Origin of the sequence: Pseudomonas sp. zfem001, assembly GCF_032621725.1 — a bacterium.
Lineage (GTDB): Bacteria > Pseudomonadota > Gammaproteobacteria > Pseudomonadales > Pseudomonadaceae > Aquipseudomonas > Aquipseudomonas sediminis.
The window spans coordinates 56,776-154,870 of record NZ_JAVYJI010000008.1 but is presented as its reverse complement, the minus strand read 5'-3'; the positions used below and the strand labels follow the sequence as shown (position 1 = coordinate 154,870).

General features: G+C 60.9%; 94 protein-coding genes, 3 pseudogenes and 1 riboswitch (1 of these 98 cut by a window edge). Of the genes and pseudogenes, 52 read left to right on the top strand and 45 right to left on the bottom strand.

The features are described 5' to 3' along the window. Positions 1-96: 96 nt before the first annotated feature. Positions 97-987, top strand: a pseudogene (locus RTH74_RS22825) (IS3 family transposase); the annotation flags it as partial. A 122-nt stretch (positions 988-1,109) separates the two neighbouring features. Here RTH74_RS22825 and RTH74_RS22820 read toward each other — a convergent pair. From RTH74_RS22820 to RTH74_RS22810, 3 genes are all read right to left on the bottom strand, one after another. Then, a complete protein-coding gene (locus tag RTH74_RS22820; RefSeq protein WP_316916148.1) occupies positions 1,110-1,937 on the bottom strand; it encodes an NYN domain-containing protein in 828 nt (275 codons plus the stop codon). Between the two features lie 121 nt (positions 1,938-2,058). Then, complete coding sequence (locus RTH74_RS22815; RefSeq protein ID WP_316916147.1) at positions 2,059-3,570, bottom strand: SulP family inorganic anion transporter; 1,512 nt, start codon at positions 3,568-3,570, stop codon at positions 2,059-2,061. 84 nt (positions 3,571-3,654) lie between these two features. Next, positions 3,655-4,386: a carbonic anhydrase gene (locus RTH74_RS22810; protein WP_316916146.1), complete on the bottom strand. Its 732-nt coding sequence runs from the start codon at positions 4,384-4,386 to the stop codon at positions 3,655-3,657. Between the two features lie 256 nt (positions 4,387-4,642). On the opposite strand from RTH74_RS22810, the gene RTH74_RS22805 reads away from it, so the two are divergent. Continuing rightward, positions 4,643-5,371, top strand: coding sequence for a lysozyme inhibitor LprI family protein (locus tag RTH74_RS22805; protein WP_316916145.1), 729 nt, complete (start codon positions 4,643-4,645; stop codon positions 5,369-5,371). On the opposite strand, the gene RTH74_RS22800 is transcribed toward RTH74_RS22805, so the two are convergent. From RTH74_RS22800 to RTH74_RS22775, 6 genes are all read right to left on the bottom strand, one after another. After that, entirely contained in the window at positions 5,372-5,608 is a 237-nt protein-coding gene (locus tag RTH74_RS22800) for a hypothetical protein (protein WP_099526161.1), read from the bottom strand. 358 nt (positions 5,609-5,966) lie between these two features. Continuing rightward, positions 5,967-6,671, bottom strand: coding sequence for a lipopolysaccharide kinase InaA family protein (locus tag RTH74_RS22795; RefSeq protein ID WP_316916144.1), 705 nt, complete (start codon positions 6,669-6,671; stop codon positions 5,967-5,969). A 208-nt stretch (positions 6,672-6,879) separates the two neighbouring features. Beyond that, complete coding sequence (gene groL / locus RTH74_RS22790) at positions 6,880-8,526, bottom strand: chaperonin GroEL (RefSeq protein ID WP_099526159.1); 1,647 nt, start codon at positions 8,524-8,526, stop codon at positions 6,880-6,882. 48 nt (positions 8,527-8,574) lie between these two features. After that, on the bottom strand, positions 8,575-8,868 hold the full coding sequence (locus RTH74_RS22785; protein WP_017675400.1) for a co-chaperone GroES: 294 nt from the start codon (positions 8,866-8,868) through the stop codon (positions 8,575-8,577). Between the two features lie 293 nt (positions 8,869-9,161). After that, on the bottom strand, positions 9,162-9,611 hold the full coding sequence (locus RTH74_RS22780; protein WP_106733576.1) for an FxsA family protein: 450 nt from the start codon (positions 9,609-9,611) through the stop codon (positions 9,162-9,164). 64 nt (positions 9,612-9,675) lie between these two features. Next, positions 9,676-10,410, bottom strand: a complete 735-nt coding sequence (locus RTH74_RS22775; protein WP_316916143.1) for a HugZ family protein — start codon at positions 10,408-10,410, stop codon at positions 9,676-9,678. Between the two features lie 108 nt (positions 10,411-10,518). Between RTH74_RS22775 and RTH74_RS22770 the strand changes: the two genes are divergently transcribed. Then, positions 10,519-11,277 carry an SDR family oxidoreductase gene (locus RTH74_RS22770; protein ID WP_125833870.1) on the top strand — a complete coding sequence of 253 codons (759 nt, stop codon included), beginning with the start codon at positions 10,519-10,521 and terminating at the stop codon, positions 11,275-11,277. Positions 11,278-11,569: 292 nt separating this feature from the next. Here the strand turns inward: RTH74_RS22770 and RTH74_RS22765 are convergent, their stop codons facing one another. Then, positions 11,570-12,538 carry a polyprenyl synthetase family protein gene (locus tag RTH74_RS22765; RefSeq protein ID WP_316916142.1) on the bottom strand — a complete coding sequence of 323 codons (969 nt, stop codon included), beginning with the start codon at positions 12,536-12,538 and terminating at the stop codon, positions 11,570-11,572. Between the two features lie 247 nt (positions 12,539-12,785). On the opposite strand from RTH74_RS22765, the gene rplU reads away from it, so the two are divergent. The 5 genes from rplU (at position 12,786) to RTH74_RS22740 (ending at position 16,458) form a co-directional block, all read left to right on the top strand. Further along, positions 12,786-13,097: a 50S ribosomal protein L21 gene (gene rplU, locus RTH74_RS22760; protein ID WP_004424548.1), complete on the top strand. Its 312-nt coding sequence runs from the start codon at positions 12,786-12,788 to the stop codon at positions 13,095-13,097. Between the two features lie 36 nt (positions 13,098-13,133). Then, the gene (rpmA, locus tag RTH74_RS22755) at positions 13,134-13,391 is read left to right on the top strand and encodes a 50S ribosomal protein L27 (RefSeq protein WP_004424545.1); all 258 of its coding nucleotides are present in this window, start codon (positions 13,134-13,136) and stop codon (positions 13,389-13,391) included. A gap of 166 nt (positions 13,392-13,557) precedes the next feature. Continuing rightward, positions 13,558-14,778, top strand: a complete 1,221-nt coding sequence (cgtA, locus tag RTH74_RS22750) for an Obg family GTPase CgtA (RefSeq protein WP_316916141.1) — start codon at positions 13,558-13,560, stop codon at positions 14,776-14,778. Between the two features lie 81 nt (positions 14,779-14,859). Then, the gene (gene proB, locus RTH74_RS22745) at positions 14,860-15,978 is read left to right on the top strand and encodes a glutamate 5-kinase (protein WP_099526154.1); all 1,119 of its coding nucleotides are present in this window, start codon (positions 14,860-14,862) and stop codon (positions 15,976-15,978) included. A gap of 18 nt (positions 15,979-15,996) precedes the next feature. Then, a complete protein-coding gene (locus tag RTH74_RS22740; protein ID WP_316916140.1) occupies positions 15,997-16,458 on the top strand; it encodes a CreA family protein in 462 nt (153 codons plus the stop codon). A 55-nt stretch (positions 16,459-16,513) separates the two neighbouring features. On the opposite strand, the gene mqo is transcribed toward RTH74_RS22740, so the two are convergent. Together mqo and RTH74_RS22730 are read right to left on the bottom strand one after the other, a co-directional pair. Beyond that, entirely contained in the window at positions 16,514-18,013 is a 1,500-nt protein-coding gene (gene mqo / locus RTH74_RS22735; protein WP_316916139.1) for a malate dehydrogenase (quinone), read from the bottom strand. Between the two features lie 463 nt (positions 18,014-18,476). Next, positions 18,477-18,707, bottom strand: a complete 231-nt coding sequence (locus RTH74_RS22730) for a hypothetical protein (RefSeq protein ID WP_316916138.1) — start codon at positions 18,705-18,707, stop codon at positions 18,477-18,479. Between the two features lie 165 nt (positions 18,708-18,872). Between RTH74_RS22730 and RTH74_RS22725 the strand changes: the two genes are divergently transcribed. Beyond that, entirely contained in the window at positions 18,873-19,457 is a 585-nt protein-coding gene (locus tag RTH74_RS22725; protein WP_092377515.1) for a YajG family lipoprotein, read from the top strand. 61 nt (positions 19,458-19,518) lie between these two features. Here RTH74_RS22725 and RTH74_RS22720 read toward each other — a convergent pair whose 3' ends face one another. Continuing rightward, the gene (locus RTH74_RS22720) at positions 19,519-19,725 is read right to left on the bottom strand and encodes a hypothetical protein (protein WP_004424534.1); all 207 of its coding nucleotides are present in this window, start codon (positions 19,723-19,725) and stop codon (positions 19,519-19,521) included. 274 nt (positions 19,726-19,999) lie between these two features. On the opposite strand from RTH74_RS22720, the gene RTH74_RS22715 reads away from it, so the two are divergent. Continuing rightward, positions 20,000-20,275 (top strand): hypothetical protein, encoded by a 276-nt coding sequence (locus RTH74_RS22715; RefSeq protein WP_316916137.1) that lies wholly within the window; start codon positions 20,000-20,002, stop codon positions 20,273-20,275. A gap of 65 nt (positions 20,276-20,340) precedes the next feature. Here the strand turns inward: RTH74_RS22715 and RTH74_RS22710 are convergent, their stop codons facing one another. From RTH74_RS22710 to RTH74_RS22650, 13 genes are all read right to left on the bottom strand, one after another. Continuing rightward, on the bottom strand, positions 20,341-21,504 hold the full coding sequence (locus RTH74_RS22710) for a 1-acyl-sn-glycerol-3-phosphate acyltransferase (protein ID WP_316916136.1): 1,164 nt from the start codon (positions 21,502-21,504) through the stop codon (positions 20,341-20,343). 146 nt (positions 21,505-21,650) lie between these two features. Next, the gene (locus RTH74_RS22705; RefSeq protein WP_316916135.1) at positions 21,651-22,640 is read right to left on the bottom strand and encodes a tyrosine-type recombinase/integrase; all 990 of its coding nucleotides are present in this window, start codon (positions 22,638-22,640) and stop codon (positions 21,651-21,653) included. Then, positions 22,637-23,899 (bottom strand): hypothetical protein, encoded by a 1,263-nt coding sequence (locus RTH74_RS22700; protein ID WP_316916134.1) that lies wholly within the window; start codon positions 23,897-23,899, stop codon positions 22,637-22,639. Before RTH74_RS22700 ends, RTH74_RS22705 begins: the two co-directional genes overlap by 4 nt. Before the next feature lie 156 nt (positions 23,900-24,055). After that, positions 24,056-25,234, bottom strand: a complete 1,179-nt coding sequence (locus RTH74_RS22695; protein ID WP_316916133.1) for a zonular occludens toxin domain-containing protein — start codon at positions 25,232-25,234, stop codon at positions 24,056-24,058. A 12-nt stretch (positions 25,235-25,246) separates the two neighbouring features. Then, complete coding sequence (locus RTH74_RS22690; protein ID WP_074915144.1) at positions 25,247-25,573, bottom strand: DUF2523 domain-containing protein; 327 nt, start codon at positions 25,571-25,573, stop codon at positions 25,247-25,249. Next, positions 25,573-25,869, bottom strand: coding sequence for a virulence factor TspB C-terminal domain-related protein (locus RTH74_RS22685; protein WP_074915262.1), 297 nt, complete (start codon positions 25,867-25,869; stop codon positions 25,573-25,575). The genes RTH74_RS22690 and RTH74_RS22685 overlap by 1 nt, the downstream gene beginning before the upstream one ends. 108 nt (positions 25,870-25,977) lie before the next feature. After that, on the bottom strand, positions 25,978-27,057 hold the full coding sequence (locus tag RTH74_RS22680; RefSeq protein WP_316916132.1) for a hypothetical protein: 1,080 nt from the start codon (positions 27,055-27,057) through the stop codon (positions 25,978-25,980). Between the two features lie 146 nt (positions 27,058-27,203). Further along, positions 27,204-27,410: a major capsid protein gene (locus RTH74_RS22675; RefSeq protein ID WP_074915142.1), complete on the bottom strand. Its 207-nt coding sequence runs from the start codon at positions 27,408-27,410 to the stop codon at positions 27,204-27,206. A 5-nt stretch (positions 27,411-27,415) separates the two neighbouring features. Then, complete coding sequence (locus RTH74_RS22670) at positions 27,416-27,634, bottom strand: hypothetical protein (protein WP_316916131.1); 219 nt, start codon at positions 27,632-27,634, stop codon at positions 27,416-27,418. A gap of 10 nt (positions 27,635-27,644) precedes the next feature. Then, a complete protein-coding gene (locus tag RTH74_RS22665) occupies positions 27,645-27,824 on the bottom strand; it encodes a hypothetical protein (RefSeq protein ID WP_013714241.1) in 180 nt (59 codons plus the stop codon). 15 nt (positions 27,825-27,839) lie between these two features. Further along, a complete protein-coding gene (locus tag RTH74_RS22660) occupies positions 27,840-28,232 on the bottom strand; it encodes a hypothetical protein (RefSeq protein ID WP_316916130.1) in 393 nt (130 codons plus the stop codon). 381 nt (positions 28,233-28,613) lie between these two features. Next, positions 28,614-28,913, bottom strand: coding sequence for a lysogeny maintenance protein PflM (gene pflM, locus RTH74_RS22655; protein WP_316916129.1), 300 nt, complete (start codon positions 28,911-28,913; stop codon positions 28,614-28,616). Positions 28,914-29,123: 210 nt separating this feature from the next. Continuing rightward, a complete protein-coding gene (locus RTH74_RS22650; RefSeq protein WP_143502509.1) occupies positions 29,124-29,351 on the bottom strand; it encodes a hypothetical protein in 228 nt (75 codons plus the stop codon). A gap of 155 nt (positions 29,352-29,506) precedes the next feature. On the opposite strand from RTH74_RS22650, the gene RTH74_RS22645 reads away from it, so the two are divergent. The 7 genes from RTH74_RS22645 to RTH74_RS22615 all read left to right on the top strand — a co-directional run bounded on the left by RTH74_RS22645 (position 29,507) and on the right by RTH74_RS22615 (position 32,901). Then, on the top strand, positions 29,507-29,791 hold the full coding sequence (locus tag RTH74_RS22645; RefSeq protein ID WP_316916128.1) for a hypothetical protein: 285 nt from the start codon (positions 29,507-29,509) through the stop codon (positions 29,789-29,791). Between the two features lie 50 nt (positions 29,792-29,841). Beyond that, a complete protein-coding gene (locus RTH74_RS22640) occupies positions 29,842-30,420 on the top strand; it encodes a hypothetical protein (RefSeq protein ID WP_316916127.1) in 579 nt (192 codons plus the stop codon). 34 nt (positions 30,421-30,454) lie between these two features. After that, positions 30,455-31,243 (top strand): hypothetical protein, encoded by a 789-nt coding sequence (locus RTH74_RS22635; protein WP_316916126.1) that lies wholly within the window; start codon positions 30,455-30,457, stop codon positions 31,241-31,243. Then, positions 31,236-31,676 carry a hypothetical protein gene (locus RTH74_RS22630; protein ID WP_316916125.1) on the top strand — a complete coding sequence of 147 codons (441 nt, stop codon included), beginning with the start codon at positions 31,236-31,238 and terminating at the stop codon, positions 31,674-31,676. Before RTH74_RS22635 ends, RTH74_RS22630 begins: the two co-directional genes overlap by 8 nt. A 137-nt stretch (positions 31,677-31,813) precedes the next feature. Beyond that, entirely contained in the window at positions 31,814-31,996 is a 183-nt protein-coding gene (locus RTH74_RS22625) for a CPXCG motif-containing cysteine-rich protein (RefSeq protein WP_092377507.1), read from the top strand. Next, positions 31,996-32,256, top strand: coding sequence for a putative signal transducing protein (locus RTH74_RS22620; RefSeq protein WP_316916124.1), 261 nt, complete (start codon positions 31,996-31,998; stop codon positions 32,254-32,256). The genes RTH74_RS22625 and RTH74_RS22620 overlap by 1 nt, the downstream gene beginning before the upstream one ends. 27 nt (positions 32,257-32,283) lie before the next feature. Continuing rightward, complete coding sequence (locus RTH74_RS22615; protein WP_316916123.1) at positions 32,284-32,901, top strand: SOS response-associated peptidase; 618 nt, start codon at positions 32,284-32,286, stop codon at positions 32,899-32,901. 83 nt (positions 32,902-32,984) lie between these two features. Here RTH74_RS22615 and RTH74_RS24290 read toward each other — a convergent pair whose 3' ends face one another. Next, positions 32,985-33,827: a methyl-accepting chemotaxis protein gene (locus RTH74_RS24290; RefSeq protein WP_420713176.1), complete on the bottom strand. Its 843-nt coding sequence runs from the start codon at positions 33,825-33,827 to the stop codon at positions 32,985-32,987. A gap of 15 nt (positions 33,828-33,842) precedes the next feature. Further along, positions 33,843-34,043: pseudogene (locus RTH74_RS24285) on the bottom strand (HAMP domain-containing protein); the annotation flags it as partial. A 1,287-nt stretch (positions 34,044-35,330) separates the two neighbouring features. On the opposite strand from RTH74_RS24285, the gene RTH74_RS22605 reads away from it, so the two are divergent. Next, complete coding sequence (locus RTH74_RS22605) at positions 35,331-36,152, top strand: M48 family metallopeptidase (RefSeq protein WP_179544064.1); 822 nt, start codon at positions 35,331-35,333, stop codon at positions 36,150-36,152. Between the two features lie 55 nt (positions 36,153-36,207). Here the strand turns inward: RTH74_RS22605 and RTH74_RS22600 are convergent, their stop codons facing one another. The 4 genes from RTH74_RS22600 to RTH74_RS22585 form a co-directional block, all read right to left on the bottom strand. Then, positions 36,208-36,651, bottom strand: coding sequence for a ketosteroid isomerase-related protein (locus RTH74_RS22600; RefSeq protein ID WP_092377492.1), 444 nt, complete (start codon positions 36,649-36,651; stop codon positions 36,208-36,210). Between the two features lie 110 nt (positions 36,652-36,761). Continuing rightward, the gene (locus tag RTH74_RS22595) at positions 36,762-37,343 is read right to left on the bottom strand and encodes a TMEM165/GDT1 family protein (RefSeq protein ID WP_316916151.1); all 582 of its coding nucleotides are present in this window, start codon (positions 37,341-37,343) and stop codon (positions 36,762-36,764) included. A gap of 81 nt (positions 37,344-37,424) precedes the next feature. Further along, positions 37,425-37,557: riboswitch (yybP-ykoY riboswitch) on the bottom strand. A 36-nt stretch (positions 37,558-37,593) separates the two neighbouring features. Beyond that, a complete protein-coding gene (locus RTH74_RS22590) occupies positions 37,594-38,589 on the bottom strand; it encodes a class I SAM-dependent methyltransferase (protein WP_316916121.1) in 996 nt (331 codons plus the stop codon). A gap of 32 nt (positions 38,590-38,621) precedes the next feature. Next, a complete protein-coding gene (locus RTH74_RS22585; protein WP_099526141.1) occupies positions 38,622-39,587 on the bottom strand; it encodes a 2-hydroxyacid dehydrogenase in 966 nt (321 codons plus the stop codon). A 79-nt stretch (positions 39,588-39,666) separates the two neighbouring features. Here RTH74_RS22585 and RTH74_RS22580 point away from each other — a divergent pair, with 79 nt between their 5' ends. Next, positions 39,667-40,296, top strand: a complete 630-nt coding sequence (locus RTH74_RS22580) for a LysE family translocator (protein ID WP_143507590.1) — start codon at positions 39,667-39,669, stop codon at positions 40,294-40,296. Between the two features lie 45 nt (positions 40,297-40,341). Here the strand turns inward: RTH74_RS22580 and RTH74_RS22575 are convergent, their stop codons facing one another. Further along, entirely contained in the window at positions 40,342-41,517 is a 1,176-nt protein-coding gene (locus RTH74_RS22575) for an acetyl-CoA C-acyltransferase (protein WP_316916120.1), read from the bottom strand. A 190-nt stretch (positions 41,518-41,707) separates the two neighbouring features. On the opposite strand from RTH74_RS22575, the gene RTH74_RS22570 reads away from it, so the two are divergent. The 5 genes and pseudogenes from RTH74_RS22570 to RTH74_RS22550 all read left to right on the top strand — a co-directional run. Further along, on the top strand, positions 41,708-43,390 hold the full coding sequence (locus tag RTH74_RS22570; RefSeq protein ID WP_316916119.1) for a fatty acid--CoA ligase: 1,683 nt from the start codon (positions 41,708-41,710) through the stop codon (positions 43,388-43,390). Positions 43,391-43,607: 217 nt separating this feature from the next. Further along, positions 43,608-45,545, top strand: a complete 1,938-nt coding sequence (locus tag RTH74_RS22565; protein ID WP_099526137.1) for a DUF1302 domain-containing protein — start codon at positions 43,608-43,610, stop codon at positions 45,543-45,545. Positions 45,546-45,577: 32 nt separating this feature from the next. Further along, positions 45,578-46,945, top strand: a complete 1,368-nt coding sequence (locus tag RTH74_RS22560; RefSeq protein WP_099526251.1) for a DUF1329 domain-containing protein — start codon at positions 45,578-45,580, stop codon at positions 46,943-46,945. Positions 46,946-47,095: 150 nt separating this feature from the next. Further along, positions 47,096-49,837 carry a LuxR C-terminal-related transcriptional regulator gene (locus tag RTH74_RS22555; RefSeq protein ID WP_316916118.1) on the top strand — a complete coding sequence of 914 codons (2,742 nt, stop codon included), beginning with the start codon at positions 47,096-47,098 and terminating at the stop codon, positions 49,835-49,837. 138 nt (positions 49,838-49,975) lie between these two features. After that, positions 49,976-50,152 (top strand): annotated as a pseudogene (locus RTH74_RS22550) (alpha/beta fold hydrolase); the annotation flags it as partial. A 96-nt stretch (positions 50,153-50,248) separates the two neighbouring features. On the opposite strand, the gene RTH74_RS22545 reads toward RTH74_RS22550, so the two are convergent. Further along, a complete protein-coding gene (locus tag RTH74_RS22545; RefSeq protein ID WP_316916117.1) occupies positions 50,249-51,094 on the bottom strand; it encodes a metal-dependent hydrolase in 846 nt (281 codons plus the stop codon). A gap of 213 nt (positions 51,095-51,307) precedes the next feature. Between RTH74_RS22545 and RTH74_RS22540 the strand changes: the two genes are divergently transcribed. From RTH74_RS22540 to RTH74_RS22515, 6 genes are all read left to right on the top strand, one after another. Further along, the gene (locus RTH74_RS22540) at positions 51,308-52,330 is read left to right on the top strand and encodes an AraC family transcriptional regulator (protein ID WP_316916116.1); all 1,023 of its coding nucleotides are present in this window, start codon (positions 51,308-51,310) and stop codon (positions 52,328-52,330) included. After that, positions 52,330-52,977, top strand: coding sequence for an MBL fold metallo-hydrolase (locus RTH74_RS22535; protein ID WP_316916115.1), 648 nt, complete (start codon positions 52,330-52,332; stop codon positions 52,975-52,977). Before RTH74_RS22540 ends, RTH74_RS22535 begins: the two co-directional genes overlap by 1 nt. A gap of 64 nt (positions 52,978-53,041) precedes the next feature. Further along, positions 53,042-53,710, top strand: a complete 669-nt coding sequence (locus RTH74_RS22530) for an OmpA family protein (protein WP_316916114.1) — start codon at positions 53,042-53,044, stop codon at positions 53,708-53,710. A gap of 144 nt (positions 53,711-53,854) precedes the next feature. Continuing rightward, positions 53,855-54,511, top strand: a complete 657-nt coding sequence (locus RTH74_RS22525) for an OmpA family protein (protein WP_099526131.1) — start codon at positions 53,855-53,857, stop codon at positions 54,509-54,511. A 246-nt stretch (positions 54,512-54,757) separates the two neighbouring features. After that, positions 54,758-58,474 carry a response regulator gene (locus RTH74_RS22520; protein ID WP_316916113.1) on the top strand — a complete coding sequence of 1,239 codons (3,717 nt, stop codon included), beginning with the start codon at positions 54,758-54,760 and terminating at the stop codon, positions 58,472-58,474. 45 nt (positions 58,475-58,519) lie between these two features. Next, positions 58,520-60,670 (top strand): EAL domain-containing protein, encoded by a 2,151-nt coding sequence (locus RTH74_RS22515; protein WP_316916150.1) that lies wholly within the window; start codon positions 58,520-58,522, stop codon positions 60,668-60,670. 48 nt (positions 60,671-60,718) lie between these two features. Here the strand turns inward: RTH74_RS22515 and RTH74_RS22510 are convergent, their stop codons facing one another. From RTH74_RS22510 to RTH74_RS22495, 4 genes are all read right to left on the bottom strand, one after another. Then, positions 60,719-61,627 carry an acyltransferase gene (locus RTH74_RS22510; RefSeq protein ID WP_316916112.1) on the bottom strand — a complete coding sequence of 303 codons (909 nt, stop codon included), beginning with the start codon at positions 61,625-61,627 and terminating at the stop codon, positions 60,719-60,721. Positions 61,628-61,862: 235 nt separating this feature from the next. Next, positions 61,863-63,956 (bottom strand): phosphate acetyltransferase, encoded by a 2,094-nt coding sequence (gene pta / locus RTH74_RS22505; protein WP_316916111.1) that lies wholly within the window; start codon positions 63,954-63,956, stop codon positions 61,863-61,865. 9 nt (positions 63,957-63,965) lie between these two features. Continuing rightward, positions 63,966-65,150 carry an acetate kinase gene (locus tag RTH74_RS22500; protein ID WP_316916110.1) on the bottom strand — a complete coding sequence of 395 codons (1,185 nt, stop codon included), beginning with the start codon at positions 65,148-65,150 and terminating at the stop codon, positions 63,966-63,968. Next, positions 65,151-65,435: a DUF3565 domain-containing protein gene (locus tag RTH74_RS22495; protein ID WP_316916109.1), complete on the bottom strand. Its 285-nt coding sequence runs from the start codon at positions 65,433-65,435 to the stop codon at positions 65,151-65,153. A gap of 11 nt (positions 65,436-65,446) precedes the next feature. Between RTH74_RS22495 and RTH74_RS22490 the strand changes: the two genes are divergently transcribed. From RTH74_RS22490 to clpB, 4 genes are all read left to right on the top strand, one after another. Next, positions 65,447-65,932 carry an FKBP-type peptidyl-prolyl cis-trans isomerase gene (locus RTH74_RS22490; protein WP_099526124.1) on the top strand — a complete coding sequence of 162 codons (486 nt, stop codon included), beginning with the start codon at positions 65,447-65,449 and terminating at the stop codon, positions 65,930-65,932. 178 nt (positions 65,933-66,110) lie between these two features. Then, complete coding sequence (locus RTH74_RS22485) at positions 66,111-66,596, top strand: glutathione peroxidase (protein WP_099526123.1); 486 nt, start codon at positions 66,111-66,113, stop codon at positions 66,594-66,596. 134 nt (positions 66,597-66,730) lie between these two features. After that, on the top strand, positions 66,731-67,468 hold the full coding sequence (locus RTH74_RS22480; RefSeq protein WP_316916108.1) for a nitroreductase family protein: 738 nt from the start codon (positions 66,731-66,733) through the stop codon (positions 67,466-67,468). Positions 67,469-67,587: 119 nt separating this feature from the next. Then, positions 67,588-70,152 (top strand): ATP-dependent chaperone ClpB, encoded by a 2,565-nt coding sequence (clpB, locus tag RTH74_RS22475; protein WP_179544080.1) that lies wholly within the window; start codon positions 67,588-67,590, stop codon positions 70,150-70,152. Positions 70,153-70,343: 191 nt separating this feature from the next. On the opposite strand, the gene dld is transcribed toward clpB, so the two are convergent. From dld to RTH74_RS22460, 3 genes are all read right to left on the bottom strand, one after another. Continuing rightward, positions 70,344-72,062, bottom strand: a complete 1,719-nt coding sequence (dld, locus tag RTH74_RS22470) for a D-lactate dehydrogenase (RefSeq protein ID WP_316916107.1) — start codon at positions 72,060-72,062, stop codon at positions 70,344-70,346. Positions 72,063-72,066: 4 nt separating this feature from the next. Beyond that, positions 72,067-73,206 carry an FMN-dependent L-lactate dehydrogenase LldD gene (lldD, locus tag RTH74_RS22465; protein ID WP_099526119.1) on the bottom strand — a complete coding sequence of 380 codons (1,140 nt, stop codon included), beginning with the start codon at positions 73,204-73,206 and terminating at the stop codon, positions 72,067-72,069. An 87-nt stretch (positions 73,207-73,293) separates the two neighbouring features. After that, positions 73,294-74,988 carry an L-lactate permease gene (locus RTH74_RS22460; protein WP_099526118.1) on the bottom strand — a complete coding sequence of 565 codons (1,695 nt, stop codon included), beginning with the start codon at positions 74,986-74,988 and terminating at the stop codon, positions 73,294-73,296. Between the two features lie 295 nt (positions 74,989-75,283). Between RTH74_RS22460 and RTH74_RS22455 the strand changes: the two genes are divergently transcribed. Next, positions 75,284-76,051, top strand: coding sequence for an FCD domain-containing protein (locus RTH74_RS22455; RefSeq protein WP_106735373.1), 768 nt, complete (start codon positions 75,284-75,286; stop codon positions 76,049-76,051). Between the two features lie 56 nt (positions 76,052-76,107). On the opposite strand, the gene smpB is transcribed toward RTH74_RS22455, so the two are convergent. Further along, a complete protein-coding gene (gene smpB, locus RTH74_RS22450; protein ID WP_055987029.1) occupies positions 76,108-76,590 on the bottom strand; it encodes an SsrA-binding protein SmpB in 483 nt (160 codons plus the stop codon). Between the two features lie 127 nt (positions 76,591-76,717). On the opposite strand from smpB, the gene RTH74_RS22445 reads away from it, so the two are divergent. From RTH74_RS22445 to RTH74_RS22435, 3 genes are read left to right on the top strand one after another with little or no spacing between them, the layout of a single operon-like run. Next, entirely contained in the window at positions 76,718-78,121 is a 1,404-nt protein-coding gene (locus RTH74_RS22445) for a sodium-dependent transporter (RefSeq protein ID WP_099526115.1), read from the top strand. Then, positions 78,122-78,556, top strand: a complete 435-nt coding sequence (locus tag RTH74_RS22440) for a type II toxin-antitoxin system RatA family toxin (RefSeq protein WP_055987035.1) — start codon at positions 78,122-78,124, stop codon at positions 78,554-78,556. It abuts the gene before it with no gap. Next, a complete protein-coding gene (locus RTH74_RS22435; RefSeq protein ID WP_106735375.1) occupies positions 78,549-78,869 on the top strand; it encodes an RnfH family protein in 321 nt (106 codons plus the stop codon). The genes RTH74_RS22440 and RTH74_RS22435 overlap by 8 nt, the downstream gene beginning before the upstream one ends. A 79-nt stretch (positions 78,870-78,948) precedes the next feature. Here the strand turns inward: RTH74_RS22435 and RTH74_RS22430 are convergent, their stop codons facing one another. After that, entirely contained in the window at positions 78,949-79,467 is a 519-nt protein-coding gene (locus RTH74_RS22430) for an outer membrane protein assembly factor BamE (protein ID WP_316916106.1), read from the bottom strand. Between the two features lie 94 nt (positions 79,468-79,561). Between RTH74_RS22430 and fur the strand changes: the two genes are divergently transcribed. Then, entirely contained in the window at positions 79,562-79,966 is a 405-nt protein-coding gene (fur, locus tag RTH74_RS22425) for a ferric iron uptake transcriptional regulator (RefSeq protein ID WP_003240531.1), read from the top strand. A 105-nt stretch (positions 79,967-80,071) separates the two neighbouring features. On the opposite strand, the gene recN is transcribed toward fur, so the two are convergent. Continuing rightward, the gene (gene recN / locus RTH74_RS22420) at positions 80,072-81,748 is read right to left on the bottom strand and encodes a DNA repair protein RecN (RefSeq protein ID WP_316916105.1); all 1,677 of its coding nucleotides are present in this window, start codon (positions 81,746-81,748) and stop codon (positions 80,072-80,074) included. Between the two features lie 158 nt (positions 81,749-81,906). Here recN and grpE point away from each other — a divergent pair, with 158 nt between their 5' ends. The 8 genes from grpE to RTH74_RS22380 all read left to right on the top strand — a co-directional run bounded on the left by grpE (position 81,907) and on the right by RTH74_RS22380 (position 92,092). Then, positions 81,907-82,476: a nucleotide exchange factor GrpE gene (grpE, locus tag RTH74_RS22415; RefSeq protein WP_099526111.1), complete on the top strand. Its 570-nt coding sequence runs from the start codon at positions 81,907-81,909 to the stop codon at positions 82,474-82,476. Positions 82,477-82,575: 99 nt separating this feature from the next. Further along, positions 82,576-84,492 carry a molecular chaperone DnaK gene (gene dnaK / locus RTH74_RS22410; protein WP_099526110.1) on the top strand — a complete coding sequence of 639 codons (1,917 nt, stop codon included), beginning with the start codon at positions 82,576-82,578 and terminating at the stop codon, positions 84,490-84,492. Between the two features lie 135 nt (positions 84,493-84,627). Beyond that, positions 84,628-85,755: a molecular chaperone DnaJ gene (dnaJ, locus tag RTH74_RS22405; RefSeq protein ID WP_316916104.1), complete on the top strand. Its 1,128-nt coding sequence runs from the start codon at positions 84,628-84,630 to the stop codon at positions 85,753-85,755. 45 nt (positions 85,756-85,800) lie between these two features. Next, a complete protein-coding gene (dapB, locus tag RTH74_RS22400) occupies positions 85,801-86,604 on the top strand; it encodes a 4-hydroxy-tetrahydrodipicolinate reductase (protein WP_316916103.1) in 804 nt (267 codons plus the stop codon). Between the two features lie 190 nt (positions 86,605-86,794). After that, positions 86,795-87,943 carry a glutamine-hydrolyzing carbamoyl-phosphate synthase small subunit gene (gene carA, locus RTH74_RS22395; protein ID WP_256832984.1) on the top strand — a complete coding sequence of 383 codons (1,149 nt, stop codon included), beginning with the start codon at positions 86,795-86,797 and terminating at the stop codon, positions 87,941-87,943. A 36-nt stretch (positions 87,944-87,979) separates the two neighbouring features. Further along, entirely contained in the window at positions 87,980-91,201 is a 3,222-nt protein-coding gene (gene carB / locus RTH74_RS22390; protein WP_296234307.1) for a carbamoyl-phosphate synthase large subunit, read from the top strand. Further along, positions 91,198-91,674, top strand: coding sequence for a transcription elongation factor GreA (gene greA / locus RTH74_RS22385; RefSeq protein WP_099526106.1), 477 nt, complete (start codon positions 91,198-91,200; stop codon positions 91,672-91,674). Before carB ends, greA begins: the two co-directional genes overlap by 4 nt. After that, positions 91,652-92,092 (top strand): DUF4149 domain-containing protein, encoded by a 441-nt coding sequence (locus RTH74_RS22380; protein WP_316916102.1) that lies wholly within the window; start codon positions 91,652-91,654, stop codon positions 92,090-92,092. The genes greA and RTH74_RS22380 overlap by 23 nt, the downstream gene beginning before the upstream one ends. A 72-nt stretch (positions 92,093-92,164) precedes the next feature. Here the strand turns inward: RTH74_RS22380 and yhbY are convergent, their stop codons facing one another. Further along, positions 92,165-92,476 carry a ribosome assembly RNA-binding protein YhbY gene (gene yhbY, locus RTH74_RS22375; protein ID WP_017675336.1) on the bottom strand — a complete coding sequence of 104 codons (312 nt, stop codon included), beginning with the start codon at positions 92,474-92,476 and terminating at the stop codon, positions 92,165-92,167. A 90-nt stretch (positions 92,477-92,566) separates the two neighbouring features. On the opposite strand from yhbY, the gene rlmE reads away from it, so the two are divergent. From rlmE to tpiA, 5 genes are all read left to right on the top strand, one after another. Further along, positions 92,567-93,190 (top strand): 23S rRNA (uridine(2552)-2'-O)-methyltransferase RlmE, encoded by a 624-nt coding sequence (rlmE, locus tag RTH74_RS22370; protein WP_099526104.1) that lies wholly within the window; start codon positions 92,567-92,569, stop codon positions 93,188-93,190. A 171-nt stretch (positions 93,191-93,361) separates the two neighbouring features. Beyond that, on the top strand, positions 93,362-95,275 hold the full coding sequence (ftsH, locus tag RTH74_RS22365; protein ID WP_106735383.1) for an ATP-dependent zinc metalloprotease FtsH: 1,914 nt from the start codon (positions 93,362-93,364) through the stop codon (positions 95,273-95,275). Positions 95,276-95,283: 8 nt separating this feature from the next. After that, positions 95,284-96,135: a dihydropteroate synthase gene (gene folP, locus RTH74_RS22360; protein WP_316916101.1), complete on the top strand. Its 852-nt coding sequence runs from the start codon at positions 95,284-95,286 to the stop codon at positions 96,133-96,135. Between the two features lie 13 nt (positions 96,136-96,148). Next, a complete protein-coding gene (gene glmM / locus RTH74_RS22355) occupies positions 96,149-97,486 on the top strand; it encodes a phosphoglucosamine mutase (RefSeq protein WP_099526101.1) in 1,338 nt (445 codons plus the stop codon). 65 nt (positions 97,487-97,551) lie between these two features. Further along, positions 97,552-98,095: the 5' portion of a triose-phosphate isomerase gene (gene tpiA / locus RTH74_RS22350; protein ID WP_316916100.1), read on the top strand. Its footprint extends 212 nt past the window's final position; 544 of the gene's 756 nt are visible here — the first part of the coding sequence; the start codon lies at positions 97,552-97,554; its stop codon lies beyond the right edge, outside the window.

Here is a 98,095-nt window from a genome sequence, read left to right as displayed (position 1 = left end):
TCTTGATGTCGGACGAGTTCAAACGTACGGGCTGATAGACCAGTTGAGTGAGCGGGAGTCGGTGGAAGTGGTCTGTTCAGCCTTCGATGTGGTCCGTCTCTTGATGTCGGACGAGTTCAATCGTACGCGCTGATAGACCAGTTGAGTGAGCGGGAGTCGGTGGAAGTGGTCTGTTCAGCCTTCGATGTGGTGCGGTCTTGCTACTACGCCCATCGTCTACGGCGCTGCCGGGTTGATGCACGCCGGGTTGCCCTGCGCAGCCAGGTCAATCAGCTGTTCAACCAGAGTCGAGGATCGGCTGGTAGCCGAAGCGTTCTGGGCATGCTGCGTGAGGATGGCGTAAGCATTGGCCGCTTTCGCGTGCGTCGGTTAATGCGCGAGTTGGGCCTGGTCAGCAAACAACCAGGCTCGCACGCGTACAAGCAGGCTACAGTTGAACGGCCAGATATCCCGAACCGGCTGAACCGTGAGTTCACAACTGAGCGCCCCAATCAGGTGTGGTGCGGCGATATCACCTACATCTGGGCGCAAGGCCGCTGGAATTACTTAGCGGTGGTGCTGGATCTGCATGCACGACGAGTAATTGGCTGGGCATTCTCCGCCAAGCCGGATGCGGAGTTGGTCATCAAGGCGCTGGATATGGCCTACGAGCAACGAGGCAAACCGCAGCAGGTGCTGTTTCATTCCGATCAGGGCAGCCAGTACGCCAGCCGCCTGTTTCGGCAGCGGTTGTGGCGATATCGGATGGAACAGAGCATGAGCCGTCGAGGTAACTGCTGGGACAATTCACCGATGGAACGGTTGTTCCGGAGTCTGAAGTCGGAGTGGGTTCCGCCGACCGGTTACCTGACAGCCCAGGAGGCACAACGGGACATCAGCCACTACCTGATGCATCGCTACAACTGGGTCAGGCCACATCAATTCAACGATGGGCTACCGCCTGCGGTGGCCGAGGAAAAACTTAACCCACTGTCCGGGATGGGTTGACCACTACAGATCCTTGTTTCGTTGCTTGTAAGTGAGTTGTTTTTGTTTATTGCGACGTTGGTGTCTGTGATGTGACTGTTACGAGATGCTGAGGGCGGTCGGCGCGAAGATTGTCCACCACTTCATTGTTTAACTGCTGCCTTGCGGTTTCGTACAAACAACTCCTTCCCGCCCGTTGCCGTAACTCCTCGCTCCTGCAATTCAAACTGTCCGTTGCGCGCCTTGATCAGGTCGCTCAGCTTCTTGAATCCATAGAGGCGCGGATCGAAGTCGGATTTCAGTTTGCGCAGGTTGTTACCTAGCGCCCCCATGAAGGCCCAGCCATCTTCGTCGGAAATGTCGTCGATAACCTTGGTGATTAGCTTCACTGGGACTTTCGGTCGGTTGGGTTCTGCTGGGGCGTTTTCAGCGGGAGTTGTCGTGTTGCCGGTAGCAGGTTTTGGCTCTGGAGGTTCAGGTTGTTGCGGGGCAGCGCTTTCCGATTCGTTCGCGTCGTCGCGCAGCAGTTCAGTGTAGATAAAGGTGTCACAGGCCTTCACAAAGGGCTGCGGCGTTTTCTGTTCGCCGAAGCCGATCACCTCCAGTCCCTCCTCACGCAGACGTGCTGCCAGCCGCGTGAAGTCGCTATCGCTGGAAACCAGGCAAAAGCCTTCAAAGCGTCGTGTATAGAGCAGGTCCATCGCGTCGATGATCAGCGAGCTGTCGGTAGCGTTCTTGCCCTTGGTATAGGCGAACTGCTGGATCGGCTGGATGGAGTGGTCGAGCAGCACTTTCTTCCAACTGCCGAGGTTGGGCTGCGTCCAGTCGCCATAGATGCGTTTGACGCTGGCGACGCCGTACTTGGCGATTTCTTCGAAAAGGCCTTCGACGATGGCGGCGGGGGCGTTGTCCGCGTCGATCAAAACAGCGAAGTGCTTATGCTGGCGGGCGGTATTGGGTTTGCTGGCCATGGTGCGTCCTTGCTGGGCGATGGATCGACATTACTGCGAATAATGGCGTTGCGCCATAGTCCGTCAGTCGATCCATTGACCTGGCTCATTCACCGACCTGGGTGAGTGAGCCGTGGTGCAATCAGGCCAGCGCGGTGCGCTGTCTGCCCTCTACTCGGCGTTTCAAAGCCGCCCCTTCGACGATCTCCAGCCCGCCACCCTGAGCGCGAGCGGAGCGGCCCCAGTCTTCCAGCAGTTCCATGCAGGCATGGTCGATGTAGCTGACCCGCGCCAGGCTCAGGTGCAGGCGGGTGCCCGGTTCGACGCTGGCCAGCATCTTGGCCAACTGCGGTACGCGCAGGAAGGTGGCGGCGCCGCTCATGCGCAGTTCGGCGCTGTTCGGGCCGGTGGGCACCAGCTTCGCGCGCAGGCGCGAGGCGCTCCACACCAGTTTCAGTAAGGTCAGGCCAAAGCCCACCAGCACGCCGGTCAACAGGTCGGTGAAGACGATGCACAGCGCGGTGGCGATATAGATGAACACCGGGGCGCGGCCGTATTGGCCGAGGTTGCGCATGGCCTTGGGGTCGACCAGTTTGCAGCCGGTGTACACCAGCACCGCGCCGAGGCTGGCCACCGGGATGCTCTGCAGTACGACCGGCAGCAGAGCGACCAGGGCCAGTAGCCAGGCACCGTGGAGGATGGTCGAGGCGCGGCCGCGAGCACCGGCCTGAACGTTGGCCGAGCTGCGTACGATCACGCCGGTCATCGGCAGGGCGCCGACTGCACCGCAAAGCATGTTGCCGATGCCCTGGGCAGACAGTTCGCGGTTGAAGCGCGCACGCGGGCCATCGTGCATGCGGTCGACAGCGGCGGCAGACAGCAGCGTCTCGGCACTGGCGATAAAGGCCAAGGCGAGGGCGGCGATCAGCAGTTGCGGATCGGCCAGGCTGGCCAGGCCCTGTAGGGTGATCCAGTCGATGGCATCGCCGAGGTTGGCTGGCAGTTCCACGCGCTTGACCGGTAACGCGAGCCACAGGCTGGTCAGGGTGGCGAGCGTCACCCCGACCAGCGCCCCAGGCAGAAAGCGCAGCGGCGCCGGGCGAAAGCGCTCCCACAGCCAGATGCTGGCGATAGTGCCGAGGCCTACTGCGCCGGCGATCATGGCGTTGCTGCCGAGCAGGCTCAGCGCATCACGCACCGCGCCAGGGAAGGCCAGCAGGTTGTCCAGGCCGGAGGCCTTGGGCGCAGCGTCGATCATCACGTGCACCTGCGACAGCACGATAAGGATGCCGATGCCGGCGAGCATGCCGTAGACCACAGCAGGCGCGGTGACGCGAAACCAGCTCCCCAGGCGCAAGGTGCCAGCGACCAGCTGAATCAGGCCGGCGAGCAGCAACACCGGACCGAGTGCGGCCATGCCGTGGGTGCGCACCAGTTCGAACACCAGCACGGCCAGTCCTGCCGCTGGGCCGCTGACCTGCAGCGGGGCACCGGCGATGAAGCCAACCACCAGGCCGCCGATGATGCCGGTGATCAAGCCCTTGGCCGGCGGCATGCCGGAGGCGATGGCGATGCCCATGCACAGCGGCAGGGCGACGAGAAAGACCACCACGGACGCCAGCGCGTCCCGTGGCAGTGTGCGAAATACAGTCATGAATATCTCTCCTGGCCCGATCTACGGGCAAAAGCAGCCCGTGCCCGCGCCATCAGTCGGCGCAGGCTCAGGGAAATGGGGGGATCAGGCGCTGGCGTAGCGCGGTTGCGGGGTGGCGCAGGGCTGCTCGTCGCCATCAAGCGCAAGGAAGTTGCCCGAAGCGGCGTCGTAGGCACGAATGCCGCCACTGTCTATGTCGTAGACCCAGCCATGGATGTGCAGTTGGCCGCTGGCCAGACGGGCGGCGACGGAGGGGTGAGTGCGCAGGTGGTCGAGCTGGGCTACCACGTTCTCCTCGGTCAGCACGCCGAGGGTTTCATGGGCGCTGCCGCAGTTGCAGTTGTCCGCCACCACGCTGCGCGCCACCTCGGCATGGCGCAGCCAGGCGCGTACCGTGGGCATGCCGTCAAGGCTGGCCGGGTTGAGCACGGCTTTCATCGCACCGCAGTCGGAATGGCCGCAGACGATGATGTGCTGCACGCCGAGCGCCAGCACGGCGTACTCGATGGCCGTGGAAACGCCACCGTTCATCTGCCCGTAGGGCGGCACCACGTTACCCACGTTGCGGGTGACGAACAGGGTGCCGGGGTCGCTCTGGGTAATCAGCTCCGGCACGATGCGCGAGTCTGCGCAGGTGATGAACATGGCGCTGGGTGACTGCGCCGAGGCCAGACGCTTGAACAGCGCCTGCTGCTGCGGGTAGACCTCCTGGCGAAAACGGCGAAAGCCCTGCACCAGCTGGTGCAGGGCGGCCTGGGCTTGGTCCTTGGCAACGGGGTGCAGGGTCTTGCCGGTTCGGGAAGCGGTTGAGTTCATCGTTGCATCTCCTGTGATGTTCATCGGTGACGTTCTCGACTGCCAGCCAAACGCCTGTGACCGGTTGGTCACTTCCGGGGCAACGATAAAGATTCTTACTTAATCAAAACTGAACGAGAGGCTCTAAAACGCCACTATTGGCCTGTCGCCCGATGCGCTGCGAGAACCACTGCTCGCCTTCATGGCCACCTGCTTGTCAGGCAGCGTGGTGCTAAGCATCATGCCGACTCGTTTTCATCGCCAGGGAAGGTTATCTATGCGCATGCCCGTGCTGCTCGCTCTGTGCCTGTCGCCGCTCGTTGCGGCCGCAGAAGGCACGCTCACTGCTACCGTCGTTCACGCCGATTTCTCACAGGCACCGGAGGTGCGTCTGCTGGTGCGCGTGCTGGACGAGGCTTTCGGTACCGATCAGGAGTCCATCGTCAGCAAATGTCCGGTGGCCAGAGAGCCGGGAGAACGCCTGGCACCGAACAGTTGTTTCGAGGTGAGCATCGACGAGGGCAGCGGTGCTCAGCAGCCGATCTACCAGACGTTGCTGGCCAAACCGGAACGTGCCAGTGACCCGATCTATCTGGAGCTGGTCTATCGCACCCAGCTGCAGCCGCATCACGACGACTTTTACAGCCGGCCCACGGCACGTTTGCGGGTCGAGACCAATGGCTTCTACAACTGGAACGCCGAGATGCCTCTGGCATTGCCGCAGAACGTGATGGCGCTTGGCGGGATCAGTGCGTTGGTGTTGGGCGATGCCGATGCGCTGCTCAATGCGGCTTACCGCGAGCGCCAGAGGCAGCTATCGGACGAGGCGGGTACGGCACTGCGCCAGGCGCAGCGTAACTGGATCGCGATGCGTGATGCCGAATGCAAACCCTATGGCGAGGACCAGCCCTATTCGGTGTTCGGCGAATTCAGCTACGACTGCATGGTGCGCCTGACGCTCGACCGCGCCCGCCAACTGGCCGTGGTGCGTGGTGATCAGAGTTGATCAGTGCTCGCCCTTCATCGCGCCGCTGAGGCCGAACATCAGCACCAGCAGGTTGGCGTCCGGGTTGGCTGCGGGCTGTACCTGCTTGCGCAAAGGCGCGGTTGGACAGGGTTCCACAGCGGTGCAGGCTTGCGCTTCCAGTACGCGTGGGCCGGGCTCCTGCCAGGCTGCGGCGGCGATTGCCGTTACGCTGAGTGCGAGGCCAAGGAACAAACCTCGTGCTATTTCTAATTTCATTTTGCTAACCCCTTGAAAGCGCTGCCAAACGCTGTTCGCTAAACCTAGATCACCCATTGCCTTGTCGTCGTCTCATGCGACGAACGGTCTTAGCGTGTAGCTGGCATCAGCCGGGGCTGTGCTGGGACTCGGGCCTGGTCGGTTGGTTCAACAATGGTGCAGGTAACGTCTTAACGTAACCTTAGGTGCCGGTCACGGCACCGTGTAACAGCCGGCCTTGGCAGGTGCAGTTGCCTGCAGACTTTCTCGTTACCTGGCGAAAAGGTGCGAGGTAGAGCCACTTCCTGGTGGGGGTAATGCGGATGGAGCGAGGTGTTGCGGATAAAGCACTGCCGGCACTGGGCCGGCAGTCGTTTACTCAGGCAATAGCTGTGCCGAGACCTTTGGCTCCATCGGCGAATATCTGGCGATAGCCCTGCAACAGTTGTTGCCAGTCGGCGTCGGACCAGGGGCTATGGCGTCGTAGCTGCGGCAGGTCGTGCTGAGCGGCCTGCACGCGGGTCAGACGGCGACGGCTTTTTTCCAGATCGAGCAGGGCCACCTGCGGCGTTTCGCCGTCGATGCGCACGAAGATGTGTTTGGCGTACAGGCAACCGTGCTGCCAGCGTCCCAGGTGCATGCGCGCCAGGGTTGCACCAACCAGTTGCAGCAGCTGGGTATGTAATGCCTCACCGCACGTCTCACGCCCCCCTTGGGCGTACCAGAACTCAATGTTCTCAAAGCCTTCCAATGCCTCGGTTACCAGCAGGCCGCGCCAGCCTTGCTGCTGGTCATAATCGATACCGCAATAGATCATCCGCGGCACCATCACGCCCAGAGAGGGCAGGGCCTGCAGGGCTTTGCGTTCGCGCAGGACTGTGGGGCGCCCCTGCGGGTGCAGCAGGCTGCGGTAGATATGGCCGATCTGTTTCTTGGCGTAGAGCACGCCGGTTTCATCCAGCAGGCGCTGCACACCACTTTCGCCGCCGCGACGAACGTTGGGCTCTTCGACCCAATCACCTTGCTGTTGCCACCAGTGTTGGAATGCCTGCTGGGGAATTTCGCTCGTGCTGCAAAGGGCCATGTTTTTCTTCTTCTATTGGAGGTTTGCGCAGTGCTCGTCTCGTGAACGCGCACTACGTTGTTCAGGCTTGTAACAAAACATAAGCAAACAACGTTCCCGAGTCCACAGGAAATGTCTGTGAACTTCCGATCGGTCTGACTGCTTCGCGGGCAATAAAAAACCCCGCGACGGGCGCGGGGTTCTTTGTGCTGCGTGGGAGCCGGTCGGCTTACATCATGCCGCCCATGCCACCCATACCGCCCATGCCACCCATATCAGGCATGGCCGGAGCCTTGTCGTCAGCCGCTTCGGCAACCATGGCCTCGGTGGTGATCATCAGGCCGCCGATGGAAGCAGCAGCTTGCAGCGCCGAACGGGTGACCTTGGCCGGGTCGAGAATACCCATCTCGATCATGTCGCCGTAGGTGTCGGTCGCGGCGTTGAAGCCGAAGTTGCCCGAACCCTGCTTGACCTTGTCGACCACTACACTCGGCTCGCCGCCGGCGTTGGCTACGATCTGACGCAGCGGCGCTTCGACAGCACGACGCAGCAGAGCGATACCGACGTTCTGGTCTTCGTTGTCGCCTTTCAGGCCGTCGATGGCCTGCAGGGCACGTACCAGGGCTACACCGCCGCCAGGTACCACGCCTTCTTCGACGGCTGCGCGGGTAGCGTGCAGGGCGTCTTCAACGCGGGCTTTCTTCTCTTTCATCTCGACTTCGGTGGCAGCGCCAACCTTGATCACGGCAACACCGCCAGCCAGCTTGGCCAGACGCTCTTGCAGTTTCTCTTTGTCGTAGTCGGAAGAGGTTTCTTCGACCTGCTTGCGGATCTGTGCAACGCGGGCTTCGATGTCGACCTGAGCACCAGCACCATCGATGATGGTGGTGTTGTCCTTGTTCAGCACGACGCGCTTGGCGTTACCCAGGTGCTCCAGAGTGGCGCTTTCCAGGGACAGGCCAACTTCTTCGGAGATGACGGTACCGCCGGTCAGGATGGCGATGTCCTGCAGCATGGCCTTGCGGCGGTCGCCGAAGCCCGGAGCCTTGACGGCAGCGACTTTGACGATGCCACGCATGTTGTTGACGACCAGGGTAGCCAGCGCTTCGCCTTCGACGTCTTCAGCCACGATCAGCAGCGGACGGCCAGCCTTGGCAACGGCTTCCAGAACCGGCAGCAGTTCGCGGATGTTGGAGATCTTCTTGTCGACCAGCAGCAGCAGCGGGCCTTCCAGCTCGGCAACCATGGTGTCCGGCTTGTTGATGAAGTACGGCGACAGGTAGCCGCGGTCGAACTGCATGCCTTCTACGACGGACAGTTCGTTTTCCAGGCCCGAGCCTTCTTCAACGGTGATGACGCCTTCTTTACCGACCTTGTCCATGGCTTCGGCGATGATGTCACCGATGGAGCTGTCGGAGTTGGCGGAGATGGTGCCTACCTGGGCGATGGCCTTGGAGTCGGCGCACGGCTTGGCCAGGTCTTTCAGCTGAGCAACGATGGCGGTGGTCGCCTTGTCGATGCCGCGCTTCAGGTCCATCGGGTTCATGCCGGCAGCGACGGACTTCAGGCCTTCGTTGACGATGGCTTGAGCCAGAACGGTAGCGGTGGTGGTGCCGTCACCGGCTGCGTCGTTGGCCTTGGACGCTACGTCCTTGACCAGCTGGGCGCCCATGTTTTCGAAGGCGTCTTTCAGTTCGATTTCCTTGGCAACCGACACACCGTCTTTGGTGATGGTCGGGGCGCCGAAGGATTTGGCCAGAACCACGTTACGGCCTTTCGGGCCGAGGGTAGCTTTGACGGCGTCGGCCAGTACGTTGACGCCAACGAGCATTTTCTTGCGGGCGGAATCGCCAAACTTGACTTCTTTAGCAGCCATGTTGATCAGTCCTCAAATTCTTGAAGGTTAAACGGAGATTCGTGGGAATCAGGCTTCGACGACAGCGAGGATTTCGTTCTCGCCCATTACCAGCAGGTCTTCGCCGTCGACTTTGACGGTGTTGCTGCCGGAGTACGGGCCGAATACCACCTTGTCACCGACCTTGACGGCCAGCGGACGGACTTCGCCGTTATCCAGAACCTTACCGGTACCGACGGCAACGACTTCACCTTGGTTCGGCTTCTCGGCGGCCGAGCCCGGCAGCACGATGCCGCCCGCGGTTTTGGTCTCTTCTTCGCTGCGACGGATCACGACGCGGTCATGCAGAGGACGAAGCTTCATTGTCGATCTCTCCTAACAATTGAATGGCCAACTTGCCGACTCTTGATTGGTCGGCGGGTTTGTAAAATCCGGCGAGGCCGGGCGCGGCACGCTGGGCGCACCGCGAAAGTCGGACTGCCTCAGGGGCAGGCACCTTGCGGTGACTGCTACATGTGGGCGGGCAAGGGCATTTCAAGGGGCGGGGATGAAATTTTTTGTGCTGCAGAGAGGGGCGAACGTGTGTAGGAGCCGGCTTGCCGGCGATCAGCCAGAGAGGGATCGCCGGCAAGCCGGCTCCTGCAGAACTGTAGGGATCAGTCGCGGCGTTCGTACTCGCCTTCGAGCACGTTGGGGTTGGTCTTGCCGGTGCGGGCGGCCTGGTCATCGAAGAAGGCGCGCTGACGCAGGGCCTGCTCCTCGGCACGGCGGCGAATCTTGCCAACCAAAAGGCGGCGGGTGAACGGAATCAGGCAGAGCACGCCGAAAATGTCGCTGATGAAGCCCGGCAACAGCAGCAGACCACCGCCGACGGCGATCAACAGGCCTTCGAGCATTTCCTGTTCGGGCAGCTCGCCACGCGAGAGTTTTTCACGGGCGCGCCAGGCCGTGGCGACCCCGGCGACGCGCAGCAGCACGCTACCGAGAATCGCGGTGCCGATGATCAGCAGCAGGGTGGGCAGCACGCCAATGGCGCTGCCGACCTTGATCAGCAGGGCCAGCTCGATGATCGGGAACAGCAGGAAGAGAAACAAAAAGGCGCGCATTTCAGTGGGTCCTTGGCGGAAGTGGGCTTCCAGTAGGGGTTAAGTATGGGGTGATGGCCTGAATTCAAGCTGAAGGCGCACCACTGGTCGGCCAGCTCTCGGCGCGAGCCAGCATCACCAGGGCTTCGCGTACCTGCCCCGGGTTGTTGCAGGATGTTGGAAAGGCCAGCCAGTAGAGGCTCTGGCCGATGCGCAGGTGGAAGCCTTCGGTGTCGACGCCGGCCATTTGCGCCGGTTCGTGTTGCGGCAGGCCGGCCAGTTCGACGTAATGTGCAATGGCCTTGGCATGGTCTTCGTTCATGTGCTCGACCATGCTCGTTTCGCTGCCGTCCGTCGCAAAGGGGTTGGCCAGGTTTACCTGGTCGAGCCAGTGAATGGCCCCGAAGCCGCCGATGAAGCGCCAGCGCACCGGCTCCAGCCGCCAGAAATCGAAATCATGCGCCCGGTGGTAGTCGCGCGACTGGGGGAAAAAGCGGTAATAACGCTGTGCGGCCGCTTCGATTTCGCTCTCGTCATGCAACTGTCGTGCTTCGGCGAGCAAAGTGAGGCGGCCGACCGCCTGCACATCCTCTGCGCCACGTTCGCCGACCAATAGCGAACATTTGGCGTCCTGCCCGAGGTTATGGGTGTGCTGGGCGATACGGCTGATCAGGATCAGCGGCCGGCCCTCGGCGTCCAGGCAGTAGGGCACCACCGATCCAAAAGGGAAACCCGGCATGGCCTTGGAGTGGGTGCTGAGCACGCCACGGTATTCCTTGAGCAGCAATTCTCGTGCATGCTTGCCGGCTTTCACGCTCACCTTATGACTCCTCGCAAAGAATCCGTCAGAAACGGACAGACGCCCTAGCATAGCGGTTAGCGGGCATCAGCGGGGTCGGTAAATGCTGCACCTTGAGGGGATAAAGCGATGCAACTGAAAGACAAAGTCATCATCATCACTGGCGGTTGCCAGGGACTGGGCCGCGCCATGGGTGAGTACCTGGCGGCCAAGGGTGCCAAGCTGGCGCTGGTCGATCTGAACGCGGAAAAGCTCGACGAAGCCGTGGCCGCTTGCAAGGCTGCCGGCGGTGACGCCCGTGCCTATCTGTGCAACGTCGCCGATGAAGAGCAGGTGACCCATATGGTCGCCCAGGTGGCCGATGACTTCGGCGCAATTAATGGCCTGGTCAACAATGCTGGCATCCTGCGTGATGGCCTGACCATCCGTGTGAAGGATGGTGAAATGACCAAGATGAGCCTGGCGCAGTGGCAGGCGGTGATCGATGTCAACCTGACCGGTGTGTTCCTCTGCACTCGCGAAGTAGCTGCGAAGATGATCGAGCTGAAGAACGAGGGTGCGATCGTCAACATCTCCTCCATTTCGCGCGCGGGCAACATGGGCCAGGCCAACTACTCCGCTGCCAAGGCAGGTGTCGCTGCCGACACCGTGGTCTGGGCCAAGGAGCTGGCGCGTTACGGCATTCGCGTCGCGGGCGTGGCGCCGGGCTTCATCGAGACCGAGATGACCGGCAGCATGAAGCCGGAAGCCCTGGAGAAGATGACCTCGGGTATTCCGCTCAAGCGCATGGGCAAGCCGGCCGAGATCGCGCATTCGGTGGCCTACATTCTGGAAAACGACTACTACACCGGCCGTATTCTCGAGCTGGACGGCGGCCTGCGTCTGTAACAGGCTGTTGAAAAACTACCTGCGTTGCCATTGCTGCGTTAAAAACAGGCTCAAAATGCTCATTTACAACTCGTAAACTGCGCTTTTTCGCCTGTTTTTGCCTTGCACTGGCTGCCTCGCCTACGTTTTTCAACGGCCTGCTAATCCGCCAGGCCTGAACGAAAAACGCCCCGACTGGTTCGGGGCGTTTTCGTTTCTGTCAGCTGGTGCGCACGGCCTAGGCGGCCCCACGACACCCTAAGGGCATGATGCGCGCGACTTTCCGTAGGGTGCGCCGTGCGCACCGCTGGTCTTAATGCGTACGAGCGACGGCGAAACGGCTCAGCTCGATCAGTGCATCGCGATATTCGCCGGCTGGCAGCACTTCTAGGCAGGCAATGGCGCGTTCGGCGTAGTCGCGCGCGAGTTGTGCGGTGTACTCCAGGGCGCCGGCTGCATCCACGGCGGCGCGGATGCTTTCCAGCTCTTCGATGCCGCCTTTCTGAATCGCGCGGCGTACCAGAGCAGCCTGTTCTTCGGTGCCTTCGCGCATGGTGTAGATCAGTGGCAGGGTCGGCTTACCCTCGGCGAGATCGTCCCCGACGTTCTTGCCCAGTTCGGCTGCATCGCCCTTGTAGTCGAGCAGGTCGTCGACCAACTGGAAGGCGATACCCAGGTGGTCGCCGAAGGTACGCAGGGCTTCACGCTGTGCCTCGTTGGCTTCGGCCAGGGCGGCGGCGGCGTGAGTCGAGGCCTCGAACAGCATCGCGGTCTTGCCGCGGATGACCTCCATATAGGTCTCTTCGGTGGTGCTGGCGTCGCGCACCTTGGACAGCTGCAGCACTTCGCCTTCGGCGATCACGCGGGTGGCGTGGGAGAGAATCTTCATCACTGGCATGGAGCCGAGCTCGACCATCATTTCGAACGAGCGTGAATAAAGGAAGTCGCCCACCAGTACGCTTGGTGCGTTACCCCATTGGGCATTGGCGGTGCTGCGGCCGCGGCGCATGTCGGACATGTCGACCACGTCGTCATGCAGCAGGGTGGCGGTGTGCAGGAATTCGATGGTGGCGGCCAGCAGGCGCAGATCGTCGGCCTGGTAACCCAAGGCGCGACCGCTGAGCAGCACCAGCAATGGGCGCAGGCGCTTACCTCCAGCGGAGATGATATAGTCGCCGATCTTTTCCACCAGCGGCACGCGGGAAACCACCTGTTGGCGAATGATGCCATCGACGGCGGTGAAATCGTCCGCTACCACGCGGTAGAAAGCCTGGGGTTGCATCGGCGACTGGTGCTCCTTTGAGGTTGCGCGGCATGCTAGGTGGCGGGGTAGGGGCTGTCAAGGTAAGCACGGGCGCCCCTTGCGAAGCGTTCAGCGCTTGCGTACAATCGCGCACCCTGAACTTTCCCCCTGGGTATTTCCCTGCCTTACGCAATTGCAAGGGTGTCACTTCCGGCCCCAAGCAGCCATGCCAGCCAATAACGACTTTTCTAAAGCGCTGGGTGAGCAGGATCAACGGAGATTTACCATGTACGCAGTAATTGTTACTGGTGGCAAGCAATACAAAGTCACCGAAGGCGAATTCCTCAAGATCGAGAAGCTCGAAGTCGCCACCGGCGAAGCCGTGACTTTCGATCGCGTTCTGCTGATCGGCAATGGCGACGACGTTCAGATCGGCGCTCCGGTCGTAGACGGCGCTAAAGTGGTTGCCGAAGTCGTGTCGCAAGGCCGTCACGATAAAGTGCGCATCATCAAGTTCCGCCGTCGTAAGCACCACATGAAGCGTCAGGGCCACCGTCAGTGGTTCACTGAGATCAAAATCACCGGTATCCAGGCCTGATTCGTCGGCCCCGATCCTTTATAGGAGTATTGACTCATGGCACACAAAAAAGCTGGCGGTTCTACCCGTAACGGCCGCGATTCCGAAAGTAAACGCCTTGGCGTGAAAATGTACGGTGGTCAGGTCATCAAGGCCGGCAACATCATCGTTCGTCAGCGCGGCACCGAGTTCCATGCCGGTTTCGGCGTGGGCATGGGCAAAGACCACACCCTCTTCGCTAAAGTCGAAGGCGTGGTCAAGTTCGAAGTGAAGGGCGCTTTCGGCCGTCGCTACGTGAGCGTCGTTCAGGCCTAATCGCCTACGCGCTGGAAAAGCCCTGTCCGTAGGACGGGGCTTTTTTGTTTCTGTATCCTTGGGTTCTTGCCCGATCACCCATAACGCCACGCTGTTTGCGTGGGGTCATCCGGCAAGGGCCTTTACGTTGTTCTGTTGACCCGCAGCGCTTGCGGGAGGCGTATTCATGAAATTTGTCGACGAAGTTTCGATTTTTGTAAAAGCCGGTGACGGCGGTAACGGCATGATGGCCTTCCGTCGCGAGAAATTCATCGAGAAGGGCGGCCCCAACGGCGGCGATGGTGGCGACGGCGGCTCGGTATTCCTCGAGGCCGATGCCAACCTCAACACCCTGATCGATTACCGCTATACGCGCAAATTCAATGCGCAGAATGGCGAGAAGGGCGGCAGCACCGATTGCACCGGGGCCAAGGGCGAGGATCTGATCCTGCCGGTGCCGGTCGGCACCACGGTGATCGACGTGGCCACCCAGGAAGTGATTGGTGACCTGGTCAAGGCCGGTCAACGCTTGATGGTCGCCCAAGGCGGCTGGCACGGCCTGGGCAACACCCGCTTCAAGTCCAGCACCAACCGTGCGCCGCGCCAGACCACGCCAGGCAAGCCGGGCGAGTCGCGTGATCTCAAGCTCGAGCTGAAAGTGCTGGCCGATGTCGGCCTGCTCGGCCTGCCCAATGCCGGCAAGAGCACCTTCATTCGCGCAGTTTCCGCCGCCAAGCCGAAGGTCGCCGACTACCCCTTCACCACCCTGGTGCCGAACCTGGGTGTGGTCAGTGTCGACCGCTTCAAGAGCTTCGTCGTCGCCGACATTCCGGGGCTGATCGAAGGCGCCTCCGACGGTGCTGGCCTGGGCATTCGCTTCCTCAAGCACCTGGCGCGTACCCGCCTGTTGCTGCACCTGGTGGACATGGCGCCGCTGGACGAGAGCGATCCGGCCGAGGCTGCGCAGGTGATCATCGACGAGCTGGGCCGCTTCAGCCCGGCGCTGGCCGAGCGTGATCGCTGGCTGGTGCTGAACAAGATGGATCAGGTGCCCGAAGACGAGCGCGAGGCGCGCAAGGCCGATATCGTTGCCCGCCTGAACTGGCAGGGGCCGGTTTATGTGGTCTCGGCCATCAGCCGCGACGGCACCGAGCGCATCAGCCGCGACATCATGCATTACCTGGAAGTGCGTGCCGAGCGCATCGCCGAAGACCCGGTATTCGCCGAAGAGCTGGCCGAGCTGGATCAGCGCATCGAAGACGAGGCGCGTGCCCGTCTGCAGTCGCTGGACGATCAGCGCGCGCTGCGTAAATCCGGTGTGCGCAGTGTCGACGATATCGACGAGGACGATGACTTCCTCGACGAAGAAGACGACGATGGCCCGGAAATCATTTACGTCCGGGATTAAGCAAATTTCCAACGCCGCTTAATTGCGGCGTTTTTGTAGGTGGGGTGGACCCCATCATTTTCTGGCTAAGGTTGGAAGATCATGCGTGACAAGGTGACCGGCGCGCGGCGCTGGGTGGTGAAGATCGGCAGTGCGCTGCTGACCGCCGACGGGCGTGGCCTGGATCGTGCGGCCATGGCGGTATGGGTCAAGCAGATGGTCGCACTGCGTGAGCAGGGCGTGGAACTGGTGCTGGTGTCCTCCGGCGCTGTGGCGGCCGGTATGAGCCGCCTGGGCTGGACCAGCCGACCTAGTGCGATGCACGAGCTGCAGGCTGCCGCCGCGATTGGTCAGATGGTGCTGGTGCAGGCCTGGGAGTCCAGCTTTGCCGAGCACGGCCGCCGTACTGCGCAGATTCTCCTGACACATGATGATCTGTCCGACCGCAAACGCTACCTGAACGCGCGCAGCACCTTGCGCACGCTGGTCGATCTCGACGTGGTGCCGGTGATCAACGAGAACGACACGGTGGTCACTGACGAGATTCGCTTTGGCGACAACGACACTTTGGCCGCCTTGGTGGCCAACCTGGTCGAAGCCGATCTGCTGGTTATCCTCACCGATCGCGACGGCATGTTTGACGCCGACCCGCGGCACAATCCCGATGCCAAGCTGATTCACGAGGCCCGTGCGGATGACCCGGCGCTGGATGCAGTCGCCGGTGGTGTCGGTGGCGCACTGGGTCGTGGTGGCATGCAGACCAAACTGCGTGCATCGCGTCTGGCTGCGCGCTCTGGTGCGCATACCGTTATCGTCGGCGGCGCCATCGAGCAGGTGCTGGCCCGCCTCAAGGGCGGCGAGCGCTTGGGCACGCTGCTGGCTCCCGAGCGCGGCTTGCTGGCGGCGCGTAAGCAATGGCTGGCCGGCCACCTGCAAACGCGCGGTACCCTGGTGCTGGATGCTGGTGCGGTGAAGGCGTTGAGCCAGGATCGCAAGAGCCTGCTGCCGGTGGGTGTGAAGGCGGTGCAGGGCAGTTTCCGTCGCGGCGAGATGGTGGTCTGCGTATCGCCTGACGGCCGCGAGATTGCCCGTGGCCTGGTCAACTACAGTGCGCTGGAGGCGCAGAAGATCATCGGCCAGCCGTCCGATGCCATCGAGAAGCTGCTGGGCTATGTCGATGAGCCGGAGTTGGTGCACCGGGATAATCTCATCCTGGTTTGAACGCGAAAGGAGAGGGCGATGAACTTGTTCAAGGGATGTGTGCTGAGCCTGCTGGTGCTACCTGGCCTGGCACTGGCCGAAACCGTCGGTGAGGTGTCGACGGTGTTCAAATGGGTCGGGCCGAACGACAAGATCGTCGTCGAAGCTTTCGATGACCCCAAGGTCGACGGTGTGACCTGCTACTTGTCGCGCGCCAAGACAGGCGGCGTGAAGGGTGGCTTGGGCCTGGCCGAGGATCGCGCCGAGGCCTCCATCGCCTGCCGCCAGGTCGGCCCCATTGCCTTCAAGGGCAAGCTCAAGGACGGCGAAGAGGTGTTCAAAGAGCGCACCTCGCTGGTGTTCAAGACCATGCAGGTGGTGCGTTTCTTCGACGCCAAGCGCAACACGCTGGTGTATCTGGTCTACAGCGACCGGGTGATCGAGGGCAGCCCGCAGAATGCTGTGACGGCCATTCCGATCCTGCCCTGGGGTCAGCAGTAACCTGAGCAACGCCCATAAAAAACCGCCCCGAAGGGCGGTTTTTTGTGCGTGACGATCAGGCGCTGGGTGTATCGAGCTGCAGGCGGTGGTTCGATTGCGTCTGTACCTGGCGGTAGCGCTCGGCGTCGTGGGACAGAACCTCGGCCATGGCCGGGAAGATCTCATCCAGCTTGGTGCGCCAGCCTTCGCTCTTGGCTTGCTCGGGGAAGCAGCGACGGATCAGGTCGAGCATGATCGACACGGTCACCGAAGCGCCCGGCGAGGCTCCGAGCAGGGCAGCGATGGTGCCGTCTGCAGCTGCCACCAGTTCGGTGCCGAACTGCAGGATGCCACCGTTCTTGCTGTCTTTCTTGATGATCTGCACGCGCTGGCCAGCCACTTCCAGGCGCCAGTCCTCGGCCTTGGCTTCCGGGTAGAAGCCGCGCAGGGTGTTCAGGCGCTGCTCTTCGGACTGCATCACTTCCTTGATCAGGTAACGGGTCAGATCCAGGTTGTCGCGCGCCACCGCCAGCATCGGGCCGAGGTTGTTGGGGCGTACCGACAGCGGCAGGTCGAGGAATGAACCGTACTTGAGGAACTTGGTGGTGAAGCCGGCGTAAGGGCCGAACAGCAGGGATTTCTTGCCGTCCACTACGCGAGTGTCGAGGTGCGGTACGGACATCGGCGGTGAGCCGACGGCAGCCTGGCTGTAGACCTTGGCCTGGTGCTGTTTGACGATTTCCGGGTTGTCGCAACGCAGCCACTGACCACTCACTGGGAAGCCGCCAAAGCCTTTGCCTTCGGGGATGCCGGACAGTTGCAGCAGCGGCAGTGCGCCGCCACCAGCGCCGAGGAAGACGAACTTGCTCTTGAGCTTGCGCGTGGCGCCGGAGCGGGTGTCCTTGATGTCCACCAGCCAGCCGTCACCGTCGCGCTTGAGGTCGGTGACCTTCTGGTTGCAGGTGACTTTGGCGTCGGGCTGGGTGGTCAGGTAGGCGAGCATCTGTTCGGTGACCGCGCCAAAGTTGACGTCGGTACCGGCTTGCACGCGGGTCATCGCCAGCGGCTCGCCACTGTCGCGGCCCGGGATCAGCAGCGGCGCCCACTCGGCGATGGTGGCACGATCTTCGGTGTACTCCATCTCGGTGAAGGCGTGGTGCTGGCGCAGGGCCTCGAAACGCTTCTTGAGGAAGGCGATACCGCTGTTGCCGCGCACGAAACTCATGTGCGGAACTGGGTTGATGAAGGTCTTCGGCGAGTTGATCGCGCCTTTTTCGATCAGGTAGGCCCAGAACTGTTTGGACTCCTCGAATTGGGCGTTGATGTTCACCGACTTCTTGATGTCGATGCTGCCGTCAGCGCCTTCCGGGGTGTAGTTCAGCTCGCACAGGGCCGCGTGACCGGTGCCGGCGTTGTTCCAGGGGTTGGAGCTTTCCACTGCGCCGGACTCGCGCAGCTCTACCACTTCCAGGGTGATGCCGGGGTTGAGTTCCTTGAGCAGTACGCCCAGGGTCGCGCTCATGATGCCGGCACCAACCAGCACCACATCTACGCTTTGGGAATCGTTGTGCGCCATTAACCTCTCTCCAAGAAAAACTGCACCAGATGGACGGCCGTTCGGCCTTTCAGGGCGATACCGGCAGACTCAGGCGTGATGCCCTGTCGTTCGGCGGGGAGGGTCAAGGCTGGGATTTGCGGACGCAAAACTGTTCATCTGTTCGCCACACTCTTGTGAAGTTTGTAAAAACCGTCTTTTTCACGCTCTTTTGGAGCGGTGAACCTCAAAAGCTCGACTGCCTCGGCGCGCTTTTGCCCGTGCAAATCATGCAATGCATGGCTGCATAACTGCTCTGCATATGGGCTGAAAGCGGCTGGCCGGAAGCGGCAGCTCGAAGTGGGCGACTCTCTGGGGCGGGGCGATGACGTTGCATCGGCGAGGTCGTTCGGCCCGATCAGGAGACGTCCTTATAATCGGGGCGTGATTATAACGGTGAATGAGGGGAAATTGAGCCCCTGCGTGACTTTTATTCTTTCACCGGTCAGGCCGCCAACGGGCGGGCTGCTGATGCGTGTGTGGCGACCGGGGTGAGCCGGGCACCGGCGGGCAGTGGGGCGCCCAGCCAGGAGATGCTCGGCTCGCGAATTTCCACCCATCCCGCCTGGATCGGGTGTTCCTGCATCTGCCGCAGCGCACAGCAAACGCCACGATCATCGATCAGGGCGAAATGGCGCATCGGGCGAGCGGGGCTGAACAGGCGGCGCAACAGCATGGCGAAGGCTCCAGCGTGGTGACAGGTACTTTATGCCAGCGCGCGGTGACAGGCTGATGACAGGAACCGCAGCGATATGCCAACGGTCCTATGCAGCGCTACTGTCGGCCTCAGGCCGCGCTGGTTATACTGCCGGCCACTTTTACCTCACTCGGAGAGATGAGCATGCTGCACCGTGCGTTGATCGCCTTGCTTGCTGCCGCCAGCCTGACTCTGGCCGGTTGCGCCCTCAGCCCTCAGCAACTCACCCCACAACCCAAGCTGACCAGTTCGCTGACCCCAGTCGGCCAGGGCCAGCCGGTGGTGGTGCGCGTGGTCGACGGCCGTCCTTCGCCGGTGCTTGGCACTCGCGGCGGTCTGTACCCGGAGACCAGCTCCATCAGCGTCAACCCCGATTATGTGCTGCCCAAGCTGCAGGCTGAGGCCGAAGCGGCTGTGCGTCTGCTCGGTTTTACACCGTCGCCCAATGCTTATAACGCGCCACAGTTGACCATCACCCTGGCGGACCTCAAGTATCAGTCGCCGAAAGAGGGTATGTACGTCACCGAGGCTGATATCTCTGCCTCCATTCGCGCTGACGTGCAGGGCGGCAGCCGTCGCTATACCGGCCGTTACGGTGCCTCGCTGAACCAGCGCTTCGGCACCGCACCGAACCAGCAGACCAACAGCAAGCTGGTGGGTGACGTGCTCAGCGACGCGCTGACTCGTGCGTTCAAGGACCCGACCATCGGCCAGGTACTGCTGCAGTAATTCGGCGCATCGTTATAAAAAACGCCCCGCATTGCGGGGCGTTTTCATTTGTCCTGAGTCTTCATGCTGCTTCGGCGTAGAACTCCGGCAGACTCATGCCGGTACGGTTGTCGATATCCGGCAGGTCGTAATGCTCATGGCCGCCAAGGGCGCAGTACACCAGCCAGTGCTGGTCCTGCACGTTGAAAGAAAGCTCGTCGACCACGGCGTCCACTTCATCCAGCGAGTCGATCAGGTAATCGCGATCCAGCGGTTGAGAATTGAGCATGGCAGGTCCTCCAGGGACATTGAGGTTTGGCTCCAGCAACAGTCGTGACTGTTTGGTCACTCTTGGAGATACAAACCCTAGGCCAGGCATATGACAGTTTTCAGACGATTTCGGGATAGCGGGCCGCGTTCGTCGGAAACGAACCTTATAAAAGAGGTATTTCAGTACACTGCGCGACGACTTTTCGAGGGTCGAGACGCACCGCTTCTCGGCCAAAATCCCCATTCTGGTGCGGTGGCGAGGTTGCTGCACCATGCTGTCCTCGAGGTGTTGCATGTCGCTGCAGTTATTGTGGTCACTGTTCCTCGCCCATCCGGCCGGGGCGGTCAATTCGCTGGCATTGTTCTTCGCGTTGGCGGGCGCCTGGCTGTGCCTGATGACTCACTTGCGCGAGCAGCGCGGCTTAGCGCGAGTCCTGGCGCAAGGCGAGCTGGATGAAACCGAGGTTCAGGACGAGCGTACCCTGCGGATCAACCGCTTCTTCTATCGCTTCGGTGGCATTTGCCTGGGTGCAGCCCTGGTGCTGTCCTGGTTCAGTACGCGGCTTTGACGCTTGAGCGATGAATGAAAACGGCAGCCATCGGGCTGCCGTTTTCGTTTGTGGCGATGGCTGCCTTACAGGGGCAGACCTGCCTTGATCCGATACTGGTTTCGCACCGGGTTGGCGTACTGCAGGATCAGGAACGGTTTTTCCTCGGCGCTGCAGGCGGCCAGGCGCTTGTTCCACTGCGCTTCGGCCTTGGCCAGTTCCGCGGCATCGAATACTTCGCTCGCTGCCGGCACGTTCAGCTCGGCCTCGCGGCCTTCCCACATGGCGTAGGCCAGGTAGTGCACAGGGAACAGGCGATACTGGCCGAGAATGTGACGATCCATCTCCTGGGCAAGCTGCTTGGTGTCCTCCAGACCGGCGACAGGCGGGCTGAAGTGCAGGTGCACGCGGCCTTTATAGCCGGTGATGCCCAGGGCGATGCTGGCGTCGTCTTCGCCCGGCGCCTTGGTGTAGCTGCCCGTGGCGGCACGCACACAGAGCTCGCGAGCCTTGGCCAGGTCGCAGGGGTCGTACTCGTAGCTGATCGACACCGGGATCAGGTTCAGCGACTCGATCACGTCTGCGAATGGCTCATCCTTGCGGCTCATATGGAACATCTTGAGGATGGCCGAATCGGTACGGTCGTCACCGTCCTTGGCGCGCCCTTCGGCCTGGGCGATCCAGATCGACTCGCCATCTTCGCGGATCGAGTGGTTGATATAGGCCGAGAGCAATTGATAAGCCGCCAGCTTCTCGCGTCGCCCACTGATCGAGCGGTGCACGATGAAACTCTTGTTCAGGCGCATCAGGTCGCTGACGAAGGGGCGCTGCAACAAGTTGTCGCCGATGGCGATACGTGGCGTCTGCAGGCCTGCGTGGTAGACGGCGTAGTTGACGAAGGCCGGGTCCATGACGATATCGCGGTGGTTGGCCAGGTACAGGTAAGGCTTGCCGGGCTGCAGGTGCTCCAGGCCGGAGTAGCTGATGCCATCACTGGCATGCTCGATGGTACGGTCGATGTACGGCTCGATCTTTTCCTGCAGACCAGCGACCGAGTCGACACTGGCGAACTCGCTGCGCAGGCGTGCGGCGATCAGCGGCTTGAGCAGCCAGCCCAAGGGCCCGGCCAGGCGCGGAAAGCGAAAACGGGTGAGGGTACCGAGAAACGCCGGGTCGGCGAGCAGGCGCGCCAGTACGGGGCGCACTTCTGCATCGGCATAGGGTCGGATGGCATCGAATGCGCCCATCATGCTCTCTTGTTCTAGAACGGCTAAGGTTGGAATGGTGTCTGCTTAACAGGGTGAGCAGTAGACCGGCGATTATAACGCCAAGTCACAGCTAATCAGCGAAGCCCAGCAAAGGCGCGGGCCTTGTGTGGCAGTAGAGGCGGTTTTGCCTACGGGCTGCCTACGGCTTGTCCACGGGACGAGAGCACCAGGGGATTGAGCAATAGTGCCTTGTCCAAATGCTCGGGTGCTAAGTGTGCATAAACCATCGTCGTCGTGATATCCGCGTGCCCCAAAATATCTTTCAGAGTTCGCAAGTCACCTCCAGCCATTACGAAGTGCGACGCGAAGGTGTGGCGAAGAATATGCGTCAGCTGGCCGGGAGTTTTAAAACCGCACCGGGCATAACAAACTTCGAAAGCACCGCGAGCAGGACCGAATAAACGTTCGGTCGGCAGAGCAATAGAAAGCGCCTCTTTGATCAACTCAGGATCGACCGGCACCGTTCTGTTACGGCCATTCTTTGTACCGGTAAACACAATGCGGTCTGTCAAAACCTGGGAACGACGTAAGCGCTCAGCCTCAGACCATCTAGCGCCAGTGGCCAAGGCAATCTTGGAAATGATCAAGGCATAGGGGTTACGCGACTTGGCCAGCTCTGAAAGCAGTTGCTGAATCTGTTCAAAGGTCAGGAACGCCAGGGACTTTTGATCGACCTTGAATAGACGCATACCGGCCAGAGGGTTGCCGCCATGATAGTGGCCTTGACGGGCTAACTCAGTGAACACAGACGCGACGTATATGTGTTCGATGTTGATGGTCGAGCGTTTCGCTGTCTTGAGGCGCTGGGTGCGATAGCTGGACCAAGTAGCCGCAGAGAAGTCACAGGCGCGAGGATTGCCCAGGCGTTCGGTTATCTGCTTGAGAGCAGAGTAGCGACGGACACCATTTTTGAGCGTGACGCCGTGGACCTGATACCAGAGGTCTACCAGATCAGAGAAGCGATCAACGGCAAGCTTGGGTGAGGCAGTGAAATCACGTTCAAAGCGCTGTGCATGGGCCTTGCTGGCGAAGCCGCCACGGCGTACACGCTGACTGCCACGGCCATCGACATAGAAGTCTACAGACCACTTGCCATCGGGCTGACGTTTGACGGTCATACAGCACGCCCCCAGCGTATATGGCGTTCCTCCAAGATGCCCTTGATATGTTTATACAGGCCGTCTTCATCCATGCCCTTGGCTGCATAGTGATCGCGAATCACCGGCCAGCAATCCCAATCCTTGAGTGTGTGGAAAGCCCTTCTAGCGCCCACTCGCTCCCGTGCCAGCAGGCTGACGAAGTTTCCCAGGAAGAGCTCGACGTTCTTGCCCGAGAAGCCCCGCGAGGTCTTGTATTGGCGCTTGTACTCGGTTTCGTCCACCAGGGAATCCACCGGCAGATCGACGCGCACGTCATCGCGGATAAGCGTCCAAATGGGCTCAAAGTAGCCAGGGCGAGCCAGCAGCTTGAATTGACGTAGGCCATAGCGCCACAGGCCGTCTAGGTGCGGGGCAAAGGCGGCGTAGCTGTTGGTTTCAATGATCTGGTTTGTCTGCAGATCGAATGAGCCGGAGGCGAATTGCTGGATCACTGAGTGGTGGTAACGCAGCTCTACGCGCCACACGTCCTGTTCCGGGTTGTAGTTGTCCGGGTCGGCTTCGTCGAAGCTGTCGCGGCGTCTCCAGACGTTTTCCCAGTAGTCGAGTTTGTCGATGGCGCGGGCCTGTTCGGTCTTGTTGTAGATACCGAGCTGGACGCCACCAGCAGAGCCGAACAGGTAGGACTGGCCTTTGCCGTAGGTGGCAGACTCCAGCGTCCACTGAATTTCCTTGATGCCGGAGATATCACGGGCAGCGCGTGCGCGGCAGTGCATGCGGGCGACCAGATCGGCGGGCGGTTGCCAGCCCTGCAGGTCTAGCGCGAGGTGGACCGCACATTGGTTGCGCTCGATGTTGGTCAGCACGTGGCCGGCATAGTAGTCGAGGCGTTCCTGCAGGCGCTCGGGGCAGAACTGGTCGATGGCATGGGGTGACACTTCGATTTTCAGGTGGGGGCCGATGTTCTCGATTTTGGCGTTGAAGTTCTTCACCAGCAGGATGATCCCCAGGTCAGCGTTCTGCAGCTTGTACTGGTACCCGGAATCCTTGCTGACGCGACCCGAGTGCCAGCGCTGGCCAGCGAAATCGACGATGGTGCCGGGCTTCTCGAACAGGCTCATGATTTCCGGGCGGATCAGGCCGCGATACAACTGGCGGACGGTATCGACGCTGCAGCTAAGCAGGCGGATTTTAGAGAGGTCGTGAATCTGGCCGGATGAAGGGTCTACGAAGTAGCGGATGAATTCTTCTACTCGGGGGAAATCCTTAATCGTGCTCATTGGTTCCAACCTTCAACTTTTAGAGTTTTGTGAGACTTCACGGTCTTTCGAAATCGGTTTATCTGACGTGCTACAGGGACGTCAGCAGGCGCGTTCTGCGCGCCCGCTCGTCCCTCGCAGGCGTTCGCAGAACGCGCACACGACGTCCCATTGCGATCACCACAAGAACTTGCCTTTCTCATAGGTGACGACCGTTACGGGGGCCTGCTGAGGCTGCTGGGTGGGATACCCGGTGACGGGCTGCTGCATCGGCTGTTGCTGCGCTTGGCCGTACTGCTGCTGTTTGCTGCGATCAGCGATGGCCGGATCGAAGTAGCCGTTTTCAACGATGTTCAGGCAGAACTGAAAATCCGTTTCGATCTTGGTGCCTTGCTGCGTGTAGCACTGGCAAACGGTCTGTTGGCCATTGACGATGCCACTGGGGCGCTTGGCGAAGTGCCGTCGGTATATCTCCGGATCGGTGCTGGACATGCAGTAGAGGCGCGGGAAGGCTTGCGGCTTGGTCAGGTCGTCATAGAGCGGGGCCGAGGCGGGGAGCTGGGGCACCCGGGGTATTCGCTCGGTCAGGTAGGTGGCTGTGTTCTTTTTGCCTTGTTCCGGTGCCTGCTGGCCAAGCGGGTTGATGAAGGAGCCAATAGCACCTTTGGCTTGATCCACCATGCTCGGTTCGGGCGCATCGGCTGCACGCGCTTGCTCGTCGGTTGGTGCGTATTGCCCAATGAAGCGATACGACCAGACCACGGCTATCGCGATGACAGCCGCTGCCAGGATGAACTTGGTCGGCACCGTGGTCTGAAAGTGGTGCTTGGCGTTGGTGCTGGTGTAAGACCCGAAATAGCGCTTATCGAGGCGAAGCGTTTTCTTGTCGGCATCCTTGAAGCTGGTTTTGACTTCGACCTTTTCCACCACCACTTCGGATTCGAAGCGCAGCAGCTGGGAGGACTTGAAGACGCGCCAGTAGTGGATATGGCTGTTGCACAGGCGGCGCAGGTGCACATCCAGGTAGCGCGGGTCCTGGGTGACCAGGTGCACTTCGTGGCCTTGGTGGCGCATGGTTTCGAAGCGGGTGATGTGCTCCGGTGGCCGTGCCCTTGGATCACGGGCGCCAAACCAGCCTTGCGCCTCATCGATCACGACGATGCTGTCTTTCGGCAGCTCGTACCACTTTTCCGGGTCTTCGAACTCGAACCACTGCGCCTGCAGGGTTTCCGGTTTGAGGCCGTTGATGTTGTGGAAGTAGACCACACGCCCTTCGCCCAGGGCTTTTTGGTCCACTTCGCGGATGGTGTTGAGGGTCTTGCCGTGGCCGGGTTTGCCGGTGCGGATAACGAGCATGGTGCAGCCCCCTTATGCTTCGATTGAGGTGCCGCCCGGCTTGCGCCAGACCTGATTGCGCTTGCGGTCCTGGGCCTTGTCGATCCCGGCCAGGATGAACCGCGTTGCGATGGCCGCGAAGTACATGTTGACGATGATGTCGAAGTTGGCGAGGCCGAGAATGCCGCTGATTTCGGCACCGAGCTGGCCCATGCTCGATTGCATGTAGCCACGGGCCTGATCGATCACTAGATTGAAGCCGATATAGGACACGAAGCCGAAGCCAATGACGCGCAGGGCCATTTTCACCAGTGGGCCAACGATCATGATCAGGAGCTGTGCCAGGAATAGGTAGTGCATTAGTTACCTCCTACGGAACGGCCGACATAGAGCGCGCAGATAACGGCGGTGACGGCGACGAGAAAGGGACCGAGTGCGCTGGCGAAGCTGCACAGGGGCTGAAAGGACAGGCCTACAGAGCGCCCGGCCATGGACAGGGACACAACGCGATCAGGCGGGCAGGATGGGCTGAGAAAGCGGGTGCCTTGGCTGATGAAGGACGGCACGTCGATATCGCCGCTGCCTTCGTTTAGTTCGAAGTTTTCACCCTGGAGCAGGCCTTCGACTTCGGATTTGTTGCCGTCGAAATCGCTCATTTCTTCGGCGTAGCACTGCTGTTCTTTCTGCTGCTTGAGGATGGCGCAGTCGATGGGATCACCCGTGCAGGAGAAACTGCCGTCACAGGTGCCGACTGTGGCGGTTCGCTATTCGCCTTGTTCGCCGTCTTCTTCGGCCTCAGTGCCGCTGCCGTCGGTTTTATCCGGGTTGCAGCCGTCACCGACACAGTTACCGTTTTTGGTGGAATTGCCGTCGGGGTCGGTGTTTTCCGACTCGGTTTCGGTCTTGCTGGAGGACTCGCAAGGCTTGGTGCCTTTGCACTCGGTCTTGGTGGTATCGGTCTTGGTGGTGGTCTCGCTGGAACCGTCCGGGTTGTCTTTCTTGGTGGTCTCCTGCTCGACGTTGGTCTCAGACTTGTGCGGCGGCTTGTTCTTCGATGGCGTGCACTTCACGCTGCTGCTGAAACCAGCACCGGCCGTTCCGCCTTTGCAATCGACGTTGCCCTCATCCTTATACGAAGTGTTGGAGTTACAGCTGCGCTTAAGCGTCCCGTCAGGCTGGGTTTCCCAGCCTGAGCAATCGTTATTGGTGGCGTACTCCGGTGCTTTGGTAACCGGGTCCTTGGCGGGAGGCTGATCAAATACGGATGGGTCGTTGGCCGATGGGGTACAGCTGACGCCGTTGCCCTTGTACTCGAAGGAACCGACAAGCTGATCAGGCGGACCGAAATCACGCTTGGAGCTGAAATCGCCGAAGGTATGGGAATACTGGCAGCCGCTTTTGCAGACGGTTACGGGTGGATCAGCGGAAGGGTTGCCGTCACTGCCGAGGCTGGCAAAGCGAAACTCATGATGAACCACGTTGCCGACGGTGGACTCGCATTTGTCTGGTTGCGGTTCCTCACAGCCCCCGGTTTCAGGGTTATAAACAGCAGGCGGGGAGCAAGCGGTACCGCGACGATTTACAGAGCCAAAGCCAGTGTATCCACCGTCACTTTTGCGATAGGTACGATATGACCATGTAGTTTCACGTCGAGTATGAACATCAAAGCGAGCATTAGGACTTCTTTGTTCCAGATAAGTTATGGCATCGGCAGCGCTTGGAAAAGTAAGCGAAGTATCAGACCCAATGATCCAATAATAGTCTTCGGCGAAGGCAAACACCGAATACCCACCTGCCAAAACAACCAGCAGCAACAGCGAAACATACCGCCTAAATCTGAGCATCTCAAACCCTCCCGAAGAACACGAGATACAGCGCCAGGACGGTGATGATCAGAACGAACAGTTGATAGCTCATGGCGGTATCCGGAAAAGAAAACCCCGCCGAGGCGGGGCTTTGCTTGCTTCGGCACATAGGTGCAGTTGCTGGGTTACATGGCACGGCGCATGTACTTGAACGCGGCAGCCGCGATCAGCACGACGAGGATCAGGCCACCCAGCTCGACAACGTCGGTCTTGGTGGTGTCGAGCTGGGTGCTGACCTCGGTGGGCAGGGCGGCGTAGGCCTGTTGAACAGACAGCAGGCCGATGGCAGCAGCGGTGCCGAGCGAACGGCGCAGGGTTTTGATGTGTTGCATGGGTATTACCTCGATTTCAGGACTTTTTTCAGGACGAGGAACCCGAACACGGTGGCGAACAGAATCATTGCTTCGCCTTGCAGTTCGGACACGTCATCCCAGGTGAGCGCAGAGCCGATCAGGCCCTGCATTTCGTCGTCTGCGATGGAAACCAGCTGGCCCGTGCACAGGAGTTCACCCGAAGCACCAACCGACCATTCCCCATCGCAGGCGATGAAATTCATATGCCCTCGATTACTCGGCCAAGCTGGGGTCGCGGACGACCTCAGCCATGGCGATGCAGTCGGGGCAGATGACGAGGTCAGGCGCCTTATTCAGATCGGGCAGCAGGTCGGGCTGGGGGGCGGACTGGTTGTAGAGCTGGCCCATGGGCTGGCCACAGCAGTCGCACAGCACGCGATCAACGATCAGCACGGCGGCGCCCTCCCGTTAGGCCTTGGCCGGGTCCGGCTGGGTGCCGGTCGGTTTGCCTTGTTGTTGGGCCGCGAGCTTGCGGGCCTCGCTGGATGGGTCAGCAGCACCACGAGTGCCCTGGCCTTTCGGGTTCACGGCTTCGATGTGCAGGGCTAGGTTTTTGCCCTTGTTCTGGCCGCCGCGTGCCACGTCGAAGGTGATGCGCACCAGCTCCAGCGGGGCGAACTGGGCGCCGGCTGCGAATACTTCGTCAGCGGCGTCTTCAGCGATAGCCATGCCGATGATGGACAGGCCGTGTTCGGTCTTGCCGTCCGGTTCGTCGCCGTAGAAGACCTTGGCGTATTTGGTGTCATCCACCTGGGTCATCTGAGTGCCGAGAAATGCAACTTCCATAGTCGAACGTGCCATTTGTGTTTCCTCGCTTAGTTGCGCGTTATTGCGCGGTTTTGCCTTTCAGCAGGCCGAGCGATCCCGCACGGGCAAACTTTCGTTTTTGCCCGAGGGTGGTTCTCGACTTGCCGGGGTTTCAGTTGCCGCTTGTGCAGCCTGTTAGTTCGTTAACACCAAGGGCCGCGCCCTTGTCATCCCGTTTCGCCACCGTCGCCCGCGACTGGCGGTGATTGCGCGGTTCGGTCAGGGAGGCCGGGGTGGCCAGTCACGGACGCCGGAGGCGATTGCTCAGATGCCTTATTAGCCACACTGAAGAGGCGATTGATATCAAGCAGGAAGAGAACGCAGAGCGTGAGTAACCAGCCGATAAAGAGGAGCGATTCGAAAGTGATCATGCGCTTACCCCACCAGTTCGAACGGTTCGCGCAGGGGCACGAAGGGCGTGGGTTTGCCGGTGTCGCTCACAACGTACCAATACGTCTTCGGACGGTTGCCGGGCTTGTGTTTCTCGCAGGTATAGGCCTGCGTAACGTGGTTGCGACCATTGACCACGGACCATCGCGCGGGGCGGCAGTCGGTGCATTGTGTGTATGGGTAAGTAGGCGCCTTGGGCGGTATCCAGTTGCGGTTTAGCCAGCAGACAGAGCAGTCGCAGTTCTCGGCGTGGGGTTGGCGCAGGTACTGGCTCAGGCTTTTCATTGACGGCCTCCAGCGCTTGGCGCTTTTCGAAGCGGGCACCCTGGCCGTGGGCGAAGTCGTTGCAGCTGTTGCAGCCGCAGAAGTCGCCACCGCAGTCGCAGTGGTACTCACCGAAGTGGCCTGCCTCGCAGTACGGGCGAACGTGCAGGCAGTCCTGGCAGAGCATCAGAGCGGCGGTTTTCGCTAACTGGATAGTCATGCCATCAGCCCTCAGCTGTAGTCGCCGGCCAGGAACTCGGTTTTGCCCGAGGCCAGGTCTTGCAGCAGTTGGTGGACGTTGACCAGTTGGTGGCGGCCAACCTGAACAGTGGGGAGGGTGCCTTGGTTGCACATGCCAAGGACGACGGTCGGGCCTTTGTCTACCAGGCCGGTAAGGCGGCCCCACTCTTCACGGGTGCAGATCGGGGGCAGCACTACGAAGACGTTCTGTGTGCTCATTGGATAGCCCTCGCTTCCATACGTGTTTCGCTTGCCATAGCCGCTAACCTCACAAAGTCTCATAATGTCTAAATGGGCAAATCAATAATTTACCCTGTAACAGTTACGAATATAGAGGCAGAAAATGGCCTCGTAAATATTACGAAAGGATATTTATGTCTATTGAGGTTGAGCAGGAGAATAGATTTTATCTATTGCTTGACATGACCAGGCTGGATCGCCTCGCTAAAGAAAGCGGCACTAAGTACAGCCGCTGGGACAACATCAAAAGGCGCAAGATCAGGATGGGGGCATACGAAGCGGGCTTTTTGATGTCGCTCTATCCGCAATACGCTCTATGGGTAGGCACTGGCGAGGTAAAGCCGGAAATCGGGCAAACAAGCCCAGCTTATGACGAAGCGAATAGAAACTTGGAAGGACAAATCGCGGGCAGCAAATAACCGAGGTAGTGGCCCGGCGATGGTTTGCAAGGAAATAGGGAGGGCAGCATATGAAAGCCGACATGGACGATATGCCGGAGTACCTGAAGACCAGGAAGCAAGAAAGCCCCTGGCGGATGGTGGCAATCATGGCGATAGGAACGGGCGTAGTGGTAGGCGGGCTAAGCCTGTTCGGTGGTGGCTTTATCGACAGAGCCAAAACAATCGCCAGTGGCGATGGCCTTAGAGACGATATCGGCCTACTACAACCCCATCCGAAGCAACAAGAAAGCGCCCGGCCACAAGGCGCAGTTGCAAGACGCGAAACCTACACCCCGCCGCAGAAATTCCGCACTGAAGAACCGCTAGTCATCGAAAGGGGAGGGGCATACGACCCCGAACCCACTCAGCCGGAAAGACAGACCGTCTTCAATGATCAGAACTACAGACCGCAGGGCGCGGCTAACGTGGTCAGCTTCAATGCGCCAGTGATTGCTAGCGAAACACAGCAAGCAACTACACCAAAGCAGCAAGAGATCGTGGTCGTTGGAAAGGAGAAAACGAGGCTTAGAGACTTTTGCCCTCATAAGACGGGGAGCTTAGAACATCGAAATTGTAAAATGCGAATGGATTTGAATTCGAGAAATTAAAAGAATTATGTATTGAATTGGATAGGGGAACTATATGCACATTGGCTTTGATTTTGACCCAGAGCATAAGTATTGGGGAGAGTATGTGGGCGCCGGTAGGGAGATATATAGAGGGCATGAGGAGTTAGTAAGAGCCAGCATAGACTCAATGATGGACATGAATGGTCTGGTCAAGGCTGAAGATATACTTAAGAGCTGGTTTCCGAGCGTGAATGCAGATATTTTCTTATCGCACTCTCATAGTGATGAAAAGGTTGTTCTTGGATTTGCTGGGTGGCTTCACAGGGAAATGGGTGTAAAGGCGTTTATTGACTCTGCTGTGTGGGGTTATTCGGATGTATTGCTGAAGCAGATGGACGAATATGCAAAATTTCCAGATTCAGACATGTATAATTACTCAAAAAGAAATAGAACTACTAGTCACGTGCATATGATGCTTTCTACTGCTCTTGCAGATATGATTGATCGATGCGAGTGTGTTATTTTTATGAATACGGAGAATTCATTTAAAGCTTCGGATTATATTGATGGCGTAGGAGAGACAGGGTCGCCGTGGATTTATCATGAAATGATGATGAGCAGAATTGTAAGGCGGCGAGAACTCTCCGCGCATCGAGGTAGAAGATTTAAGGGAGCAATGGATGCGGCATTGGAAAGTCTTGATGAGGCGCGTGATATTAACATTTCGTACCCATTAAATACTCTGCATCTGACTAAGCTCGATGCAAGAGGGATAGAGCGGTGGGGGGCGTGCGGAAGAAAAGGCCATGATGCGCTGGACGCTTTATATTTTATGAGTAGGTCGGGTGCTTGCTATGGCTGACGAATACAAGTTGGCGCACCTTGGGTTTATCCAAGGTGTAATAGATAGAATGGGGAGTAATTCATTCAATATTAAAGGTTGGGTGATTGCTCTGATTGGTGCAGCTTTTGCGCTCTCGATGGAAAAATTAAATTCTGTTTATCTTTTTTTTGGAGCGTTTGGTGTATTGGTTTTTTGGATGCTTGATGCGTTTTATTTGTATCAAGAGAAGTTGTATAGGGTCCTATATTTAAGGGTTGCAACAAATAGGGTTGCGGCTGACTTGTCTATGGATGCGTCGATATGTAAGGGGGAAGTGAGCTTTTTAGGTTCGGTGCTATCTATTGCAATTTGGCCATTTTACCTAACTATGTCAGCTTTTATTTTGAGCTGGTTTGTGTTTGGTTTTTTTGATTTTCAAAGTCTTTTTGGTGAATGTGTAGCTAGTGATTGAATGGCTACATTGACTAAGAATGATGAGATTTAGTTAGAGTTCGAATGAATAGGAGTGCTGAGAATCACGTGCTATAAGGGATTGTGAGACTTTGTTAGCCCCATGAGGCCATAACGCCAAGTCACAAGGAGGCCGCGATGCTGGAAAGCGAGTCGTATTATTGCCCCTATTGCGGTGAGCCGGCCGAAGCGCTGCTGGATCTGTCGGCTGGGGACCAGTCTTACATCGAAGACTGTCCGGTGTGCTGCCGGCCGATCGAGTTCGAGCTGCGTACGGATGGCACCGAGTGGGAGTTGGACGTTCGTGCGGAGAACGATTGATGCAACGAATCTACGAACCGGAAAACCTTCTGGAAGGGCAGATGCTGGTGGACATGCTGGCCAGTGAAGGTGTCGAGGCGCACTTGCTCGGTCAGCATCTGGTCGGTGCGGTGGGTGAGCTGCCGGCATGCGGCCTGCTTGGTTTGGTCGTTGCTGATCCTCACTCTGAGCGGGCGCGTACGCTGATCGCTGAGTACAATGCGGCGCAACCTGTGCCTGGCGATGAGCCAGAGTCCTTTCAGGGCGTGTTGCTCTGTTGACGCGCCCCCTGCCTGTCGAGTCGTTTCATGTGTGGACGTTATGCCCTGTTCCGCTGGTCGCCCGCTTTTGCTGCGTTGCCCGGCTTTCCCACTGACCAGAAGCCGCACTGGAACCTGGCGCCCAACGGCCAGGTGCTGATGTTGCGTGCGGGCGAGGGAGGGGCGCAGGCGGCAGCGGCGCGTTGGGGGCTGACGCCCGCCTGGCTCAAGGACCTGTCCAAGACTCCGGCGCATGCGCGTGCTGAAACCCTGGCCGAGCAGCCGATGTTCCGTGAGCCCTTTCGCCAGCGCCGCGCACTGCTGCCGGCCAACGGCTTCTATGAATGGCGCGGGGGCGCGCGCAAGCGGCCGTACTGGATGAGCAACGGTGAGCCGCTGATGTATTTCGCGGCCTTGTGGGAGCTTTATCCGGTGGGTGGGCAGGAGTACCTGAGCGTTGCGCTGATCACCCAGGAAGCGGCCACGCTACGGCGCCCGTTGATTCTCGACGAGCATGAGCAGGCGCTGTGGCTGAGCAACGATACGTCGCCCGAACAGTTGGCGGCGCTGCTGGCCAAGCCGCAGGTTGCGCTGCGTGAGCGCGCACTGGCGACGCTGGTCAACGACCCGAAGCTGGATGCGCCGGAGTGCCTGACGCCTGCTTGAGCCTGTGCAGGGTGTCGAGGGGCCGGTGCACCGCAGCTGACCAAGAGCCTGTGCGGGCGGTGCACCCTATCTGATGCAGTCCCTTAGACCTTGAACTGATTGATCAGCCTGCGCTGCTGTTCGGCCAGCTTGGTCAGTTGAGCGCTGGCCTGACTGGCTTCGTCGGCGCCGCCTGCCACCTCGTTGGCGACCTGGCCGATATTGGTGACGTTGCGGTTGATGTCTTCGGCCACCGCACTTTGTTCCTCGGCTGCGCTGGCGATCTGCGTGTTCATGTCGTTGATCACCGACACTGCCTGGGTGATGGACTCCAGCGATTGAGCTGCCTGGTTGGCGTGTTCCACGCTGTCGTCGGTCTTGCTCTGGCTCTGCTCCATCACCTTGACCACTTCGCGCGTGCCTTGCTGCAACTGCTGGATCATGGTCTGGATTTCTTCGGTGGCCTGCTGGGTCTTCTGCGCCAGGTTGCGCACTTCATCGGCGACCACGGCGAAGCCGCGGCCTTGTTCGCCGGCGCGAGCTGCCTCGATGGCCGCGTTGAGCGCCAGCAGGTTGGTCTGCTCGGCAATGGCGCGAATGGCGACGAGGATGGCGTTGATGTTCTCGCTGTCCTTGGCCAGGTTCTGTACCACGCCCACGGCGCGGCCGATTTCGCTGGCCAGGGCTGCGATGGCGTCCGAGGTTTCCTGCACCACCTGCTTGCCCTGATTGGCCGCGCGGTCGGCGTGGTTGGCCGCCTCGGCGGCGTGGGTGGCGTTGCGCGCGACGTCCTGCGCGGTGGCCGTCATCTCGTGTACCGCCGTGGCCACCAGTTCGATCTCGGCCAGTTGCTTCTGCACGCCCTGGTTGGTGCGGATGGCGATGTCGGCAGTGTGCTCGGAGGAGTCGCTGACCTGCTGCACCGAGGTCACCACGGCGCCGATCATGGTTTGCAGTTTGGCCAGGAAGGCATTGAAGCCGGCAGCGATCTGTCCGAGCTCATCCTTGCGGTCAACCTGCAGGCGCACCGTGAGGTCGCCATCGCCTTTGGCGATATCGTCGAGCATGCCGACCATCTGCCGCAGCGGGCGGGCGATGCCGTAACCGACGAACCAGATCACCAACAGGCCCAGCCCGGCGATCAGCAGGCCGACCAGGGTCATGCCCAGGGTGTCGGCGTCACGCTGCGAGGCCAGATCGCCCTGCAGCTGGTGCAGATCGGCCATCACCGCTTTGAGCGGCAGCACCAGCATCAGCACCCAGCGGGTGTCGCTCTGGCCGATGTTGAAGCTGAGGAACAGTTCGATATGGCTGTGCTCAGGATCTTCCTTGGCATCGATGGAGTACAGCACCTGCCCGGACTGCAGCGTACCCAGGTTGCTCACTTCATTGGCGTCGAGCAGGGCGGTGGCCGGCTCACCAAGTTTGTCCGGTGCCTTGGTCGAGGCGACCAGGCGCCCGTTGCTGGCGATCAGCGCCATCTCGCCGGCACCGTTGTAGAGCTGGGCGTCAGCCTTTACCAGCAGCTCCTGAATGAAATTGACCGCCAGGTCGGCACCGGCGATACCGCGAAACTCGCCATTGACCAGAATCGGCGAGGTGAAGGAGGCGAGCATGGTCATCTTGCCGCCGACGTCATAGGGGGCTGGATCGATCACGCAGGGGCGCTTGCGCTCTTTCGGGCAAAGGTAATATTCGCCCGCGCGCACCCCGGTTGGCAGCAGTTCTTCGCTTTCGGTCGAGCCGATCGAGTCGATGCCCAGGCTGCCGTCGGCATTGCGATACCACCAGGGCAGGAAGCGGCCGGTGCCGTCGTAGCCGTTTTCCTTGCTGCCGGCATAGATGTCGTCGCTGGCATCGAAGGCGTTCGGCTCCCAGCCCAGGTAACTGCCAAGTAATTTAGGGTTCTGCGCCGTGGTTTCATGCACCAGGTTGGCCAGTTCTTCGCGGCTGATGCTGAGCATCGGGCTGCCGTTGGCATCGGTCATGCCGAGCATGGCGTTGACGCGTGCCAGGTCGGCGGTGATCTGCAGGGGAGCTTCCAGTTCACGCTGGATTTCGCTGACCTGCGCCTGCGCTAATGCCGACAGGCGTTGCTCGATGACTTGTTCCAGTAGCTTCTGCGTGCGCTCCTGCACCAGGCTCTGGGTTCGGCCACTGGCGAACAGGGCGTAGAGTACCAGAGCCACAACGACCGCGAGCACGCTGGCGCCAGCAAGGAATGCCACGGAAAACTGGATCGACTTGAACTTCATGAGAGCTCCCGAGCGCAGAGCGCGCCTGTCACGAACTATCGGCAGTGACAGATGAAAACCTTAATGGACTGGTGGTGACGAACAGGCTGGTGTCGTATTCAGCAAAGATGGCGTACGGCTATCGCGCAAGTAACGCGGTTGCTCGTGCTGCGGGGGCGGCCTAGCATAGGGCGTCCGATTCAAGGAGGTAGCTCGATGAGCAAGGTTCTATATCTGAGTGGCCTGGCGGCGGCCGTGCTGCTGGCAGGTTGTCAGGCCGTCAATACCACCAGTGGTGGTGCGGTTGGCGTAGAGCGCAAGCAGTACATGTTCAGCATGTTGTCAGCTGATGAAGTCAATCAGATGTACGCGCAGTCCTATCAGCAGACGCTAAGCGAGGCATCGAGCAAGGGCGTGCTGGACAAGACCAGCAACAATGCCAAGCGTCTGCAGACCGTTGCCAATCGCCTGATCCCGCAGGCGCCGCGTTTTCGCCCGGATGCTGCCAACTGGCAGTGGGAGGTCAACCTGATCAAGAGTCCCGAGCTCAACGCCAACTGTGGCCCGGGCGGCAAGATCATTTTCTACAGCGGAATCATCGAGCAACTGAAGCTCAGCGATGACGAAATCGCCGCGATCATGGGCCACGAGATGGCGCATGCCCTGCGCGAACACAGCCGTGAGGCGATGTCCAAGGCCTATGGTATTCAGGTCGCCAAGCAGGGTGCTGGCGCTTTGCTCGGTCTCGGCGAGAGCGGCATGGCCATGGCGGATACGGTGGTGCAGTACAGCCTGACGCTACCCAACAGCCGCGGTAACGAGAACGAGGCTGATCTGATCGGCCTCGAACTGGCTGCTCGCGCGGGTTATGACCCGAATGCGGCCATCAGTCTGTGGCAGAAGATGGAGGCCGCCGGTGGTGGTGCGCCGCCCGAGTTCATGAGCACTCACCCGTCCTCCAGCAGCCGTATCGCTTCGCTGCAGGCGGCGATTCCCAAGGTGATGCCGCTGTACGAGCAGGCCAAGGCCGGGCGCTAAGTTCGGGCACGAAAAAACGGCGCGGCGTGATGGTTCACGGCGCGCCGTTTGCGTTTTAGGGTAGTGCCGTTTCGGCGAAGGGGCGAGGTTGCAGGCCCAGCTGGGCGCGGAAGCTTTCCATGTCGAACATGGTGCAGATCTCCTGAATCTCATTGCTGGGCGTCAGTGTCCAGAAGGCCATGGCCGAGATGCTCAGCACCTTGTCACTGGGCGGATAGCCCAGCGCGGGTTTCTGAATGGTGCCGATCAGCGTGCTCCAGGTCACCACCTTGTAGCCTTCGGCGACGCACTCCTCGACCACGATCTGCAGGTCCGGCATGGCGTAGCGGATATCCTGCACCATCCGGGCGAAGCCGGCACTGTCGAGTGGGCGCCCCATGAACGAGCTCTTGTAGAGAAAGTCGCGGCTGTGCAGCTGTTCGGCCAGGGCCAGGCGCCCCTTGTTCCAGGTCAGGTCGATGTGCTGGCACACCACCTTCTTGCGATCATCCAATGACATGCCGCCCTCCCGACTGCATACCGTATGACGTGACGTGGCACGCACTTTAGCAGCAGGCGGTAGGGGGCTGGGATTGGCCGAAATGCCAGTCTGTTGACGTCAGTGATTCGTCATGTCAGGCCGCTGAGTTTCATTGCCTGATAGCCGGCATAGATTGCCAGGGCGGCGAAGGCACAGGCCGCGAGGCGGCGAATCAGCGTCAATGGCAGGCGCTCGGCTGCGAAGTTGCCCGCCAGTACCACCGGTACGTTGGCCAGCAGCATGCCCAGCGTGGTGCCGATCACCACCAGGATGAAGTGCGGATACTGCGCCGCCAGCATCACGGTCGCGACCTGAGTCTTGTCGCCCATCTCGGCGAGGAAGAAGGCGATCAGGGTGGTGAGGAAGGGGCCGTATCTCTTCAGGCCGGATTCCTCGTCGTCGTCCAGTTTGTCCGGCACCAGGGTCCAGGCCGCTACGGCGACGAAGCTGGCCGCGAGAATCCAGCTCAGGGTGGCGGGTGAGAAGAAACCGGCAACCCAGTTACCCACAGCGCCAGCCGCGAAATGGTTGGCCAGGGTGGCGACGACGATGCCCCAGATGATCGGCCACGGCTTGCGAAAACGGGCGGCCAGCAGCAGTGCGAGCAACTGGGTCTTGTCGCCGATTTCGGCGAGGGCAACGATCAGGGTGGGGACGAACAGCGATTCCAGCATCAGGTTTCCTAAAGGGGCGGGTCGACACGGCTTATGACACGAACGACCTTCCCGCCCCGGGTATAGGTTGTGCGTGTCATAGGTCTTGTCAAACCGCAGGCCTCTCTATGTAGGCCTTGGGTCGTATACGCCATGCTCTGCGGAGCAAGTGTGTTGACGTATACCGGGCGAGCAGGGCGCTCGCGGGAGACTACTCCCCTAGGACGGGCGCAATTGTGCCCAAGCGCTGCGTTGGGAGCAACCCCAATCAGCGCCGGGCGCTGTAGATGCGAAAGCCATCGGCATCTGCCAGGGTGCGGCACGGGCCCAGATGACGCTCGATCAGTGGCGGGTATTTGAGGAAGCTGTTGGCCACCAGGCGCAGTTCGCCACCTTTTATCAAGTGGCGGGCTGCCTGGCTCAGCAGGTTCTCACTGGCTTGGTAGTCGGTGTGCACGCCTTGATGGAACGGCGGGTTGCTGACGATGGCGCTCAATCCTTCTGGCGCCGACTCGATTCCGGTGCCGGCGATCAGGTTGGCCGTCAGGCCATTGCGAGCCAGGGTCAGGCGGCTGCTCTCCAGAGCGAAGGCGTCGACATCCAGCAGGCTCAGCTCGCTGCCTGGATAACGCCGTTTGAGCGCGGCGCCGAGCACGCCAGCACCGCAGCCGAAGTCCAGCATGTGGCCGTTAGGCAGTTCATCCAGATGCTCGAGCAGCAGCGCGCTACCCCGATCAAGCCTGCCATGGGCGAAAACGCCGGGCAGAGTAACGATATCCAGTGCGCCGTCGGCCAACTGCAGTGGATAGCTCTGTGCCAGGGCATGCAGGTCGGGGACGGGCGGCGCCTGCTCTACCTCGACGCACCAGAGTTGGCAATGCCGCGCGCTGTCGAGCTTGCGTGGTCTGCCATAGGCTGCCAACTGCTTTGATGCGCGCTCGATACCGCCACGCTTTTCGCCGACCAGGTACAGCGGCTTGCCGGCTAGGCGCGAGGCAAGCGCTTGCAGCAGGTAGTCGCTCAGCTCGCGCGACTTGGGCAGGAACAGCACGGCAGCATGGTAGTCGCCTTCCGGCATACGTGTGTCGAAGTGGCTGCGGCCGGCAAAGCGCGCGGTGAGCAGTGCCTGATCGCCCGCATGCCAGTTCCAGCCACGAGCCTGAGGCAGGGCGCCAAGCAGGTCGTCAGCCGGCAGGCCGGCCAGCAACAGCTCGCCACCGAATAGCTCGGCCTGGCGCAGGAGAACTTCGCTTCGTGCATCCATGGTGGGGGTCCTGCCTGAAAAAGCTGCGCAGCTTACCCGACGACTCGCAGCGGTGCACCGGCGAAGAAGCCGACTGCGTTGTCGATCATCTGGCCGACGATGCGCTGGCGTGCTTCCTGACTACCCCAGGCGCTGTGTGGGGTGATGATCAGACGCGGAATGTCTGCGGCCAGCAGCGGATTGCCGTCCTTGGGCGGCTCCTGCAGCAGTACGTCGGTTGCCGCGCCGCCGAGATGGCCGCTACGCAGAGCATCGGCCAGCGCCTGTTCGTCGACCAGGCCGCCGCGTGCGGTGTTGATCAGAAATGCGCGCGGCTTCATCAGTGCCAGCTCTTCGGCACCGATCATATTGCGTGTCTGCTCGTTGAGTGGGCAGTGCAGGGTCAGGGCATCGACCTGTGGCAGCAGTTCATTCAGAGGCAGGCGATCAGCGCGCGCGGGCCGGCCCGGCAGTTGACCGAGCAGCACGCGCATGCCGAAGGCTTCAGCCAGACGGGCAACGGCGCCGCCCAGTTCGCCATGGCCGAGCATGCCCAGGGTCTTGCCTTCGAGCTCGACGATGGGGTGGTCTAGCAGGCAGAACTGGCTGGCTTGTTGCCAGCGGCCTGCGGCGATATCGCGCTGGTAGTCGGGCAGTCGCGTGGCCAAGGCCAGCAACAGCATCAGGGTGTGCTGCGCCACGGATGGCGTGCCATAACCCTGGCAGTTGCAGACGGTCACGCCATGGGCGCTGGCGGCTTTGAGGTCGACGTTATTGGTGCCGGTGGCCGCCACCAGCACCAGCTTCAGCTCGGGGCAGGCGGCGAAGGTGGCTGCGTCCAGCGGCACCTTATTGCTGATGGCGACCTGGGCGCCTTGCAGGCGTTCGGCGACCTGATCCGGACGCGTGTGCGCGTGCAGGGTCAGCTCGGCGAAGGCCTGATGCAGCGGTTGCATGTCGAGGTCGCCAAGGTCGAGAGAGGCGTGATCGAGGAAGACGGCGCGGGGACTTTTGCTCATCAGCTGTACCTTTTCGCAGGAGGGTCGCAGGAGTAGATTGGCGAGCCTACCAGACCTTCACTGTCGATGCGGAGCCGCCATGTACTGGAGTGAATTTCTCACCGTTGCCCTGATTCATCTGCTGGCGGTGGCCAGCCCGGGGCCGGATTTCGCCATCGTTGTGCGGGAGAGCGTCGGCTACGGTCGCCGCGCCGGGCTGTTCACCGCCTTTGGCGTAGGCACCGGCATTCTGGTGCACGTTACCTATTCGTTGCTGGGTATCGGCCTGATCGTGTCGCAGTCCATCGTTCTGTTCAACGCATTGAAATGGCTGGCGGCGGCTTATCTGCTGTACATCGGCATCAAGGCACTGCGTGCGCGCCCGGCCGACCCGGCTAGCGCCGAGCTGAGCCTGGCCGCCGGCGAGCGCAGCGGCCGTGGTGCGTTCGTCACCGGGTTCATCACCAACGGGCTCAACCCCAAGGCGACGTTGTTCTTCCTTTCCCTGTTCACCGTGGTGATCAATCCGCATACGCCGGTGGCGGTGCAGGCCGGTTACGGCCTTTATCTGGCCCTGGCGACTGCATTTTGGTTCTGCCTGGTGGCCTGGCTGTTCAGCCAGCAACGCGTGCGCGCCGGCTTCGCCCGCATGGGGCACTGGTTCGACCGACTGATGGGCGCGGTGCTGGTGGGGATTGGTGTGAAGCTGGCGTTGACCGAAATGCGCTAAACGAAAGAGCCCCGCGATTGCGGGGCTCGTTGCTGATGGGCTGGGTTACAGCAGTTCGATGGCCACTGCTGTTGCTTCGCCGCCGCCGATGCACAGCGAGGCGACGCCGCGCTTGCCACCTTTCTTCTGCAGGGCGTTGATCAGGGTGAGGATGATCCGCGAGCCGGTGGAACCCACCGGGTGGCCCTGGGCACAGGCGCCGCCGAACACGTTGACCTTGGCATGGTCCAGGCCGTGCTCGCGCATGGCCAGCATGGTCACCATGGCGAAGGCTTCATTGATCTCGAACAGGTCGATCTCGTCCTTGCTCCAGCCGGTCTTCTTAAGCAGGTTGCTCATCGCGCCGATGGGCGCCAGGGTGAACTCGCTCGGATCCTGGCTTTGGGTCGCGTGGGCAACCACCTTGGCGACCGGTTTGAGACCGCGCTTGGCCGCTTCATCGGCTGTCATCAGCAGCAGTGCGCTGGCGCCGTCGGAAATAGAACTGGCGTTGGCCGCAGTGATGGTGCCGTCCTTCTTGAAGGCAGGCTTGAGTGTGGGGATCTTGTCCAGGTTGGCCGTCAGTGGTTGCTCGTCATCCTTGACCACCACCTCGCCCTTGCGCGAGGTGACGGTGATCGGAACGATCTCCGCGTCCAGCGAGCCGTCCTTGATCGCCGCCTGTGCGCGGCGCAGCGATTCGATCGCGTAGGCGTCCATTTCCTCGCGGGTAATGCCGTATTTATCGGCGGTTTCCTGAGCAAAAGAGCCCATCAGGCGGCCAGTGCGCGCGTCTTCCAGACCGTCGAGGAACATATGATCCTTGATCTCGGCGTGACCCATGCGTAGGCCGGTGCGTGCTTTCTCCAGTACATAGGGCGCGTTGGACATGCTTTCCATGCCGCCAGCGACCATTACCTGGTTGCTGCCGGCCTTCAGCGAATCGAAGGCCATCATCACGGCCTTCATGCCTGAGCCGCACAGCTTGTTGATGGTGGTGCAGCCGGTAGCCGAAGACAAACCGGCATTAAGTGAAGCTTGGCGCGCCGGGCCCTGCTTGAGGCCGGCTGGCAAGACGCAGCCCATGATCACTTCCTGCACGTCGCTCGGTTCGATACCGGCGCGCTTGACCGCTTCACGAATGGCGGCCGCGCCCAGCTCTACGGCTGGCACGCTGGCCAGGCTGCCTTGAAAACCGCCCATGGGGGTACGTGCGCCGCTGACGATGACGATATCGGACATGCTGTTACCTCGAACGAAAGAGTGGCTCTGTGCCGCCTCTTTAAAGACTGGCTGGTGAGCTCGATTCTAACCCGTGACCAAAAGTGGCCATAGAGTCACGTGGCAAATCATTCTTTGGGCTGATTGAGAGCTGCGCGAGCCGCTCTAGAGTCGCTGCATACCTATTCCTAGCGTGCCTCAAGGTGATTTCATGCTGCAGACCCGACTGATCCCCCCCGCTGAAAACGCTCATGCCTATCCGCTGCTGATCAAGCGCCTGCTGCTGTCCGGTAGTCGTTACGAGAAGACCCGCGAAATCGTCTATCGCGACAAGCTGCGCTACAGCTACGCCACCTTCAACGAGCGTGTCGCACGGTTGGCCAACGTACTCAGCGAGGCAGGGGTCAAGGCCGGCGATACCGTGGCGGTGATGGATTGGGACAGTCACCGCTACCTCGAATGCATGTTCGCCATCCCGATGCTCGGCGCGGTGCTGCACACCATCAACATCCGCCTGTCGCCGGATCAAATCCTCTACACCATGAACCATGCCGAAGACCGTTTCGTGCTGGTCAATAGTGAGTTCGTGCCGCTCTATAACGGCATTGCCGGGCAACTGACCACCGTCGAGAAGACCCTGCTGTTGACCGATGGCGAAGAGAAGAGCGCCGAACTGCCGAACCTGGTAGGCGAGTACGAGAGCCTGTTGTCAGCCGCCAGCCCGCACTACGATTTCGCCGATTTCGATGAGAACTCGGTGGCCACCACCTTTTATACCACCGGCACCACCGGCAACCCCAAGGGCGTGTACTTCACTCATCGGCAACTGGTGCTGCACACCATGTCCATGGCGACCACCATGGGTGGCCTGGACAGCATCCGCCTGCTGGGCAACGACGATGTCTACATGCCGATCACGCCGATGTTCCACGTGCATGCCTGGGGCGTGCCGTACGTGGCCACCATGCTCGGGGTCAAGCAGGTATATCCCGGTCGCTACGAGCCGGACATGCTTTGCCGCCTGATCAAGGAGGAGAAGGTCAACTTCTCCCACTGCGTCCCGACCATCCTGCAGATGGTGCTGAGCGCGCCGGGTGCGCAGGGCCATGATTTCGGCGGCATGAAGATGATCATCGGTGGTAGCGCGCTCAATCGTTCCCTCTACGAGGCGGCCAAGGCGCGTGGTATCCAGTTGACCGCGGCCTATGGCATGTCCGAGACCTGCCCGCTGATTTCCTGTGCCTATCTCAACGAAGAGCTGCGCGCCGGTAGCGAGGACGAGCGCACCACTTACCGGATCAAAGCGGGTATCCCGGTGCCGCTGGTGGAGGCGGCGATCATGGATGTCGACGGAAAATTGCTGCCGAGCGATGGCGAATCCCAGGGCGAGCTGGTGCTGCGCGCGCCCTGGCTGACCCAGGGCTATTTCCGTGAGCCTGAGAAGGGCGAAGAACTTTGGGCACATGGTTGGCTGCACACTGGCGATGTGGCGACCATCGACGGTATGGGCTTCATCGAAATCCGTGACCGCATCAAGGATGTGATCAAGACCGGTGGCGAATGGATTTCCTCGCTGGAGCTAGAGGACCTGATCAGTCGGCATCCGACGGTGCGTGAGGTAGCGGTAGTGGGTGTGCCTGACCCGCAGTGGGGCGAGCGCCCGTTTGCGCTGCTGGTACTGCGCGAAGAGCAGGGGCTGGATGCCAAAGGCTTGAAAGAGCATCTCAAGCCCTTCGTCGAGCAAGGTCACATCAACAAGTGGGCGATTCCCACGCAGATCGCCCTTGTTACTGAAATTCCCAAGACCAGTGTCGGCAAACTGGACAAGAAGCGCATTCGCGTCGAAATCGCCCACTGGCAGGAGGCGGGCAGCGCGTTCCTGTCTACGCTGTGAGGTGCGCATTGACTGGGCGGTGAAAGTGACCGCTCAGTCAAACAAGCGTTTGGCTTGCTAATTGCTGTTTCCCGTCCATGCTTGGCTAGGGGCAGGGCCTGAAACCTGCGAGCCAGAGTGCCTGGAGGCTGCAAATCACACTTTCGAGGGATCAAGCAGTACCACCCGCTGGCTATAGTCAAAGCATCCATAACAAAAAACACATGGAGTAGCGTCGATGACAACAAAAACAAAACCCTACTGGCGCCTGGCAAAACTGCCGCTGGCCGTCAGCCTCGCTTCCACCCTTGCCGCTCCGGCATTCGGCGTCACTTTCAATATCGGTGAGATCGAAGGGCAGTTCGACTCGGCGCTGTCTGTTGGTGCCAGTTGGTCTACTGAGAGTGCCGACAAGGACCTGATCGGTTTCAACAATGGTGGTCGTGGTCTTTCTCAGACTTCTGACGACTCCAAGTTGAACTTTAAGCGCGGCGAGACCTTCTCCAAGATCTTCAAAGGCGTCCACGATCTTGAACTGCGCTATGGTGATACTGGCGTGTTCGTTCGTGGCAAATACTGGTATGACTTCGAATTGAAGGATGAAAGTCGCCCGTTCAAAGATATCAGCGATAGCAACCGCAAAGAGGGTGCACAGTCTTCGGGGGGTGAGATTCTCGATGCTTTCATCTACCACAACTATGCGATTGGCAATCAGCCAGGCTCTGTGCGTCTTGGGAAACAGGTAGTTAACTGGGGCGAAAGCACTTTCATAGGTAATAGCATTAACGCTGTGAACCCCATTGATGTTGCCGCCTTCCGCCGCCCAGGCGCAGAAATCAAAGAGGGCCTGATACCGGTCAATATGTTTTTTGTCTCGCAGAGCCTGACCGATAACTTGTCAATGGAGGCGTTCTACCAGCTCGAGTGGGATCAAACCGTCGTAGACAATTGCGGTACTTTCTTCGCCCAGCCGGATATCGTGGCAGATGGCTGTGACAACAATCTAGCGGTTCTGCGTACCCGAAGCGAAGTACAGGCTGCATCTGGTGGCGCCGGTGCTCCAGTCCTCGAAGCGCAGGGGGTGCAGTTCAGTAGCGAGGGGGTGATTGTACCGCGGTCTGGAGATCGTGATGCGCGTGATAGTGGGCAGTGGGGTTTAGCTTTCCGCTACTTATTCGAGCCGCTGGATACCGAATTCGGTTTCTATGCGATGAACTACCATAGCCGTGCGCCTATTTTCAGTGCTACTGGCGCTCAGGCGTCTGTTTATAATGCCACTACTCTTGGAGCTTTGGCTGCCCTCGCTCCCCTGCGTGTCGCTGGTAATTCTAGTTATTTTATGGAATATCCAGAGGATATACGTCTCTATGGCATTAGCTTTGCCACTACACTGCCGACTGGTACAGCTTGGAGTGGTGAATTGAGCTATCGCCCGAACGCACCTGTGCAGCTCAACTCAACTGATATTCTCTATGCAGGCATCAAACCACTCGCCAACAGTGCATTTAACCCTGCTGCCGCTACCTTCGCTGGTGCTGGCGTAGGTAATGTGTCGCTGCTAAATGGTGTGCCAGGTCAGGATCTGAATGGCTATCGCCGCAAAGAAATTACCCAGTTCCAGACGACCTTCACCCATTTCTTTGATCAGGTAATGGGCGCGAGTCGTCTCACTTTGGTTGGAGAACTGGGTATCGTTCATGTCGGTGGGCTCGAGGACTCCAGCGAGGTCCGCTACGGGCGAGATCCAATTTACGGCCCAGGCCCTCTTCCGGGTAACTATGCAGTCTCTGGCGTTGGTGTGTTCCCAACTTGCCAAGGCCTCAATGTTTCTACCGTTGGTAACAATCGCAACGGAAAGAACGTCAGCAAGTACTGCGAGGATGATGGTTTCGTAACATCTACATCTTGGGGGTACCGAGTTCGTGCTATTTGGGATTACCCGAACGTCTTTGCCGGTGTGAACCTGCGTCCGAGTGTTGCTTGGTCTCATGACGTCGAAGGATATGGTCCCAATGGTATGTTCACCGAGGACGCCAAGGCTGTAAGCCTCGGGCTCAATGCTGAATACCAGAACACCTACACCGCAGATCTGTCCTATACCAGCTTCTTCGACGGCAAGTACAACACCTCCGTTGACCGCGACTTCGTTGCGCTCAGCTTCGGTATGAACTTCTAAGCGGTCAGGAATTTCGAGGAATCATGATGCAAATGAAAACAACAAAAAAACTGTGGCAAAGCGGTGTCCTGACCCTGTCTCTGCTGGCTACCGGCGTGATGGCGGCAGTGTCGCCTGACGAAGCTGCGAAGCTGGGCAGTACCCTGACTCCGGTCGGTGCCGAAATGGCAGGCAATGCCGATGGCTCGATCCCTGCCTGGACCGGTGGTCTGCCAGCCAACGCCGGCGCGGTCGATCCGCGAGGTTTCCTGGCCGATCCGTTCGCCAGCGAGCAGCCGTTGTTCACCATCACTGCGCAGAACGTCGATCAGTACAAGGACAAGCTGACCCCCGGCCAGCTGGCGATGTTCAAGCGCTACCCAGAAAGCTACAAGATGCCGGTCTACCCGACTCACCGCTCTGCCAGTCTGCCGGCTGCGGTGCTGGAGGCGACCAAGCAGAACGCTGTGAACACCAAAATGGTGGAGGGCGGTAACGGCCTGGAGAACTTCCAGACCGCCAACCCTTTCCCGATTCCGCAGAACGGTCTGGAAGCGATCTGGAACCACATCACCCGCTACCGCGGTGGCAGCGTGCGTCGTCTGGTTACTCAGGCGACTCCGCAGCCGAACGGTTCCTACTCGCTGGTCTACTTCCAGGACGAGTTCACCTTCCGTGATGCTCTGACCGACTTCGATGCGAGTAAGGAAAGCAACGTACTGTTCTACTTCAAACAGCGCGTAACTGCTCCGTCTCGCCTGGCTGGTAACGTGCTGCTGGTGCACGAAACCCTCAACCAGGTGAAGGAGCCACGTCTGGCGTGGCTGTACAACGCCGGTCAGCGTCGCGTGCGTCGTGCTCCGCAGGTGTCCTACGATGGTCCGGGTACCGCCGCTGACGGTCTGCGTACCTCCGACAACTTCGACATGTACAACGGTGCACCGGATCGTTACGACTGGAAACTGGAAGGCAAGAAGGAGATCTATATCCCCTACAACGCCTACAAGCTCGATTCGCCCAGCCTGAAGTACTCCGACATCATCAAGGCTGGCCATATCAACCAGGACCTGACTCGTTACGAGCTGCACCGTGTATGGCACGTGACCGCGACCCTGAAATCGGGTGAGCGCCACATCTATGCCAAGCGTGACTTCTACATCGACGAGGACACCTGGCAAGCCGCTCTGATCGATCACTACGACGGCCGTGGCACCCTGTGGCGCGTAGCCGAGGCGCATGCCCAGTACTACTACGACAAGCAAGTGCCTTGGTACACCGTGGAAACCCTGTACGACCTGCTGTCCGGTCGCTACCTGGCCCTGGGTATGAAGAACGAGGAGAAGCAAGCCTACGACTTCAACTACAAGGCCGCTGGCAGCGATTACACCCCGGCCGCTCTGCGTCAGGCTGGCGTTCGCTAAAACCTGCCTCAAGCAACACGACGAAGCCGGCCTTGTGCCGGCTTTTTCGTTACGGACTGTAGCGGGCGCTTCAAATGGCCATTGCAAGTCGCTAGGCTGGGTTCAGATCGAGCCCGCCGATGCACATAGAAGACTTCCAAGAATAGGCCGATGACAGATCTCTCACGCTCGCCAGGTTTTCCCTACACGCCGGCTACACCGGTGGAGGCGCGTTTCTATCGTCCGCCGCTGCCGGCAGGACATATGCCGCGCCCCAGGTTATGCGATCGTCTCGAAGAGGGCTTGCAAGGGCGCTTGCTGCTGGTCAGTGCGCCAGCAGGCTTTGGCAAAAGCTCGCTAGCCATCGAGTTCTGCGAGCGACTACCCGAGCACTGGCACAGTCTCTGGCTCGGGCTGAGTGAGCGTGATCATGATCCGGGGCGCTTCCTCGAGCGTCTGTTGCAGGGGCTGCAGCAGTTCTACCCCGGTTTGGGGGAGGAGGCGCTCGGTCTGCTGAAGATGCGCCAGCGTCACCAGCCCTTCGCGTTCGAGCAGTGGCTCGATGGTTTGCTCGATGAGCTGACTCAGCAACTCGATGAGGGGCAGCCGCTGTTGCTGGTGCTGGACGACTACCATCTGGCGCAGGGGCCGGTACTGGATCGTTGTCTGCAATTCTTCCTCAACCATTTACCACCCGGCGTGCTGCTGTTGGTCACCAGCCGTCAGCGGCCGGATTGGCACCTGGCGCGTTTGCGTCTATCGCGACAGTTGCTCGAACTCAGCGAGCAGGATCTGCGGCTGACCGCCACGGAGTTGGATGCCCTGCTGGCAAGTCAGGGCGCGCACCTGGAAAAGCAGCAGGTCACTGGGATTCTGCAGCGCAGCGAAGGGTGGATTGCCGGTTTACGCCTGTGGCTGTTGGCTGTCGAAGAACTGGCCGAAGCCGGCGAGGGACTGCAGCTGCATGGAGGCGAAGGGCTGATCCGTGAGTACCTCCTTGAAGAGGTCATCGAGCGGCAGCCCGTCGAGGTGCAGCAGTTTCTCTACGAAACCGCCTGCATGGAGCGCTTCTGTGCCGAGCTGTGCGACGCGGTGCGTGACAGCCACGACAGCGCCGCGATCATCCGTCAGTTGCAGGCCAACCAGGTTTTTCTGGTGCCGCTGGATGAGCAGGGGCATTGGTTTCGCTATCACCACCTGTTTTCCGATCTGCTCAATGCACGGACTGCTGACGGTTCGAGCCGTTCTCACAGCGGTGCTCACCTGCGTGCCTGTCGCTGGTTCGCTGCGCAAGGCATGCTGGATGCCGCCATCGAGCAAGCACTGCTCGCAGGGCAGGCCGATGTCGCTGCCAGCCTGGTACAGAACCTGTCCGAGGAGCAGATGCTGGCGGAGCAGAACATCGCCATGCTGCTGCGCTGGAAAACCAATCTGCCGGATGACCTGCTGGCCAGCACACCGCGGCTGATCATGCTCTATGGCTGGGCACTGGCGCTGGCCTGCCAGCTGGACGCCGCCCAAGAGCTGCTTGATCAACTCGCACGCTTCCTTCCAGCAGCCGAGCCTTCCGCCCAGCGCAGCCTGCTGGCGCAGTGGCAGGCGCTCGACGGGGTCATCGCCCGTGGTCGTGGCGATGGTACACGTGCCGAGCAGCAATGTAGCGAGGCCTTGGCCGGTTTACCGGTGGAGCGTTATGGCCCGCACTTCATGTGCTTGTCGGCGTTGTCCAATCTGGCCATGGTGCGTGGCGATCTGTGGCGTGCGCGTGGGTTGAACCGCGACGCGCTGGAGTTGGCGCAGCGCATCGACAATCCTCTGCTCGAGGCACTGGCCCACTACGAGCGCGCCCGCGTACTGCAATCCCGTGGCGAGGTGCTGCGCGCGCAGGAGGAAGTGCATCAGGGGTTGCTGCTGGTGCAGCGTTTGCCTGCACAGCGTAGTTACTCGGTGCGAGCGCGATTGACGATTTATGAAGGTTATCTGCTTAGTCTGCGCTTGCAGCCTCAGGCCGTGGAGCGCTTGCGGGCGGGAATTGCCGAAGCGCGAGCCTGCCGCGACGTTGGGGCGCTGATCGGCTATTGCGTGCTGGCCAGCCTGGAAGGACGTGATGGACGGCCTGCCGAGGCATTCGCGCTGCTCGGTGAGGCCGAGCGCCTGATGCACGTCTGGGATGTACCAGCGATTTATTATTTGGCGATGATTACGCTGATGAAGTGCGAGCTGTGGTTGCGTCAGGGGCAGGTCGAACTGGCCGCTGCCTGGCTACCGCAGTTGGCGGAAACCTATGGTGATCAGGGGCGGGCACTGGCGCCAGAGTTTCACCCGCAGTTGGCGTTGCATATCGATTTGCAGCAGGCTGCTCTGGAGCGCCTGCAGGGCGAGCTGGAGCATGCGGAGCGCCGTCTGCGTGCGTTGCAACAGCGTGCACAAGGGCTGGGTGGTCAGTTGGTCGGCCTGGTGGCGCAGGCCCAGCTCGCCCAGCTACTGAAGCAAACCGGGCGAGAGCGTGAGGCACAGCAGCAGCTCGATACTTGCCTGGATCTCGCTCAGGGCGGTGCACTGTTACCTTTCATCGAGCTGTTGCAGCATCAGCCACGGTGGCTACGTGAGCGCCTGCAGGGGCGACCGGCCTGTCCGCTGCGCGACGCGTTACTTGCCCAGTTGCCGGGCAGTCGGGATTCGGACGAGGAGGTGGTCGCAGAGGAGAGCGCCCTGGCGGAAAAACTCAGTGGCCGCGAGTTGGCGGTGCTGCAGTTGATCGCGCGCGGTTGCTCCAATCAGCAGATCAGCGAGCGTCTGTTCATCTCCCTGCACACGGTCAAGACCCATGCCCGTCACATCAACAGCAAGCTTGGTGTCGAGCGGCGTACTCAGGCGGTAGCTCGGGCCAAGGGCCTCGGCCTATTGCGCTGATGTGTGCCTCACAGGAAAAGCCTAGAACGCATCTAGCAGGCTGGACCTTCGCCCTGACGCAGCAGCAGCGGGGCGGCAAGCTGGTGCCGATAGAACCGGCCGGCTATCCGAGGCGCAAGGTGTTGTGGATGATCGCTGCCACACTGCTTGATGTGGGGTGAGCGTGATCGCTGGATTTCACCCAAGCATGTGCCGCTGTGGCAGCACGATTTGCCGGGTATTCAGGTCAAGGTCTATCCGGGCGTCGGGCATATCCCCATGGAGGAAGTTCCCCAGCAGAGCGTAGCCGATGCAATGAAATTTCTACTGAGCTGAGCGGAGCCAGCAAAGGCTCAGCGAAAACCCGGGGCACGAACAGGCCCGGACAGATTCCGGGCTTGTTTGTATTGCGTGGCGGGGCTGCGCTGCGCTTCAGGCGGCTCCGGCCTGAATCAACGAGGCACTATCAAACTCCTCGCGGGCGGCGTACAACAGTTCCAGGTTGTTGTGCTCCCAGGGGTGGAAACCGTCATTGAAGAAGTCCAGATAAGTTCTGATCAGCGGGCGGAACACACCCTCCTTGCCCCACATCCAGCGGATGCCGTCACGCCATACGCGCCAGTTCCACAGTAGGCCGTCGACCTTGAGCATATGTGCCAGGCCTCGTGTGGTGTCGAGCACGAAGAAGAAGGTGCCCATGATCATCGCTCGGCGCAGCAGCTTGCGGCTGCCACACATCTGGTTGTAGACATCGAAGGCCACCGCTTTATGCTCGGTTTCTTCCAGCGCGTGCCAGCGCCATAGGCGAGCCAGAGTTGGATGAGCGCCCACCATATAGGCGTCATTTCTCAGCAGGCCATCGGCCATGATCGCGGTGATGTGTTCAAGTGCTGCGGTCGCGGCCAACTGCCGCTGCGGCGAAAATTTCTTCTGCGTGTAGCGAATGCGTGCGCGGGCACGTTTCTCCATGCGCTCGACGTTGTAACCCAGGTCGCGCAGACGCTGGCTGTACTCCAGGTGTTCACGGCTGTGATGGCCTTCCTGGCCGATGAAGCCGCGAATCTGTTCCTTGAGTACTGGGTCGTCGATACGGTCGCGGAACTGGCGCACTGAGTCGATGAAGAAGCGCTCGCCATCGGGAAACAACACCGACATGGCATCGAACAAATGAGTCTTGAAGGCGTCGCCGCCGTTCCAGTGACGCGGCAACGGGTTGGGTAGATCGAAGTCCACGTGCCTGGGCCGAATCTGCAATCCTTCCGGTGTGGTACTGGCCATGAGAGATCCATTTCGCTATTTGACTGGTTCCCACTATGGGCGCCATGCACCGCTAAGCACAGGTTCGTAACAGCCAAGGTTGCAGTCATATTTGGCCATTGTGCAGTTCCAGTAAAAAGTTAGGGTGGCAGCGCTGCGGCGAACAGGGATTCGCTGAGTTAAGGTTGGTGATCAGGGCGGTCATTTGCGGCCGGCCAACAGAACAACGACCTCATGAAGCACACCCTCAACTTCACTGCTGAACTGGTGCCTGTGGCCTATGCCGAAGCACTTCTGGCGCTGGCCGAAGAGCTCGGCCTGGCGCGTGCCGAGCTGTTCGTCGCGGCACGGGTACGCCCTGAGGTGCTGGGCAGCCCCAATGGCCGGCTGTCCTTTATCGACTTTCATCAACTGACCCAGGCCGCACTGGAGCGCTGCGGCGAACCGGCGCTCGGCCTGGTATTGGGACAGCGCCTGAACGTCTCTACCCACGGCATCCTGGGTTATGCGGTGCTGTCCAGCGCCAGTCTGGGTAAGGCGCTGCAGTTCGCCCTGAAGTATTACCGCGTGCTCGGTCTGTCCTTCGAGCTGGAACAGGTGGAGCGTGGCGAGGACATGGAATTACGCGCCGTCGAGTCTTTCCCCATGGGGCCGCAATCGCGCTTTACCGCCGAAGGCCTGCTGACCAGCATCCACACCATTGCCCGCTTTCTTCTGGGAGAAGAGTTGCAGGGCTTGGCCGTCGGTTTTGCTCATCCAGCACCAGACTACGCCGAGCGCTATGCCGAGGTATTCGGTGTGGCCGCGCAGTTCGAACAACCCTATCACTGGCTGCGTTTACCCCGGCATTACTTGCAACGGCCCATGGCCCTGGCCAATCCGGCCACGGTGCAGATGTGCGAGCAACAGTGCGAGGCGCTGTTGGCCAGCCTCGATGTGCAGGACGGCCTGCTGACCCGCTTGCGCCGTCTGCTGTTGGCCCGCCCAGGCGAGTTTCCCGATCTAGGAAGCGCCGCGAGCGCCTTGCACACCAGTGGCCGCAGCCTGCGCCGACATCTGGCCCAGATGGGCACCAGCTACCAGCAGGTGCTCGACGAGGTACGCAAGCGCCTGGCCCTGCAATACCTGAGCACCACACATTTGCCGTTGTATGAAATCGCCTATCTGCTGGGCTTTAGCGACCCGTCCAACTTCCGCCGTGCATTTCGTAAATGGACCGGTAAACTGCCAGGCGATTACCGTAACGAGGCCTCCTGATGACCACCGCCGAACGCCCCGCCCTGATCCGCGAAACCTTCCCTGTCGGGCCTTTGCAGTGCAACTGCACCATCATCGGCGATCCACTCACGAAAAAGGCCATTGTGGTCGACCCGGGCGGTAATCCCGATCTGATCATGGCGCGTCTGGAAGCCCATGGACTCAAAGTGGTCAGCATCATCCACACGCATGCCCATCTCGATCACTTTCTTGCGTCTGGACAGATGAAGGAGAAGACCGGCGCCACCTTGCACCTGCACAAGGAGGACCAGTTCCTCTGGGACAACCTGGAGATGCAGTGCAGCATGTTCGGCGTGCCTTACACGCCCGTGCCGGCGCCAGACAAGTGGCTGGCCGATGATGAGGAGCTAGCCTGCGGTTGCGGTGTGGCGCTGTATACGCCGGGCCACACGCCTGGGTCGATGAGCTTCTGGTTCGAGGACGCCAAGCTGCTGATCGCCGGTGACACCCTGTTCCGTCGCGGTATCGGCCGTACCGATCTGTGGGGCGGTGATTACGCCACTATCGAACGTTCGATCAAGCAGCGCCTGTATAGCCTCGATGAGGATGCCACCGTGGTTACCGGCCATGGCCCGGACACTCGGCTGGGCGATGAGATGCGCGAGAACCCCTTTATTCGCGCGTGAGAGGGCACTAATGGCGGCGTGATCACTCAAAGAGCCATCACCCACCGTTCATGGAGACGCCTTCATGTTCCGCCTGCCCATTATTGCCCTTTGCACCTCTGCGCTGCTGCTTGGCGGTTGCGCCTCGCAGAATCCTTATGATCAGAGCGCACCGAGCTCCAACCGCACCGCCACCTATGGCGGCATCGGCGCACTGGCTGGCGCGGCTGCCGGTGCATTGATCAACCATGACAACCGTGGCAAGGGCGCGCTGATCGGAGCTGCTGTAGCCGGCGCCGCTGCGGCAGGTTACGGCTACTACGCCGACAAGCAGGAAGAAGAGCTGCGTCGCAGCATGCAAGGCACCGGGGTCGAGGTGCAGCGTCAGGGCGATGTGATCCAACTGATCATGCCCGGCAACATCACCTTCGCTACCGACTCGGCGCAGATCGCCAGCAGCTTCTACCAGCCACTGAATAACCTGGCCAACTCCTTCCGCCAGTACAACCAGAACAGCATCGAGGTCGTCGGTCATACCGACAGCACTGGCTCGCAAAGTCACAACATGGCGTTGTCGCAGCGCCGCGCGCAAAGCGTGGCCGACTACCTGCTGGCTCAGGGTGTCGACCCTAGCCGTCTGAGCACCCGTGGCATGGGGCCGGACCAGCCGGTAGCGAGCAACGCCACGGCAGATGGTCGTGCGCAGAACCGTCGTGTCGAGGTGACATTGCGACCGTTGCCGGGCGTGCAGTAACGCGCGTGTACCGGGCAGAACTGCTCTGGATCGCAGTCCCTGTCCGCCCGGGCTGATAAGCTAGGGCGGAACTTCACCGTGCCTTGGCGGTTCGAAGACTGTGGCATGTCTGCCCGATACCAGAAGAAATCCTAAGGAATCCCTATGAAGACCAGACGTAATCTGATCGCAGCAACTGCGCTCATGGCCATGCTGGCTGGCTGCACCACCAACCCCTACACCGGCGAAAGCCAGGCCGGCAAAGCTGGTATCTACGGTGGTATCGGCGCGGCTACCGGCGCAGTCATCGGTGCTGCGACGTCGAGCAAGAAAGATCGCGGCAAAGGTGCGCTGATCGGTGCGGCAGTCGGTGGCGCGGCTGGTGGTGGTTACGGCTATTACGTCGACACTCAGGAAGCCAAACTGCGTCAGACGCTGCAGGGCACTGGCGTGCAGGTGCAACGCAACGGCGATGACCTGAAATTGATCATGCCGGGCAACATCACCTTCGGTAGCAACTCGGCGGACATCTCCAGCAGCTTCTACCCGACGCTCAACTCGCTGGTGCTGGTGTTCAAGGAGTTCAACAAGAACGGCGTGAACATCGTCGGCCATACCGACAGCACCGGTTCGCAGGAACTCAATCAGAGCCTGTCGCAGCGTCGCGCTCAGAGCGTGGCCAACTACCTGACTGCCAACGGCGTGCCGGGGCAGCGCATCTCTGCCTACGGTGCTGGCCCGAGCCAACCGATTGCCAGCAACTCCACCGATGCTGGCCGTGCGCAGAACCGTCGTGTCGAGATCAACCTGCGTCCGCTCTAAGGCCGCATTGCGTTGAACGAAGCCTCCCTCTGGGAGGCTTTTTCATGTCGATTGACAAGCACTGTTGCTGACGTCTTTCCGCGAGGCGCTAGAGGGCGTTTCCGACAACCTTCGTGACCGCCCGTCGTGTCCTTTGTGGCCAAAGGCCACTCATTCAAAACCTGACTAGAATGCTTGCTGTGGTTCTGTGATGTCCGCGCGCGGATGCCCCGTGCGCGTTGGTTCTGGATGACCGAAGGAGCGCGAATGGACGACAGAGCTGTCGAGCGGCCGCCAAGGCCCTGGACACCGCTGCTGGCTGCATTTGGCCTGTTTATCGGGCTGGGTGGGTTGATTTATTGGCAGTGGAATACCCTGCAGGAACGTGAGCGGGAAGACAGTCAGCATCGCTTTGCGCTTGAAGCGCAGGATATTGGTCAGCGAGTGATGGCGCGCATGCAGGCTTATGAAATGGTCCTGCGTGGCGTTTCGGGGCTGATGACCGGGAGTGACCGGGTTTCTCCCATCGAGTGGGAGCGGGCGCTGGATCAGCTGCAATTGCAGGATCGTTATCCGGGGATACAGGCCGTCGCCTGGTCGCGCTACCTGAGTCACGCGCAGTTGGGCGATTTTCGAGCCGAGCTGAAAGCGGATGAGCGCCTCGATTATCAGGTGTTTCCCGAGGGGGAGCGCGAGTACTACTTGCCCATTGATTACGTCAGTCCTCTGGATTGGCGTAACCGGCGCGTACTCGGTTTTGACATGCTCAGCGAGGCGATCCGCCATCAGGCCATCGAGCGCAGCCTTGAAAGCGGTGATGCCAGCCTGAGTGGGCCGGTGGTGTTACGCCAGGAAATCGATGTCAACGTGCAGCAGGGTGTGCTGCTGTTTCTTCCGGTCTTTCGTCCTGGCGTGCCACTCAATACGGTTGAGCAGCGTCGCGCTGCGCTGCTGGGAACAGTGCATGGCGCGTTTCGTAGCCACGATCTGATCGAGGGCATCCTGGGTGGTCAGGCACGGCGTTTCGACATTCTGCTGAGGGATCTGCAGGCATCGGATGCTCAGTTGCTGGGCGGCGAAACCCATGCTAACGGCTGGAAGCCGCGTTTTCAGAAGCACATGGAGTTGCCGCTGTACGGCCGTACCTGGGACTTGGAGGTCATCGGCACACCCGAGTACGAGCGCGGTCTGGTCGATCGTACCGGTACGCTCGGACTCTGGGCTGGTTTGGCGGCGACACTGCTTCTGTCAATTCTGGTCGGCGGTTTTCTCTATCAGCGCGAGCGCAAACTGCAGATCAGTGAGCGGGCCGCCGTGGCCCTGAGTGAGCGAGAAGAACGCTTCCGTCTGTTGGTTGAGCGTCTGCCGGTCGCGACCCTGCTGTGCGACGACAAGGGCCGTATCGAGATGGCCAATCGCAGCGCCGCCGAGCTGTTCGATTGTCCGCTCAATGCCTTGCCGGGTGAGACCGTGCTGCGCGTCCTGCCCAACATCGAGTCACCGAAAGACTTGCAGGCGCAGTTGGCCGAGAGTGACGAGCGCATGGTGCGGACGCTGCGCGGCGAGTCGATTCCGGTCAGCATCAGCCTAAATCCGCTGCACGAAGGCAGCAGCTACCTGATCAACCTGGTGGACCTGCGTGCGCGCAAGGTGGCCGAGGAGCGTTTCCGGCTGGTGGTCGAGGCCTCGCCCAATGCCATCGTGCTGGTCGATGGCCTGGGACGCATTGCCATGGTCAATCGGCAGACCGAGCTGCTGTTCGGCTACGAGCGTCAGATGCTGCTCGGCGAACCGGTGGAAATGTTGCTGCCTGACGCGCAGCGTGGCAGCCATGTAGCAATGCGTCGGGGCTATCAGGCGATGCCCGAGCAGCGCCGCATGGGCAGCAATCGTGAACTGTTCGGTCAGCATCGTGAGGGGCGGCTGATCCCGCTGGAGGTGGGGTTGTCGCCGATTCGCAGTGGCGACGAGAACCTGGTGCAGGCGGTGATCATCGACATCAGCGAGCGCAAGGCTGCCGAGCAGAAACTGCGTGAGCAGGCCGAGCAACTGTTGTTGGCTAACCGCTATAAATCCGAGTTTCTCGCCAATATGTCCCATGAGCTGCGCACGCCGCTCAACAGTATCCTCATTCTCAGTGACCAGCTGCGGCAGAACCTGGCGGGAAATCTGACCGAGAAGCAGAGCAAACATGCTGATATCGTGCACCGCGCTGGCAGCGATCTGCTGCAACTGATCAACGATGTACTCGACCTGGCCAAGGTTGAGTCGGGGCGCATGCAGCTCAAGCTCGAGCCGATCAACATGCAGGACGTGCTGGTGGAACTCGATGCCAGCCTGCGGCCGATGGCCGAGCTCAAGGGCTTGCGTCTGCACACCCAGCTGGAGGCCGGGGTACCACGCGTCATTCACAGCGACCGCGTGCGACTGCATCAGATACTGCGCAATCTGCTGTCCAACGCGCTGAAGTTCACCGATCAGGGCGAGGTCACCCTGACCGTCGGCAGCCAGGGGCGCCAAGATGATGAGCGCGAGTTGCTGAGCTTCAGCGTGCGTGACACCGGTATCGGTATCGACCCTGCGCAACACGAACAGGTGTTCCAAGCCTTTCAACAGATCGACGGCTCCACCAGTCGGCGTTTCGGCGGTACCGGGCTGGGGCTGGCCATCACCCGTCAGCTGGTGTTGGCTCTGGATGGCGATATCAGCCTGCAAAGTGCGCCGGGGCAGGGGTCTACCTTCACCGTCAGGTTGCCGGTGGAGGCTGGACCACTCAGCCTCGAGGCGCCGGTGGAGGGGCCGCAGCGTGCAGGTGACGGCCCGCCGCTGTTGATCATCGAGGACGATGCCAATTTTGCTGCGGTGATCGCCGAGGAGGCTCACGCCCATGGGTTTTCCAGCGTGCACTGCCGTACTGGTCTGCAGGCATTGGGGCTGTTGCAGCAGGAATCGTTCAACGCGGTGATACTCGACATCCTGCTGCCTGATCTGAGTGGCTGGCAGCTGTTCCGTCGTCTGCGCGCCCAGCCGAACCATCGGCATACGCCGGTGCACATCATCTCCTGTGTCCCGCAACCGGTGGGTTGGAACGATGATGGCACTCGTTATCTGGTCAAACCCATTGGCCGTGATGAACTGGAGCAGGTGTTCATCGAGTTGCAGCACGGTGAACAACACGAGCAGGCCTTGCTGTTGGTGGAGGATGTCGAGGTAGAGCGCGAGCACTACCGCGAGCAATTGACGGAGCTGGGCTTTCAGGTCGTCGCCTGCGCCGATGGCGAGCAGGCTCGCGAGGCTTATGCGCAGGGGCAATTCTGCGCGCTGGTGATCGATCTCGACCTGCCGGATCAGGATGGTTTCGCTCTGCTCGACAACCTCAATCAGGTGCGCTCGTTGCAGGGCACGCGCGTGGTGATCAATACCGGTGTGGACGTCACGCAACAGACTCTGCAGCGCCTGCGCCGCTACAGCGCCGTGGTGGTGCGCAAGCATGGTGATGACACCGATGCGCTGTGCCAGGCGGTACAGGGCTTTCTCGGTGACGTGCGTGCGCCGCAACCGGCCCAGGCACGGCTCAATCCGTTGCAGGGAAAACGCATCCTGCTGGTGGATGACGATGTGCGTAACGTCTACGCGTTGACGGCTTTGCTGGATGAAGTGGGGCTGCGCGTCAGTTCCGCCAAAGACGGCATCGAAGCCATTGCCACTTACCAGCGTGACCCGTTCGACTTGATCCTCATGGATATGGCCATGCCCAACATGGACGGCTATACCGCCACGCGCCTGCTCAAGCAAGAGCATGGATGCGTCATCCCGATCATCGCGCTTACCGCTCATGCCATGAAGGGTGACCGCGAGAAGTGCATCACCGCAGGCGCGGATGACTACATGGCCAAGCCGATCAAACGCGACGAGCTGCTGGCATTGTTGGAGCGCTGGCTGGGTATGCCGACCATGTCTTTGCCTGGCGATGGGCTAACCTGATGGCAGGAGTAAGTGGTGCAAGGGCAGATGGACAGGGGAGTGACGATGGCCCAGGCGCAGAGTAAGAACGCCGCTGTACCCGCCAAGCAGGTTCTGTTGGTGGTGGATGACCGTATGGAGAACCTCGAGGCCATGCAGGCGCTGCTCGAGGATGGCGAGTGGCTGCTGCGTTGCGCCAGCTCCGGTGAAGAGGCCCTGCGCTGTCTGCTCGAAGACGATGTCGGGCTGGTGCTGCTCGATGTGCAGATGCCGGGTATGGACGGCTTCGAAGTCGCCCGTCTGATGCGTGGCAACCCGCGGACGCGATTGACGCCAATCATCTTCGTATCCGCCATCGCGCAGACCCACGATGCCGTATTGCGTGGTTATAGCACTGGTGCCGTGGACTTCATGCTCAAGCCCTTCGACCCCAGTGTGTTGCGCCATAAGATTCAGAGCCTGCTGGAGCACGAGCACAATCGCTGTGAATTGCAGACACTTTCCCAGCAGCTTGAGCGCGCCAGGGCATTCAACGCCTCGGTGCTGGCCAATGCCGCCGAGGGTATTCTGGTGGTCGGCGAGGATGGTCGCATCCAGTTCGCCAACCCCGCGATGGCGCAGATGCTCGATGGCGAGGTGGCTGATCTTGAGGGCGTCGATCTGCTGTCGTTTCTCAAGAATCCAGCCAGTGAAGGCGGCTGGCAGCAGTCCGAGTTCTACCTGCACTTTAAACGCGAGGCGACCTATCGCGTGCACGAAGCGATGTTGCGCACGTTCAAGGGCGGTTGCCTGCCCGTGGCCCTGTCCTGCTCACCACTGCCGCGGCCGCAACGTGCGATGGTGCTGATCGCGCTGGATATGTCGGTGGTGCGTAATCTGCACGCGCAACTGGAGTCGCAGGCGGTCACTGACGCGTTGACCGGCCTGCTCAATCGCCGTGGCTTTCATCAGGCACTGGAATCGGCGTTGGCGCGTATCGAGCGCAGCGGTCAGCGGGTCGCGGTGCTGTACCTGGACCTGGACGGTTTCAAGCGCATCAATGACTCGCTCGGCCATGATGTCGGCGATCAGTTGCTGCGCCGTGTCGGTGAGCAGCTCAAGGCCTGCTTGCGTCCCTATGACAGCCTGGCGCGCATCGGTGGTGACGAATTCACCGCGCTGCTGGACAACCTCGGCCACCCCGAGGACGCCGCCAAGGTCGCTGAGAAGCTGATCGAGCTGGTCTCGGTGCGCCATACCCTCGACGGTGTGGACTTCACCCTCGGCGCCAGCGTTGGCATCGCCTGCTTTCCTGAATGCGGACAGAGCGTGGAGGGCCTGCTGCGTTCCGCCGACATGGCGATGTATGAAGCTAAGCGCGCCGGTCGCCAGCAATACCGCTTCTTCTCACCAGAGATGAACGGACGTGCGCGTTCGCGGCTGATGCTCGAAGAAAGCCTGCGTCACGCCATCGAGAACGATGACTTCGTACTGGTTTATCAGCCGCAGTTCCATCTGGATAGCGGACGCCTGCGCGGCTTTGAAGCCTTGCTACGCTGGCAGCATCGTGTCGCAGGCACCGTGGCGCCGAACGTGTTCATTCCGCTGCTCGAAGAAACCCGCCTGATCAACCGTCTCGGCGAATGGATCTTCCGTGAGGGTGCCAGGCAATTGGCCGTGTTCAAGCAACAGTTCGGTGAGGACATGGTGCTCAGCCTCAACGTCAGCCCGGTACAGTTCGGCATGCCGCAACTGGTGACCGACCTGCAGCGTGTGCTCGACGCTCACGGTCTGAAGCCCAGCCAGTTGGAAGTGGAGGTCACTGAGAGTGCGCTGATGCAGGATCTGGAGCTGACGCAGGCGCAACTGCGTCATCTGCGCGAGCTGGGGGTGAAGATTGCCATCGATGATTTCGGCACCGGCTATTCATCATTGGCGTATCTGCGTCACTTCGAGCTCGATACGCTGAAGATCGACCGTCTGTTCGTCTCCAACATGCTCGACTCACCACGTGACGCTGCGGTGGTCAGCACCATCATCGATCTTGGCCACCACCTGGGCCTGGAGGTCATCGCCGAAGGCGTCGAAACCCAGGCCCAACGTGAATGGTTGACGCAACACCATTGCAGCATCATGCAGGGCTTTCTGGTGGCGCCGGGCGTGCCGGCCAGCAGCGCGATGCAGATGCCGGCGCTGCTGGATTGGAGCAAGTTGCCCTTGCCGTCCCCTGATCAGTGAGCCCGCGCATCAGATGGGGCGCGAAGCCGGGGCGGGGCGCAGCGCCCTCTACGGCCTGGGCTGCGCCGAACGATGCAAGCTGGCGAGCTCGGCGTCCTTCTCCTCCCAGAGGCGATTGACCCACTGCTGGAAGGCCAGGCGATAGTCGTCGTCCTGGTCGTAGTTACGGCCGATGAATTCGCGCGGAATATCGACCTGCTTGAAAAACACCTGCACCGCATCCAGGCGCCCACAGAGCAAGTCCCAGAAGCCTGGTACGCCATGCGGGTAGTGGATGGTGACGTTGACGATGGCGTGCAGCTGTTCACCCATGGCGTCGAGCACGAAGGCGATGCCGCCAGCCTTGGGCTTGAGCAGGTGCTTGAACGGCGACTGCTGCTGCGTATGCTTGGCCGGGGTCAGGCGGGTGCCCTCGAGGAAGTTGAACACCGCCACGGGGTTGGTCTTGTAACGTGCGCAGGCCTTGCGCGTGGTCGCCAGATCCTGGCCGCGCTTCTCCGGATACTTGGCCAGGTATTCCTTGCTGAAGCGCTTCATGAACGGAAACTCCAGCGCCCACCAGCACAGGCCGATCACCGGCACCCAGATCAGCTCCTGTTTGAGGAAGAACTTCAGCAGCGGCATACGTCGGTTGAGCAGGTACTGCAGCACCAGGATATCCGCCCAGCTCTGGTGGTTGCTGGTTACCAGGTAGGAGTGACGAGTATCGAAGCGCTCCAGGCCCTGGACGTTCCATTCAATGTGGCCAACCAGGCGCATCCAGAATTTGTTGACGCCGATCCAGCTTTCGGCGATCCCGTGCATGACGAAGCGCAGTGCACGCTGTATCGGCGCGAATGGCAGCAGCAGTTTGAGCAGGGCGACGAAGAACAGCGGCCAGCACCAGAACAGGGTGTTGAGAGCCAACAGCAGGCTCGCGATCAGGCCACGCAGCGGCGCGGGAAGAAAGTGCAGCATCGGGCAAACGCCTCCGTAAGCAGGCTGCACGCCCTGCGGGCAGCCTGAGAAAGGGGCTTTCTCTGCGCCCCGTATCAGTCGAAAGAGCTGCGGCGTTCCATGCAGCGAGCTGGTTCGGCGCCAAGGGTAACGGTTGTGCACTGACCTGCAAGTGCCAGTGATGACCATCAGGTTTTGTTCGCTCGGTGCGCACCGGCTGTTTCGGCCGGTGCGCACGGCGCATCCTGTGGCCTCTCTAGCTTGGTAGATCCGCCGCCTGAATGGCCGTCAGCGCGATGGTGTAGACGATGTCGTCGACCAGTGCACCGCGCGACAGGTCGTTCACCGGCTTGCGCAGGCCCTGCAGCATCGGGCCGACGCTGATGCAGTCGGCGCTGCGCTGCACGGCCTTGTAGGTGGTATTGCCGGTGTTCAGGTCGGGGAACACGAACACCGTGGCGCGGCCGGCCACCGGGCTGTTCGGCGCTTTCTGCCGGCCGACGCTCTCGATGGCCGCCGCATCGTACTGCAACGGGCCGTCGAGCAGCAGGTCCGGGCGTTTCTCACGGGCCAGGCGGGTGGCGACGCGCACTTTCTCCACTTCTTCGCCGCTGCCGGAATCACCGGTGGAGTAGCTGAGCATGGCCACGCGCGGCGGGATGCCAAAAGCCTGCGCCGAGTTGGCGCTCTGCAGGGCGATCTCCGCCAGTTGCTCGGCGTTCGGGTCCGGGTTCACCGCGCAGTCGCCATAGACCAGCACCTGGTCCGGCAGCAGCATGAAGAACACCGAGGACACCAGGTTGTAGCCTGGTGCGGTCTTGATCAGCTGCAGGGCCGGGCGAATGGTGTTGGCGGTGGTGTGGATGGCGCCGGAGACCAGACCGTCTACCTCGTCCAGGGCGAGCATCATGGTGCCGAGTACCACGGTGTCTTCCAGCTGCGCTTCTGCCATGGGCGCATTGAGGCCCTTGCCCTTGCGCAGCTCGACCATCGGCTCGATGTAGCGGCCGCGAATCACGTCCGGGTCGAGAATCTCCAGGCCTTCCGGCAGTTCGATGCCTTGCGCGCGGGCCACGGCGTGCACGTCTTCCGGCTTGGCCAGCAGCACGCAGCGGGCAATGCCGCGTGCCTGGCAGATGGCAGCGGCCTGAACGGTGCGTGGCTCGCTGCCCTCGGGCAGGACGATGCGCTTGGCGGCGGCCTTGGCGCGTTGTACCAGCTGGTAGCGGAAGGCCGGGGGCGACAGGCGCAGCTCGCGTGGTGTGCCGCAGCGCGCGCTCAACCAGTCATGATCGATATGCCCGGCGACGAAGTCGGAGACCTTCTCCGCGCGCTCGCGGTCATCCAGGGGGATTTCCTTGTTCAGGCGGTTGAGGTTGGTGGCGGTATCGTAGGAGCCGGTGCTCACGGTCATCACCGGCAGGCCACTGGCCAGGGCGCCCTGGCACAGCTCCATGATGCGTGGGTCGGGGGCGAAATCGCTGCACAGCAGCAGCCCGGCCAGCGGTACGCCATTCATCGCCGCCAGGCTGGCGGAAAGGATGATGTCGTCGCGGTCACCCGGCGTCACCACCAGGGTGCCGGGCTTGAGCAACTGCACGCTGTTGGCCACGGCGCGGGCGCAGAGCACGATCTTGAGCATGCGTCGCTGCTCATAGTCGCCAGCGTTGAGGATGCGTGCGCCGAGCAACTCGGCGATGTCCTTGGTGCGCGGCGCGTTCAGTTCGTCCTGCCAGGGAATACAGCCGAGCAGGCGGAAGCTCTCGGTCTTGAGCAGGGGCGAAAGCTCCTGCAGACGTTCGGTGAAGGCTGCGATGCCGTTGTCGCTGCGCACCTTGTTGAGGATCACGCCGAGCACCTTGGGATCTTTGGGGCCGCCGAACTGCTGGGCCTGGATCTCGATGCGATCGGACAGCTCGGTGAGGTTCTCGTCTTCCGGGGCGCTGACCAGAATCACGTCGGCATCCAGGCTCTTGGCCAGGTGCAGGTTGACCCGAGCGGCGTAGCTGGCGTGGCGCGTCGGCACCATGCCTTCGACGATGACCACGTCCTTGTCGACTGCGGCCTGCTGATAGAGGCTGATGATCTCTTCCAGTAGTTCGTCCAGCTGGCCGTCGCCGAGCATGCGTTCGACATGGCTGAGCGGCAGCGGCTTGGGCGAATTCAGGCCATGGGTGCGGGCGATCAGCTCACTGGAACGCTCTGGGCCGAGGTCGCCAGCATGCGGTTGGGCGATGGGCTTGAAGAAGCCGACCTTGAGACCGCTGCGCTCCAGCGCGCCTACCAGGCCGAGGCTGATGGAGGTAAGGCCGACACCGAAACCGGTGGGGGCGATGAAGAAGGTATGCATGAAATAGCCTCAGTCGAGCAGGGCAAGAGTGTCGAGGGCGATCTGCCGCTCTTCGTTGGTCGGTACCACCAGCACGCGCGGATGACCATCCGCGTGAATGGCGCCGGCGACGCCGCGCACGCAGCGGGCGTTGGCCTGGGCGTCCAGCCGCAGCCCGAGCAGGCCGAGATGGTCCAGGGTCTTGCTGCGGATCAGCGCGGAGTTCTCGCCGATACCGCCGGTGAAGATCAGGCCGTCGAGACGGCGCAGCGCGCAGCTCATCGCCGCCAGCGATTTGGCCAGGCGGTAGCAGAACACCTCGATGGCCAGGGTAGCGCCGACGTGCCCCTGTTCGCGGGCCTGCTCCAGCGTGCGCATGTCGTTGGACAGGCCGGATAGACCGAGCAGGCCGCTGTCCTTATTAAGCATGCTGTCGATCCGCTCCAGGCTCCAGCCCAGGGTACGGGCCAGGTGGCCGTGCAGGTTGGGGTCGACATCGCCGCTGCGAGTACCCATCACCAGGCCTTCCAGCGGCGTCAGGCCCATGCTGGTGTCACGGCTGTGACCATTTTCTACGGCGCAGGTGGAGCTGCCATTGCCCAGGTGCGCGACCAGCCAGCTGCTGGCGTCGTACGCCAGGTCGCTCATCTGCGCGGCCTTGCGGCTGACGTAGTGGTGACTGGTGCCGTGGAAGCCATAGCGGCGCACACCGTGTTCGGCGTAGAGCGCCTGCGGTACGGCATAGCGGTAGGCGTGCTCGGGCAGGGTCTGGTGAAAGGCCGTGTCGAACACCGCCACCTGCACCAGGTCCGGGAACAGCTTCATCGCCGCCTCGATGCCTTGCACATTGGCCGGGTTGTGCAGGGGAGCCAATGGCGCGACCTGGCGGATCGCCTGCAGGCTGGCAGCGTCCAGGCGAGAGGCGCCGGAAAAGTGCTCGCCGCCGTGTACCACACGGTGGCCGATACCGTGCAGCTCGCCGGCTGCGGCCTGCTGTACCACGGGTAGAAGATGAGACAGGGCCAGGCGGTGGTCGGCCCCCGGCAGAACCAGGCTGTCCTTCTTGTCGCCTTGTTGCCAGTGCAGCACCGCTTCGGGGCTGCCAAGACGCTCGGCCAGGCCGCTGAGCATGAAGGTTTCCTGCGCTTCGTTGACCAAGGCGAACTTGATCGACGAGCTGCCGCAGTTGATCACCAGAATGTTGCGTGCAGACATTTAAGCTTCCTTGGATTTATCGTGCGACCGATCCATGGCGCACCAGCCACATGGGAAGTGGCTTCCCAGCCTGACTTGGCGCTGCTCGGGATCGAGTACCCAGGGCCGATTCTGCCAGGGTGGTCGGTGGCGTACATGCTGAGTATGGCCACAGGACAAGACTGCCACCCAGTCACCGTGCTCGTCCTGACGAAAATCAACGATCCGTACGGCCCGTTTGTCCGGGCTCGGGTCGCAATCCAGGCTGGCGTTGGTTAAACTTGCCCGTTCATTTATCTTTCGCAAAAGGTCTCCCCATGCTGATCGCCGCCAACAAGGCCGTCTCCATCGACTATACCCTGACCAACGATGCCGGTGAGGTGATCGACAGCTCTACTGGCGGCGCGCCGCTGGTCTATCTGCATGGTGCTGGCAATATCATCGCCGGTCTCGAGAAGGCCCTGGTTGGCAAACAGGTTGGCGATGAGCTGGACGTTTCCGTCGAGCCGGAAGAAGCCTACGGTGAATACAGCGCCGAGCTGGTCGCGACCCTGAGCCGCGCCATGTTCGAAGGCGTCGACACCCTGGAAGTGGGTATGCAGTTCCACGCTTCGGGCCCGGACGGCAGCATGCAGATCGTCACCATCCGCGATATCGACGGCGACGACGTGACTGTCGACGGCAACCACCCGCTGGCCGGCCAGCGCCTGAACTTCAAGGTCAAGGTCGTGGCCGTACGTGACGCCAGCGAAGAAGAAGTGGCCCACGGTCACATCCATGGCGAAGGTGGTCACCACCACTAAGTTGCCTGTCAGGCGACTTGCGGTCGTTCCTAGTGGAGCAACCGCTGCTAAGCTCAAGCTTGCGATAAAGGCGCCTCAGGGCGCCTTTTTCATGCATGGCGGTCTGTGCGCTTGCAGCCGCTTCCAGGATTTACCGGGCCGTGCGCCCGTTGCACTGAATTCGCTGAGGAAGTTCGTCATGAGTGCTTTTCACGATCTCAATCTGCGTGCGCTGGACGGCCAGGAACTGCCGTTGGCGCCCTACAAGGGCCAAGTAGTGCTAGTGGTCAACGTCGCCTCCAAATGCGGCCTGACCCCTCAATACGCCGGGCTGGAAAAACTCTATCAACAGTACAAGGACAATGGTTTCACCGTGCTTGGTGTGCCGTGCAACCAGTTCGCCGGCCAGGAGCCAGGCAGCGAGGACGAGATCCGTTCCTTCTGCAGCCTCAACTACGGCGTGAGCTTTCCGCTGGGCAGCAAACTGGAGGTCAACGGCCCTGCTCGTCATCCGCTCTATCGCCTGCTGGCCGGTGAGGGAGCCGAGTTTCCCGGTGATATCACCTGGAACTTCGAGAAGTTTCTGGTCGGCCAGGACGGCCGTGTACTGGCGCGTTTCTCACCGCGTACCACGCCGGACGATCCGGCCTTGATCCAGGCGATCGAAAAAGCCCTGGGCCTCTGAAGTAGCAACGCCTGCGCTCGCTATCCTGGGCGCAGGTGAGGCTAATCGGCCAAATTCCCGGCCATTTCCCCTTGCACCCTTGTTCTCATCGTCATCCGCTTGCTTAATCGGCCGACCTGCCGAGGAGTGCGCCCATGACCAGCTTTCCTAACGAGCAACCGCCTGCCATGGCTTCACCAGGCGAGCTGCGTGCACTGATCGAAAGTCGCCGTGCAGTGCGACGTTTCACCCCTGAACTGGTGCCGGACGCGGTGATCCGCGATTGCCTGGAACTGGCCGTGCTGGCGCCGAACTCCTGCAACCTGCAGCCCTGGAGTTTCCAGGTGATTCGCGACCCGGCGCTGCTGGCGCAGCTGCACCCGGTCTGCATGAGCCAGAACGCTGCACGTGCGCCCTTGATTATTGCCGTGCTGGCGCGCCCGGACACCTGGCGTCAGGCCTGCCGCAACGTCATCGATTACTGGCCAGAGGCCGAGGTACCGGCGCGCATCCGTCGTTTCTACAGCAAGACCGCGCCGTTTCAGTACAACCAGGGGCCGCTGGGCCTAGTCGGCCTGTTCAAGCGCCAACTGGTGCGGCTCATGGGGTTGCGCAAACCGCTGATGCGCAAGCCCAACAGCAAGGCCGATATGCGCCTGTGGGCGGTGAAGTCGACGGCGCTGGCGGCAGAAAATCTGATGCTCGCTTTCCAGAGTCACGGCTATGCCACCTGTCCGATGGAGGGCTTCGACGAGCCGCGTTTGCGTCGTGTGCTGGATATCCCGCGCCAGGCCATCCCCATCATGCTGCTGGCCGTTGGGCGTCAGGGCGAGAAGGGCATCTACAACCCGCGTCTGCGCTTTCCGCTGGAACAGCACGTCACCTGGCGCTGATCTGGATCAAGTCGCCACATCTTGAATACGGCGTAATCGTCCTTATCTAGTCTGCATCTCAGCGAGTTTCTTTTTTCGGGGAAGTTGTCCCGGCTCGCCATTCTGGAGGAAGGACATTTATGCGTATCGATCGTTTGACCAGCAAGCTGCAACTTGCACTCTCCGATGCCCAATCCCTGGCGGTGGGCATGGATCATGCCGCCATCGAGCCGCTGCACTTGATGCAGGCGCTGCTCGAGCAACAGGGCGGTTCGATCAAGCCGCTGCTGATGCAGGTCGGCTTCGACATCAACAGCCTGCGTCAGGGCCTGACCCGTGAACTGGACCAACTTGGCAAGCTGCAGAACCCCACGGGCGACATCAACCTGTCGCAGGACCTGGCCCGTCTGCTCAATCAGGCCGACCGTCTGGCACAGCAGAAGGGCGACCAGTTCATTTCCAGCGAGCTGGTGCTGCTCGCTGCCATGGACGAGAGCAGCAAACTAGGCAAGCTGCTGCTTGGCCAGGGTGTATCGAAGAAGGCCCTGGAAAATGCCATCGCCAACCTGCGCGGCGGCCAGGCCGTCAACGACCCCAATGTCGAGGAATCGCGGCAGGCGCTGGACAAGTACACCGTCGACCTGACCAAGCGCGCCGAAGAAGGCAAGCTCGACCCGGTGATCGGCCGCGACGACGAGATCCGCCGCACTATCCAGGTCCTGCAGCGCCGGACCAAGAACAACCCGGTACTGATCGGCGAGCCCGGTGTGGGCAAGACCGCCATCGCCGAAGGCCTGGCCCAGCGCATCATCAATGGCGAAGTGCCGGATGGCCTGAAGGACAAGCGCCTGCTGTCGCTGGACATGGGCTCGCTGATCGCCGGCGCCAAGTTCCGCGGTGAGTTCGAAGAGCGTCTGAAGGCGGTGCTCAACGAACTGGGTAAGCAGGAAGGGCGCATCATCCTGTTCATCGACGAGCTGCACACCATGGTCGGCGCCGGCAAGGCCGAGGGCGCCATGGACGCCGGCAACATGCTCAAGCCGGCCCTGGCTCGTGGGGAGCTGCACTGCGTCGGCGCGACCACACTGGACGAGTACCGCCAGTTCATCGAGAAGGACGCCGCGCTGGAGCGCCGCTTCCAGAAGGTACTGGTGGATGAGCCGAGCGAGGAAGACACCATCGCCATTCTGCGTGGGCTGAAAGAGCGTTACGAGGTGCACCACGGTGTGACCATCACCGATGGCGCGATCATCGCTGCGGCCAAGCTCAGCCATCGCTACATCACCGACCGCCAGTTGCCGGACAAGGCCATCGACCTGATCGACGAGGCGGCCAGCCGCATCCGCATGGAGATCGATTCCAAGCCCGAGGAGCTCGATCGTCTGGATCGTCGTCTGATCCAACTGAAAATCGAGCGCGAGGCGCTGAAGAAGGAAGACGACGACGCAGCGCTCAAACGCCTCGAAAAGCTCAAGGAAGACATCGCCCGGCTGGAGAAGGAATACGCCGACCTGGATGAAATCTGGAAGTCGGAGAAGGCCGAGGTGCAGGGCTCGGCGCAGATCCAGCAGAAGATCGAGCAGGCCAAGGCCGATCTCGAGGCAGCGCGGCGTAAGTCCGACTTGCAGCGTATGGCCGAACTGCAGTACGGCATCATTCCGGATCTGGAGCGCAGCCTGCAGATGGTCGATCAGCATGGCAAGGCTGAGAACCAGTTGTTGCGCAGCAAGGTCACCGACGAGGAGATCGCCGAGGTCGTGTCCAAGTGGACGGGCATTCCGGTGAGCAAGATGCTCGAAGGTGAGCGCGAAAAATTGCTGAAGATGGAAGGTTTGCTGCACCAGCGCGTTATCGGCCAGGACGAGGCGGTGGTCGCTGTTTCCAACGCCGTGCGCCGTTCGCGTGCCGGTCTGGCTGACCCGAACCGTCCGAGCGGTTCGTTCCTCTTCCTCGGCCCGACCGGGGTGGGTAAGACCGAGCTGTGCAAGGCGCTGGCCGAGTTCCTCTTCGACACCGAAGAGGCGCTGGTACGCATCGATATGTCCGAGTTCATGGAGAAGCACAGCGTTGCCCGCCTGATTGGTGCACCGCCCGGCTACGTGGGTTACGAAGAGGGCGGTTATCTGACCGAGGCCGTGCGCCGCAAACCCTATTCGGTGGTGCTGATGGACGAAGTCGAGAAGGCACACCCGGATGTGTTCAACGTGCTGCTGCAGGTACTGGAAGACGGTCGCCTGACCGACAGCCATGGCCGCACCGTGGACTTCAAGAACACGGTGATCGTGATGACCTCCAACCTCGGCTCGGCGCAGATTCAGGAGTTGGTCGGCGACAAGGAAGCGCAGCGCGCGGCGGTGATGGATGCGGTGAGCAGCCACTTCCGTCCCGAGTTCATCAACCGCATCGACGAAGTGGTGGTGTTCGAGCCGCTGGGCCGTGAGCAGATCGCCGGCATTGCTGAAATCCAGTTGCAGCGTCTGCGTGGTCGTCTGGCCGAGCGTGAGCTGAGCCTGGAGCTGACGCCGGAGGCGCTCGACAAGCTGATCGCGGTCGGCTACGACCCGGTGTATGGTGCGCGTCCGCTGAAACGGGCGATCCAGCGCTGGATCGAGAACCCGCTGGCGCAGCAGATACTCTCTGGCGATTTCGCCCCGGGGGCGGTAGTGCATGCCAAGGTCGATGGCGAAGAAATCGTGTTCGCCTGATCGTTTGCCGCGTCAACACAAAGGCCCGCCAATTTGGCGGGCCTTTGCTTTTGTAGCCGTAGGGAAAAGGGGAGAACCCGTAGGGCGTACTCGCGAAGCAGTACGCCGGTCGTTGTGCTGCCAGGCCTGGCATGGCCCGGCGGGCTACTCGCTGCGCTCGTGAGGCCACTCCTACATAAAGGTTCAGCGTCCTAGCAACAACCACCCCAATGCTTCTTCTTCGAGGTATGGCCGATGCCAGGGTTGAAGGTGTTGGTCGGGTCGAGTTCGCGGTAGAAACCGGCCAGCGCCGGCTTGGCCACGTACAGGTGGCCGACGTTGTGCTCGGCCGGATACTCGGCTTGGCGAGCGTCCAGCAGCTTCCACATGCGGTGCTCCATCTCGATCGGGTCGACGCCTTTCTTGACGATGTAGTCCTGATGGAACACGTGGCAGAAGAAGTGCCCGTAGTAGAGCTTGTGGATGATCTGCTCTTCCATCTCCTGCGGCAGCGTTTCGACCCAGTCGCGGTCGTTGCGGCGCAGGGCGATGTCCAGGGCGAGGATGTCCTCGACGCTGCTGCGGTGCGACTCGCGGTAGCGGATCGCTGCACCGGCCACGGCGAAGCGATGCAGGAAGGCTTTACGCCCCTCATCGGCATCGCACTCGAAATAGGCACCGCTGTCACTGCCAGTGAAATACTCGGTCAGGAAGCTGCGGGTCTGTTCCAGCGTGTCGTTGGAAACGCGCACCAGCAGGTGATGCTCGAAACGGTCACGGTACTCGCGCATGCGTTGCGGTAGGTGGCTGGGCAGCAGGTTCATCAGGGCCTGGATCACCTTGTCGGTCACGCCACGCAGGCCGAAGCGCTCGAAGAAACCGTCCACGCGGCTCTTCATGGCGAAGGCGGCCGGCACCTTGGACGTGCCGAATTTGTCGATCACCAGGAAGGTGTCCTTGCCGTACTTCTCACCGATATCGAATGCCGTGCGATGGATGTATTCCCCGGCAATCGGCAGGCGCGGCAGCTTGGCCAGCAGGTGGCGGCGCACTTCGGTGAGATCGTGCGGGTCGTTGCTGCCGATGTAGAACACCGTGCTCGGCTCTTTCGGGAAGGTGTCCAGGCGCACGGCGAACAGGCACAGCTTGCCAGCCGAACCGGAGGCTTCGAACAGGCGCGACGGGTCGGCGTTGAAGCGCGCGGGGGTGTCGGCGTCGACGTCGCGCACATGCTCGCCGTAGCGCGCATCGGAGGCCTTGGCGGTGTCCTCATTGCGTACCTGCTGCGGTGTGTAGTCGCCGTTCTGCAGGCGGGTGAGAATTTCCTCCGGATCGTTGCCCAGCTCGATGCCCAGATGGTTGACCAGCTCCAGCGAGCCGTCATCTTTCACCTGCGCATACAGCGCCAGCTCGGTGTAGGCCGGGCCGCGACGCACCAGGGCGCCGCCGGAGTTGTTGCAGATACCGCCGAGTACCGAGGCGCCGATGCAGGACGAGCCGATCACCGAATGCGGTTCGCGATTCAGTGGTGCCAGGGCCTGTTCCAGGCGATCCAGGGTCGCGCCGGGCAGGCACACCACCTGCTGACCATCGTTGATCAGTTGTACGCCGGTGATCCGCAGGGTGCTGATCAGCACGATCTCGCGGTCGTAGTCGGCGCCATCCGGGGTCGAGCCTCCGGTCAGGCCGGTATTGGCTGCCTGCATGATGACGATGCGGTCGGCCGCCACTGCCGCCTGCAGGATGCGCCACTGCTCCAGCAGCGAAGCGGGGCGTACCACGGCCAGGACGTTGCCCTCACCGGTGCGGTGGCCCTTGCGGAAGCGCCGCGTGCTTTGTTCGTCGGTCAGCACATGACTGCTGCCGACGATCTGGCGCATCTGCGTCAGCAGAGCGTCGCGGTTAATGGCGGGCGTGACGGCGGCAGTCATTGGCTCAGCGCTCCTTTACCAGCAGGTCCGAGGTGATTTCGGCGATGGATTTGGCGCCAGTCAGCACCATGGCCACGCGCATTTCCTTCTCGATCAGGTCGAGCAGGTTGCTCACGCCCGCACCACCGGCAGCGGCCAGGGCATAGAGGAAGGCACGACCGAGCAGCACGGTGTCGGCGCCCTGGGCGATCATCCGCACTACGTCGAGGCCGGTGCGGATACCGGAGTCGGCGAGGATTTTCAGGTCACCCTTGACCGCATCGGCGATGGCCGGCAAGGCGCGGGCGCTGGACAGCACGCCGTCGAGCTGACGACCGCCATGGTTGGAAACGATGATGCCGTCGGCGCCGAAAGTTACCGCATCGCGGGCGTCTTCCGGGTCGAGAATGCCCTTGATCACCATCGGGCCGTCCCAGAAGTCGCGGATCCATTCCAGGTCCTTCCAGGAGATCGACGGATCGAAGTTGGCGCCCAGCCAGCCGATGTAGTCGGCCAGGCCAGTCGGGTTGCCGCGGTAAGCGGAGATATTGCCCAGGTCATGCGGTTTGCCCATCAGACCGACATCCCAGGCCCACTGCGGGTGAGTCATCGCTTGCAGCATGCGGCGCAGTGCGGCGTTCGGGCCGCTCATGCCGGAGTGGGCGTCACGGTAGCGGGCACCGGGCACGGGCATGTCGACGGTGAATACCAGCGTCGAGCAGCCGGCGGCCTTGGCGCGCTCCAGGGCGTTCTTCATGAAGCCGCGATCTTTCAGCACGTAGAGCTGGAACCACATCGGTCGGTCGATGGCCGGTGCCACTTCCTCGATCGGGCACACCGACACGGTGGACAGGGTGAAGGGAATACCCTTGGCCGCTGCTGCCTTGGCCGCCTGAACTTCGCCACGGCGAGCGAACATGCCGGTCAGGCCAACCGGTGCCAGGCCGACCGGCATCGACATCTTCTCGCCGAACAGCTCGGTGGACAGGTCCAGTTCGGACATGTTCTTCAGCACGCGCTGGCGCAGTTCGATGTCCGACAGATCAGCGACATTGCGGCGCAGCGTGTGTTCGGCGTAAGCGCCGCCATCGGCGTAGTGGAACAGGAAGGGCGGCAGCTTGCGTTGAGCGGCAGCGCGGTAGTCGGTCGAGGCAGAAATGATCATGGGCTCATCCTGTTGCTTAAAAAGGGGAAGCGTAGCCTGATGGCAAATGCCCCGACGATGTCGGGGCGTTCGTTCACTACCAATCGATCAGTGAGTCATCAGCGGATCGCTGACGCCCAGCACGTAGATCGCGACCATCGCGATGATGCCGGTAAACAGCAGGTAGTAAAGCGTCGGCCAGATGGTCTTGCGCAGGGTACTGCCTTCGCGGCCGAGCAGGCCAACGGTAGCCGAGGCTGCAACCACGTTATGGATCGCCACCATGTTGCCGGCGGCGGCACCCACGGCCTGGACCGCGACGATCAGAGCGCTGGAAATACCCAGGCTGCTGGCCACGCCGAATTGGAACTGGCTGAACATCATGTTGCTGACGGTGTTGGAGCCTGCGATGAAGGCGCCCAGGGCACCGATGCTCGGGGCCAGTAGCGGATAGATGCCGCCAACGCTGTCGGCCACCCAGCGCGCCATGAGGATCGGCATGCTGGCCAGTTCTGCACCATTCACGCCGGAGTTGATCAGGATACGCACCATCGGCACTGTGAACAGCAGCACGAAACCGGCGCTAAGCAATACGCTGGATGACTCTTTCACCGCCTTGCCCAGGTCACGCGCCTTCATGCCATGCAGGAAGAACGTGGCCAGAACCACGGCGACCAGAATGCCGCCCGGCAGGTACAGGGGTTGGAAGTTGGCGCTGACGCCGGCTTCGCCGAGCAGGTCCGGGAAGTTCACCACCACGGCCTTCAGCGCGTTGCCTACTTCCGGGAACACACGGCTGATCACCAGCAGTGCGCCGACCAGCACATAGGGCAGCCAGGCGCGTAGTGCGCTCATCGGTTTGGCGGTCAGTTCGTCCAGCTTCATCTCGACGGTGCCCAGCCATTCGCTCGGCCATTTGTCCGCCGGGGCGAAGTCCCAGGTCTTTTTCGGCACCAGGAAGCCGAAGCGTGCGGCGCTGGTGACGATGGCCAGGCCGATCAGGCCGCCCAGCAGCGATGGGAATTCCGGGCCGAGGAAGACGCCGGTGAAGACGTACGGCACGACGAAGGCTAGCCCCGCGAAAATCGCGAACGGCAGCACTTCCAGACCGGCTTTCCAGCTTTTCTCCTGACCGAAGAAACGGGTCAGCATCATTGCCATGATGACCGGCATGACCACACCGACGGTGGCATGGATGATCGCCACTTCACTGGTGATCAACTGCAGGAACTGCGCCCAGGATGAACCTTGCTCGACCAGCTGCGCACCGATGGTGGCAGTGTCCAGGCCGGTATTGAGACCGACGATGATCGGCGTACCGACGGCGCCGAAGGAGACCGGCGTGCTTTGTACCAGCATGCCCATCAACACGGCGGCCATGGCCGGAAAACCGATGGCAACCAGCAGCGGGGCAGCGATGGCGGCCGGTGTACCAAAGCCCGAGGCGCCCTCGATGAAGCAGCCGAACAACCAGGCGATGATGATGGCCTGGATGCGGCGGTCAGGACTGATGGTGGTGAAGCCGGCACGGATGGCGGTGATACCACCAGAGTGCTTGAGGGTGTTCAGTAGCAGGATGGCGCCGAAAATGATCCACAGCAGGCCGAGAGTGATCAACAAGCCTTGCAGGGTGGAGGCCAGGACACGATTGAGGGTCATGTCCCAGGCGAACAGACCGACGGCGGCAGTCACCAGGTAGACCAGAGGCATGGCGTGTTTGGCCGGCCAGCGCAGGCCGATTAGCAGAACGGCAGCAAGCAGAATCGGCGAGAACGCCAGCAGGGCGAGAATTCCGTTGGACATTGGGTCTTACTCCACACGAGCGCGCAGCGGGCGCGGCAGGGATGAGGCGTGATCGAACAGGCTTGCAGCGCGTAGGGCTGTCATGGCGTGACCTCGATGGTTTGTTGTTCTTGTTGGTCAAATTGGTAATACCAATTTACAATGAAGCGAGGTCAGGTTAAAAGTTGCTCAATTAACTGTCAAATCGAGTGGCTAAGACTTTGGTCGTAGAGTGCTTGCTTGTTCAGCGAAGGGGCGCGCTATAGGCTTGCCTCCTGAGGCCTTCGGCCTGGTCAAACCAATGGAGATGTCGGTGATGGAAGTAGGTCAGGTGCGGCAGCGTCGTCTCTCCGATGACATCGTCGCGCAACTGGAAACCATGATTCTCGAGGGCACCTTGCGTGCCGGTGAGAGGCTGCCCGCAGAACGTGCGTTGGCCGAGCAGTTCGGCGTGTCTCGTCCGTCCCTGCGTGAAGCGATCCAGAAGTTGGTAGCCAAGGGGCTGCTGATCAGTCGCCAGGGTGGCGGTAATTATGTCGCTGAATCGCTCGGCTCGACCTTCAGCGACCCGCTACTGCAACTGCTGGAGCACAAGGAAGATGCCCAGCGTGACCTGCTGGAATTCCGCCATACGCTGGAAGGCTCCTGCGCCTACTACGCGGCCAGGCGCGCCACCGATATCGACCGGCAGCGCCTCACCGAAGCGTTCGAAGCCTTGCAGGATTGCTATGCGCGAGTCGGCAAGGTGACTCGTGCCGAGGAGGGGGCGGCCGATGCGCGCTTTCACCTGGCGATTGCCGAGGCCAGTCATAACGCGGTGCTGCTGCACACCATCCGTGGTCTGTTCGACTTGCTCAAGCGCAACGTGGTGACCAACATCGGCGGCATGTATGCCCAGCGTGAGGAGACCCGCGACATGCTGATCGGGCAGCACCGCGCGTTGTATCAGGCGATCATCGAAGGTCGTGCGGAGGATGCTCGCGAGCTTTCCAACCAGCACATCGACTATGTGCAGGAAGTGCTCTCAGAAGTGCAGCTGGAAGCCCAGCGTGTGGCGCGTGCGCAGCGCCGGCTAGGCTTGTAAGAAACAACGAGCCCAGGCGATCAATCATCACCCAGGCTACGAGGTGGGGAGGATGTTCAGTCTTCCTTGCCCTTGCTGCGCATCGCGCGCTGAACTTCGCGGTCGGCGTCACGTTCCTTCTCGGTGTGGCGCTTGTCGAAGTCTTTCTTGCCCTTGGCCAGGGCAATTTCGCATTTGACCAGATGCTGCTTCCAGTACAGCGACAGTGCCACGGCGGTGTAGCCCTTCTGCTGTACCGAGCCGAACAGTTTTTCCAGCTCGCGCTTGTTAAGTAGCAGCTTGCGCGTGCGGGTCGGGTCGGCGATGACGTGGGTGCTGGCGGTTTTCAAGGGCGTGATGTGGCAGCCCATCAACCAGGCTTCATCGTCCTTGAGCAGCACGTAGCTGTCGACCAGCTGTGCCTTGCCGGCACGCAGGCTCTTCACTTCCCAGCCGGACAGCACCAGGCCGGCCTCGAACTTGTGTTCGATGAAATAGTCATGCAGCGCCTTTTTGTTCAGCGCGATGGTGCCTTGAGGATGTTTCTTTTGCTTAGCCATAGGGCGCGCATTATAGGGAGTCGTCAGCGCCTGCGCCATGGGGCGTTACCGAGCCAAACTTGAGCCCATGCCGCTAATCTCCGACAATGTGCGATCTTTTTTCCCGCAGTATGGGGTCTTGGCCGTAATGGCGAGCGACAAAGTTTCGATTCACGGTGCCTGGGCCAGTCGCTGGGTATTCATCCTGGCGGCGACCGGCTCGGCGGTCGGTCTCGGCAATATCTGGAAATTCCCCTATATGACAGGGGTCTATGGCGGCGGTGCGTTCGTCGTCATGTACCTGTTCTGCATTGCCCTGGTGGGTGTGCCGATCATGCTGGCAGAAACCATGATCGGCCGCCGCGGCCGGCAGAGCCCGGTCAATGCGATGAAGAGCCTGGCGATCGAAGCCGGAGCCTCCAAGCACTGGTCGCTGGCTGCGCTGATGGGGATGGTCGCCGCGCTACTGATTCTGTCCTTCTACAGTGTGGTGGCTGGTTGGTCGCTGGATTACATCATAGGTATGGGCCGTGGCGACTTCACCGGTATCAGCGCCGATGGCGCAGGTGCGGCGTTCGGTGGTCTGACTTCCGACCCGTGGCGCCTGACCTTGTGGCACAGCCTGTTCATGCTGATCACTGCGTTCGTCATCGCCAAGGGCGTGGTGGCAGGCCTGGAGCGCAGCTTGCGTATCATGATGCCGCTGCTGTTCGTGCTGCTGCTGGTGCTGCTGGGTTACAGCTTCACCACCGGGCATTTCCGCGAAGGTTTCGATTTCCTCTTTCATTTCGATCCGAGCAAGGTGCAGGACGGCATCCTCGCCGCCATGGGGCATGCGTTCTTTACCCTGAGCGTAGGTGTCGGCTCGATCATGGTCTACGGCGCCTACATGCCGAAGAAGGCTTCGATCGGCGCTACGGTGTTGACCGTTGGTGTGCTCGATACCCTGGTGGCGTTGACGGCGGGTCTGGCGCTGTTCCCCATCGTCTTTGCCGCTGGCCTGGAGCCGGGAGGTGGCCCGGGGCTGATGTTCGTCACGCTGCCGATTGCCTTCGGCAATATCGCCTTTGGTCAGGTGATGGGGCTGATCTTCTTCGTGCTGGTGGCCGTTGCCGCATGGAGCTCCTCAATTTCCATGCTGGAGCCGGCCGTGGCCTACTTCGTCGAGAAAACCGGGCGCAGCCGCGCGCAGGTAACCGCCGCGCTGGCGCTGCTGTGCTGGCTGGTGGGGATGGGTACGGTACTGTCGTTCAACCTCTGGGCTGAGGCCAAGTTCTTCGTTTTCGCCGAGGATGGTTTCCATCTGCTGCAGTGGGGCGCCGAAGGCGGCAAGACCTTCTTCGACAGCATCGATTACCTCACCAGCCGTATTCTGCTGCCGCTGGGCGGTCTGGCTTTCGCCATGTTCGCCGGTTGGGTGTTGAGCCGTGACGCTGTGCGTGACGAGCTGTCCATCAGAAGCCCGCTGCTGTTCAATCTGGCCCTCTGGCTGATTCGCGTTGTGGCGCCAATCGGCGTCCTGATCGTTTTCATCGCGGAGCTGAGCAAGTAAATGGCTACTCGAATCCAGCGCTCGGCGTTACTGCCTTATCCGGCGCAGGCACTGTTTGATCTCGTCAACGATGTTGCCGGTTACCCGCAGTTTCTGCCCTGGTGCCGCGCCAGTGAGGTATTGGAGGTCAGCGAGACGCATATGCTGGCCAGCCTCGAAGTGGCCAAAGGCAGCATCGGTCAGCGCTTCGTCACGCGCAATGTGCTGCAGCCAGGGCAGCGTATCGAAATGAATCTGCAGGAAGGACCTTTCACCAGTCTCCATGGTGTCTGGGAGTTCAAGGCGCTGGGTGACAAGGCCTGCAAGATCAGCCTGGACCTGACCTTCGACTACGCCGGGCCGCTGGTGCGTGCCACGCTGGGGCCGCTGTTCAATCAGGCGGCCAATACCATGGTCGATGCCTTCTGCCAGCGAGCCAAGCAGTTGTATGGATAAACCCAGTATTGCCATCGAAGTGGTCTACGCCCTTGCCGAGCGGCAGAAGCTGCTGCGCTTGTCCGTACCGGCCGGCACCACGGTGCGCGAGGCCGCACTGCGTTCTGGTATGCAGCAGTTCTTTCCGGAACTGGATCTGAGCCAGGCGCCGCTGGGCATTTTTGGCAAGGCGGTGGGCAAACCGGAAGAGCGAGTGCTGGAGGAAGGTGAGCGCGTCGAGATCTATCGGCCGCTGATCGCTGACCCGAAGGAAGTACGCAAGCAGCGTGCGGCCAAAGCCAAGGCCAGGGAAGAGGGCGAAGAACCGGCGTGATGATGGCGAGTCGGTAGGCTAGCCAGGCGCCAGATGCGAAAAAGCCCGGATTCGGTCCGGGCTTTTTAGTGTCCGCGTATTACTGCGGATCGGTGTCCAGCGGCTCAGGCGTCGGCACCGGGACGGTTTCGACCTGATCCACCTCGCGCTGGATCTGCTCCAGCAACGAGCCGGGCGCTGGCGGCGTTTCATCCTGCGGTTTGGCTTGCGGCTGGGCACTGCTGGTGTCGCCACCTTCGCCCATGATCGCCTGGTCACGGCTTACGCCGGGCATGAAGTCGCCGGCTAGGCCAACCAGTTGGTCGCTGCCGTCGAACACCAGGCTGACGCGTTCCTGCAGGCGCTGACGGCCGCCAGGCTGGATGCTGTACAGATAATCCCAGCGATCGGCATGGAAGGTGTCGGTGATCAGCGGGTTACCCATGATAAACCGCACTTGGCGTCGGGTCATTCCCGGGCGCAGCTGGTCTATCATGTCCTGTGTCACGACATTGCCCTGTTGAATGTCGATCTTGTAAACCCCGGGGAATGAACAACCGGCGAGTGCGAAGAGCCCGGTCAGCGACAGGCTGGTCAGCAAGAGCTTGGTTTTTTGCATCGGAGGGTGACTTCCACTATCTTGGGCAACTTGAACCCCGGATCATACCCGTATTGAAGGGTGCTGCGAAGCAGCATCCATGAGAAAGCAGACCATGGTTGAAAATAACGAACTGCGCAAAGCTGGACTGAAGGTGACTCTGCCACGAGTCAAAATCCTGCAAATGCTGGATAACGCCGAGCACCGCCACATGAGCGCGGAGGATGTCTATAAGGCGCTGATGGAGGCCGGTGAAGACGTTGGCCTGGCCACCGTATACCGCGTCCTGACTCAGTTCGAGGCCGCTGGCCTGGTGGTGCGTCACAACTTCGATGGCGGCCATGCCGTATTCGAACTGGCTGACAGCGGCCATCACGACCATATGGTCTGCGTCGACTCCGGCGAAGTGATCGAATTTTTCGACGCCGAGATTGAGAAGCGCCAGAAGGAAATCGTCAAGGAGCACGGTTTCGAGCTGGTTGACCACAACCTGGTGCTGTACGTGCGCAAGAAGAGCTGATTCTTCTGCGGCAATTAAAAAGGTGACCCTCGGGTCGCCTTTTTGCTTTGCCATGGTCCGGTTGTAATCCGAGGGTTTCCGGATTGCGTCCGCGCTAAGCGTGTCTCACGCCGCCTGGGCGCTGGTGACCATCTTGCGCGCATGAGCCAGGGATTCCTCGGTCAGGTCGACGCCACCGAGCATGCGAGCGATCTCTTCGACGCGGCCGCTCTCGTCCAGCTTGCTCACTGCGGTAGAGGTGGCGTCTTCGCCGCGGCGTTTGTGCACGAACAGATGTTGATGGCCCTGCGCGGCGACTTGCGGCAAGTGGGTGACGCACAGCACTTGCCCGCGTTCGCCGAGGCGGCGTAACAGCTGGCCGACCACTTCTGCGGTTGGGCCGCCGATACCGACGTCCACTTCGTCGAATACCAGGGTCGGTACGCGCGAGGTCTGTGCGGTTATCACCTGAATCGCCAGGCTGATGCGTGACAGTTCACCGCCAGATGCCACCTTGGCCAGGCCGCGTAGCGGCTGACCAGGGTTGGCGCTTACCAGAAATTCCACTGTCTCCAGGCCGCTTGCGTGTGGTTCTTCGCTGCTCATGGCTTGGAGTTGAATATTGAAGCGACCGCCGGGCATTCCCAGAGCCTGCATTTCCTGCTCTACGGCTGCGGCCAGGCGCTCGGCAGCATTGCTGCGCAGTGTGCTGAGCTCGGCTGCTTTTTCCTGGTAGTGGCGCTCATAAGCCGCCAGCTCCTCGGCCAGGCGTTCGCTGGCCTGATCGTCGGCATTCAGGCCTTCGAGCTCATCGAACAACTGCTGCTGCAAAGCGGCCAGTTCGGCTGGTTGAATACGGTGCTTGCGGGCCAGGGTGTAGATGGTGTCCAGGCGCTCTTCGAGAAACTGCTGGCGCTCGGGGTCGGCGTCGAAGTGGTCGAGGAAGCGGTTCAATTCGCCGACGGCTTCCTCCACCTGGATCTGCGCACTGGCCAACAAGTTGCTGGCTTCGTTCAAGGTGCCGCCCTGACCGCCAAAGGCGCCCAAGCGGTTGAGGCTGGCGGTTAGCGCCGACAGCACGTTGCCGGCATCGCTTTCGCTGCACAAATCCAGTACCTGGCGACAGGCAGCGAGCAGCGCTTCAGCATTGCTCAGCGCCTTGTGCTCCTGTTCCAGTTGCTCCAGCTCGTTCTCGCCGAGGGCGAGGTTTTCCAGTTCTTCGAGCTGGTAGCTGAGCAACTGGTGGCGAGCGCGCTGCTCGTTGCTCTGGCTGGAGATGCGCTCAAGTTCGTTGCGCGTCTGCTTCCAACGTTGCGCTGCGAGTTGCACCTGGCGCGCGAGGTCCTGGCTGCCGGCGTATTCGTCGAGCAGGCGGCGATGGGTGTCGGTCTTGAGCAGCGACTGATGTTCGTGCTGGCTGTGGATATCGATGATCAGTTCGCCAAGGGCCTTGAGATCGGCCTGCGGGCAGGGGCTGCCATTGATATAGCCGCGCGAGCGGCCCTCGGCGGTAATCACCCGGCGCAGGATGCACGGGCCGTCGTTGTCCAGGTCGCGCTCGGCAAGCCAGGTGCGGGCTTCGGGAATGTCCGCCAGATCGAAGCTGGCGAGAATGTCCGCCTTGTCACTGCCTGGGCGCACCACGCCGCTGTCGGCACGATCGCCCAGGCACAGGCCGAGGGCGTCGAGCATGATCGACTTGCCGGCACCGGTCTCGCCGCTGATGGCGCTCATGCCGGCATCCAGCTCAAGATCCAGATGGTCAACGATGGCGTAGTTGTGAATGGACAGGTGCACCAGCATGGCGAACGCTCCCGAATTGATGTCTGGTTATTTATACAGTGTTTTTTCTTTTCCTGGCAATCCTCGTCTATCGCCCCTTGAAAGCTGTGGAATTGACTCCATATAGGCGGCAGGAGCGCGAGCCGGTATCGCGCCAGTTTTTTCGAGAGGAGAAAGGCATGGCTGACGAACAGACCCTGGATACGCAGAATCCCGAAGCGCAGGCAGCGGAAGCTGTAGCGCCGAGTGACGACCTGGCTGCTCGCGTGCAAACGCTGGAAGAGCAACTGGCCGCTGCGCAGGATCAGTCGCTGCGCATGGCTGCCGACCTGCAGAACGTGCGTCGCCGCGCAGAGCAGGATGTGGAAAAGGCGCACAAGTTTGCGCTGGAAAAATTTGCCGGCGACCTGCTGCCGGTAATCGACAGCCTGGAGCGTGGCCTGGAGTTGTCCAGCCCTGACGATGTATCGATCAAGGCCGTGCGTGAAGGCATGCAACTGACCCTCAAGTTGTTCCACGACACGCTCGCTCGCTACAACCTGGAAGCCATCGACCCGCACGGCGCGCCGTTCAACCCGGAGCACCACCAGGCCATGGCCATGGAAGAGAGCATTCATACCGAGCCGAATTCGGTGCTCAAGGTGTTCCAGAAGGGCTATCTGCTTAACGGTCGCCTGCTGCGCCCGGCCATGGTCGTGGTCAGCAAGGCGCCAACCACGCCGCCGCCGAGTATCGACGAGCAGGCTTGAAATCAGCTGTAACGACCCCATTTTTAAGTCAAGCGTTTTAGTGCTGCCGGCGCCTGAGAAACGAGGCGACGGAAAAATCAAAGTTTCGGGAGAACATTCATGGGCAAAATTATCGGTATCGACCTGGGGACCACCAACTCCTGCGTCTCCATTCTGGAAAACGGCAACGTCAAGGTAATCGAGAACGCCGAAGGCGCTCGTACCACGCCGTCCATCATTGCTTATGCCAATGACGGTGAAATCCTCGTTGGTCAGTCGGCCAAGCGTCAGGCGGTGACCAATCCGCACAACACCCTGTATGCGGTGAAGCGTCTGATCGGTCGTCGTTTCGACGAAGAGGTCGTGCAGAAAGACATTCAGATGGTGCCGTACAAGATCGCCAAGGCGGACAACGGTGACGCCTGGGTCGAAGTGAACGGCCAGAAAATGGCACCGCCGCAAATCTCGGCTGAAATTCTCAAGAAGATGAAGAAGACCGCCGAAGACTATCTCGGCGAAGCAGTCACCGAGGCGGTAATCACCGTCCCGGCTTACTTCAACGATAGCCAGCGTCAGGCTACCAAGGATGCTGGTCGCATCGCCGGTCTGGACGTCAAGCGCATCATCAACGAGCCGACTGCGGCCGCGCTGGCCTACGGTATGGACAAGGCCAAGGGCGACCACACCGTGATCGTTTATGACCTGGGTGGCGGTACCTTCGACGTGTCGGTCATCGAGATCGCCGAAGTCGACGGCGAGCACCAGTTCGAAGTGCTGGCTACCAACGGCGACACCTTCCTCGGTGGTGAAGACTTCGACATTCGTCTGATCGATTACCTCGTCGACGAATTCAAGAAAGAAACCGGCATGAACCTCAAGGGTGACCCGCTGGCCATGCAGCGCCTGAAGGAAGCCGCCGAGAAGGCCAAGATCGAGCTGTCCTCGAGCCAGCAGACCGACGTCAACCTGCCGTACATCACTGCAGATGCCACCGGTCCGAAGCACCTGAACGTGAAGATCTCCCGCTCCAAGCTGGAGTCGCTGGTCGAGGATCTGGTGCAGCGCACCATCGAGCCTTGCCGTATCGCGCTGAAAGATGCCGGTGTCGACGTTGGTTCTATCAACGATGTGATTCTGGTCGGTGGTCAGACCCGTATGCCGCTGGTGCAGAAGCTGGTGACCGAGTTCTTCGGCAAGGAACCGCGCAAGGACGTCAACCCGGATGAAGCCGTCGCCATGGGCGCTGCCATTCAGGGCGCCGTTCTGGCCGGTGACGTCAAGGACGTACTGCTGCTGGATGTGTCCCCGCTGACCCTGGGTATCGAAACCATGGGTGGCGTGATGACTGCGCTGATCGAGAAGAACACCACCATCCCGACCAAGAAGTCGCAGGTGTTCTCCACTGCCGATGACAACCAGAGCGCCGTGACCATTCACGTGCTGCAGGGTGAGCGCAAGCAGGCCGCACAGAACAAGTCGCTGGGCAAGTTCGACCTGGCCGAGATTCCGCCGGCTCCGCGTGGCGTGCCGCAGATCGAAGTGACCTTCGACATCGACGCCAATGGCATCCTGCACGTGTCCGCCAAGGACAAGGCCACCGGCAAGCAGCAGTCCATCGTGATCAAGGCCAACTCCGGCCTGTCCGATGACGAAATCGAGCGTATGGTGCGTGACGCCGAGGCCAACGCCGAGGAAGACCGCAAGTTCGAAGAGCTGGCCACGGCACGTAACCAGGGCGATCAGCTGGTGCACGCCACCCGCAAGATGCTCACCGAAGCAGGCGACAAGGCCACTGCCGACGAGAAGGCGGCCATCGAGAAAGCCATTGGCGAACTGGAAGTGGCTGTGAAAGGCGACGACAAGGAGGCCATCGAAGCCAAGATGAACGCCCTGTCCGAAGCCACTACGCCGCTGGCTCAGAAGATGTATGCCGAGCAGCCGCAGGGCGGCGCCGCCCAGGCTGACGCTGGCGACGCCAAGGATGCCGGTGACGACGTGGTCGACGCTGAGTTCGAAGAGGTCAAGGAGAACAAGTAAGGGATGCGGCCTGCTCGGCAGGCCGCCTCTTCTTTACGCTCCACCGTCGCTCGCGACGGGCAGGATTCGCCGCGCGGGAGCCTTCTCCCGCGTCGGCGTATCTGGAGCTCACGAATCTGAGAGTGCAGCACAACTATGGCAAAACGTGACTATTACGAGATCCTGGGGGTCGAGCGCGGTGCTAGCGAAGCCGAGCTGAAGAAGGCCTATCGGCGCCTGGCGATGAAATATCACCCGGACCGCAACCCGGACGACAAAGACACCGAAGAGAAATTCAAGGAGGCCAACGAGGCCTACGAAGTACTTTCTGATGCGGCCAAGCGTTCGGCTTACGACCAATACGGCCACGCCGGGGTCGACCCGCAGATGGGTGGCGGTGGTGGCGCCGGTTTCGGCGGCGCCAACTTCTCCGATATCTTCGGGGATGTGTTCAGCGACTTCTTCGGCGGTGCTCGCGGCGGTTCGCGTGGCGGCGCCCAGCGCGGCTCGGATCTGCGCTACACCCTTGAGCTGGATCTGGAAGAAGCGGTACGCGGCACCACCGTGACCATCCGCGTGCCGACCCTGGTCGGTTGCAAGACCTGCGATGGCTCGGGTGCCAAGAAGGGCACCAGCCCGGTCACCTGTACCACGTGCGGTGGCATTGGTCAGGTGCGCATGCAGCAGGGTTTCTTCTCTGTACAGCAGACCTGCCCGCGCTGTCATGGCAGCGGCAAGATGATCACCGACCCGTGCGGCAGCTGTCATGGCCAGGGGCGCGTGGAAGAAAGCAAGACCCTGTCGGTCAAAGTGCCGCCAGGTGTCGATACCGGTGACCGCATTCGTCTGTCTGGCGAGGGTGAGGCCGGTACCCATGGCGGCCCGGCTGGTGACCTGTATGTGGTGGTCAACGTCCGTGAGCATGCGATCTTCCAGCGTGACGGCAAGCATCTGTACTGCGAAGTGCCGATCAGCTTTGCCGATGCGGCGCTGGGTGGCGAGCTGGAAGTGCCGACCCTCGATGGTCGGGTCAAGCTGAAGATCCCGGAAGGTACTCAGACCGGCAAGCTGTTCCGCCTGCGTGGCAAGGGAGTGGCTCCTGTGCGTGGTGGTGCGGCTGGCGATCTGATGTGCCGGGTGGCGGTGGAAACGCCGGTCAACCTGAACAAGCGTCAGCGCGAGCTGCTCGAGGAGTTCCGCAAGTCGCTGCAGGGTGACGATTCCCACTCGCCCAAGGCCAGTGGCTGGTTCGAAGGCGTGAAGCGCTTCTTCGGCGACGTTTAATCGCAACGCCCCGGTGATGCCGGGGCGACAACTTGGAGCTGATGTATGCAACGTATTGCAGTGATGGGCGCCGCCGGGCGTATGGGCAAGACCCTGATCGAGGCCGTCAGTCGGGCCGAGGGTGCTAAGCTCAGTGCCGCCATCGACCGTGCTGACAGCAGCCTGGTCGGTGCTGATGCCGGTGAGCTGGTTGGTCTGGGCAAGATCGGGGTAACCCTGGCAGGCGACCTGAGCGCCGTGATCGATGATTTCGATGTGCTGATCGACTTCACTCACCCGTCGGTGACGCTGAAGAACCTGGAAGTCTGCCGCCAGGCGGGCAAGGCCATGGTCATCGGCACCACGGGCTTCACGCCAGAAGAGAAGCAGCAGCTTAGCGAAGCGGCCAAGCAGATCCCTATCGTTTTCGCCGCCAACTTCAGTGTTGGCGTCAACCTGTGCCTGAAGCTGCTCGATACCGCAGCTCGCGTATTGGGTGATGACGTGGATATCGAGATCATCGAAGCCCACCATCGGCACAAGGTCGATGCGCCGTCCGGCACCGCGCTGCGCATGGGCGAAGTGGTTGCCGATGCATTGGGGCGTGATCTGCAGAAGGTCGCCGTCTACGGTCGTGAAGGTCAGACCGGTGCGCGTGAGCGTGAAACCATTGGTTTCGCCACCGTGCGTGCCGGTGATGTGGTGGGTGATCACACCGTGTTGTTCGCCGCCGACGGCGAGCGCGTAGAGATCACGCACAAGGCCTCCAGCCGCATGACTTTCGCCAAGGGCGCAGTGCGTTCTGCGCTGTGGCTGCAGCAGCGTTCGCCGGCGCTGTACGACATGCAGGACGTGTTGGGCCTGCGTTGATGTGAATGTGTGACTGAGGCGTCTTATCGGGTGGACCGAAAAAGGGTTTTCCTGTAAGCTTCCTGTTTTAGTGTGTCCACTAAAAGTTACGCAGAATGGCTCAAATAAAAAAGCGGGATGACCTTCACACGTCATCCCGCTTTTTTACAACCTGCGTTTGCTTCAAGCCTTGATCGAGACGGAGGTCTTCTTGACTAAGCCAGCCCCCAAACCTGCCATTTTGGCCCTTGCTGACGGCAGCATTTTTCGCGGCGATTCCATCGGGGCCGATGGCCAGACGATTGGAGAGGTGGTGTTCAACACCGCCATGACCGGCTATCAGGAAATCCTTACCGATCCATCCTATGCCCAGCAGATCGTTACCCTGACTTACCCGCACATCGGCAACACCGGCACCACGCCGGAAGATGCCGAGTCCAACCGCGTATGGGCCGCTGGCCTGATCATCCGTGACCTGCCGCTGATCTCCAGCAACTGGCGCGACAAGCAGCCGCTGGACGAGTACCTGAAAGCCAACGGCACCGTCGCCATCGCCGGTATCGATACTCGCCGCCTGACTCGCATCCTGCGCGAAAAAGGTTCGCAGAACGGCTGCATTCTGGTCGGTGACGACGCCACCGAAGAGAAAGCACTGGAGCTGGCGCGCAGCTTCCCGGGCCTCAAGGGCATGGACCTGGCCAAGGTAGTCAGCTGCACCGAGCGCTACGAGTGGCGCGAAAGCACCTGGAATCTGAAGGACGATAGCCACCCGGAAATCCCGGCCAGCGAACTGCCTTATCATGTGGTCGCCTACGACTACGGCGTGAAGCTGAACATCCTGCGCATGCTGGTCGAGCGTGGCTGCCGCCTGACCGTGGTGCCGGCGCAAACTCCGGCCAGCGACGTGCTGGCGCTCAATCCTGATGGCGTGTTCCTGTCTAACGGCCCTGGCGATCCCGAGCCTTGCGACTACGCGATCCAGGCGATCAAGGACGTGCTGGAAACCGATATCCCGGTATTCGGCATCTGCCTCGGCCACCAGCTGCTGGCCCTGGCCTCTGGCGCCAAGACCCTGAAAATGGGCCATGGCCACCACGGTGCCAACCACCCGGTACAGGATCTCGACAGCGGCGTGGTGATGATCACCAGCCAGAACCACGGTTTCGCCGTGGACGAAAGCAGCCTGCCGAGCAATGTGCGCGCGATTCACAAGTCGCTGTTCGACGGCACCCTGCAGGGCATCGAGCGTACCGACAAGGACGCCTTCAGCTTCCAGGGTCACCCCGAGGCGAGCCCCGGCCCGCACGACGTGGCGCCGCTGTTCGACCGCTTCATCGAAGCCATGGCCAAGCGCCGTTAAGCCCCGCCGACTGACCCAAGGATTCGAGTAACCGCTATGCCAAAACGTACAGACATCAAAAGCATCCTGATCCTCGGTGCTGGCCCCATCGTCATCGGCCAGGCCTGTGAGTTCGACTACTCCGGCGCCCAGGCCTGTAAGGCGCTGAAGGAAGAAGGGTTCCGCGTCATCCTGGTGAACTCCAACCCGGCCACCATCATGACTGACCCGTCGATGGCCGACGCCACCTATATCGAGCCGATCAAGTGGGCCACCGTGGCCAAGATCATCGAGAAGGAGCGCCCCGACGCCCTGCTGCCGACCATGGGTGGCCAGACCGCACTGAACTGCGCGCTGGACCTGGAGCGTCACGGCGTGCTGGAAAAGTTCGGCGTCGAGATGATCGGTGCCAACGCCGACACCATCGACAAGGCTGAAGACCGTTCGCGCTTCGACAAGGCGATGAAAGACATCGGCCTGGCTTGCCCGGTATCCGGCATTGCCCACAGCATGGAAGACGCTTACGGCGTCCTCGAAAAAGTCGGCTTCCCGTGCATCATCCGTCCGTCCTTCACCATGGGTGGCACCGGTGGTGGTATCGCCTACAACCGTGAAGAGTTCGAGGAAATCTGCGCCCGTGGTCTCGACCTGTCGCCGACCAGCGAGCTGCTGATCGACGAGTCGCTGATCGGCTGGAAGGAATACGAGATGGAGGTGGTCCGTGACAAGAAGGACAACTGCATCATCGTCTGCTCCATCGAGAACTTCGATCCGATGGGCGTGCACACCGGTGACTCGATCACCGTTGCCCCTGCTCAGACGCTGACCGACAAGGAATACCAGATCCTGCGTAACGCCTCGCTGGCGGTACTGCGTGAGATCGGCGTGGAAACCGGTGGCTCCAACGTGCAGTTCGGCATCTGCCCGAACACCGGTCGTATGGTCGTCATCGAAATGAACCCGCGTGTATCGCGCAGCTCGGCGCTGGCTTCCAAGGCCACCGGCTTCCCGATCGCCAAGATCGCCGCCAAGCTGGCTGTCGGTTACACCCTCGACGAGCTGAGCAACGACATCACTGGCGGTCGTACCCCGGCGTCGTTCGAGCCGGCCATCGACTATGTGGTAACCAAGGTTCCGCGCTTCGCCTTCGAGAAATTCCCGAAAGCCGACGCCCGCCTGACCACTCAGATGAAGTCTGTGGGCGAGGTCATGGCCATCGGCCGTACCTTCCAGGAATCCATGCAGAAAGCCCTGCGCGGTCTGGAAGTCGGCGTTGCCGGCTTCGATCCGAAGCTCGACCTGAACGACCCGGAGGCTGAAAGTACTCTGCGTCGCGAGCTGACCGTGCCCAGCGCCGACCGTATCTGGTACGTGGCTGATGCCTTCCGCGCCGGCAAGACCGTCGCCGAAGTGTTCGAGCTGACCCGTATCGACGAGTGGTTCCTGGTGCAGATCGAAGATCTGATCAAGGACGAAGCGACCGTGGAGACCCTGGGGCTGTCGGCTATCGACCGCGACCTGATGTTCAAGCTCAAGCGCAAGGGCTTCTCCGATGCGCGCCTGGCCAAGCTGCTGGGTGTTTCCGAGAAGAGCCTGCGTGCTCATCGCCACAAGCTGAAAGTGCTGCCGGTGTACAAGCGTGTGGACACCTGCGCCGCCGAATTCGCCACCGACACCGCCTACATGTATTCGACCTACGAGGAAGAGTGCGAGGCCAATCCGTCGAGCCGCGAGAAGATCATGATTCTCGGTGGTGGCCCCAACCGTATCGGCCAAGGCATCGAGTTCGACTACTGCTGCGTGCACGCTGCGCTGGCAATGCGTGAAGACGGTTACGAGACCATCATGGTCAACTGCAACCCGGAAACCGTCTCCACCGACTACGACACCTCCGATCGCCTGTACTTCGAGCCGGTGACCCTGGAAGACGTGCTGGAAATCGTCCGTGTCGAGCAGCCGAAAGGCGTCATCGTCCAGTACGGCGGCCAGACCCCGCTGAAGATCTGCCGCGCTCTGGAAGAAGCGGGCGTTCCGATCATCGGCACCAGCCCTGAGGCCATCGACCGCGCCGAAGACCGCGAGCGCTTCCAGCAGATGGTGCAGCGCCTGAACCTGCGTCAGCCGGCCAACGCCACTGCGCGCAGCGAAGATGAAGCCCTGGCTCTGTCGAAGAACATCGGTTACCCAATGGTGGTGCGTCCGTCCTACGTACTGGGCGGCCGGGCGATGGAAATCGTCTACCAGGAAGAAGAGCTCAAACGCTACATGCGCGAAGCGGTGAAGGTCTCCAACGACAGCCCGGTGCTGCTCGATCGCTTCCTCAACTGCGCCATCGAGGTGGACGTGGATGCGGTGTGCGACGGCGAGACCGTAGTGATCGGTGCGATCATGCAGCACATCGAACAGGCTGGCGTGCACTCCGGTGACTCTGCTTGCTCGTTGCCGCCGTACTCGCTGCCGATGCACATCCAGGACGAGATCCGCGAACAGGTCAAGAAAATGGCCCTGGAGCTCGGCGTGGTCGGTCTGATGAACGTACAGATGGCCGTGCAGGGCGAGGACATCTACGTCATCGAAGTGAACCCGCGCGCCTCGCGTACCGTGCCGTTCGTCTCCAAGTGCGTCGGCGAGTCGCTGGCCAAGGTGGCTGCTCGCGTCATGGCCGGCAAGAGCCTGGCCGAAGCGGGTTACAGCGAGGAAATCATCCCGCCGTTCTTCAGCGTCAAGGAAGCGGTGTTCCCCTTCGCCAAGTTCCCGGGTGTCGACCCGATCCTCGGCCCAGAGATGAAATCCACCGGTGAAGTCATGGGTGTCGGCGACACCTTCGGCGAAGCCTTCGCCAAGGCTCAGTTGGGCGCCAGCGAAATCCTGCCGAACTCCGGTTGCGCGTTCATCAGTGTGCGTGAGGACGACAAGCCGGAAGCCGTTCAGGTCGCCCGTGACCTGGTCGCACTGGGCTTCGAGGTGGTCGCCACCGCCGGCACTGCCAAGGTGATCGAGGCTGCCGGCCTGCCGGTACGCCGCGTGAACAAGGTGACCGAAGGCCGTCCGCACGTGGTCGACATGATCAAGAATGACGAAGTCACTCTGATCATCAATACCACCGAGGGGCGTCAGTCCATCGCTGACTCCTACTCGATCCGTCGTAACGCCCTGCAGCACAAGATCTACTGCACCACCACCATCGCGGCGGGGCAGGCGGTCTGTGAAGCGCTCAAGTTCGGTCCCGAGAAGACCGTGCGCCGGCTGCAGGATCTGCATGCAGGAATCAAGGCATGAACAAGTACCCCATGACTGTTCAGGGCGCTCGCGCCCTGGAAGAAGAGCTGGCGCACCTGACCAAGGTGGTGCGTCCGAAACTCAGCCAGGACATCGGTGAAGCCCGCGAGCTGGGCGATCTCAAGGAAAACGCCGAATACCATGCCGCGCGCGAGCAGCAGGGCATGGTCGAGGCGCGTGTGCGTGATATCGAAGGCCGTCTGCAGAACGCAGTGATCATCGACGTCACCAGCATCGAGCACACCGGCAAGGTGATCTTCGGCACCACGGTGGAAATCGCCAACGTCGAGACCGACGAAAGCGTGACCTACCAGATCGTTGGTGAAGACGAAGCCGACATCAAGCAGCGCAAGATCTCCGTCGGCTCACCTATCGCTCGTGCCCTGATCGGCAAGAGCGAGGGTGATGTGGTGGCGGTGCAGACCCCCAGCGGCCTGATCGAGTACGAGATTGTCGAAGTTCGTCATATCTAAACCGCAACAACCGTCGCGGGCGGCTGCCATAAGTTGGCAGCTGGCCCAGACCCTCTGGGTTGGCGGTTTGTGGTTGCTGCAATTCGTCATCCTGCCAGCTATCGGTCAGGTTGGCCTGGCGCCGCTGCTGGTACAGGAGATAGCCACGCGGCTGGTGCCGCTACTGGTCGGTCTGACAGCGGTATGCGTTGCGCTGCAAACTTTTGCCCTGCTGCGCAGTGAAGGTCTGTCGAGTCTGTTGCGGGATATGCGTGGGCAACTGCTGCTGACCGTTGCGGCCATGGTCCTGAGCTACTTTGCTGTGTTGCAGTACTGGCCTGAGGCCGAGTACTGGTTGCGCTTCAGCTATCTGGTGATGGCATTTTGTGGGCTGTTGCTGGTGCTGCAGCCCGTGCCTGGGGCGCCGATCAGGCGCTAACTGCGCTTTCAGGCGCGAATTCATTCGCGATCAGGGCGCGCCGTGCTTGCCCGTGATCGCGATAGAAGCGCCTCAACCCTGGTAACGAATGACGTTGGACAGGTTGCGATTCGGCTTGGGGTTCTTGCGATAGAGCAGGGCGACCTTGCCAATCGACTGGACCAGTTCAGCGCGTCCGCTCTCGCACAGGGCTACAATGGCGGCCTGGCGATCCTCGCGTTCGGTGAGGCGCAGCTGTACCTTGATCAGCTCGTGATCGTTCAGGGCGCGGTCCAGTTCGGCCAGCACGCCCTCGGTCAAACCATTGTCAGCCACGATCAATACAGGTTTCAGGTGGTGGCCGATAGATTTGAATTGTTTCTTCTGCTCTTGAGTGAGCGGCATAATCGTTAGTACCTAGTTCGGTCTGGAAAACGGCGCTTATCTTACCCGAGCCCGCGCAGTTATTCATGACCCGTTGAGTCAGAGGTTTCAGTGGCACGTTCCAAGACCAGCCAGCGTTGGCTGAAAGAACATTTCGACGATCCTTACGTGAAGATGGCGCAGAAGGACGGCTATCGTTCGCGCGCCAGCTACAAGTTGCTGGAAATCCAGGAGAAGGATCGCATCCTGCGCCCAGGCATGACCGTAGTCGATCTCGGCGCGGCACCGGGCGGTTGGTCGCAGGTCACCAGTCGGGTGATTGGCGACAAAGGGCGGCTGATCGCTTCCGACATCCTGGAGATGGACAGCATCCCTGATGTCACCTTCATTCAGGGTGACTTCACCGATGACGCGGTCTTCGCGCAGATTCTCGAAGCCATCGGCGAAAATCCGGTGGACCTTGTTATTTCCGATATGGCCCCCAATATGAGTGGGGTAAGAACCGCCGATCAGGCGCGCGCCATGTATCTGTGCGAGCTGGCGCTGGATCTGGCCGGGCGTGTATTGCGTCCGGGCGGTGATTTTCTGATCAAGATCTTCCAGGGCGAAGGTTTCGACGCTTATCACAAGCAGGTGCGTGAGACGTTCGACAAGGTGCAGATGCGCAAGCCGCTCTCCTCGCGTGATCGCTCCCGTGAACAATATCTGCTGGCGCGTGGCTTTCGCGGGGTGTGATTGAAACTGGTATCGACCATGTCGGTCTCAGTGGCAGAAACCTCATAAAGGGTTACAGACGGCGCCTGCGGGACGCGGGCGTTTGGTGTAAGTTAGTCGGTATATCATTGGTCGTCATGGGAAGCCCGCTTCGCCACGAGGCCTGCTTCAGAGGGTAGCTAATTGAACGACATGGCAAAGAATCTGATCCTGTGGCTGATCATCGCGGCGGTGCTGGTTACCGTGATGAACAACTTCTCCAGTCCGAGCGAGCCGCAGACCCTGAGCTACTCGCAATTCATCGAGCAGGTCAAGGAAGGGCGCGTCGAGCGCGTCACCGTCGACGGCTATGTGATCACTGGTAAGCGTACCGATGGCGAAGGCTTCAAGACCATTCGCCCGGCGATCCAGGACGGCGGCCTGATTGGCGACCTGATCGACAACAACGTGGTCATCGAAGGCAAGCAGCCGGAGCAGCAGAGCATCTGGACTCAACTGCTGGTGGCAAGCTTCCCGATCCTGGTGATCATCGCGGTATTCATGTTCTTCATGCGTCAGATGCAAGGCGGGGCCGGCGGTAAGGGCGGGCCGATGAGCTTTGGTAAGTCCAAGGCGCGCCTGCTTTCCGAGGATCAGGTCAAGACCACCTTTGCTGACGTTGCTGGTTGCGACGAGGCCAAGGAAGAAGTCAGCGAGTTGGTGGAATTCCTCCGCGATCCAGGCAAGTTCCAGCGTCTGGGCGGTCGTATCCCGCGTGGCGTGCTGATGGTCGGCTCGCCAGGTACCGGCAAGACCTTGCTGGCCAAAGCTGTGGCCGGCGAAGCGAAAGTGCCGTTCTTCACCATTTCCGGTTCCGACTTCGTCGAGATGTTCGTGGGTGTGGGTGCTTCCCGCGTTCGCGACATGTTCGATCAGGCCAAGAAGCACGCCCCTTGCATCATCTTCATCGACGAGATCGACGCTGTTGGTCGCCATCGTGGCGCCGGCATGGGCGGCGGTCACGACGAACGTGAGCAGACTCTCAACCAATTGCTGGTGGAGATGGACGGCTTCGAAATGAACGACGGCATTATCGTCATCGCTGCCACCAACCGTCCGGACGTTCTCGATCCTGCGCTGCTGCGTCCTGGGCGCTTTGACCGTCAGGTGGTTGTTGGCCTGCCTGATATCCGCGGTCGCGAGCAGATTCTGAAAGTGCACATGCGTAAAGTGCCTATGGGCGACGACGTCAATCCGGCTGTCATCGCGCGCGGTACTCCGGGCTTCTCCGGTGCTGATCTGGCCAACCTGGTCAACGAAGCTTCTCTGTTCGCTGCTCGTGCCGGTAAGCGCCTGGTAGAAATGAAGGAGTTCGAGCTGGCCAAGGACAAGATCATGATGGGCGCAGAGCGCAAGACCATGGTCATGTCCGACAAAGAGAAGCTCAATACTGCGTTCCACGAGGCGGGGCACGCCATCGTCGGTCGCCTGGTTCCCGAGCATGACCCTGTCTACAAGGTTTCCATTATTCCGCGCGGTCGTGCCTTGGGTGTGACCATGTTCCTGCCGGAAGAAGATCGTTACAGCCTCAGCAAGCGCGCCTTGATCAGCCAGATCTGCTCGCTGTTCGGTGGCCGTATCGCCGAAGAGATGACCTTGGGCTTCGATGGTGTCACCACAGGCGCTTCGAACGACATCATGCGCGCCACCCAGCTGGCCAAGAACATGGTCACCAAGTGGGGCCTGTCCGAGAAGCTGGGCCCGCTGATGTATGCGGAGGAGGAAGGTGAAGTCTTCCTGGGGCGTAGCATGGGCAGTCAGGCCAGCAATGTGTCCGGTGAGACTGCCAAGCAGATCGACGAGGAAGTGCGCCGTATCATCGATGAATGCTACGACACGGCCAAGAAGCTGCTGGTAGAGAACCGTGACAAGCTCGATGCCATGGCCGAAGCGTTGATGAAATATGAAACCATCGACGCTGAGCAGATCGATGACATCATGAATGGTCGCGAGCCCCGTGAGCCGCGCGGCTGGGGTGGTGGTGACGACTCTGGTGCTCCGCAGGCCAAAGTCGACGAGCCAGACCGCTCTGAAAAGCCCATTGGTGGGCCGGCGGCCGAGCACTAAGGTTTCATATGTCTCAAGCGCAACACCCGAGCCGGCTACCCTGTGGTAGCCGGCTTCTTGATTTGTCCCGTCCGCAGGTGATGGGCATCCTCAATGTCACTCCTGATTCTTTTTCTGACGGCGGGCGTTTTACGGCGCGCGCCGCCGCACTGCGTCATGCCGAGCAGATGGTCGCAGCAGGTGCGACACTGATCGATATCGGTGGTGAGTCCACCCGTCCTGGGGCGCGAAGCGTTTCGCCTACTGAGGAGCTGGAGCGGGTTGCGCCAGTTGTCGAAGCCATCGCCCGTGAGCTCGACGTGATCATTTCCGTGGATACCTCGACGCCTGCAGTCATGCGGGAGACGGCAAGGCTGGGCGCTGGGCTGATCAATGATGTGCGCTCGCTGCAGCGTGACGGTGCTCTGGATGCGGCGGCAGATACCGGTCTGCCGGTTTGTCTGATGCATATGCGCGGCGAGCCCGGCAACATGCAGGATGATCCGCAGTATTCGGACATCGTCTCAGAGGTGCATGATTTTCTCGTCGAGCGCATGGCCGCCTGCGCGACGGCCGGTATTCCCGCCGAGCGGATCCTGCTCGATCCGGGCTTTGGTTTTGCCAAGACCCTGGAGCACAATCTCGCCCTGTTCAAGCGCATGGGCGAACTCTCTGCGTTGGGGCGGCCCTTGCTGGTTGGTGTCTCGCGCAAGAGCATGATCGGTAAGGTGCTCGGTCACGAGGTTGGCGATCGCCTCTTCGGTAGTTTGGCATTGGCGGCCCTGGCATTGACCAAGGGCGCACATATTTTGCGTGTGCACGATGTCGCCGAAACGGTAGATGTGGTGCGCATGATCGCTGCGGTTGAAGCGGCGCAATAACAAGGAAAGCGTTATGACTAGAAAATACTTCGGCACCGACGGTATTCGTGGCCGCGTTGGCCAGTTTCCCATTACTCCGGATTTCATGCTCAAGCTCGGCTGGGCCGCTGGCATGGCGTTTCGCAAGCAGGGTAAGTGCCGCATTCTGATCGGCAAGGACACGCGTATTTCTGGCTACATGTTCGAGTCTGCCCTTGAAGCGGGGCTGGCTGCTGCAGGGGCTGACGTGCAACTGCTCGGGCCGATGCCGACGCCGGCCATCGCCTACCTGACACGTACTTTCCAGGCTGATGCCGGTATCGTCATTAGTGCTTCGCACAATCCGCATGACGATAACGGCATCAAATTCTTTTCCAGCGAAGGCACCAAGCTTCCGGATGATGTCGAGCTGATGATCGAAGAGTTGCTCGACCAGCCGATGACCGTGGTCGAGTCTGCCGGGATCGGCAAGGCTTCGCGAATCAACGACGCTTCGGGGCGCTATATCGAGTTCTGCAAGGGCAGCGTGCCCAGCGGCACCAGCTTCAAGGGGCTGAAGATCGTCCTCGATTGCGCTCATGGTGCTGCCTACAAGGTGGCGCCGAGTGTATTCCGCGAGCTGGGTGCAGAGGTTCGGGTCATTTCGGCTCAGCCTGATGGGCTCAATATCAATGATGCTTGTGGCTCTACGCACATCGCGGCGTTGCAGGCTGAAGTGGTCGCACAGCAGGCGGACCTGGGTATTGCCTTCGATGGTGATGCTGATCGCGTGCTGATGGTCGATCAGTACGGTGCGGTGGTCGACGGTGACGAGCTGTTGTTCATCATTGCGCGAGACCTGCAGGAGCGTGATCGTCTGCGCGGCGGTGTGGTCGGCACGTTGATGAGCAATCTGGGGCTGGAGCTGGCTCTGGCAGATCTGAACATCCCATTCGTTCGCGCCAATGTGGGCGATCGCTATGTGATCGCTGAATTGCTGGCGCGCAACTGGCAACTTGGGGGCGAGAACTCTGGGCACCTGGTGTGCTTCCAGCACACCACCACCGGCGATGCGATCATTGCCGCTCTGCAGGTGCTGATGGCGCTCAAGCGTCGTGGCCAGAGTCTGGTCGAGGCGCGCAGCGATCTGAAAAAATGCCCGCAGATATTGGTCAATGTGCGGTTTTCCGGTGCGCTCGACCCGCTCGAGCATCCGTCCGTTAAAGAGGCTTGCGCGCGGGTGACCGAGAGCATGGCAGGGCGCGGTCGCGTACTGCTACGCAAATCTGGCACCGAGCCATTGGTGCGGGTAATGGTCGAGGGTGACGAGGAAAGCTCGGTTCGCGGCTATGCCGATGAATTGGCTAAGATTGTTGCCGAAGTCTGTGCTTGATTGAGCTTGCTACCGAGGGTGCTCTTGGGTAACATCTGCGCCCTCTTTGATCGACGAGGCAAAACATGCGTCGCACCTTAGTCGCCGGTAACTGGAAAATGCACGGTACCCGCGCAAGCGTCGCAGAGCTGATCGAAGGGTTGTGTCGGCAGGTGCTGCCTGCGGATGTAGAGGTTGCAGTGTTTCCTTCCAGTCTGCATATCGCTCAGGTCGTCGAAGGTCTGAGTGGTAAGGCGGTGAAGATTGGGGCGCAGGATTGCGCGGCTCAAGTTGAGCAGGGCGCCTTGACCGGTGAGCTGGCAGTCAGTCAGTTGGTCGATGGTGGTTGTGAGCTGGTGCTGGTTGGTCACTCGGAGCGTCGCCTGATTCTGGGTGAAAGCGATGAAGTGGTCGCACGCAAGTTTGCAGCGGTACAGGCTGCAGGTTTGACTCCCGTGCTCTGTGTTGGTGAAACCCGTGAGCAACGCGAAGCGAATGCAACGCTGGGTGTAGTGGGTGGCCAGTTGGCTGCAGTGATCGATGCGCTAGGTGTCGATGTACTGAAAAACGCCGTAGTGGCCTATGAGCCTGTGTGGGCCATTGGCACCGGGTTGACCGCTACGCCCGAGC

Excerpts from the sequence above, each read along its gene's own strand:
- RTH74_RS22820 (WP_316916148.1), bottom strand. The coding sequence starts at position 1,937 with ATGGCCAGCAAACCCAATACCGCCCGCCAGCATAAGCACTTCGCTGTT.
- RTH74_RS22815 (WP_316916147.1), bottom strand. The coding sequence starts at position 3,570 with ATGACTGTATTTCGCACACTGCCACGGGACGCGCTGGCGTCCGTGGTG.
- RTH74_RS22810 (WP_316916146.1), bottom strand. The coding sequence starts at position 4,386 with ATGAACTCAACCGCTTCCCGAACCGGCAAGACCCTGCACCCCGTTGCC.
- RTH74_RS22805 (WP_316916145.1), top strand. The coding sequence starts at position 4,643 with ATGCGCATGCCCGTGCTGCTCGCTCTGTGCCTGTCGCCGCTCGTTGCG.
- RTH74_RS22800 (WP_099526161.1), bottom strand. The coding sequence starts at position 5,608 with ATGAAATTAGAAATAGCACGAGGTTTGTTCCTTGGCCTCGCACTCAGC.
- RTH74_RS22795 (WP_316916144.1), bottom strand. The coding sequence starts at position 6,671 with ATGGCCCTTTGCAGCACGAGCGAAATTCCCCAGCAGGCATTCCAACAC.
- groL (WP_099526159.1), bottom strand. The coding sequence starts at position 8,526 with ATGGCTGCTAAAGAAGTCAAGTTTGGCGATTCCGCCCGCAAGAAAATG.
- RTH74_RS22785 (WP_017675400.1), bottom strand. The coding sequence starts at position 8,868 with ATGAAGCTTCGTCCTCTGCATGACCGCGTCGTGATCCGTCGCAGCGAA.
- RTH74_RS22780 (WP_106733576.1), bottom strand. The coding sequence starts at position 9,611 with ATGCGCGCCTTTTTGTTTCTCTTCCTGCTGTTCCCGATCATCGAGCTG.
- RTH74_RS22770 (WP_125833870.1), top strand. The coding sequence starts at position 10,519 with ATGCAACTGAAAGACAAAGTCATCATCATCACTGGCGGTTGCCAGGGA.
- RTH74_RS22765 (WP_316916142.1), bottom strand. The coding sequence starts at position 12,538 with ATGCAACCCCAGGCTTTCTACCGCGTGGTAGCGGACGATTTCACCGCC.
- rplU (WP_004424548.1), top strand. The coding sequence starts at position 12,786 with ATGTACGCAGTAATTGTTACTGGTGGCAAGCAATACAAAGTCACCGAA.
- rpmA (WP_004424545.1), top strand. The coding sequence starts at position 13,134 with ATGGCACACAAAAAAGCTGGCGGTTCTACCCGTAACGGCCGCGATTCC.
- cgtA (WP_316916141.1), top strand. The coding sequence starts at position 13,558 with ATGAAATTTGTCGACGAAGTTTCGATTTTTGTAAAAGCCGGTGACGGC.
- proB (WP_099526154.1), top strand. The coding sequence starts at position 14,860 with ATGCGTGACAAGGTGACCGGCGCGCGGCGCTGGGTGGTGAAGATCGGC.
- RTH74_RS22740 (WP_316916140.1), top strand. The coding sequence starts at position 15,997 with ATGAACTTGTTCAAGGGATGTGTGCTGAGCCTGCTGGTGCTACCTGGC.
- mqo (WP_316916139.1), bottom strand. The coding sequence starts at position 18,013 with ATGGCGCACAACGATTCCCAAAGCGTAGATGTGGTGCTGGTTGGTGCC.
- RTH74_RS22730 (WP_316916138.1), bottom strand. The coding sequence starts at position 18,707 with ATGCTGTTGCGCCGCCTGTTCAGCCCCGCTCGCCCGATGCGCCATTTC.
- RTH74_RS22725 (WP_092377515.1), top strand. The coding sequence starts at position 18,873 with ATGCTGCACCGTGCGTTGATCGCCTTGCTTGCTGCCGCCAGCCTGACT.
- RTH74_RS22720 (WP_004424534.1), bottom strand. The coding sequence starts at position 19,725 with ATGCTCAATTCTCAACCGCTGGATCGCGATTACCTGATCGACTCGCTG.
- RTH74_RS22715 (WP_316916137.1), top strand. The coding sequence starts at position 20,000 with ATGTCGCTGCAGTTATTGTGGTCACTGTTCCTCGCCCATCCGGCCGGG.
- RTH74_RS22710 (WP_316916136.1), bottom strand. The coding sequence starts at position 21,504 with ATGATGGGCGCATTCGATGCCATCCGACCCTATGCCGATGCAGAAGTG.
- RTH74_RS22705 (WP_316916135.1), bottom strand. The coding sequence starts at position 22,640 with ATGACCGTCAAACGTCAGCCCGATGGCAAGTGGTCTGTAGACTTCTAT.
- RTH74_RS22700 (WP_316916134.1), bottom strand. The coding sequence starts at position 23,899 with ATGAGCACGATTAAGGATTTCCCCCGAGTAGAAGAATTCATCCGCTAC.
- RTH74_RS22695 (WP_316916133.1), bottom strand. The coding sequence starts at position 25,234 with ATGCTCGTTATCCGCACCGGCAAACCCGGCCACGGCAAGACCCTCAAC.
- RTH74_RS22690 (WP_074915144.1), bottom strand. The coding sequence starts at position 25,573 with ATGCACTACCTATTCCTGGCACAGCTCCTGATCATGATCGTTGGCCCA.
- RTH74_RS22685 (WP_074915262.1), bottom strand. The coding sequence starts at position 25,869 with ATGAGCGATTTCGACGGCAACAAATCCGAAGTCGAAGGCCTGCTCCAG.
- RTH74_RS22680 (WP_316916132.1), bottom strand. The coding sequence starts at position 27,057 with ATGCTCAGATTTAGGCGGTATGTTTCGCTGTTGCTGCTGGTTGTTTTG.
- RTH74_RS22675 (WP_074915142.1), bottom strand. The coding sequence starts at position 27,410 with ATGCAACACATCAAAACCCTGCGCCGTTCGCTCGGCACCGCTGCTGCC.
- RTH74_RS22670 (WP_316916131.1), bottom strand. The coding sequence starts at position 27,634 with ATGAATTTCATCGCCTGCGATGGGGAATGGTCGGTTGGTGCTTCGGGT.
- RTH74_RS22660 (WP_316916130.1), bottom strand. The coding sequence starts at position 28,232 with ATGGCACGTTCGACTATGGAAGTTGCATTTCTCGGCACTCAGATGACC.
- pflM (WP_316916129.1), bottom strand. The coding sequence starts at position 28,913 with ATGAAAAGCCTGAGCCAGTACCTGCGCCAACCCCACGCCGAGAACTGC.
- RTH74_RS22650 (WP_143502509.1), bottom strand. The coding sequence starts at position 29,351 with ATGAGCACACAGAACGTCTTCGTAGTGCTGCCCCCGATCTGCACCCGT.
- RTH74_RS22645 (WP_316916128.1), top strand. The coding sequence starts at position 29,507 with ATGTCTATTGAGGTTGAGCAGGAGAATAGATTTTATCTATTGCTTGAC.
- RTH74_RS22640 (WP_316916127.1), top strand. The coding sequence starts at position 29,842 with ATGAAAGCCGACATGGACGATATGCCGGAGTACCTGAAGACCAGGAAG.
- RTH74_RS22635 (WP_316916126.1), top strand. The coding sequence starts at position 30,455 with ATGCACATTGGCTTTGATTTTGACCCAGAGCATAAGTATTGGGGAGAG.
- RTH74_RS22630 (WP_316916125.1), top strand. The coding sequence starts at position 31,236 with ATGGCTGACGAATACAAGTTGGCGCACCTTGGGTTTATCCAAGGTGTA.
- RTH74_RS22625 (WP_092377507.1), top strand. The coding sequence starts at position 31,814 with ATGCTGGAAAGCGAGTCGTATTATTGCCCCTATTGCGGTGAGCCGGCC.
- RTH74_RS22620 (WP_316916124.1), top strand. The coding sequence starts at position 31,996 with ATGCAACGAATCTACGAACCGGAAAACCTTCTGGAAGGGCAGATGCTG.
- RTH74_RS22615 (WP_316916123.1), top strand. The coding sequence starts at position 32,284 with ATGTGTGGACGTTATGCCCTGTTCCGCTGGTCGCCCGCTTTTGCTGCG.
- RTH74_RS24290 (WP_420713176.1), bottom strand. The coding sequence starts at position 33,827 with ATGATCGGCGCCGTGGTGACCTCGGTGCAGCAGGTCAGCGACTCCTCC.
- RTH74_RS22605 (WP_179544064.1), top strand. The coding sequence starts at position 35,331 with ATGAGCAAGGTTCTATATCTGAGTGGCCTGGCGGCGGCCGTGCTGCTG.
- RTH74_RS22600 (WP_092377492.1), bottom strand. The coding sequence starts at position 36,651 with ATGTCATTGGATGATCGCAAGAAGGTGGTGTGCCAGCACATCGACCTG.
- RTH74_RS22590 (WP_316916121.1), bottom strand. The coding sequence starts at position 38,589 with ATGGATGCACGAAGCGAAGTTCTCCTGCGCCAGGCCGAGCTATTCGGT.
- RTH74_RS22585 (WP_099526141.1), bottom strand. The coding sequence starts at position 39,587 with ATGAGCAAAAGTCCCCGCGCCGTCTTCCTCGATCACGCCTCTCTCGAC.
- RTH74_RS22580 (WP_143507590.1), top strand. The coding sequence starts at position 39,667 with ATGTACTGGAGTGAATTTCTCACCGTTGCCCTGATTCATCTGCTGGCG.
- RTH74_RS22575 (WP_316916120.1), bottom strand. The coding sequence starts at position 41,517 with ATGTCCGATATCGTCATCGTCAGCGGCGCACGTACCCCCATGGGCGGT.
- RTH74_RS22570 (WP_316916119.1), top strand. The coding sequence starts at position 41,708 with ATGCTGCAGACCCGACTGATCCCCCCCGCTGAAAACGCTCATGCCTAT.
- RTH74_RS22565 (WP_099526137.1), top strand. The coding sequence starts at position 43,608 with ATGACAACAAAAACAAAACCCTACTGGCGCCTGGCAAAACTGCCGCTG.
- RTH74_RS22560 (WP_099526251.1), top strand. The coding sequence starts at position 45,578 with ATGAAAACAACAAAAAAACTGTGGCAAAGCGGTGTCCTGACCCTGTCT.
- RTH74_RS22555 (WP_316916118.1), top strand. The coding sequence starts at position 47,096 with ATGACAGATCTCTCACGCTCGCCAGGTTTTCCCTACACGCCGGCTACA.
- RTH74_RS22545 (WP_316916117.1), bottom strand. The coding sequence starts at position 51,094 with ATGGCCAGTACCACACCGGAAGGATTGCAGATTCGGCCCAGGCACGTG.
- RTH74_RS22540 (WP_316916116.1), top strand. The coding sequence starts at position 51,308 with ATGAAGCACACCCTCAACTTCACTGCTGAACTGGTGCCTGTGGCCTAT.
- RTH74_RS22535 (WP_316916115.1), top strand. The coding sequence starts at position 52,330 with ATGACCACCGCCGAACGCCCCGCCCTGATCCGCGAAACCTTCCCTGTC.
- RTH74_RS22530 (WP_316916114.1), top strand. The coding sequence starts at position 53,042 with ATGTTCCGCCTGCCCATTATTGCCCTTTGCACCTCTGCGCTGCTGCTT.
- RTH74_RS22525 (WP_099526131.1), top strand. The coding sequence starts at position 53,855 with ATGAAGACCAGACGTAATCTGATCGCAGCAACTGCGCTCATGGCCATG.
- RTH74_RS22520 (WP_316916113.1), top strand. The coding sequence starts at position 54,758 with ATGGACGACAGAGCTGTCGAGCGGCCGCCAAGGCCCTGGACACCGCTG.
- RTH74_RS22515 (WP_316916150.1), top strand. The coding sequence starts at position 58,520 with ATGGCCCAGGCGCAGAGTAAGAACGCCGCTGTACCCGCCAAGCAGGTT.
- RTH74_RS22510 (WP_316916112.1), bottom strand. The coding sequence starts at position 61,627 with ATGCTGCACTTTCTTCCCGCGCCGCTGCGTGGCCTGATCGCGAGCCTG.
- pta (WP_316916111.1), bottom strand. The coding sequence starts at position 63,956 with ATGCATACCTTCTTCATCGCCCCCACCGGTTTCGGTGTCGGCCTTACC.
- RTH74_RS22500 (WP_316916110.1), bottom strand. The coding sequence starts at position 65,150 with ATGTCTGCACGCAACATTCTGGTGATCAACTGCGGCAGCTCGTCGATC.
- RTH74_RS22490 (WP_099526124.1), top strand. The coding sequence starts at position 65,447 with ATGCTGATCGCCGCCAACAAGGCCGTCTCCATCGACTATACCCTGACC.
- RTH74_RS22485 (WP_099526123.1), top strand. The coding sequence starts at position 66,111 with ATGAGTGCTTTTCACGATCTCAATCTGCGTGCGCTGGACGGCCAGGAA.
- RTH74_RS22480 (WP_316916108.1), top strand. The coding sequence starts at position 66,731 with ATGACCAGCTTTCCTAACGAGCAACCGCCTGCCATGGCTTCACCAGGC.
- clpB (WP_179544080.1), top strand. The coding sequence starts at position 67,588 with ATGCGTATCGATCGTTTGACCAGCAAGCTGCAACTTGCACTCTCCGAT.
- dld (WP_316916107.1), bottom strand. The coding sequence starts at position 72,062 with ATGACTGCCGCCGTCACGCCCGCCATTAACCGCGACGCTCTGCTGACG.
- lldD (WP_099526119.1), bottom strand. The coding sequence starts at position 73,206 with ATGATCATTTCTGCCTCGACCGACTACCGCGCTGCCGCTCAACGCAAG.
- RTH74_RS22460 (WP_099526118.1), bottom strand. The coding sequence starts at position 74,988 with ATGTCCAACGGAATTCTCGCCCTGCTGGCGTTCTCGCCGATTCTGCTT.
- RTH74_RS22455 (WP_106735373.1), top strand. The coding sequence starts at position 75,284 with ATGGAAGTAGGTCAGGTGCGGCAGCGTCGTCTCTCCGATGACATCGTC.
- smpB (WP_055987029.1), bottom strand. The coding sequence starts at position 76,590 with ATGGCTAAGCAAAAGAAACATCCTCAAGGCACCATCGCGCTGAACAAA.
- RTH74_RS22445 (WP_099526115.1), top strand. The coding sequence starts at position 76,718 with ATGGCGAGCGACAAAGTTTCGATTCACGGTGCCTGGGCCAGTCGCTGG.
- RTH74_RS22440 (WP_055987035.1), top strand. The coding sequence starts at position 78,122 with ATGGCTACTCGAATCCAGCGCTCGGCGTTACTGCCTTATCCGGCGCAG.
- RTH74_RS22435 (WP_106735375.1), top strand. The coding sequence starts at position 78,549 with ATGGATAAACCCAGTATTGCCATCGAAGTGGTCTACGCCCTTGCCGAG.
- RTH74_RS22430 (WP_316916106.1), bottom strand. The coding sequence starts at position 79,467 with ATGCAAAAAACCAAGCTCTTGCTGACCAGCCTGTCGCTGACCGGGCTC.
- fur (WP_003240531.1), top strand. The coding sequence starts at position 79,562 with ATGGTTGAAAATAACGAACTGCGCAAAGCTGGACTGAAGGTGACTCTG.
- recN (WP_316916105.1), bottom strand. The coding sequence starts at position 81,748 with ATGCTGGTGCACCTGTCCATTCACAACTACGCCATCGTTGACCATCTG.
- grpE (WP_099526111.1), top strand. The coding sequence starts at position 81,907 with ATGGCTGACGAACAGACCCTGGATACGCAGAATCCCGAAGCGCAGGCA.
- dnaK (WP_099526110.1), top strand. The coding sequence starts at position 82,576 with ATGGGCAAAATTATCGGTATCGACCTGGGGACCACCAACTCCTGCGTC.
- dnaJ (WP_316916104.1), top strand. The coding sequence starts at position 84,628 with ATGGCAAAACGTGACTATTACGAGATCCTGGGGGTCGAGCGCGGTGCT.
- dapB (WP_316916103.1), top strand. The coding sequence starts at position 85,801 with ATGCAACGTATTGCAGTGATGGGCGCCGCCGGGCGTATGGGCAAGACC.
- carB (WP_296234307.1), top strand. The coding sequence starts at position 87,980 with ATGCCAAAACGTACAGACATCAAAAGCATCCTGATCCTCGGTGCTGGC.
- greA (WP_099526106.1), top strand. The coding sequence starts at position 91,198 with ATGAACAAGTACCCCATGACTGTTCAGGGCGCTCGCGCCCTGGAAGAA.
- yhbY (WP_017675336.1), bottom strand. The coding sequence starts at position 92,476 with ATGCCGCTCACTCAAGAGCAGAAGAAACAATTCAAATCTATCGGCCAC.
- ftsH (WP_106735383.1), top strand. The coding sequence starts at position 93,362 with ATGGCAAAGAATCTGATCCTGTGGCTGATCATCGCGGCGGTGCTGGTT.
- folP (WP_316916101.1), top strand. The coding sequence starts at position 95,284 with ATGTCTCAAGCGCAACACCCGAGCCGGCTACCCTGTGGTAGCCGGCTT.
- glmM (WP_099526101.1), top strand. The coding sequence starts at position 96,149 with ATGACTAGAAAATACTTCGGCACCGACGGTATTCGTGGCCGCGTTGGC.